Origin of the sequence: Aeromonas sp. SrichE-2G, assembly GCF_017939565.1 — a bacterium.
Lineage (GTDB): Bacteria > Pseudomonadota > Gammaproteobacteria > Enterobacterales > Aeromonadaceae > Aeromonas > Aeromonas taiwanensis.
On record NZ_JAGKRG010000004.1, the window covers coordinates 223950 to 337494 of the forward strand.

Sequence of the window (113545 nt, forward strand, 5' to 3'; positions counted from 1 at the left end):
GGTCACCGCATCGGTTGAACGGGGATGGGCCGATTCGGGACGCACGAGCTGCGTGGATGGATAGTGTATCTGGCTTGCCTGGATGGGCTGCTATCTCACTGATTCCTTATTGTTTTTTTCGCTTCGATTGCCCCGTCCTCTGCGCCAGTATCTTCCCTCTCCCACAGGGGGCGCTGCCTGCCTCAGACCAGGGCGGCAAACACACCCTGAGTCAGGTAGCCCGGATGGCCACTCCCCCATCGACTCTGAGTCATCACATCGCTGCGCAGGTTTGCGTCGGGCTGGTCACGCAGAATCGGGAAGGCTGCGCGCTCCTGTGCGTCTCTCAATACGATGTGCTTGAGCAGGTCATCGCGTTTCTCCATGAGGAGTGCTGTGTGCGTGACAAGAAGGGGTGAGGGCATGGAGGATGGGCCGCTGTCACCTTGATCATTTCAATAATACTTGTATAGTTGAATCATAGCGTGAGTGAAGGGGGAAGCTGCATGAACAAAGAGATCGCCACCAAGGTATTCGAGTCCCTCTCATCCGGCATTCGCCTCGATGTGTGGCGCTTGCTGGTCAAAGCCGGGCTGGAGGGACAGGTGGCCGGGCAGCTGGCCAGCGAACTCGACATCGCCCCCAATACCCTCTCGTTCCACCTGAAGGCCATGCTGCACGCCGGGCTGCTGTCGGTGGAGCAGGAGGGGCGCTTCCTGCGCTATCGCGCGAACATTCCCCTGATGCTGGACCTCATCGGTTATCTCACCGAGGAGTGTTGTGCCGGGCATCCGGAAGCCTGCGGGGTGATGAGGGCCGAGTCCGGCTGCTCGCCCCATGTACTGCCTGCGCAGCCATGCTGCAACAAGGAGTAATGCCATGTCCGTCATCCAGATATTCGATCCGGCACTGTGCTGCGCCAGCGGCGTGTGCGGTGCCGAGGTAGATCAGACCTTGGTGAGTGTTGCCGCCGACCTGGCCTGGGCCAGGGAGCAGGGCGCCGCCATCGAGCGCTTCAACCTGGCCCAGCAGCCCATGGAGTTTGCCGAGACGCCGGCGGTCAGCGCCTTCCTGACGCATGCGGGAGAAGAGGGGCTGCCCCTGGTGCTGGTGGATGGCCAGGTGGTGCTCACCGGCCGCTACCCCAGCCGGGCAGAGCTGGCCCGCTACGCCGGCCTGCCCGCGCCGCAGAGCGCCATCAAGGGGATCGTCAAGAGCGGATGCTGCACCGGCAGCAACGGTTGCTGTTAAGGGGGAGTGCCGCACAGGCATTCCGGATGGTGGTTGTGTCGTTTGTCGTGAGGAGTCCATGATGTCCCCGTTGATGCATTACTCGTTTCTGACGGATGCCCCCCCGTTTCTCTTCTTCACCGGCAAGGGCGGGGTGGGTAAGACCTCCCTCGCCTGTGCGACCGCGGTTGCCCTGTGTGACAACGGCAAGCGGGTGCTGCTGGTGAGCACGGATCCGGCCTCCAACATCGGCCAGGTGTTCGATGCCGAGATCGGCAACCGGATCACCCGGCTTCCTCTCGTCGACGGCTTGTCGGCCCTGGAGATCGACCCGCAAGCCGCCGCCAGGGCCTACCGGGAGCGGATCGTCGGCCCGGTGCGCGGCAAACTGCCCCAGAGCGTGGTGCGCAGCATAGAGGAGCAGCTCTCCGGTGCCTGCACCACGGAGATCGCCGCCTTTGACGAGTTCACCGCCCTGCTGACCGACGATAACCTGGTGGGGCAATACGACCACATTGTCTTCGACACGGCCCCCACGGGGCACACCATCCGTCTGCTGCAACTGCCGGGGGCCTGGAGCGAGTTTCTGGAGCAGGGCAAGGGGGATGCCTCCTGCCTTGGGCCGCTGGCGGGGCTGGAGAAGCAGCGCAGCCAGTACGCACACGCCGTCGCCGCCCTGTCGGACGGGCAGAAGACCCGGCTGATCCTGGTGGCCCGGGCGCAGGCCTCCACCCTGCGGGAGGTGGCGCGTACCCACGACGAGCTGGCGGCCATCGGCCTTGCCAACCAGCAGCTGGTCATCAATGGCATCTTCCCGCAAGAGGAGCGGGTGGATGACCCCCTGGCCACCGCCGTCTGGCAGCGAGAGCAGCAGGCCATGGCACAGATGCCGGCGCTGCTGACCGGGCTGCCCCAAGACAGGGTACCGCTGCTCGCGACCAACCTGGTCGGGGTGGATAGCCTGCGCCAGCTGCTCGGTGGCGTGCCCGAGAGCAGGCCCGAAGAGGGGGATGACGCCGTCGGGGCAGCGCCGTCCCGGCACCCCGGGTTGCAGCAACTGGTGGATGAGCTGGCCGCCGACGGCCACGGGCTCATCATGCTGATGGGCAAGGGGGGCGTCGGCAAGACCACCCTGGCGGCCGCGGTGGCGGTGGAGCTCGCGAGCCGGGGGCTGCCCGTGCATCTCACCACGTCCGATCCCGCCGCCCATCTGGGGGAAACCCTGGCAGACGCGCTGCCCAGCCTGGCGGTGAGCCGCATCGACCCCCGCGCCGAGACCGAGCGTTACCGTGCCCAGGTGCTGGCCACCAAGGGGGCGAGCCTGGATGCCCAGGGCCGGGCCCTGCTGGAGGAGGATCTGCGCTCCCCCTGCACCGAAGAGATCGCCGTGTTTCAGGCCTTCTCGCGGATCATTCGCGAGGCCGGCAGGCGTTTCGTGGTGATGGACACGGCGCCGACCGGCCATACCCTGCTGCTGCTCGATGCGACCGGGGCCTACCACAGGGAGATCGCCCGGCAGATGGGCAGCAAGGGGATGCACTTCACCACCCCCATGATGCAGCTGCAAGACCCGAAACAGACCAAGGTGATGATCGTCACCCTGCCCGAACCCACCCCGGTGCAGGAGGCGGCCAACCTGCAGGCGGACCTGCGCCGTGCCGGCATCGAGCCCTGGGCCTGGGTCGTGAACCACATGCTCTCCCCGGTCGGCGTGCGCTCCCCCATGCTGCGCCGGCGTGCCCGTCACCAGCAGCCATATATCGCGGCGGTGAAGGGGGAGCATGCCCGGCGCTATGCCGTGGTGCCCCTGCTGGCGGTCGAGCCGGTCGGGGCCCGGGAGCTGCACGCCTTATGCCATCCCGTCCACCCGGAGGAGATGGCTGTCGGGTGACATCCAGGGGCCTTTCGGGGCTCTTGCGCACCCACCGTTTTTCATCAATATGACGTTTCAACGAGCCACGGAGTCGCCGTTTATCATGCACCCTTTCGACACACTGAACCTGGATAATGGCGCCCGCCTTATCTTCACTCCCTGCCCAGGCACCAAGGAGGCTTCCTTGCAAGCCTCCCTCAAGACCCTGCAAGCCGCCGGGGCTGATGCGGTAGTCACCCTGATGCCGAGTGCCGAGCTGGCACAGTTCCAGGCCGATGCCATGCCCGCCGAGTGCGCTGCCCTGGGGCTGGCCTGGTTCCATCTGCCGGTGGAGGACGACTGCGCCCCCGAGGCGCCCTTCAGTCAGGCCTTTGCCAGTCACAAGGCAGATCTGCTGGCACGGCTTGCCGCAGGCCAGACCCTGGCGATCCATTGCCGCGGCGGCTCGGGCCGTACCGGGCTGATGGCGGCCATCCTGCTGCTGGAGGCGGGCTATGCCCCCGCTGTGGTCAAGGGGATGGTGCAGGGGCTGCGTCCCAAGGCACTGACCCTGACCCCGCATGTTAACTACCTCAACAGTCACTATTCATTCGCCGGTTAAGGAAAACAGCATGACCATCAAAGTAGGTATCAACGGCTTTGGCCGCATGGGCCGCCTCTCGTTTCGCGCCGCCTTCGACTGGGAAGACGTGGAGTTCGTGCGCATCAATGACCCAGCCGGGGATGCGGCCGCCCTGGCACACCTCATCACCTTCGATTCGGTCCATGGCCGCTGGCATCATGAAGCCAGCAGCGAGGGGGACGAGATGGTGATCGGTAACCATCGCATCCTCTGCACTCGCAACAAGGAGATAGGCCAGACCGACTGGTCCGGCTGTGACGTGGTGATCGAGGCCTCCGGCAAGATGAAGACCAAGGCCCTGCTTGACGCTTATCTGGCGCAGGGGGTGAAGCGGGTCGTGGTCACGGCACCGGTCAAGGAGGAGGGGGTCCTCAACGTCGTCATGGGGGTCAACCATCACCTCTACGACAAGGCCCTGCACCCCATAGTGACCGCAGCCTCCTGCACCACCAACTGCCTGGCACCCGTGGTCAAGGTGATCCACGAGCAGCTCGGCATCAGGCACGGATCCATGACCACCATCCACGACATCACCAACACCCAGACCATCCTGGATGCCCCCCACGCCGACCTGCGCCGTGCCAGGGCCTGCGGCCTGAGCCTGATCCCCACCACCACGGGGTCCGCCACCGCCATCACCCACATCTTCCCCGAGCTCAAGGGCAAGTTGAACGGCCATGCGGTGCGGGTGCCCCTCGCCAACGCCTCCCTCACCGACTGCGTGTTCGAGGTGAGTCGCCCGACCACGGAGGCCGAGGTCAACGGCCTGCTCAAGGGGGCGGCCATGAACGAGCTCAAGGGGATCATGGGCTATGAAGAGCGTCCCCTGGTCTCGGTGGATTACCGGACGGATCCGCGCTCCTGCACCATAGATGCCCTCTCCACCATGGTGATCAATGAGACACAGGTGAAGATCTACGCCTGGTATGACAACGAGTGGGGCTATGCCAACCGCACCGCCGAGCTGATGCGCATGGTGGGGCAGATGGACAAGGCGCAAGGATAATCCGGCCATGGCAGCGACCCGCCTCTCCCCCGAGATCCGCCAGTATCTGCTGGTGACCGGCAACTACTGGGCCTTCACCCTGACCGATGGCGCCCTGCGCATGCTGGTGGTGCTCTACTTCCACGGCCTGGGTTACAGCCCGCTGGCCATCGCGACCCTGTTTCTCTTCTACGAGATCTTCGGGGTCGTGACCAATCTGGTGGGGGGCTGGCTTGGGGCTCGCCTCGGGCTCAACCGCACCATGAACATCGGGCTGGCCTTGCAGGTGGTGGCGCTCGCCATGTTGCTGGTGCCGTCGGTTTGGCTGACGGTTCCCTGGGTGATGGCGGCCCAGGCACTCTCGGGGATCGCCAAGGATCTCAACAAGATGAGTGCCAAGAGCGCCATCAAGTTGCTGGTGCCGGGGGAGGCACAGGGGCAGCTCTACCAGTGGGTGGCGCTCCTGACGGGCTCGAAGAATGCCCTGAAAGGGATGGGCTTCTTCCTCGGGGGGGCCCTGCTGACCCTGCTCGGGTTCCAGGGGGCCGTGCTGGCCATGGCCCTGGCCCTGGCGCTGGTGTGGTGCGTCAGCATGCTCACCCTGACGCGGGAGCTCGGCAAGGCCAGGAACAAGCCCAAGTTCAGGGAGATCTTCTCCAAGAGCCGCGCCATCAACACCCTGTCGGCGGCCCGTCTGTTCCTGTTCGGCGCCCGGGACGTCTGGTTCGTGGTGGCGCTGCCCGTCTACCTCGCCTCCAGCTTTGGCTGGGATCACTGGTTTGTGGGGGGCTTCCTCGCGCTCTGGATCATCGCCTATGGCGTGGTGCAGACCCAGGCGCCGCGCTTTACCGGCAAGCGGACGGGGCGGGTGCCCGACGGCAAGGCGGCCATGGGCTGGGCGCTGTCGCTGGCCCTGATCCCGGCCCTGATTGCCCTGGCGCTCCACCACGGGGTGCATCCTGCCTTCACGCTGGTGGGGGGGCTGATGGTGTTCGGCGCCCTGTTCGCCATCAACTCCTCCCTGCACAGCTACCTCATCGTCAGCTACGCCGGCGCTGACGGTGTATCGCTCGATGTGGGCTTCTACTACATGGCCAATGCCCTGGGGCGCCTGCTCGGCACCCTGCTCTCCGGGCTGGTGTTCCAGCTGTATGGCCTCGAGGCCTGCCTCTGGATCTCCACCCTCTTCATCCTGCTGGCGGCGCTGATCTCCCTCGGACTGCCCCGCCATCAGCCCCCCGTTTCATCCCTTCACGGAGACGCCCGATGAATACCGCCCCCTGCGGCGACCTGCCCGTCAGCAAAAAAATGAGTTTTCTCGATCGCAACCTTACACTCTGGATCTTCGTCGCCATGGCCCTGGGGGTGGGGATTGGCTACCTCTTCCCCCAGGTCGCCCGGTGGAACGAGGCCATGTCGGTCGGCACCACCAACATACCGCTCGCCATCGGCCTCATCCTGATGATGTACCCGCCGCTCGCCAAGGTGAACTACGGCACCATGGGCGCCATGACCCGGGATCGCCGCGCCATCACCCTGTCGCTGGTGATGAACTGGCTGGTGGGCCCCATCCTGATGTTCGTGATTGCCCTGGTGTTCCTCCATGACGAGCCGGGCTACATGGTGGGCCTTATCCTGATCGGTCTCGCCCGCTGCATCGCCATGGTGCTGGTGTGGAACGATCTCGGCGGCGGCAGCAAGGAGTACGGGGCTGGCCTGGTGGCGCTCAACAGCGCCTTCCAGATCCTCACCTACAGCTTCATGGCCTGGCTCTTCATCACTGTCCTGCCGCCCCTGTTCGGCCTGCAGGGCTTCGCGGTGGAGATCACCATGCTGGACATCGCGAAGAGCGTGTTCATCTATCTGGGGATCCCCTTCCTTGCGGGCTTCCTGAGCCGCAAATACCTGGTCAGGGCGAAGGGGGAGCAGTGGTATCGCGAGCGCTTCATCCCGGCGATCTCCCCCATCACCCTGATCGCCCTGCTGGCCACCATAGTGCTGATGTTCAGCCTCAAGGGGGAGATGATCGTCGAGCTGCCGATGGACGTGCTGCGGGTGGCGGTGCCGCTGGTGGTCTACTTCGTGCTGATGTTCTTTGCCAGCTTCCTGATCGGCAAGCGGCTCGGCATCCCTTACGACAAGAACGCCTCCATCGCCTTTACCGCCACAGGCAACAACTTCGAGCTGGCTATCGCGGTCGCCATCGCCGTGTTCGGCCTGAGTTCGGATCAGGCCTTCGCCGGCGTCATCGGCCCGCTGGTGGAGGTGCCCGTGCTGATCGCCCTGGTCAATGTCGCCCTGCGCATGCAGCGCCAGTACGGCAGTTGAGGGACAAGGTTGATAGCAGAGCCCCCTTGCCAGTGGCAAGGGGGCTCTGTCGTTCCAAGGGGAATGCCTGATGCGGTTATGGCGATACCGAAGGGGGGAGAACCATGGGGCCTGCGACCGCGCGGGCGGCCTCGTCACCTCGTAGTACCCGTACTATCTCGAGAGCGAACTCGATGGCGGTACCCGGGCCCTGACTGGTGATCAGGCGATGAGCTTCATCGGTCACCACCCGGGCCGTGCTCAGCTGCGCCGCGGGCAGGCGGGCCTGAAAGCCCGGATGGCAGGTGGCGCTGGCATCCCCCAGCAAGCCGTGATGGTGCAGCACCACGGCGGGGGCGGCGCAGATGGCGGCGCGCCAGCGGCCGAGCTGGGCTTGCTCCCGCAGCAGGTCGATGGCGAGAGGGGTGTCGCGGATCACTTCGCTGCCGGGCAGACCGCCCGGCACGACCATGGCCTCGAAATCGCGGCGGGTCAGCTCATCGAGATGGCAATCTGCGACCAGTTGTACACCCCGGGAGGCGCGGATCTGGCGTGCTCCCGTAGGGCAGCAGGAGGCCAGCACCACGTCGATGCTACCGCGTACCAGGGTGTCGACGATGGCGACCGTCTCTATCTCTTCCGACCCGGGGGCCACCAATACCAGTACGCTCATGGCTCGCTCCTCGACCGCAGGCCGGTCGGCCAGGGTCACTGTTTCTCTTTGATGGCCTGATAGAGGCCCTGGTTGACCGGCACCGCGATGCCATGCGCCGCGGCCCTGCCGAGCAGGAAGCCGGTGATGGCCTCGATCTCGGTCTCACGACCCTGCTCCATGTCCTGATACATGGAAGAGTAATTGTCGGCGGTGAGCTCCACCACCATCATGACGCGGCGCAGCAGCTCGTCGCTGGCGGTCGGCTGGCCTTCGGCCTGCATCACATCCGCCACCTCCACGCAGATCTGCTGCAGGACGTCGGCAAAACGCGGGCCCGTCAGCTCGCCATTGCGGAGTTTGTAGAGGGCGGTGAGCGGGTTGATGGCGCAGTTCACGGCGAGCTTCTGCCATTGGCGGGTCAGGATCTGCTCATCCCAGCCAGCCTGGCCGAGGGCACTGGCGAGCTCGTCCGCCAGATAGGCGTGCGCCTTGGCCGCCTCGTTGACAGGGCCGAGCCAGGTTTCGCCCTTGCCGGTGTGGCGGAACACGAAGTGGCCGCTCTGCATGGCGCCGTGGCTGGTGACGCCGGCGATCACCGGGTTGTGGGGGAAGAGCGTGACCACCTGTTCGGCGATGCCCATGCCGTTGTGCAGCAACACTATTGGTACTCCTGCTGCCAGCTGACCCACCAGGGGGGCCAGGGCCGATACCACCTGCCCTGCCTTGGTCATCACCAGCAGGCGCTTGATGCTGCCTGGATTGTCGATGAAGCCGCGTTCGATGGCGAGGAGCTGGGTGTGACCGTCGAGGGAGGTGAAGTCGATACCGGGGTGCAGGGTGGCGCGATGCCGTTCGCGCAGCAGGACGCGGGTCGGCTGGCCGCTCTGGGTCAGCAGGGAGGCAAAGACGCCGCCCAGAGCACCGCAGCCCAGCAGGGTCCACTCGGGAGAGACAGGGTGACGGTGTGTTTTCAGGTTGTTGTCGCGTAATCCGCTTGGCATGGAGAGGCTCGATCAAGGTAAGGGCTGCAATCCGGTCAACCGCCTACCGGGATAAGGGAAGAGGTCGCTTGGTGGACACTAACGGGTCTCACCATTCCTGTGCGCAGGGGATTCTAGCAGAGCAATCCTATCGAAATCAGCAAATTTGCCCGTTTTCTGGTAGATTTGCCCACCGATAAGTACAACCTGAAGTACAGCATGAGGAGCCCGGCTATGCCGTCATTCGATATTGTCTCTGAAGTCAAAATGAACGAGGTGTTGAACGCCGTCGATAACGCCAATCGTGAACTGGCGACCCGTTTCGATTTTCGTGGCGTGGAAGCCAGCTTCGAATTGAACAAGGAAGAGGTGAAACTGGAGGCTGACGCGGATTTCCAGCTCAAGCAGATGGTCGAGATCCTGCGCGGCGCCCTGCTCAAGCGCCAGATCGAAAACAGCTCCATGGACGTGGGTGACAGCGTTCACTCCGGCAAGCGTTTCCACCTGACCGTGAAGTTCAAGCAAGGGATCGACAAGGAAGTCGCCAAGAAGCTGGTGAAGCTGATCAAGGATTCCAAGATCAAGGTGCAGGCTGCCATCCAGGGCGACGAGGTGCGGGTCACCGGCAAGAAGCGCGACGATCTGCAGGAGACCATGGCTCTGGTGCGTGGCGCCGAGCTGGGCCAGCCGATGCAGTTCCAGAACTTCCGCGACTGATTTGGGCGGGGAGGGCGAGTCTCTCCCCTTGTTCCTGTATCAGGCCATAAAAAAACCGGAGCCATGGCTCCGGTTTTTTGTGTCCGTCGACGACAGGTTCGATTAGAACTTGTAGGTCACGGAGAAGTAGTGGCCGAAACCAGTGGTCTTCAGACCGTAGGAACCGTTCTGGATGCCGTAGATGTCGTTGAAGTACTTCAGACCGTAACCGACGGCGTAGCGGTCGGAGTGCCAGTACAGGCCGTTGAACATGGCGGTACCGTCGGTGGAAGTGTCCTTGGCATCAAACAGGTGATCCAGGTAACCCTGATAGGCTACGAAGCTGCCGTTGGAGAAGGTGTAGAAAGGCTTGAACCAGTTCATGGAGAACTGATAGCCGTTCCAGCCCTGCTCGCCACCGCCTTCGTTGACGTGACGTGCATACAGGTTCATGCCAACTTTGCCGAACCAGGGCACTTGTACGTCGGCACCAAGACCGGTCATGGCTTCAAACAGACCATCCGGACCACCTACGTTGACCAGGTTGGCGATGTAGACTTCCTGGATCGGACCGAAGGAGAGATCTTTGCCGGTCATGGCATCGATGGAGATACGCGGTGCGAACTTGATGAACAGGTTGTCTTGGTTGTGCTTGTCGTCGTGACGGTTCTGGAAGATGTCGAAGACGTCGACGTAACCGTACAGATCGAAGATACCGGAACGGCCACCAAACTCCATTTCGAAGTAGGTATCGTTGTAACCACCTTCAGACTCGCTGTAGGGCAGCTGGTCGATGGTGTGCATCACGTTGAACTGGAACCACTTGTAGTCGTTCTTGTGGATGTCGCCGCTGTAATCGGCAGCAAAGGCCGGAGTGGCGGAGGCAGCCAGCAGACCGGCAGCGATCAGAGTCTTGGTAAATTTGGCCATTTTATTGGTCTCTTGTGCGTTAGTTGAGGTTTTCCGTAGCCTGCCCACAAGGAGCGGGAGGGATTCTAGCCAAATAAATTCAACGGATAAACAAGCACCAGGGAACTTTGTCAGGATTTGTGAATCTAATCACCCCCAAAAATTAGCAAACGCTTGCTATTTGCTCGTTTGTGGTGACAAACCACTGTTTCGTTTGGCGACAATGATGATCAAAATCATCACCGGTACGCCGAGCAGGCTGGTGCCGATGAAGAAGCGGCTGTAGCCGACAAGCTCGACCACCTGACCGGAAAACCCCGCCAGCAACTTGGGCAGCAACAGCATGATGGAGCTGAACAACGCGTACTGGGTGGCCGAGAAGGCCACGTTGGTCAGGCTCGACAGATAGGTCACAAACGCAGCCGTGGCGATGCCGGCGCTGAGGTTGTCCAGGGAGATGATAATGGTCAGCAGCTCCAGATCGTGACCCACCTCGTTGAGCAGGGCGAACAGCAGGTTGGTGCTGGCGGTCAGCACGGCGCCGAGAAACAGGATGCGCAAGGTGCCAAAGCGCATCACCAGCACCCCCCCGAGCGCCGCCCCCACCAGCGTCATGATGACGCCGTACACCTTGGTGATGGTGGCCACCTCCGTCTTGCTGAATTGCAGGTCCACGTAGAAGCTGTTGGACATCACCCCCATCACCACGTCCGAGATGCGATAGCAGGCGATGAGCCCGAGGATCAGCAGGGCCGAGGTCCCGTAGCGGCGGAAGAAGTCGGCAAACGGGCACCAGATGGCCTCGTAGGTCCAGGCACCGAGCCCGGCCAGGGAGGATGACCAGCCCCGCGCTATCAGCTGCGCCTTGCGCTCCGCTTGCTGTTCATTCTGGGCGGCAATGTCGATGACGGGCTCGTGACAGAACAGGGTGGTGATGACGCCGAGGGACATCAGGCCCCCCATCAAGAGATAGGTGAGCTGCCAGCCGCGGTAGTCATAGCCGCTGTTGCTGCCAAGCCAGGCGGCCAGCGCCAGCGCCCCCGCCCCGGCCATGATCATGGCGAGTCGGTACCCGGTCATGTAGGAGGCGGCCATGGCCGCCTGCAACCGCTCTGGCGCAGACTCGATACGGTAGGCGTCGATGACGATGTCCTGGGTGGCGGAGGCGAAAGCCACCAGTAGGGCGAACAGGGCCAGCTGGGCGAGCTGGGTCTTGGGATCGCAATAGGCCATGCCGACCAGGGAGAGGGCGATCAACACCTGGGAGAGCAGCATCCAGCTGCGCCGCCGTCCCAGCAGCCGGGAGAGCAGGGGCAGGGGCAGTCGATCCACCAGGGGTGACCACAGCCATTTGAAGCCATATGCCAGCGCCACCCAGCTCATGTAGCCGATGTCGGTCAGGCTGACATCCGCCTCGCGCAGCCAGAACGAGAGGGTGCCGAAGACCAGCAGCAGCGGCAGACCGGAGGAGAACCCCATGGCAAACAGGATGAGCACCCGCGCTTCGAGATAGACGGCGAGGGCATCTCGCCAGCGGGTGGCGCGACCTGGGGTGTGGCTGGGCGGGCGGAGGTTGTTCAACTGCCTGACTCCTCAGAGAAAAGGGGGTCATTTTGTCAGGTTCGGGAGGCATAGCCAAGGCAAGCCGAGCGGGACCGGCAGGATTCAGGGGCGTGAACCGATGCAGTGACCCGGGCAGGGTCCCTCGGCGGTGAGGAAGTTGGCGCAGGCCATCAGCTGCAGGCGCAGCCAGGTGTCGCAGACGAGTTGCTGCTCATCCCACAGATGCAGGCTGTGCAGCAGGTGCCAGAACACCCCTTCTCGCTCGTTGGCGGGGGTCTTGTCCATGGGGATGACGGGGAGGGCCTGCCAGTGGGAGAGCAGTTGCCAGCTCAAATCTTCCAGCTGGTGATAGGGGATTTCCCGTGCCAGGAAATGACGAACCGCCTGGGCCAGCGGGCCGGCGTGTTGGGCTATGTAATCGTGACAGGTCACCGGCTCCTCCTCGCTCTGCTTTTGTGTCCCGCAATCATCGGGCAAGGGCAGAGTATAGAAAAGGAGGGCGGTGACCCGTTCAGGGGGGCGGCGGAATGTGATCCGGCCCGCGTTATTTGTCCGCTAGCAACACCACCTTCTTCAGGATGATGGGGCTGGTGGGGACGTCGTTGGCGCGCAGGATGGAGCTGTAGCCGGTCTGTACCTGAGCCAGCTTGTCCAGCACCTCCATGCCCTTCACGACCTGGCCGAACACGGTGTAACCGGCGCCGGCATTGGCGTTGAGGTTGTCGTTGTCCACCAGGTTGAAATAGAACTGGCGGGTGGCGCTGTCGACCGCCTGGGTGCGTGCCATGGCGATGGTACCGCGCTTGTTGGGCAGGCCACCCCGGGATTCATTGACCACGGGATCGAAGGTCGGCAGCGGCTGGAACTGCTGGTTGTAGCCTCCACCCTGCACCACGAAGTTCTGGATCACCCGGTGGAACAGGCTGCCGTCATAGCTGCCGTCCGCCACGTAGCGCAGGAAGTTCTTCACCGTCTGGGGCGCCTGCTTGGATGCCAGCTCCACGACGATGGTGCCATGATTGGTCTCCATCTGGACTTTGGGGCCGGCGAAAGCCAGGGGGGCGATCAGGGTGGCCAGTAGCCAGAGTTTCTTCATCGGTATCTCCTCGCTCAGCTCGGTTGGCCTTTGAGATAGCCGCGCAGTGCGGTATCCGCCATGATCTGTTGCAGCACGCTGCCGAGCTGCTGGTTCAGGGTCGACTCGAGGTCGGCCATGCTCGGCTCACCCGGCTCTTCCTTGCTGGAAGACATGTTGAACTGCTTGGTCAGCTTGCTGCCCTGGAAGTCGGCGATCACCTGCAGGCTGACGCGGGACTTGGTGACATAGGTAAAGGTCTTCTCTTCCACGGTGACGGCGGCAGTGGTGATGGCCAGCGTCAGGTTGGTGGTGCCGCTGTTGCCTACTTCCAGGCCCTGGCTGCGCAGACCCTCGGCGAGCTTCTCCGCCAGCAGGTTGTTGAGGGGCTGGCTGCTGTTGACCAGCACAGGGGCCTTCTCTTTCTTCTTGATGGAGAAGACATAGGCGGCTTCACGATTGTCCACCCCTTCCATGGTGATGCGGTTGCCAGAGTAGTACTGCTGGTTGGAGGGGATGACCTGCGGGTTGATCAGTGCGCTCTCCGGCCAGTGAGTGGCACAACCACCCAGCACCAGGGCTGCCAGCAGCAAGAGTGACTTTTTCATCATGGGTTTCCTTTAGCTTTGTCTTTAGCGTTTGATGGCTTTCAAAATAACGAATTTGCTGTTCGACGCAACGACTTGTGCGTTGCCAAACAGGCGCTTGAGTTTGTTGTGATAGTCCAGATGACGGTTGCCTACTATCCAGAGTTCCCCCCCTTGAGGCAATACCCGGTGCGCATCGCTGAACATCTGCCAGGCGATGTGATCGGTGATCGCCTGCAGCTGGTGGAAGGGGGGGTTGCAGAGGATCCTGTCCGCTGCTCCGGCGGGCACGTCGTCGAGACAGTTGTTGACCAGGAAGCGGGCCCGGGGCAGGGCATCCGGCAGGTTGTGCTCGACGTTGAGGCGGGCCGAGGCCACCGCCATGTGGGATTCGTCGATGAAGGTCACCTCCACCTCGCTGTCCCGCGCCAGCAGGGAGAGCCCCAGCACGCCGTTGCCGCAGCCCAGATCGATCACCTTGCGGGCGCTGTGGATCGGCAGGTTGTCCAGCATGAAGCGGGCACCGATATCCAGGCTGGTGCGCGAAAACACGTTGGCGTGGTTGTGGATCTGCATGGTGGTGCCTTCCAGCGGCCAGACGGTCGGGAAGGGGTTGGCCAGCGTGGGCCGTTCGGCCGCGGGCGTGCAGTGAATGAGGCGTGCCTTTTTCCAGGCGAGCGAGGTGCGGGTCTCCCCCAGATACTTCTCGAACAGCTTGAGGGTGGAGGTGTGGATGTCCTTGGCCTTGCCGGCGGCCAGCACCCGGGTGGCCGGGGTGACCACCTGGCGCAGGGCCAGCAGCTGCTGTTCCAGCAGCGCCTGATACTTGGAGACCTTGATCACCACCAGGGCGGGCGCGTCTGGCAGGGGCGCCAGGGCATCCTGCAGGGTGACAGTCCCGCTGTCCAGGCCGTTCTCCGCCAGGTTGGCCAGGGTGGCCCGTTCGCTGATGTGGGAGTCGGTCACGCAGACGGGAGAGTGGTCGTAGAGGTAGGCCGCCAGGGCGCCGAAGCCGTCGTTCATGATGATGACGGGGCCGTCCTGCTCGAGGGGATGCTCGGCCAACTGGTTGATCAGATACTCGTCCGCCGCGTCCCAGGCCTGCAAGGGATCCTGGCTCTGCCGCGGGTAACGGTACAGGGTCAGGCGGCAGTGGGCCATGTCGAGCAGGGTTTGCATAATAAAGAAGTCCAAGGTGTTGCTGAATGGATGACGACCGCCCGCGCCATGTTGTCCGGCGGGCAGGAAAGTGGCGCTATTCTAGCGGCGGCGGAGAAATTCACCAGCCCGCAGCGAAGAGGCTGGCCATTTCCCGTCCCCCTGATGCATCCGGTACGCAACCCTGGCTACAATGGCGGGACATTCGAGAGGAGTCTTCACCGTGAGCATGCAACAACAGATAGAGGCCAAGCTGGCCGCTGCCCTCGCCCCCACCCATCTGGAGGTGATCAACGAAAGCTACATGCACAGGGTGGCCCCGGGCTCCGAGAGCCACTTCAAGGTCGTGGTGGTGAGCCAGGCGTTCGAGGGCCAGCGCCTGCTGGGCCGTCATCGTCAGGTCAACGGGGTGCTGGCGGAAGAGCTGGCGGGGGCCATCCATGCGCTGGCGCTGCATACCTATACAGAAGCCGAGTGGCAGGCCCGGGAAGAGGCCCCCAAGACGCCGGGGTGTGTCAGCAAATCCCCCTTCGCCTGAGCCCGCCACCGGGCGGTTGTGCGCGAGGCTAACGATTTTGTCACGAGCATGCCGCCCTCTTGCCTGGCTGTTTCAGCGGGGTCAAAGGCGTGGTTGGATTATTTTTTCTAATCCATGCTCGCGGCAAGTTTGATTACCCACATTTGGGTATTAAAACAAAAAATCCTTTAAAACCACGGTGTGCAAGGGCGTGGGCGAAATATTCAGTGAGGGTTAATTTTGTGATAGGACGGGGATTTTCCCCATTTGGCGTGGCGGCAAACTTGCCTAAGGTGGTAAACTCAGGCGCTTTTGAATGATCCTGTATGTTGCTGATTTGTTTATTTCTTCGACAGTGATTCGCGATGTTGACGGGCTCATTCAACAACTCGTCGTGATGTATTTCTCGGCGCTAACCAACCTGTCTTCCCTTAACGGTAGTGCAAGTGAGTATGATTACAATTAAAAGAGGACTGGACATCCCCGTGCTGGGTGCTCCGGAGCAAGTAATCTACGATGGCCCGGCCATCACCCGTGTTGCTACACTCGGCGAAGAGTTCGTGGGGATGCGTCCTACTATGTTTGTCAAAGTAGGTGATCGCGTCATTAAAGGTCAGGAGCTCTTCGAAGATAAGAAGAATCCCGGCGTTAAATTCACGGCCCCCGCCACCGGTGTGGTATCTGAGATCAACCGTGGTGCCAAGCGCATTCTGCAATCCGTTGTCATCGACATCGATGGGTCCGACGAGCAGGTGACCTTCGAGCACTTTGCCTCCGCCGAGCTGGCCAAGCTCGAGCGCAGCAAGGTGCAGGAGATCCTGGTCGCATCAGGCCAATGGACCGCACTGCGCACCCGCCCGTTCAGCAAGGTGCCGGCCGTGGGTTCCACCCCGCGCGCCATCTTCGTCACCGCCATGGACACCAACCCGCTGGCCGCCAGTGCGGAGCTGATCATCAAGGAACAGGCCCAGGCCTTCCTCGACGGTCTGGCCGTGCTGACCCGCCTGACCGATGGCACCGTCTACGTCTGCAAGGGCGAAGGCAGCCTGCCGCACGCCTCCCTGGCCCAGGTCAAGGAAGAGGTGTTTGTCGGTCCGCATCCTGCCGGTCTGCCGGGCACCCATATCCACTTCCTGGATCCGGTCGGTGCCAACAAGGTGCAGTGGCACATCAACTATCAGGACGTGATCGCCTACGGCAAGCTGTTCACCACTGGCCAGATCTTCACCGACAAGGTGATCTCCCTGGCCGGCCCGAACGTGATCAAGCCGCGCCTGCTGCGCACCCGCATGGGCGCCTGCCTCAGCCAGTTGACCAACAACGAGCTGCGCGCGGACGAGAACCGCATCATCTCCGGTTCCCTGCTGAGCGGTGCCAAGGCTGACGGTGTTCACGACTACCTGGGTCGCTTCCACAATCAGGTGAGCGTGCTGGGCGAAGGTCGCGAGAAAGAGTTCATGGGCTGGGTCAAACCCAGTGCCAACAAGTTCTCCATCACCCGTACCACCCTCTCTCATCTGATGAAGGGCAAACTCATCAACTTCACTACCACCACCAACGGTAGTGATCGCTCCATGGTGCCTATCGGTAACTATGAGCGCGTGATGCCGCTCGACATCCTGCCGACCCTGCTGCTGCGGGATCTGATCTCCGGCGACACCGACAGCGCGCAGGCGCTCGGCTGCCTGGAGCTGGATGAGGAAGATTTGGCGCTCTGTACCTTCGTCTGCCCCGGCAAGACAGAGTACGGCCCCGTCTTGCGTGAGTGCCTGACCAAGATCGAACTGGAAGGTTAAGCGATGAGTTTCAAGCAACTTCTTGAAAATATGGAACATCACTTCGAGCCGGGTGGCAAGTACGCCAAGTACTATGCCCTGTTCGAAGCGGCGTACACCCTGTTTTATACCCCGGGTTCCGTGACCCGCAATGCCGCCCACGTCCGTGATGCCATCGATCTGAAGCGCATGATGATCATGGTATGGCTGGCCGTGTTCCCAGCCATGTTCTGGGGCATGTACAACGTCGGCAACCAGTCCATCGCCGCCATCGCCCACCTGGGCAGCGCGGCCGGTGCCGATAGCTGGCAATACGCCCTGGCTACCCTGTTCGGTGCCTCCCTGGATCCGGCCGTGGCCGGTGTCGGCAGCAAGATGCTGATCGGTGCGGCGCACTTCTTCCCGATCTACATCACTGTCTTCATCGTCGGTGGTTTCTGGGAAGTGCTGTTCGCCATGGTGCGCAAGCACGAGATCAACGAAGGCTTCTTCGTGACCTCCATCCTGTTCGCCCTGATCGTGCCGCCCGAGCTGCCCCTGTGGCAAGCTGCCCTGGGTATCACCTTCGGCGTGGTGCTGGCCAAGGAAGTGTTCGGTGGTACCGGCAAGAACTTCCTGAACCCGGCGCTGGCGGGTCGTGCTTTCCTGTTCTTCGCCTACCCGGGTCAGATCTCCGGTGATGCGGTCTGGGTTGCCGTCGACGGCTTCTCCGGCGCAACTGCACTGAGCCAGTGGGCACAGGGCGGCCAGATGGCGCTGATCAACGGTGCCACCGGTGAAGCCATCAGCTGGATGGACGCCTTCCTCGGCAACCTGCCGGGCTCCATCGGCGAAGTCTCCACCCTGATGATCCTCATCGGTGCGGCCATGATCGTCTACATGCGTATCGCCTCCTGGCGCATCATCGCCGGCGTGATGGTGGGCATGGTTGCGACTTCCCTGCTGTTCAACGTCATCGGTTCCGACACCAACCCCATGTTCAACATGCCGTGGCACTGGCACCTGGTGCTGGGTGGCTTCGCCTTCGGTATGGCCTTCATGGCAACCGATCCGGTCTCCGCTGCCTTCACCAACAAGGGCAAGTGGTGGTATGGCGCCCTCATCGGCGTGATGGTCGTGCTGATCCGGGTGGTGAACCCCGCGTTCCCGGAAGGCATGATGCTGGCCATTCTGTTTGCCAACCTGTTTGCCCCCTTGTTTGACCATTTCGTGGCGCAGGCGAACATCAAGCGGAGGATCGCACGTGGCGTTTAATAAAGACTCTACTACCGGCACGCTTGCCGTAGTGACCGGTCTGTGTCTGGTCTGCTCCATCGTGGTCTCCGTGGCCGCCGTGGGTCTGCGTCCGGCCCAGCTGGAAAACAAGGCGCTGGACAAGCAAAGCAACATCCTGTCCGTCGCCGGCGTCGACGTCAGCACCGTGGCCAAGCGTGACCTGGCCAAGCTGTATGGCGACAAGATTGAAGCGCGTCTGGTGGATCTGGCCACCGGTGAGTTCGTTGACGGCGACGCCGACAACTTCGACACCAAGGTCGCTGCCAAGGATCCTGCCCAGAACATTCGTCTGGCTCCGGCCGACGACAAGGCAGGCCTGCGCCAGATCTCCAAGCTGGTCCCCGTGTTCTTCGCGAAAGATGCCGAGGGCAAGGTCGACAACATCATCCTGCCGATCTACGGCCAGGGTCTGTGGTCCACCATGTACGCCTTCGTGGCGGTCGCGGCCGACGGCCAGACCATCAAGGGCATCACCTACTACGATCACGGCGAAACCCCGGGTCTGGGTGGCGAGATCGAGAACCCGGCCTGGCGCGAGCTGTTCGTCGGCAAGAAGCTGTTCGACCAGAGCGGTCAGCCTGCGCTGCGGGTGATCAAGGGCCATGCTCCGGCTGGCTCCGAGCATGAAATCGACGGCCTGTCTGGTGCAACCCTGACCGGTAATGGTGTACAGCACACCTTCGACTTCTGGATGGGCCCCAAGGGCTTCGGTCCCTTCCTGGCCAAGGTACGTGCAGGAGAAATCAACAATGGCTGACAAGAGCGAAATGAAGAAGTTGCTGTTGACGCCTGTGCTCGGCAACAACCCCATCGCACTGCAGGTGCTGGGTGTCTGTTCCGCGCTGGCCGTTACCAGCCAGATGAAGACGGCGTTCGTGATGACGCTGGCCGTTACCGCGGTCACCGCCTTCTCGAACCTGTTCATCTCCCTGATCCGCAACCAGATCCCGAACAGCGTGCGGATCATCGCCCAGATGGCGGTGATTGCCTCGCTGGTTATCGTGGTTGACCAGGTGCTCAAGGCGTATGCCTACGACATCTCCAAGCAACTGTCGGTGTTCGTCGGCCTCATCATCACCAACTGTATCGTGATGGGCCGTGCCGAAGCCTACGCCATGAAGAGTGCCCCGCTGCCCTCCTTCCTGGACGGTATCGGCAACGGTCTGGGGTATGGCGCCGTGCTGCTGACCGTGGCCACCGTGCGTGAAATCCTGGGCTCCGGCACCTGGTTCGGCATCGAACTGCTGCCGCTGGTGAACAATGGTGGCTGGTATGTGCCGAACGGCCTGCTGCTGCTGCCGCCGAGTGCGTTCTTCATCATTGGTCTGATCATCTGGGGCGTGCGCACCAAGGATCCCAAGCAGGTGGAGGCGAAGGATTAAGGTATGGAACACTATATCAGTCTGTTGATTCGCTCGATCTTCATCGAGAACCTGGCGCTCTCCTTCTTCCTGGGGATGTGTACCTTCCTGGCGGTGTCCAAGAAGGTCAAGACTGCCATGGGCCTGGGGATTGCCGTTATCGTGGTTCAGACCGTTGCCGTCCCGGCCAACAACCTGATCTACAACTACGTGCTCAAAGACGGTGCCCTGGTCTCCGGCCTGGATCTCAGTTTCCTGAGCTTCATCACCTTCATCGGGGTGATTGCGGCCCTGGTGCAGATCCTGGAGATGGCGCTGGACAAGTACTTCCCGGCTCTCTACAACGCCCTCGGTATCTTCCTGCCGCTCATCACCGTGAACTGCGCCATCTTCGGTGGCGTCTCCTTCATGGTGCAGCGTGACTACAACTTTGTTGAGTCCGTGGTCTATGGCGTGGGTTCGGGTGCAGGCTGGATGCTGGCCATCGTTGCGATGGCAGGGATCCGCGAGAAGATGAAGTACTCCGATGTTCCGGAAGGCCTGCGTGGCCTCGGCATCACCTTCATCACCGCGGGTCTGATGGCGCTGGGCTTCATGTCCTTCTCTGGTATTTCCCTGTAATCGGAAAGGAAATATAGATGGAAATTATTCTGGGTGTGGTCATGTTCACCGTGATCCTGCTGGCCTTGGTGGCAGTCATTCTGTTCGCCAAGTCCAAGCTGGTGACCGCCGGTGACGTGACAATCAGCATCAACGGCGACCCGGCCAAGGCTGTGACCAGCCCGGCGGGTGGCAAGCTGCTCGGCGTGCTCGCCGGCAGCGGTATCTTCGTCTCCTCCGCCTGCGGCGGCGGCGGCTCCTGTGGTCAGTGCAAGGTGCGCGTGAAAGCCGGCGGCGGCGACATCCTGCCGACCGAACTGGATCACATCAGCAAGGGCGAAGCCCGTCACGGCGAGCGTCTGGCTTGCCAGGTGACCGTCCGTTCCGACATGGACATCGAGCTGCCGGAAGAGATCTTCGGCGTGAAGAAGTGGGACTGTACCGTCATTTCCAATGACAACAAGGCCACCTTCATCAAGGAGCTCAAGCTGCAGATCCCCGATGGCGAGAGCGTGCCGTTCCGCGCCGGTGGTTATATCCAGATCGAAGCCCCTGCCCACCACGTGCAGTACAAGAACTTCGATATTCCCGAGGAGTATCGCGGTGACTGGGATCGCTTCAAGATCTTCGAGCTGGAGTCCAAGGTCAACGAGCCGATCATCCGTGCCTACTCCATGGCGAACTATCCGGAAGAGTTCGGCATCATCATGCTGAACGTGCGGATCGCGACCCCGCCGCCCAGCAACTGGACTGCCCCTCCCGGCCAGATGTCTTCCTACATCTTCAGCCTGAAGGCGGGTGACAAGGTGACCATCTCCGGTCCGTTCGGCGAGTTCTTCGCCAAGGACACGGACGCCGAAATGGTGTTCATCGGCGGTGGTGCGGGCATGGCGCCGATGCGCTCCCACATCTTCGACCAGCTGCGCCGTCTGAAGACCAAGCGCAAGATGAGCTTCTGGTACGGTGCCCGTTCCAAGCGCGAGATGTTCTATGTCGAAGACTTCGACATGCTGGCCGCCGAGAACGACAACTTCCAGTGGCACGTCGCCCTGTCCGATCCGCAACCGGAAGACAACTGGGATGGCTACACCGGCTTCATCCACAACGTGCTGTTCGAGAACTACCTCAAGAGCCACGAGGCGCCTGAGGATTGCGAGTTCTACATGTGCGGACCTCCCGTGATGAACGCCGCCGTCATCAACATGCTGAAAAACCTCGGCGTTGAAGACGAGAACATCCTGCTGGATGACTTCGGTGGTTAATCCATGCACAGCGTTGTAAAGACCTGGCTAGCCTTCGGGCTAGCCTTTTTCTTGACTGGGTGCGGTCAGGAAACGGTCCAATCCAAGCCGGAGATCCACATCACCGGCAGCACCATGGGTACCTACTACTCCATCAAGGTGGCGGATGACGCCGTCAAGGATGGGGCCAAGCTGCAGGCCGAAGTCGATGTGCTGCTGGAGCGGGTCAACGATCAGATGTCGACCTACAGGCCCGACTCCGAGCTGTCGCGTTTCAACCAGCACAAGGATTCGACCCCTGTGGTGGTCTCCCGCGATACCGCGCGGGTGGTGACCGAGGCCATTCACATTGGCCGCGAGAGCCGGGGGGCGCTGGACGTCACCGTCGGTCCCCTGGTCAATCTGTGGGGCTTTGGGCCGGACGCAAAACCGACCAAGGTACCGAGCGATGAGCTGATCGCCCAGACCCGGCAGAAAACGGGCCTTGGCAATCTGCATGTGATAACCTCTGTCGACGCCGATACCCTGCAAAAGGACATCCCGGATCTTTACGTGGATCTCTCCGCCATTGCCAAGGGTTTCGGGGTGGACAAGGTGGCCGAATACCTGGAGTCCCAGGGGGCGCGCAACTATCTGGTGGAGATCGGCGGCGAGCTGCGGATCAACGGCGTCAACGGCAAGGGGCATCCCTGGCGCGTGGCCATCGAGAAGCCCACCGCCAATGCCGGCACTGTGCAGGAAGTGATAGTTCCGGGTGACAACGGCGTGGCCACCTCGGGGGACTATCGCAACTACTACGAGCTGGATGGCAAGCGCTTCTCCCACACCATGGATCCGCTGACGGGCAAGCCCATCACCCACCGCCTGGTGTCGGTGACCGTCATCCACCCCTCCTGCATGACCGCAGACGGGCTGGCGACCGTGTTCATGGTCATGGGCACGGAGAAGAGCCTGGCCTATGCCAAGGAGCGGGGATTGGCTATCTTCACCATCACCAAGACGGACGACGGTTTTGAAGAGGCGTATTCGGATGCCTTCAAACCTTATCTGGTCAAGAAGTAAGGGGTAACGACATGCAGATCTTTCTGATCACCTTCGGGGTGTTTCTGATGGTCGTGGTGGCCATGGCCATCGGCTACATCTTCCAGCGCAAATCCATCTCCGGATCCTGCGGGGGCCTCGGCACCATAGGTATCGAAAAGGAGTGCGATTGCCCTGAGCCTTGCGACAACCGCAAGAAGAAGATGGCCAAGGAAGAGGCCCGTCGCAAGATGCTGGTGGATAACCGCATCATCTGACGGCACGCATCTGCCCCGGCAGGAACATCCCGTGCAAGCGAGCCGACCCTGGGTCGGCTCGCTTTTATATGGCGTTCAGTAATCGTATTGACCGCACGCCTTCTTCTTGAACTCCGCCTTCCTCTTCGCCAGCTCCTCCCTGGTGCCCAGTTCATCTCCCTGCCTGATGGCGGTTTCCAGTATCTCGATGCGCTCGTACAACCAGCTGCACTCGGCCGTCGGGTGATCCTTGGCCATGGTCGCCAGTGGCAACAACAGCAGGCAGAGCCCCGCCCGGATGATGCTCATGCTCTCCTCCTTGAGTCTCGTGTGGATGTGGCCCTGAGAGTCTATGCCGCCGCGTCCGCTCGCAGACTGGTAGAAATGACAGGGCTGGGGTAGCATGAGTCAACAAACTGGTTATCCATACAGTGGTGTCGCCGGCAGGCCGCCCCGCCCGTGGCCATATGGCCGGCATCGACACGACAACAGACCCGACATGCGAAAGATCATTCACATCGACATGGACTGCTTCTTCGCCGCGGTGGAGATGCGGGACAACCCGGCCCTGCGGGACGTGCCGCTCGCCATCGGCGGCGCCGCCGATCGGCGCGGCGTCATCTCGACCTGCAACTATGTGGCGCGCCGTTTCGGGGTGCGCTCCGCCATGCCGAGCGCCCTGGCCAGGAAGCTCTGCCCCCCGCTGGTGTTGATCCCCGGGCGGATGGCCGTTTACAAGGAGACTTCCCGCCAGCTGCAAGCCATCTTTAGGCGCTACACCGAGCAGGTGGAGCCGCTCTCTCTCGATGAGGCCTACCTCGATGTGACGATGAGCCCCCACTGCGGCGGCAGCGCCACCCTGATGGCGACGGAGATCCGCGCCGCGATCAACGCCGAGCTGGGGTTGACCGCCTCGGCCGGGGTGGCCCCGAACAAGTTCCTGGCCAAGCTCGCCTCCGAGCAGCGCAAGCCGGACGGCCTGTTCGTGATACGGCCCCGGGAGGTGGACGAGTTCGTGCGCCAGCTCCCCCTCGGCAAGCTGCCCGGGGTCGGTCGCAAGACGGCGGATCGACTGGAGTCCCTCGGGCTTTACTCCTGCGAGGATGCGCGCCAGCTCGGCAACGAGGAGCTGATCGCCCGTTTCGGCAAGCTCGGGGAGATGCTGGCCGGCCGCATCTGGGGCCACGACGAGCAGCCGGTGCAGGCCCAGCGGGTGCGCAAGACCATAGGCGTGGAGACCACGCTCGCCAGCGACGTGCTGGACGAGGCAGCCTGCTGGGAGGTACTGAGCCGGCTCATCCCCGAGCTGGAGCTGCGTTTTGCCAAGGCCTGCCCGGCGGAGATGCTGATGGGGCAGGGGATCAAGCTCAAGTTTGCCGACTTTCATCAAACCACCGTCTACCGCAAGGGCAGCTATCAGGCCGTTCGCTTCCACGATCTGTTGCACGAGGGGCTGCAACGGGCTCAAGGAAAACCCATCCGTCTGCTGGGTCTGGTGGTCGGTCTGCCCGGGACCGGGGAAATTAATCAACTGAGCCTGGATCTGAGTTGATTTAGTTAAGTTTTTGTATCCAAAACCGATACAGTGTTCACCTCCGTAAACGATAGGAAATCGTGGCATGAGTTCTCTTTCCGTTCAGGGGCGGATCACCCTGATTGCCGGTTGCTGCCTCCTGGCCAGTGCCGCCGCACTGGTTGCCTCCTCTCTCTTCAACGCAGCCCGCATGCAGGAGCAGGTGCTCACCTCCACCACCCTTGAGGGACAACACGCGGCAGAAAACTGGATGCAGGCCATAGGCGCCACCCAGGCGGCCAGGGTGACCAGCTACCTCGACGAGGCCTACTTCAGGGCCAGCCTCTTGGCAGAGAGCATACTGTTCCAGCGCAAGAACGCGGCAGACAACTTCGTTCACTCCGAGGCGCTGCGCAATGCGGTGAACCAGCAGCTGCAGGATGCGGCAGAGTCGTCGACCAACCTGCTCGGCGTCTATGCGGTGTTCGAGCCGAACCAGCTCGACGGGGAGGATGACAACTACCAGGGATCGACGGCGCTCGGGGCCAACGACAAGGGGCGTTTCTCCAGCTATTGGGCCAGGGTCGATGGCAAGGTGACCCTGGAGGTGATGGACGAGGCGATGCTGGCCGACGACAAGCCATCCGAGCACGGCAGCCCGAACAACGAGTGGTACGGTTGCAGCGTGCGCAGCAAGGCGCTCTGCCTGCTGGAACCCTATGTGGATGACGTGGGCAACCAGCAGGTGCTGATGACGTCGGTGACCGTCCCCATGCTGGAGGAGGGGAACCTGCTCGGCATGGTCGGGGTGGACATCTCTCTCGCCACGTTGCAGAGCCTGGTGGAGGAGATGGACAAGACGCTCTATCAGGGGCAGGGCAAGGTGCTCCTGCTCAGCAGCGAGGGACGGGTGGCCGGCGTGCAGGGCTTCAAGGTCGAGCTCGGCAACCTGCTGGAGCAGCAGAACCTGGCGCAGGATCTCAAAGGCTGGCTCGCCAGGGGGGAGGTGGCGACCCGCTGGAGCCCGGACGGTGCCCTGCTGCAGACGTTCGTGCCGGTGAGCATGCGCGGCACGGATCGCAAGTGGGGCATCTACGTCGAACTGCCCCGCGCCGTGGTGCTGGCATCGGCCTTGCAGCTGCAAGGGGAGCTGGAGGATCAGTCCCAGCGCAGCGTAGCCACCCAGCTCCTCATTGGTGGGGGGATCTCGGCCTTCGCCCTGCTCTGCATCTGGCTGATGGCGCAGCGTATCGTTGCACCGATCCGCACCGTGGTGGCCCGCCTCAAGGACATCGCCAGCGGCGAGGGGGATCTGACCCAGCGCATCGTGCTGCAGCGGGATGACGAGATAGGCGAGCTGGCCAAGTGGTTCAACAACTTCCTGGACAAGCTGCAATCCACCATCAGCCAGGTGATCGACACAGTGTCCGGCACCCGGGCCAGTGCCGTCCTGGCGGCCCAGGGGGCTGAGCGAACCAGCGCCGGCATGCAGTCCCAGTATCAGGAGGTGGACCTGGTGGCGACGGCGTTCGAGGAGCTGAGCGCCACCGCCCTGCAGGTGGCCGGCAACGCCAATTCGGCGGTGAGTGCGGCCAACGAGGCGGACATGGCAGCACAGGAGGGCAAGGCCGTGGTGGCGCAGACGCAGGAGGCCATGTCGAAACTGATGACGGTGATCAGCGACGCAAAACCTGTGGTGGAGCACCTGGCCGCCAACAGCGACAACATCAACGACATCCTGGTGGTGATCCAGGGGATCGCCGAGCAGACCAATCTGCTGGCACTCAATGCCGCCATCGAGGCGGCGCGGGCGGGCGAGCAGGGACGCGGCTTCGCCGTGGTGGCGGACGAGGTGCGCAACCTGGCGGGCCGCACCCAGAACGCCATCGTCGAGATCCAGAGCCTCATCGGCCAGCTGCAGTCGGGGACGGAGGCGGTGGTGAAGGCGATCCTGACCGGCCACAGCCAGGCGGATGTGACCCTCACCAAGGTGGAGCAGTCAGTCCGCGTGCTGGAGCAGATCATCCAGGCGGTCGGCACCATTCACCAGATGAACGAGCAGATTGCGAGGGCCGCACAGGAGCAGAGCGGGGTGGCGGACGAGATCAACCGCAACGTCAGCAATATCCGTGACGTGAGCCACACCATCAGGGCGGAGGCGGCCACCTCCGCCGACAACGGACGGGAGCTGTCGCAGCTGGCGGACAAACAGCAGCAGCTGGTGGGGCAGTTCCGGGTGTAGACATAAGAAAAAAGGCGCCATCCAAGGGGAGGCGCCAAACACATTCAGATGACAGACTGGGTTAAATCGCACTGATTTAGCCCTTCTTCCCGCAGAGGAAGAAACACAACACCACAATCTTTGTCGACTCACTCACAAAAACCACATGTAAACCAACATGGAAGAAAAGGTGTGAGCCATATGACAACGAATTGCAGGGCGAATTATGTTTATTCACTGGTCGACCCGCAACCGACAATTTATAATGCGCCCCATTAGAAAAATTCATCGTCGGCCGATTCCATGTCTCGTCGTTTACCCCCGCTCAATGCCCTGAAAGCGTTTGAAGCCGCGGCTCGTCACTTGAGCTTTACCCGTGCAGCAGAAGAGCTGTTCGTGACCCAGGCCGCCATCAGCCACCAGATCAAGGCGCTGGAAGAGTACCTCGGCATCAAGCTGTTTCGCCGCAAGAACCGCTCCCTGCTGCTGACCGAGGAGGGACAGAGCTACTTCCTCGACATCAAGGACATATTCGCCTCCATCTCGGAGGCGACCGACAAGCTGCTGGCCCGCAGCGCCAAGGGGGCGCTTACCGTCTCCCTGCAGCCGAGTTTCGCCATCCAGTGGCTGGTGCCCAGGCTGGTGAAATTCAGCGAGCGCCACCCCGACATCGACGTGCGGATCAAGGCGGTGGACATGGACGAGGGGTCGCTGACCGACGACGTGGACGTGGCCATCTACTATGGCCGTGGCAACTGGCCGGGCCTGCGCTCGGACAAGCTGCACACCGAATACCTGATCCCGGTCTGCTCGCCCTTGCTGCTGACGGGCCCCAAGCCGCTGCGCACCCCGGACGATCTGACCCGCCACACCCTGTTGCACGACACCTCCCGACGCGACTGGAAGGCCTGGTTCCGCCAGCTCGATATCGATGCCCCCAACGTCAACCAGGGGCCCATCTTCAGCCACTCCACCATGGTGATCCAGGCGGCGATCCACGGCCAGGGGGTGGCGCTGGGCCACAGCGTGCTGGCCCAGCCCGAGATCGAGGCCGGGCGCCTCATCTGTCCGTTCGAGCAGGTACTGGTGAGCAAGAACGCCTTCTATCTGGTGTGCCAGGAGCAGCAGTCCGATCAGGGCAAGATAGTGGCCTTCCGCGACTGGATGCTGGAGCTGGTGGAGCAGGAGGAGGCGCGCCGCCGGGCCCGTCTCGCGGATGCCTGACGGGCAACGCCACTGTCGAGGGAGAATTGGATGAGTGACCTGACAAGAGAGGGGGCGAGCGACGCCCCCGTTCGCATTCTGCTGGCCCACGGCGCGGGAGCGGGCATGGAGCACGCCTTTCTCGCCGAGCTGTCGCGCCTGCTGGCGGGGCCGGACATCGAGGTAGTGCGTTTCAATTTCCCCTACATGAGCAAGCGGGCACAGGATGGCAAGCGCCGTCCGCCGGACCGGCAGCCCGTGCTGCTCGCGCACTGGCGCGAGATGGTGCGGGAGTTTGCCCATCCCAGGCTGTTTCTGGCGGGCAAATCCATGGGAGGGCGGATGGCGGCCGAGCTGTTTCAGGACGGGGACGGCGAGATGAATGCTGCAGGATTGATCGTTCTCGGGTATCCTTTCCACCCCCCGGCCAAGCCCGAGCGCTGGCGAGGGGAGGTGCTCAAGCAGATCACGACGCCCACCCTGCTGCTGCAGGGGGAGCGCGATACCTTCGGTTCTCGCGCCGAACTGGCCGATTTCCCCTTCTCACCCGCTGTATCGGTCCACTGGCTGACCGATGGGGATCATGGTTTCAAGCCGAGGAAGGCGAGCGGCCTGAGTGAGCAGGAAAACCTGCGTCTGGCCGCAGAGCGGATCAAGGGCTTTGTCGCGGCGACGGGCCACTCCTGATGCAGGCTGGCGAGTCGCGGCGAGAAGAGAGCAAGGAGAGAGGATGCAGATCCATCGACATTGGCTGGTGCTGGCGGGCTTCTTCGGTCTGACGGCCACCATGCTGGGGGCCTATGGCGCCCACGGACTGGCGGCGACCGGTATCGCCCCCGCGCTGCTGGCGGCGTTCAATACCGCCGTGCAGTATCAGTTTTTCCACGCCCTGGCCCTGTTGGTGCTGGGGTGGTGCGGCGTGCGCAGCAAGGTGATTACCTTCGCGGGCACTGCCTTTGTGCTGGGGATCCTGGGGTTCTCCGGCAGTATTTATGCCATGGTGCTGCTTGGCAGCAAGGGGCTGGGGCTTGTTACCCCGGCCGGTGGCCTCTGTTTTATGTTGGGATGGGCAGCCCTGATCTGGGCTGGCTGTCGTCTTGGAGGAAAAAATGAATAATCTGCTGCTTTATTGCCGCCCGGGTTTTGAGAAAGAGGCGGCGGCAGAGATCACCGAGCGCGCCAGCAACATGCAGTGCTACGGTTTTGCCCGGGTCAAGGACGACAGCGGTTATGTGCTCTTCGAACTGTATGACGAGGAGCAGGCCGACCTGCTCGCTCGCAAGCTGCCGTTCCGGGAGCTCATCTTCATCCGCCAGATGCTGGTGGTGACCTGCGAGCTGAAGGATCTCGATCTCTCGGATCGGGTCACTCCCATTCTGGAGGCGGCCCGGGACTACGCCATCTGCGGCGATCTGCGGGTGGAGACGGCCGATACCAACGAGGCGAAGGAGCTCTCCGCCTTCTGCCGCAAGTTCACCGTGCCGCTGCGTCAGGCGCTGCGCAGCAACGAGATCCTGACCAAGAAGGAGACGCCGCATCGCCCGGTGTTCCACGCCTTCTTCCTGGCCAATGATCATGTGATGCTGGGTTACTCCTACTCCTTCAACAACTCCGCCTTCCACATGGGGATCCCGCGTCTGCGCTTCCCGGCGGACGCCCCGAGCCGCTCCAGCCTCAAGCTGGAAGAGGCCTTCTATGTCTTCGTGCCGCGGGAAGAGTGGGACTTGCGCCTCTGCTCCGGCCTGAAGGCGGTGGATCTCGGGGCCTGCCCCGGCGGCTGGACCTATCAGCTGGTGCGCCGCGGCATGATGGTGACCGCCGTGGACAACGGCATGATGGCCCAGTCCCTGATGGATACCGGCCAGGTCAAGCACATCCGTGACGACGGCTTCGTCTGGCGGCCGAGCAAGAAGAACACCTACTGGCTGGTGTGCGACATGGTGGACAAGCCGGCACGGGTGACCCACATGGTCGCCGACTGGTTCCGGGAGAACGACTGCCAGGAGGCCATGTTCAACCTCAAGCTGCCGATGAAGAAGCGTTACGCCGAGGCGGTGCACAACATCGAGGTGCTGCGGGAGATGCTCAGGGAGATCGACAACAGCTTCGTGATCCAGGCCAAGCAGCTCTACCATGACCGCGAAGAGATCACGGTGCATGTCTTCAACAAGTACTGGGTCTCCAAGCTGACGCCCAAGGCCTGATGTTGCGAATGTGCTCCTGAACAAAAAACCGGACGGCAACGTCCGGTTTTTTTGTGGGCGATGCCCTCAGAAGCGGTAGTCAAAGCGCATCATGGACTCGTCATCGGTGATCTTGACCTCGATCTGGAGGGGAATGGTCTTGTCGGTGGGATTGAACTGCATCTTGACGCCATCGCCCCGCAACTTGACCGAGGTATTGATGCCACCGGCATTGAACTTGATCCTGGGTCTTTGCTTCTCGAAGGAGAGGCTGACGCTCTTCTCGGCGGTCAGGTTCAACTTCTGGTAGGCGCTGATCTGCTTGCCGCCATTGCTGTCGGTGATGATGTCCACGCCCAGGGAGAGCGGCTTGGGCGTCTTGAGCAGATCGTTGGTATCCAGGGTGGACTGCCAGGTCTGCTTGGCCGGTTGTTCATGCTGGGGTGGCGGTGTCAGCCAGGCGTTCTCGATGGGCCTGTCTAATGCCAGGGTACTGCTGCTGACGATCAGCAAGATGAAAGTAGCACGCATAGTGGATCTCCTTATCCCTCCTAAGAACATAGTATTCATCTGGCGAGGGAGGAAGGCGGATCCGGCATAAAACAAAGGGAGCCGAAGCTCCCTTTTTAAATCAATTGGTTAGACCTGTTTTACAGACGTTCTATGATGGCCTGGGTGAATTCGCTGGTGGACGCGGAGCCCCCTAGATCCCGGGTCACCCGATCACCGGATTCGATGGTCGCGCGGACCGCCTCGCGAATGCGCTCGGCCTTGTCCTGCATGCCCAGGTACTCCAGCATCTGGATGGAGGCGAGGATCACCGAGGTGGGGTTGGCGATGTTCTTGCCAGCGATGTCCGGTGCAGAGCCGTGCACCGCTTCGAAGATGGCGGCGCCATCCCCGATGTTGGCACCCGGGGCCATGCCCAGACCGCCTACCAGGCCGGCGCACAGATCCGAGAGGATGTCGCCGAACAGGTTGGTGGTGACCATCACATCGAAGCGCTCAGGGTACATCACCAGATTCATGCAGGCGGCGTCGACGATCATCTCTTCGCTCTGGATGTCCGGGTAGCGGGCCGCGATCTCGCGAGCCACTTCCAGGAACAGGCCTGAGGTGGATTTGAGGATGTTGGCCTTGTGGATGATGGTGACCTTCTTGCGTCCCTCCTGGCGGGCCAGCTCGAAGGCGAAGGTGACGATGCGTGCAGCCCCTTCCCGGGTGATGATGCTCATCGCCTCGGCGCTCTGGTTGTCGTCGCTGCGCTTTTGTCCGGCACCGGAGTACATCCCTTCGGTGTTCTCGCGCACCGTGATGATGTCGATGTTCTCGTAGCGGCTCTTGGTGCCCTTGAAGGAAAGCACGGGGCGCACGTTGGCGTAGAGGTTGAACTTCTTGCGCAGGGATACGTTGATGGAGGTGAAGCCGCCGCCGACCGGGGTGGTGAGCGGGCCCTTCAGGCTGACCTTGTTCTTCTCAATCAGGTCCAGCGTGGCCTGGGGCAGCAGCTCGCCGTGCTTCTCCAGCGCCACCAGACCGGCGTCTGCATATTCGTATTCGAAATCACAACCGGCGTGGGTCAGGATCTGGATGGCGGATTCGATGATGCTGGGGCCGATGCCGTCGCCCGGGATGACGGTAATTTTTCTTTTTGACATGAGACGTATCCACTTCTAGGGAACAGAGGGAGAGGATTCGGCGGATTTATACCATTTTTGCATCACTTCCTCCATGTTTCTTTACATATATCCCATTTATGTCAACAGGTACGGCCTCCCACTGTGCCATGGCGTGCTGGGGATCACGCCTGTGCACCGGCGTCGGGCGGATAGCGGATCTCCTTGAGGTTGAACCCAAGAGGAATGTCACGCTGCAGTTGCACCAGCCGCCGGGCCAGCAGGGCCTCTTCCTTGTGCTGGCGCAACTTGAGCAGGGGCCTGGCGGCATCCTCCTGCTCGCAGGCGGTCAGCATGGCGGCCAGGTCCCCGTATTGCAGCAACAGCTGGGTGGCAGTCTTGGGGCCTATGCCCGGCACGCCCCTGATGTTGGAGCCGCCGATGCCGGTCAGGGCCCAGAAGTCCACGAGCTGCGCCGGGGCGACGCCGTACTGCTGCTGCACGAAGGCGGCGTCCAGCCAGCGCTTGTTGAAGTAGTCGCGGATCCGGATCTGCGGGCAGATGAGCTGGCAGAAGCCCTTGTCGGTGGAGATGATGGTCGCTCTGCCCCCATGCTGGGCAAGGCCGCTGGCCAGGGTGGCGATAAGATCGTCCGCCTCGTCGGTCTGGGAGAGCAGGGCATCGACGCCACACTCCCAGAAGGCATCCTGCAGATCGGCCAGTCCCTCTCTCAGCTCGTCCGGCATGGGCGTACGCCCCTCCTTGTAGGCCGGATAGACCTCCTTGCGCCAGCTGTGCACCTCGGTGCCACTCTCTCCGTCAAAGACCGCGATGGCGTGGGTCGGCTCGCTGCTGGCCAGCAGCTTTCTGGTGGTGTTGATGAGGTTGGCGCGGGTGGCGATCAGAGCCTGGGCCGGAGTCAGCCCTTGCTGGTTCTGCACCGCGTGCAGGCGGCGGATGAGGTTGAGGGCATCGATGATGAGCAGGTGTGGCATGGGGCATTCTCGGGCGTCGGGGGGCTCATTGTAACAAGGGATGGACGCCATGCTAACCCTGCTGGGAGGAAGGGGCGGACATGAAAAAGGGGCCTTGCGGCCCCTTCTTCATCCGGTGACATCTCACTTCACGATTTCGTAGCAGGGGATGTACTGGCTGCCCGGCAGCTTCATGCGCTGCTGCTTGACGAAGCTCTCCAGCAACCTGTCCATCAGGTGCATCAGCTCCTTGTCGCCGTGCAGTTTGAAGGGGCCCTTCTTCTCGATGGCCCGGATGCCCCCTTCCTTGACGTTGCCGGCGACGATGCCAGAGAAGGCGCGGCGCAGGTTGGCCGCCAGCAACTGGGGCGGCTGGTTGCGGTGCAGATCCAGGCTGGCCATGCTGGCGTGATCCGGCTCGAACGGTAGCTGGAACTCCGGTTCGATGCGCAGGGACCAGTTGAAGGAGTAGGCATCCCCCACCGACTTGCGGTATTCGCGGATCTTCGGCATCGCTTCCTTCATCACGCGGGCCACCTCGGGGGCATCGCCGATGATGATGCGGTAGAGGCTGGTGGCCGCTTCCCCCAGGGTCGCCTTGACGAAGTCATCGATGGCACGGAAGTAGTCCGCGCTCTCCTTCGGGCCGGTCAGCACGATGGGGATGGGTTGGCGATCGTTGGCCGGGTGCATCATGATGCCGAGCAGATAGAGCAGCTCCTCGGCGGTGCCGACCCCACCCGGGAAGATGATGATGCCGTGCCCCAGGCGCACGAAGGCTTCCAGCCGCTTCTCGATGTCAGGCAGGATGACCAGTTCATTGACGATGGGGTTCGGCGGCTCGGCGGCGATGATGGAGGGTTCGGTGAGGCCGATGTAGCGGCCATTGCGCACCCGCTGCTTGGCGTGGCCGACGGCAGCCCCCTTCATGGGGCCCTCCATGGCGCCCGGACCGCAGCCGGTACAGATGTTCAGCTCGCGCAACCCCAGCTCGCTCCCCACCGCCCGGGTGTACTGGTATTCCACCTCGTTGATGGAGTGGCCGCCCCAGCAGACCACCAGGTTGGGGTCGGCGCCGGGCAGGATTGCCTTGGCGTTGCGCAGGATGGCGAACACCACGTTGGAGATGTGGGTGGAGCTGGTCAGGTTGACCAGGCGGTTTGATTCCAGCTGGGTCGACACATAGAGGATGTCCCGCAGCACGGAGAAGAGGTGCTCCTGGATGCCGCGGATGATCTCGCCGTCGACGAAGGCATGCTCGGGGGCGTTGAACAGCTCTAGTTTGACCCCGCGCTCGCGCCGGATCACGTGAATATCGAAGGACTTGAAGCGCTCCAGTATCTCTTTGGAGCTGTCGGTGTGGCTGCCGGAGTTGAGCACCGCCAGCGAGCAGTTGCGAAACAGTTGATAGATATCGCTGGAGGCGGTCTGCTTGAGGCGATCCACCTCGAGCTGGGACAGCAGGTCCATGCTGCCCACTGGATTGATGTGTGTAATCATAATTCCCCTTTCACTCGCTTGTTATCGTTGTGCTTTCCCTGGGGAGAAAACGGGATGCCTGGGCATCCCTCTTTTCGATAGTAGAGGCAAGGGGGTGGGCAGGGGAATAGGGGACAAGTGCGTTTGCCGGTTTTTTAGCCTCAGTTAAGCCCGGATTCAGGCGAGATTGACCTGATCCCGACCCGAGTGCTTGGAGCTGTAGAGCGCCTTGTCGGCACGCTCGAATGCGTCCGTGGTATGGTCGCCGGTGCGAAACAGGGTGGCACCGATGGAGATGGTGATCTCGACCCTGGCATCGCGGAAGCGGAACGGAATGCTCTTGACGGTCTGGCGCAGGTTCTCCAGGGGCTTCTGGTACTTGTCCGGATTGATGTTCGGCAGCAACACCACGAACTCCTCCCCCCCGAAGCGGGCGATGAAGTCGGTATCCCGCAGGGCGTTCTGCAGCGCCTTGGCGACCACCTTCAATGCCTTGTCGCCGGCCATGTGGCCATAGTTGTCGTTGATGTTCTTGAAGTGGTCGATGTCGATGATGGCCAGGCACAGCGGGGTGCCGTAGCGCAGCCATCGCTTGTATTCGAGCTCGAGCCGCTCGTCGAGGGCCGCCCGGTTGTGCACCTGGGTCAGGCTGTCGAGGAACAGCTTGTGCTTTTGAATGGTGAGCCGCTTCTTGTATTCGGCCGTCTCTTCCTTCATGAGGCGCAACTTGGCCTCCATGTTGGAGAGGTGGGTGAGCAGGTGGCGCTCGCGGTGGCTCATCTCGTCGCGCTCCTGCTGCAGGCGACGGATGGTGTTCAGGTGGCCGGAGATGGCTCCCTTGAGCGTCTGTGGCGAGTCGTGCTCGGCCATGGTGCGATCGATGGCGGTGAGCTCCCGCTCCAGCGCCTGACCGCTCAGGTGGGAGGCATTTTGCAGCGCACGGCCCTCGTCCAGGGACTCGGTAAAGTTGAAGTGGACCGCGGAGAGGCTCTCGTTCAGGGTGCTGAGAAACGCCTGGGAGGCTTTGCGCTCCTCCCGGGTGCCTTCGATGATGAGTTCGATGATCTGCAGGCAGACCTCGGCCAGCAGGGCAGGGCTGATCCCCCCGAGCAACTGGCGGCGAATGTCGGCCAGACTCTCGCCCACGGCCCCGGCGAAATCCAGCTCGGTGATGAGGCGCTGCAATTCATCGGAGATCTGGGCATGGGCCTTGACGTCGAAGGAGTCGGCAGGTGCCTGGCTGGAGAGCTCCGTGGTCATCTCCGGGGACGGCGGGATCAGCGGCTGGCGCGGCAGCAGCTGGATCTTGATGGCCTGCTGGTAGAACTCCAGCAGCCGGATCACCTTCTTCTGGTGATCGCCGATGCCATAACACTCGGGACTGGCGAGAAACTCCTTGAGGGAGCGCCGGGTCTCTTCCGGAAACCCCTTGATGGTCTTGAGCTGCTTGCTGCCCAGATCGATGGCGGTCCGGGTCAGGCTGATGGACTCTTCCATGGTGTGGCTGTGCTGCTGCAACAGCTTCTCGATGGCGGCGAGTTCGGCATCGATGGTGGTGAGCGGGGGATTGCCGTCCAGCTTCTGCTTGAGCTTGGCGAGGCGGTTGTCCAGCTCGCGATCGTGGCCACGGCAGGCCTGCATCAGCTTGGCGATGAACTGGATGCTTCGGGCGCGCTCGGCGTCGGAGAACGTGGCCATGCCATCGAGCTCCTGCTGTTTCTGCTGGAGGGATTCCCTGAGTCTTGCCAGTTGTCCTGTTACGGCAGCCATATCATTCATTGTTCAGGTCGCCCTGTCGTCATTATCGTTTTTGTGTCGTCCAGCAACAGTAAGCCAATGAAAGACCCCGTTGAGTACCTTGTTGTCACGGATTGTCCGGCGCTTTCGTCCGTGAAAGGGCAAGCCAGTTAACCCATTGCTTTTCATGAGAAGAATTTACTTTTACCAGTCCCTTGTCAATTGCCATCAAGCAGCATTGCCACACATCTCCATTAAAAAATGCGGCCTGCTGGCAATCGATGGCGGCCAGCTCCAGCCAGACACTTTGCTGGTATTTTTCGCTGAGCTGCATGGCCCCCGACAGCGCCAGGTAGCAAAGGTCGAACAGGCCGTGGTGATCGAGGGCGGTGGCGGCCTTGGGCAGGAAAGGATGGCTGACGATGCCGAGGCTGATGCGCCTGTCCAGCGGGTGCTCGCAGGGGAAGGCGGCCAGGGTCTCCAGCAGCTCCTGTGCCAGCTGGTGCAGCTGGGTCACGTGGCGCTGGGGCACCACATAGAGGAGGTGCCCCTCGCGCAGATCGTAGATGCGGCCATCCTGTGGGGTCAGCTTGGCGACGTAGCGGCCGAAGGCCTGCTCAATCTCGCGGCTGACCTGGTAGCCATGTTGCTCCAGGCTGTTGATCAGGAAGGGGACCCGGAACAGCAGGTAGTGCAGCTTGTCATCAAACTCGCTGGTGGGACGCTCGCTCAGATACCAGCGCTCGGATTTTTGCTGGCGCTTGGCCATCTCCCTCGGCCAGCGGCTCATCAGTCGCTGCCAGTTGGCCAGGCCGCTGCGGGGCTCCACCAGCAGGGCCTCTCCCAGCTGCTTGGCATTCAGGCGTGCGACCCTCAGCTTGAGCCAGAGGGTAAAGAACAGGTAGATGAAGAGTGCCAGCAGCAACCCGGTGCTGACGCTGGACCAGAGGTAACGCTCCTGCTGGTGCTGGCTCTGGTCCAGTTGCTGCTCCAGCTCCTTCACCTGCTGGGCCCGCTCCACCTGGGCATAGTTGTCGCGCACCGCCTCCTGCTCCAGGGCGATCTGCTGCTGGCGTACCAGCTCGCTGCGCTGGTGGAAGTTCTTGTAGCTCTGGAGGGCCTGCTGGAGGTAGCCCTTCTGCTCGTAGGCGATGGAGAGCAGGCGGAAGATCTCGAACTGGCGCCGGATGTCCCCGGTCCGGTTGGCCAGGGTCAGGGCGTTTTCCAGCTGCAGGATGGCGATCCCCGCTTCCTGCTGCTTGAGGTGAAGCTCTCCCAGGAGCAGCAGGGTGTCTATCAGCGACTCCTTGTCATCCCCCAGCTCGTGGGACTGGCGCGCCGCGTTCAGGTAGTTGCGTGCCAGGTTCAGGTTGCCGGTCTGCAGGTAGGTCTTGCCTATCTCGAACTTGAGGTGGGCGATGCGGGTGCGGTTGCTGTTCTCGTCCAGCAGATCCAGGGCGTTGAAGAAATAGACCAGCGCCATGTTCATCTCCCCCTGATCGCGGTTGAGACGGGCGAGCACGATCAGGGCATCGCTGAGCAGGGAGGGGTTGCCGAGGGCATGGAAGTAATTGGCCGCCTCGTTGGCGTATTGCAGCGCCTTCTGTGGCTCCTGCTCCGCCTGATAGAGGCTGATCATCTGGTTGGAGAGCAGACCGAGGAAGAGGGGATCCTGCAAGTCCCTGGCCTGCTGCTGGGCATCGATATATTCCCCCAGGGCGAGCTGGGGCTGGCCAAGGGCCTGATAGAGATCCCCCCCGACTGCGCTGGTCCAGGCCCTGGCCAGGGGGTTCTTGGCCTGCTCGGCCCACTGGCGGGCTTCAACCAGCTGGTGCTTGGCCAGATCGAATTGCCGCTCCTCGATGCTGGCGTTGACGTGCAGCAGCCGGCTGTAAACCTGCAGCTGGCTCTCCTTGAGGGTGGGGCTGGCGAGCAGCTGGTCGAGCTTGCCGAGTTGGGCGGCGCTGGCCCCATGGGAGTGTTGCTGCAGGTTCTGGCTGCGGATCTGGAGGTAGAGGCCGTGAGCCTGCAGTTCGAACTGCTGCTCCTTCTCCGCCATGGCGATGCCCTGCGCGAAGGCCTCCTGGGCCGGCTTGAACTGGCCGAGCTGCTGCAGGCACTCCCCCTTGAGCAGATAAGCCCCCGTGGTCTGGGTCGCCGTGCCGTAGTTCAGCATGGGCTCCCGATAGCCGTACTCCTGGCGACTGCTGATGATCTGCTTGGGGTTGTTGGCCGTGCGTTCGAGGAAGGAGGTGGCAATCTGCACGCATCTGGCGGGATCGGTCAGCACCAGGGTCTGGGCCTGCTGCAGATCGATGGACAACTGCTCCTTCGCCAGATCCAGATCCGGAGCCGACAGGGAGGACATCATCATTGCCAGAAAAAACAGTTGATTCATTGGATTAAGAACGGCACGGAGGTGCAGGCATGTTATCCAAGCCCACCCCCGCACGTCCAGAGTTTACTGAGAGGATGCGTGATGGGCCGGATGCCTTCAGGGGGGGCCGGATTTACTGGCGGATGAGGCGCAGATTCTCGGGTACCGCTTCCCAGTCGCTGCGGAAGGGATTGATATCCAGGCCACCGCGGCGCGTGTAGCGGGCATAGACGGTCAGCTGGGTCGGGGCACAGAAGTGCTTGAGATCGGTGAAGATGCGCTCGATGCACTGCTCGTGGAACTCGTTGTGCTGGCGGAACGAGATGAGGTAGCGCAAGAGCTTCTCCCGGTCGAGGCGCGGGCCGCGATAGCGGATCACCACTGAGCCCCAGTCCGGTTGGCTGGTGACTAGGCAGTTGGACTTGAGCAGGTGGCTGTGCAGGGTCTCCTCCACCACCTCGGTGCCTGCCGCGCCCCGCAGCAGGGTCTCGTCGAACTCGTAGTGGTCGACCTCGATGTCCTGGTCGTCGATGCACTCGCCCGGCAGCTGCGCGATGCGGTGGGGAGCCTGATCGAGGGGGAAGAGGGTGACGCTCACCGGGGCACCGGCACAGGCGCTCAGATCCTGGGTCAGCAGGGCCTGTACCGCGTCGATGGAGTCGCACCGGGTCTGGTTGAAGGAGTTGAGGTAGAGCTTGAACGACTTGGACTCGACAAGGTTCGGGCTGGCGGCGGGCACGGCCACCTCGCCGAGGGCGACCACGGGCTTGCCCTTGGCATTGAGCCAGGAGAGTTCATACAGGGTCCAGACGTCGCAGCCCTCGAAAGGCAGCGTCTCGCCCAGGCCCAGATCGTCGCGATTCAGACTGCGTGGCACGGGTTGCAGCAGGCTCGGGGTGTACTGGCTGATGTAGGCGGACTGCTGGCCCAGGCTCAGGCCCTTCAGCGCACTGGCGCCTGCGTATCTCTCTTGTTTGCTCATGCTGGTTTGCTCACGCTTGTCTGACAAAGGGTTTGATGGTGCAATGCCCGGATTTTTCGGTCACTGTCTTGCGGCGATCAGAGGCCGCTATTGTGGGGAATATCGATGTCGGATCAAGTCCTGTCTGCCCTGGAGCAGTTCTTTTTGCGCTGGCAGCGCGATGGCGAGGCGCGGCGAGGGCTGCCCCTGTGCGAGTGGGAAGCCGAGTGGCGCTCTCCCTGCGAACTGGATGAACCCAGGGAGGGGCGGGTCGCCTGGCGCGTGCACCGGCGTGCCGATCCCGCCGATTTCACGTCGATGAACGAGGCGCTCGAGCTGACCCTGCACCCGAGCGCCCTCGCCCTGTTCGGTCACTGGTTCAGCCGCCCCATCCCCTGTTCATACAAGGGGCTGCGCATCGAATTCATCCTGCCCTGGAACGACGCTGACCTGGACCTGCTCAAGGAGAACCTCATCGGCCACCTGCTGATGCTGCGCAAGTTGAAACGCTCTCCCTCGCTCTTCATCGCCACCACCCGCAACGAGATGACCCTGGTGTCGCTCGACAACGAGAGCGGCCAGGTGTGGCTGGAGTGGCTGGACTCCGGGCGTCGCCTGGTGCTGGCCCCCTCGCTGCCGGCGTTTCTGGCGCGGCTGGAGACGCTGCCGCAATAAGGCGGCATAGTTCTTCAAACGAGAAGAGCCTTGCCTGGCGGCAAGGCTCTTTTTCATGGTCGCCCGTTGGGTGAGGGCTCAATCCTTGAAATCCCAGGAGAGGTTGGAGACCAGGCGGCAGGGATCGCACTTGAAGTCGAAGATTTCGTGCAGGGGCTTTGCCAGTGCCCAGTCGCCGCCACAGCCCGGACAGGGGCGGGCCCGCTCCGCGGCGGCGCTCAGGCCACCGACCCGATAGAGATAGTAATAGGTGGGGATGCCGCTCAGGGCCTCCAGCCGCTTGACGAGATCGCTGCCCCGGCGATGGAGGCGGCTGCCCACCTCGCCGATCTCGTGCAGCGCCGCATGTTCGGCGATGGAGCCGTTCATCTGCAGCTGATCGCAGGCCTCCCAGTCCTCCTGCCACTTGATGATCTGTTTGTGGTCGCCATTGGCGACGGCAGGCAGTCGGTAGAGCGGGATGGGGGCGAAGTGGTCGCCGCAGCGCAGGGGGGAGCAGCTGTGCAGGAAGCTGGTGTAGAGCAGCATCCAGCTCGGCCGTTCGCCCTGCTCGCCGCACGGATCCGTGCTGTCCGAGAGCAGATCCATCCCCTGAAGCTGGAGCTTGGGAGCGAGCAGGCCGGCCTGATGCAGACCCTGTTCGGCAAGGGCCACGAGTTCGCTCTGGTTGTCCGGGTGCAGGCTGTCCTGCTCCGGGCAGACCACCCGGCTGATGAAGTGTCCCTGGTGCATGCTGGTGGGAAACTCCCGCCCCAGGATCTGCCCCTGGTAGCGCAGCATGTCGAGGTAGTGGACGATGGCCCGCTCGGCCGCGCCGAGGGAGGTGTCGCGGTAACACTCAAAGGTGAGTTCGAGAATGTACATGGGGGCGAATCAGTCCGACTTGTGGCTGAGCAGCAGGGCGGTCAGGCGATCGACCTTCTGCTCGAGCCGGTTGAGCTGCTCGCTCAGCTGTTGCAGGTCGACGGAGGGGGCGGCCTCGGGGGGCGTCGCGGGGGCGCTGGCAGGGGCGGGGACCGCCGGCTGGGGGTGCTGTTTCCACTGGCTCAGCACCTTGAGGAGCTCGGCCATGGGCACGGGGTGGGTGAGGCGGGCCTTGACCATGGCGGTGGAGGGGGTGATCCCCTTCGCGCTCAGTTCGTTGGCTATCTGGATGATCTCTTGGGCTGACATCTTGGCTCCTGCGCGGCCGTCTTGCTGGCTGGGGGAGAGAGCTTAACCAAAGCCCGGCGGCCAGGAAAGTGCGAGGCTCAGTTTGCCTGGCGCAGCATCACGTCCAGCTGGTCGATGGCTTCCGCCCAGTCTGAGTCATGCCAGAGCGCATCGCGCAGGAAGCCGGCCTGGGACGCGGTCCAGAAGGGGGCGTCCGGCAACAGGGTCTGGTTGTCCAGCGGGTGCTCGCGAATGAAGCGGTGCAGGCTGATGTCGTCATTGGCCAGCCCCAGCTGGGCAAACAGGGCGGTCATGTCATGGGTCAACAGTTCCATCTCGGCGCTCCTGGCAAGGGGATTGTCGAGAATTATAGCCAGTCCCTAGGAGGGCAGACGATGGGGGGGCAGCTCGACCCCGGCGACGTGCAGCCCCTGCATGCAGAGCTGGCCCTGGTAATGACTCTCCCCGTCACTGGAAAACTCGAACTGGTAGTAGGTGAGCAGGCGCAGGGGCTTGTGGCCCAGGGCGCGGTGGGTGCGTGCCAGCGACAGCAGTTGCAGATCGTGGTGCTGGCAGTAGCGGCGCATGTATTGCCATGCCAGCTCCGCCTGGCGGCGCTGTTGCCAGAAGGCCCAGCCGACGAGGCCGAGCAACAAGATCCCAAGCATTTCTCCCATCAACGGGTTCCTTCTGTGATGCATGAGCGGGGCCCGGCTCCCGCGGAGGCCGGGCCTTGGTATCGGATATCCCTACGCCGAGGTGAACAGGCGGCCGATGGCCTGACCCAGTGCCTCGCTGCGTTCGGGGTCACGCAGCCTTGCCAGCATATCATTGCGCAGGGCCGGCAGGGTCACGAGTTCGGCAAACACCTGGTTGAAGAACTGGGTGGGTTGCAGGGCGAGCTGCTCCAAAAACAGGCCGAGCAACTCGGGGCTCTTGAGATCGGGCCAGAGACGGCCTGCGATGGCAAGCAACAGGGACGGGCTGGAGCGGGTCTGCAGCAGAGTCAGCAGCTTGTTGCTGCGCAGGGCATTGCCGGGGCAGGAGGCCAGTGCCCGGCACAGATAGGCCAGGGTCTCGGCATCGGGGTCGGCGCACTCCTGCTCCTTGCCGATGCGCTCCAGCAGGGCGCCCTGCAGAGCCGGGGGCAGGGGGGCATTTTCCAGGCTCTGGCACAGGGCATAGAGGGGCGCTTGCGGCAACCTCGGCAGGGCCTTGCATACCAGGGCAAGATTGCGTTCATCCTGCAGCCGCTCCGCGAGATCGGCGAAGCCTTGCAGTCCCAGGCTCTGCCATCCCTCTTCCCCGGGCGCCGCCAGGTAGTGGCAGAGCGCCTCGTAGTAGGCGGACGGTGCCTGCTCCAGCTGGCGGGCCAGCTTGGCGTGCAGGCTCGCCATCTTGGCCTCCGCCGGCCGGAAGGTGTAGGGGTTGTCGGCGAGGCGCTGGGCCTTCTCTTCATCCAATTCCCCGGTGAGCTTGTAGCCCAGGGTCTCGACCACCTGATCCATAAAGTGCTTGGGGCCGCTCGAGATGAGCAGGCCGCGCTCATCGAGCGCAAACTTGAGGAACCAGAGATAGTGTTTCGACTCGGCTGGCTGGAAGAAGTGCACGCCGAGCCAGGCATGCTGTTGTAGCGGCCAGGGGTAGGGCTCCTGCTGCTGCTCGATGTGGATGAAGAGGTCGCTCGCCAGCGGGCGCACCTGGCGGCCCATGTCGAACAGTTGGAACTGGGTATCGGCCTGGGTCAGAAATTCGGTCAGCGTGTTGATGGAAGACATGGGGAGATCCGGCTTGAAGGTGATGCGGGGGATTATAAGGAGGCTGCACCAGATAGCCAGTGGTGGCCACACCGGGCACGGTGGCGACGGCAACATGGCAGCCACCCCGGGGGCAGTGTATAGTAGCGCCCCTTTTTGATGGCTGTAATGAGTGGGGCGCCGGCATTCGCCGACCGCACGAATGAGGAAGTGAGCGAGATGAATCAATATCTGCTGGTGGCCGGCCTGCTGGGAGAGCTGACCGCCGAGTTGCAACGTCTGGAACGCTGGCAAGCCGAGCATCCGGGGGAGGAGGCGCTGGCCAGCGAGCTGCCGTTCTGCGTCGATACCCTGAGTTTCGATCAGTGGCTGCAGTTCGTGCTGATCCCGCGCATGGAGCAGCTGGTGCTGTTGCAGGCGCCGCTGCCGACCAGCGTCTCCCTCTATCCCATGGCGAGCGAAGTCTATAAGGAAGAGCTGGCCGAGGTGGAGGCCCTGCTGCGCCTGATTGCCCGTTTCGATCTGTTGCTCTCCGGCAAAGTGGTTGACCAATGATGGCGGAGCAGACCGACGTCGAGAAAGCCTTGTCCCTGACCCTGCTCTATCAGGATGACTGGCTGGTGGCGGTGAACAAGCCGTCCGGCCTGCTGGTGCATCGAAGCTGGCTCGACAAGGGGGAGACCCGCTTCGCCATGCAGATGACCCGGGACCTCATCGGGGGCCGCCACGTCTATCCGGTACACCGGCTCGACCGGCCCACCTCGGGCGTGTTGCTGTTTGCGCTGGATCCTGCCGTCGCTCGCACCCTGACCGAGGCGTTTGCCGCACGCCGGGTGCACAAGGAGTATCTGGCGCTGGTGCGGGGATGGGCGCCGGAGGAGGGGCTCATCGACTATCCGCTCAAGGAGCAACTGGACAAGATTGCCGATGCCTTCAGCGACCCGAATCGCCCCGCCCAGGAGGCGGTGACCGCGTTTCGTCGCCTGCATCAGGTCGAGCTGCCCCATGCGGTCTCCAAGAAGCACCCCACCAGCCGTTACAGCCTGGTGCGCCTCTTTCCCAAGACAGGGCGCAAGCATCAGCTTCGCCGCCACCTGGACCACCTGTTCCATCCCATCGTCGGTGATACCACCCATGGTGATGGCCGGCACAACCGCTTCTTTCGCGAGCACTACGGCTGCGACAGGCTGCTGCTGATCGCCCACCGCTTGAGTTTCGAGCATCCCGTGCTCAAGGTGCCGATGCGGATCCAGGCGCCGCTGGGTCCCCAGGTACTGCAACTGTTCGCCGAACTGGGATGGCCCGCCAGCGAGAGCGACTACGGCAACTGATCGCCGTCTCCATCTGTTGCCTCTGACCGGGCTGTGGCATGCTGTAGGCCACGTCCGTCAGAGGAATGACTCATGGTTCCACACGCATTTTCCTTCGCAATACAGTGCGCACCTGCTTTGCCGGCGTGCGCCCTCCTGAGCTTAGAACCGGGCCCGCGAGCGCCTCTGGGGAGGCGCTGATGGCCGAGATCGACATCCTGGTCGGCACCGTCTATGGCGCAGCCATGCTGGTGGCCGAGACCCTGAGTGACCACCTGGAAGCCAACGGCCATGTCTGCCACCTCCATGAGGAGGCCGAGCTGACGGACATCGATGCCTCCCGATTCCTGCTGATCGTCAGCGCCACGACCGGGCAGGGGGATATACCTCCCAATCTGCAGCCTTTCGCCAGCGCCCTGGCCGATCGTGCACCTTATATGAAGGGGTGGCGCTATGCCCTCATCGCCATGGGAGACAGCAGTTATGAACACTTCTGCGGGGCGGGACGGCGGCTCGACGAGCTGTTGCAGGAGCTGGCTGCCGACGCCCTGGTGCCGCGTCTTGAGATAGATGCGACCGTGGAGGATGAGCCCGAGGTGGCTGCGCTGGCCTGGCTGAAGACCTGGGAAAATAGGCTGTAGCCGGATTGGGTCTGGTTTTTTAATTTCTCCCCCGTGATGCCGATGACGGGGGAGCTTTATTTTGGTCTATTTTTCTTCATTCCCTCAAATATTCCCTGCTTTTTTTTCGTTATTTTTCTCGCCGATGACGCCCTTTGCCAGGCTGATATTCATCAGAATGGCGACAAATCAGAAAATTAAAAGTTCCCCATTGAAAGCGATTTCAGTCATGTTTTTGTCACCGAACAGTGACTTTCATACTTAACAATCATCGCGAATTAATATTTGAAAGCGATTTCTTTGGTTTGTTGTTGTCTATTTTTTCTTTTTATTGGTGTTTGTCTTCTTTTTTTGTTCGTTTGTCATCTCTACTTCGCCCTCCTGGCGCGATGCGGGCGATTTGTCACCATTTTGTGAATCAGCTCATGTTTGTGCCGAAATCGGGTACATATAATCGACCCCGGTTATCACCAAAACGTTTTTCCGGTGATAAGAACTTGAATATCAGGATCACACTCCTCCCAGCGGGAATAAGGAAAATGAAAATGAAAGCAAAGTGGCTCCCGATCGCTGCAGCAGTTACCGCAGCCCTGGCTTCCCAAGCCGCCTTCGCCGTTGATTTCCACGGCTACTTCCGTTCAGGTGTCGGTGTTTCCGGTGACGGGGACATGGTCAAATACAACGTCAACAAGGTCGGTCGTCTGGGTAACGAAAACGACACCTATGGTGAAGTGCAACTGGGTCAGGAAGTCTTTAACAAAGATGGCAAGACCTTCTATGTAGACTCCATGTTTGCCATGACTTCCAATGGTTCCAATGACTGGGAAGGGACCGGCACCGTTTGTAACTTCGATGCCAAACAGTGCAACGGCGACTCTGAATTCGCACTGCGTCAGTTCAACGTACAAGCCAAGGGTCTGCTGGGCTTCGCGCCGGAAGCCACCCTCTGGGCCGGTAAGCGTTTCTATCAGCGTCACGACATCCACATCTCTGACTTCTACTACTGGAACATCTCCGGTCCTGGCGCAGGTATCGAAGGTATCCAGGCTGGCCCTGGCAAGATCTCCTTCGCCTGGGTGCGCAACGATCGCAGTGCGGCTGATGTCTTCGGTCAGTACAACCAGATCGGTACAGACCCGACTACCGGTGATCCCATCTATCGTAAAAATGAAGACCTGAACGTCAACACCCTGGATCTGCGCTATGCCGGTATCCCGCTGTGGCAAGACGGCTCTCTGGAAGTGGGCGCCATGTACGCCCTGGTCAATGAGACCGACGCCCAGAAAGATCTGAAGAACGACAACATGAAAGACGGCGTCATGCTGACTGCCGAGCTGACCCAGGGCATCTTCGGTGGCTTCAACAAGACCGTGCTGCAGTACGGTACCGAAGGCTACTCCAAGACCATGGCTTACTACGGTGATGGCTCCTGGTACGGTGCCGAAGCAAAAGACGGTGCCGACGGCTACCGTATCATCAACTGGGGCGTCATCCCGATGGGTAACTCCTGGGAGATGGGCCACCAGTTGGTCTACGGCGTAGGCAACGAGATGTGGAGTGGTCATGACGAGACTCAAACCTTCTCTGCCGTCGTCCGCCCGATGTACAAGTGGGATGACTTCAACAAGACCATCTTCGAAGGTGGCTACTTCAAGGACAAGACCAGCTATACCAGCGGCGGCAGCGACAAGGATGGTGGTTACAAGCTGACCCTGGCTCAGGCCTGGTCTGCCGGTGCCAGCTTCTGGGCCCGTCCGGAAATCCGTGTGTTCGCCTCCTACCTGGCTGACACCGAAGCTGATGCTAACGGTAGCAAGAACAGCTTCGAAGGCGGCACCTCCGATGACACCTGGCAAGTGGGTGTACAAGCTGAGGCTTGGTGGTAAGCAGTATCTTCAGTTAAGTTAGTGACTGCCCCCTTATGGGGGCAGTTTTGTTTCGCTGGATTTGGCTATCGGGTTATGGAGATAAGAAGAATGAAACTGGTAAAGATGTCTATCGCGGCCGTGGTTACCGCGCTGTTGGCCGGCTGTTCCGGTAGCATGGTTGTGCCCGTGCAGGAGCACGCCTCCATCCTGAGCAATGCCGACCAGGCCAAGCAGGCGCTCTCCCAGACGACGAGCTGCTGCAAGGATTTCAACGAATTCAATTATGTTTCTCTGCCGGAAGGCGAGACGCTGCTGGCCATCGATGGCAAGCAGCCCAGTTATCAGTTTGACGAGGGGATGAGCTACTTTGCCGCCTATCGTCTTCCGGCCAATACCGGCAACCTGGCCATTACCCTGGCTTCCCAGGTGAGCAAGACGGTGCTGGTTCCCAAGGTGATCATGCTGGATGCCCAGTTCAAGGTAACGCGCGTGCTGGGTGAATCGGTATTTGCGTACCAGCCTGCCCACCTGCTCGACAACGACAGGATCGAAGGTCGGGTGTTCGTGGATCGCAGCATGCCGGGCAATCCCGCCAGCGAAACCTATATGGTTGTCTACGCACCGGCCGATGAGCTGTCCGGCAGCACCACCATCCTGCACCCCGCCAAGGCCTTTGCCCGCGCCAATGGCACGGTCGAACCGGATATCAAGGACCCCGTGATCCCGCATTCCCCCTGGGGCCTGGTACAGATCAAGGTGACGGATATGGCCAAGGGGCAAGGCCTGGAGGCCGTGTTCAAGCCGGAATACGCCGACAAGGTTGCCATGAGCCAGGCCAAGCCGGCCGCGACTGCCGTGGCTGCGACAGCGACTACGGCTGCAGTGGCCGCAGCTCCGAGCACGCCAGCTCCCGCCATGCTGAGCGAGACCGAGAGCTTCTACAACGCCCAGATCGAGAAGGCCGTGAAGGCCGGGGATATCGACAAGGCGATGCAGCTTGTGAGCGAGGCCGAGCGTGCCGGTTCAACCAAGGCGAAGTCCGTCTTTATTGATGCGGTTAAGCGCTCACAAAAGAACTAAATAACAGGGGTTATTTAAATTAATATTTGTTGGAGGCCTCCCTTGTTGGAGGCCTTTTTAATCGGTAGACTGGATAATATAAAACTGCAATAAGTTACATATAGTTACAATGGGTTTCGTTGGGTATTGTTTTGTTTCTGTGTGATTTATTCTGAAGTGGTTTTTTTCTTTTTGCGGCGAACCCATAACAATACGAAATAATATTCAAGATAGTCCCCTTCCTGCATATTTATTATCTTGTGATCTCTCCTCCAAATTTATTATTAGCTTGCTCTGGGCTAAGGCATTTCTAATTCTTCTGGGTTATATTCTGATGGTCAAAATAAGCAACCCGGGAAACGTCTTCGGTACTATCGCGGATGAAGAAAATCGTCATCCATAACCTGTACTGTGTCGTTGTCGGAAAAAATCCATTCAGGAGCGCACACATGTTCAAAAATGCTTTCTCTAATCTGCAAAAGGTCGGTAAGGCGCTGATGCTGCCAGTATCGGTCTTGCCCGTTGCAGGTATCCTGCTGGGGGTGGGTGCTGCCCACTTCAGCTGGCTGCCGGAAATCGTCTCCCAACTGATGGAGCAGGCCGGTGGTTCTGTCTTCGGTCAGATGGCCCTGCTGTTTGCCGTGGGCGTGGCCCTTGGCTTCACCAATAACGACGGTGTATCCGGCCTGTCCGCCATCGTCGGTTACGGCATCATGGTTGCCACCCTGAAGGTGATGGCCCCTGTGATGGGTGTCGAGAGCATCGATACCGGCGTACTGGGGGGTATCCTCGCCGGTGGTGTCGCTGCCTGGGCGTTCAACCGCTTCTACAAGATCCAGCTGCCCGAGTACCTCGGCTTCTTCGCTGGCAAACGTGCCGTTCCCATCATCACCGGCTTCGTTGCCATCGGTCTGGGTGTTCTGCTCTCCTTCATCTGGCCGCCGATCGGTGGTGCCATCGGTGCCTTCTCCGACTGGGCTGCCAACCAGAACCCGGTACTGGCCTTCGGTATCTACGGCGTGGTTGAGCGCTCCCTGATCCCGTTCGGTCTGCACCACATCTGGAACGTGCCGTTCTTCTACCAGGCTGGTACCTGTGTCAACGCCGCCGGTGAAACCGTACACGGCATCATGACCTGCTTCCTGACCGCTGATGACGCTACCCGCGCTGCCGGTAACGGCTTCGGTCAGCTGGCCGGTGGCTACCTGTTCAAGATGTTCGGTCTGCCTGCCGCTGCGTTTGCCATCGCACACGCTGCCAAGCCGGAAAACCGTGCCAAGATCGTTGGTATCATGGCCTCCGCAGCCCTGACCTCCTTCCTGACCGGTATCACAGAGCCTATCGAGTTCTCCTTCCTGTTCGTGGCTCCGGTGCTGTATGCCATCCACGCCCTGCTGGCTGGTCTGGCTTACGTGCTGACCAACATGCTGGGTGTCGTGCACGGCCACACCTTCTCCAACGGCTTCATCGATTTCATCGTACAATCCCCGCGTGCCAGCAACATGCTGCTGCTGGTGGGTCTGGGTCTGGTCTATGCCGCTGTCTACTACGTCGTATTCAGCTTCGTTATCCGCGCCATGAACCTGAAGACCCCGGGTCGCGAAGATGAGACCGCACAAGAGTCCTCTGCCGCTCAGAGCAAGGACGAGATGTCTGCCGCTCTGGTCTCTGCCTTCGGTGGCAAAGAGAACATCTCTTCCCTGGACGCCTGCATCACCCGTCTGCGTGTCGGTGTGAAGGACGTGGCCAAGGTTGACCAGGCTGGTCTGAAGAAGCTGGGCGCTGCCGGTGTTGTGGTTGCAGGTTCTGGTGTACAGGCCATCTTCGGCACCAAGTCCGACAACCTGAAAACCGACATGGACATCTGGATGAAGAGCAACTAATCCCTGCTTTCATACCGAGTTCCGAAAAGGGAGGCGCAAGCCTCCCTTTTTGCTGGGCGCGAGTCAGGAGAATTGCCGAGACGAGGTAGTCTGATCCCGGCGAAGAGGAACAAAAAAGGCGCCTGATGGCGCCTGATGCATTGGGAAGAGGCTAGAGCTTCTCGAGATCCCGCTCAATCTCGCTGATCTTGTTCTGTACCACCTTTTCCAGATGGCGCAGGTCGCGCAGTATCTTCTGCTTGATATCCGGGTCGGCCTGGGTCTGTCCGCCCTGGGTCAGACTGTCCAGCTCGTCCACCACGTATTTGAGGTTGGCGTTGATCTCGGTGACATCCTTGTATTCATGGGTGCCCGAGTTGACCAGCATGGTCTTGCGCTGACGGGGATACTTGAACTTGACGCTCTTGGCGAAAAACTCGCCCTTCTGCTTCTTGAAATAGATCTTGAGGATGTCGTGATTGGCTTCCTGGCGCAGGGTATAGCTGTCCACCGAGGTGGGCTCCTGGATCCCCAGGCTCTTCAGATTCTCGTACATCGGGCTTCCTTGGTTTGAAACGATCCTGACCCGTATATCTTACCCGAGTCGCGCCCGCTTGCCTGTGACAGGTGCGCCAAATTCAAGATGGCTTCAAAGCGGTCTTTTGTATCGACGAGCAAAGGGGGAGTGCCTCGCCAGCATGGCCATAGGCGGCATGCCTGGCAAGAGGGGCGTAGTGATAGAGGGGCAGGGGATCTGGCAGGCCCATGAGACCGGGCATGAAAAAGGGCACCAGAAGTGCCCTCGATGACATCGGCGAGGAATTACTCGTCGATGGAGCGCAGCAGGGCGTTGATCCCCACCTTGGCGCGGGTCTTGGCATCCACCTTCTTGACGATGACGGCCGCGTACAGGCTGTATTTGCCGCACTTGGAGGGCAGGGAGCCAGAGACGACCACGGAGCCTGCCGGGACGCGGCCGTAGTGGATCTCGCCGGTTTCACGGTCATAGATGCGGGTGGACTGGCCGATGAAGACGCCCATGGAGATGACGGAGCCCTCTTCCACGATCACGCCTTCCACCACCTCTGAACGGGCACCGATGAAGCAGTTGTCCTCGATGATGGTCGGGTTGGCCTGCAGCGGTTCCAGCACGCCGCCGATGCCGACGCCGCCGGAGAGATGCACGTTCTTGCCGATCTGGGCGCAGGAGCCCACGGTGGCCCAGGTGTCGACCATGGTGCCTTCATCGACGAAGGCGCCGATGTTGACGTAGGAGGGCATCAGCACGGTATTGGGGGCGATGAAGGAGCCCTTGCGAGCGGTGGCCGGCGGCACCACGCGCACACCGGCGGCCTTGAACTGCTCGGCACTGTAGTCGGAAAACTTGAGGGGAACCTTGTCGTAGTACTGGGCGTCGTCGCCCTTGATGATGCCGTTGTCATTGATGCGGAAGTAGAGCAGTACGGCCTTCTTCAGCCACTGGTGGACGACCCACTCGCCGGCGATCTTCTCGGCGACCCGGGCCTTGCCGGAGTCCAGCAGGTCGATGGCTTCCAGAATGGCGGCCTTGGTGGTGGCATCGACGGAGCCGGGAGTGATGGAGTCACGGCGCTCGAAGGCCGCTTCGATGGTCTGTTGCAACTGGGTCATGACAGGTTTCCTTTAAAAAATTCTGTTTGTTGTATCACACTTTTCCAATCGTTTTTAAGGGCTCTCTCCGATTTCTTCCGAAGAAAGGCGTTTTATTGTGCTTGAGTGGCCCAACCACTTGTTATGATTGAGAAATCAATACCATGAAAAAGCCTCTTATGAGGCTTTTTCATGGCCTGTTCAGCCCGCCTCATCACCGGGCTCCCTGGGATTGAGCTGGTTGACCAGCCTCTCTTCCAGCGCTTGCTGTTCGGCCTGGCTGAGGGGCTCCCCGGCCAGGGTGGTGAGGCTGAAGAAGTCCTCCACCCGCTCGCCTATGGTGGTGATCTTGGCCGCGTGGAGCGACAGCCCGCACTGCTGGAACACGGCGCCGATGCGTGCCAGCAGGCCCGGGGTATCCAGTGCCGTCAACTCCAGCAGGGTGTGGCGGTTTTCCCCCTTGTGGGGCAGAAACACCACCCGGGTCGGCACGCTGAACTGGCGGTGGCGCCGTGACAGGGGTTTGCTGCGCAGCACCAGCTTGCCCGGCTCCTGCAACGCCTTCTCCAGCGCCTTCTTGATGGTGGCGGTGCGGTTGGGGCTGATGGGCTCGCCGCTCGGCTCCAGCACGATGAAGGTATCCAGTACATAGTCGTTGCGCGAGTTCATGATCTGGGCGTCGTGGATGCTGAGGTTCTTTTGATCCAGCGCCGAGGCCACGGTGGCAAAGAGGTTGGGCATGTCGCGGCAATAGATGAACACCTCGCTGCCGCCGCGGATGGGGTGCTTGCCGATGAGCACCAGAGGGGCCGGATTGTCGCCATGGGCGATGATCTTGCGGCAATGCCAGGCGATCTGCTCCGGGCTGTGGCGCAGGAAGTAGTCGGCCTTGAAGTCGTTCCAGAGAGTGTTGACCGCCTCCAGAGGCACCTCGCGCTGGGCCAGGATCTGCCTGGCCTGGCGCTGGTTCTCGCGGATCTTGAGGCGCATGTCCGGCGGGTTCTCCAGCCCTTGGCGCAGGGCTTTCTGGGTGGCGAAATAGAGCTCCCGCAGCAGGGTTCCCTTCCAGTCGTTCCACAGGGTGTCGTTGGTGGCGCAGATGTCGGCCACGGTCAGGCAATAGAGCAGATCGAGGTGCAACTCGTCGCGCACCTTCTGGGCAAAGTCGGTTACCACGTCCGGGTCGTAGATGTCGCGGCGCTGGGCGGTCACCGACATCAACAGGTGGTGGCGCACCAGCCAGGCGACCAGCCGGCTCTCGTAACGATCCAGCCCGTGCAACTGACAGAACTCCAGCGCATCGACGGCGCCGAGTTCGGAGTGATCCCCCCGCCGTCCCTTGGCGATGTCGTGGAACAGGGCGGCGATGCTGAGCAGCTCGGGTTTGCGCAGCTGGGTGAACACCTCGTGGCAGAGCGGGTGCGTCTGGCGGCTGGCCGGGTTGGGGAAACGGTGGATGTTCTGGAGCAGGCGATGGGTGTGTTCGTCCACCGTGTAGGCGTGGAACATGTCGAACTGCATCTGTCCGACGATGAGATTCCATTGGGGCAAGTAGGCCGCCAGGATCCCGTATTTGTGCATGAGCGTGAGCGGCTGGCCGATGCCGTTGGGGTGGCGCAGGAGCGCCATGAAGAGGCGGCGGCACTCGGGCAGATCCTGCAGCCAGCAGCTCAGGGTACGCCTGGCCTCACGCAACTGGCGCAGGGTGGCGGAGTGGATGCCGGCGATCTCCGGGTGCTGGGCTATCTGGTAGAAGAGGCGCAGGATGGCGGCGTGATCCCGACCGAACAGCTCGGAGTCCACCGCATCGATGAGGCGGCCACGCAGCTGGAATTCGTCGCTGATGCGGCGCACGTCCATGGCAGTGTTGCCGAGGATCGCCTCGTCAAACAGCTGCAGCAGCATCTCGTTGAGCTCGGCTACGCGCCGCACCGTCTGGTAGAAGCGCTTCATCATCTGTTCTACCGGGCCGTTGCCTTCCCCCTCGAAGCCCAGCATCTGGGCCACGGTGCGCTGGCGGTCGAACAGCAGGCGGTTGTCCCCCTTGTTGATGGCCATGTGCAGGGCGAAGCGCACCTTCCACAGGAAGTTCTGGCAGTCGAGCAGCTCGCGATACTCGGCGCGGTTCAGAAAACCGTGGCTGGTCATCTCGAACAGGGTGGTGGCGCCAAAGTGGCGGCGGGCGACCCAGGCCAGAGTCTGGATATCGCGAAGACCCCCGGGGTTGTTCTTGAGATCCGGCTCCAGCTTGTAGGCGGTGCCGAGGAACTGCTGGTGACGCAGGGTCTGCTCTTCGCGCTTGGCCCGAAAGAAGGATTCGCTCGGCCAAAAGTGCTGGGGCTGGGTGGCGGCCTGCAACTGCTCGAAGCCCGCCAGACGGCCGGTGATATAGCGTGCCTCGATGAGGTTGGTGGCGACCGTGATGTCGGCACGCCCCTGCTCGATGCACTCGGCCACGTTGCGCACCGACTGGCCGACCTCCAGCTTGAGATCCCACAAGAGGGTGATGAACTCGCCGATACGCAGTCCCAGCACCTCGTCCAGCTCATCCCCTTCGTAGAGCAGCAGCAGGTCGATGTCGGAGTGGGGGTGCAGCTCGCCCCGGCCATAACCCCCCACCGCGATCAGGGTGAGTTCCGTCTTGTCGAACCCGAACTTGTGCCACAGCCGGGTCAGCAGCGCATCCATGTATTCGGAGCGGGTGGCCACCAGTTCGATGATGTTGTCACCGGCATCGAAGCGCTCGTGCAGCCAGCCGAGAAAACGGCTCAGGTACTCCTTGCAGTTCTCGCGGGTGAGCTGATCGTCGGGCAGCAGATGGGGGGAAAGCAGGCTGGCGTCCATGGCGTCTCACACTCTTGTCGCAGGCCGCCGTGCGGGGCCTGCGGCTGATAAAAACAAAACCCCGGCGAGGGGCCGGGGTTTGATGTTAACCGTGTTTGATGAGACGGTCGATAGTGTCGTCCGGGCGCAGGGTCAGCACCTCGCAGCCATCCTCGGTCACCAGCAGGGTGTGCTCCCACTGGGCGGAGTCGCCGCCGTCCTTGGTGGTGACGGTCCAGCCATCCTTCGGATTGACCTTGCAGTGGTACTTCTTGCTATTGACCATGGGCTCGATGGTGAAGCACATGCCCGCTTTCAGCTCCAGCTTGCCGCCGTTGCGGTAGTGCAGGATCTGCGGCTCTTCGTGGAACTCGGCACCGATGCCGTGGCCGCAGTAGTCGCGTACCACGGAGAAACCGGCCTGCTCGACGATGGGCTGGATCACGGCGCCGATCTCGGTGATGCAGGCACCCGGACGCACCTTCTTGATGGCGGCGTAGAGGCTATCTTGGGCAATCTTGCACAGCTGGCGGCGCAGGGGCGTGGTCTGGCCCACGATGAACATGGCGGAGGTGTCGCCGTGGTAGCCATCCTTGATGACGGTGATGTCCAGGTTGATGATGTCCCCTTCCCGCAGCTTCTTGTGGTTGGGAATGCCGTGGCAGATCACGTCGTTGACCGAGGTGCAGATTGACTTGGGGAAGCCGTGGTAATTGAGCGGTGCGGGAATGGCCTGCTGTACGTCGACGATGTAGTCGTGGCACAGGGTGTTCAGTTCATCTGTGGTGACGCCTGCCTTGACGTGGGGGGCGATCATGACCAGCACGTCGGCAGCCAGCTGGCCGGCAACGCGCATCTTTTCAATCTCTTCCGGTGTCTTGATTTTAATGGACATGGGATCTCTCTTGGGGCCCGGTTGCGCATCCTGGCGATGACCAGCAACCGGGTAATGAAAAATAGATGCGTTTGCAATCAGGGCGAAATTTTATCCCCAACCCCCGTTTACTTCCAGTGTGATCGTCATCGCAACGTCATCCAGCGGTCGCACCCTGTGCAGGGATCCATTTTTAGCGCTGCCGCTGGTGGTGTCGTGACCAAACTTATGGTATAAAGCGCGCCGGAATGGGGAACTCGTGTCCCCCTCCATCACCCTTACTTAAACAACACACACACATCGACACCTGTACCGGGGTGCCCCCTTGGGGTCGGTTACATGGGATGTGTGGAGGCCTAACCCCAATACAGAGGTATAAAATGGCTAAAGTTTCTATGCGCGACATGCTGCAAGCCGGCGTTCACTTCGGTCACCAGACTCGTTACTGGAACCCGAAAATGAAGTCCTACATCTTCGGCGCCCGCAGCAAGGTTCACATCATCAACCTGGAAAAAACCGTTCCGATGTTTGACGATGCCATGAACTTCATCAGCTCCGTAGCTGCCAAGAAAGGCAAGGTACTGTTCGTTGGTACCAAGCGTGCCGCGTCTGAAGCCGTTAAAGAAGCCGCTGAGCGTTGCGACCAGTTCTATGTTAACCACCGCTGGCTGGGCGGCATGCTGACCAACTGGAAAACCGTTCGTCAGTCCATCAAGCGCCTGAAAGATCTGGAAACCCAGAGCCAGGACGGCACCTTCGACAAGCTGACCAAGAAAGAGGCGCTGATGCGTACTCGCGAAATGGAAAAGCTGGAGAAGAGCCTGGGTGGTATCAAGAACATGGGCGGCCTGCCTGACGTTCTGTTCGTTGTCGATGCCGACCACGAGCACATCGCTATCAAAGAAGCCAACAACCTGGGTATCCCGGTAGTTTCCATCGTTGATACCAACTCCAACCCGGACGGCGTTGACTATGTCATCCCGGGTAACGACGACGCTATCCGTGCCGTACAGCTGTACCTGAACGCTGCTGCTGACACCGTTCTGGAAGCCCGCGAGCAGGACATCGTTGTTCAAGCCGAACAAGATGGCTTCGTTGAAGCTGAGTAATTGATAAGGACTGAAAAGCCCTTATTAACCAAGCTGATGTAATTGGTTAGCAGGGGCCCTTGTGGCCCCTGTTTCTTGTCAATTCAAGACCGAGGATACTGGACATGGCAAACATTTCTGCCGCCCTGGTAAAAGAACTGCGCGAGCGCACCGCCGCTGGCATGATGGATTGCAAAAAAGCGCTGGAAGAAGCCAACGGTGATATCGAGCTGGCTATCGAAAACATGCGTAAATCCGGTCAGGCCAAGGCCGCCAAGAAAGCGGGCCGTATCGCCGCTGAAGGTGTGATCTTCGCCCGTACCGAAGGCAACGTTGCCGTCATGATCGAGCTGAACTGCGAGACTGACTTCGTTTCCAAGGATGCCGGTTTCCTGGCCATGGGTCAGAAGATCGTCGAGATCGCTGCTACCCAGAAAATCGCTGACGTTGACGCGCTGAAAGCCGCCGACTTCGGTAACGGTGAGTCCGTAGAGCTGACCATCACCAACCTGATCGCCAAGATCGGTGAGAACATGAACCTGCGTCGCGTGATGTTGGTTGAAGGTGACAACCTGGGCACCTACGTTCACGGCTCCCGTATCGGTGTTATCACCAAGCTGGTCGGCGGTACCGACGAGCTGGCCAAAGATCTGGCCATGCACGTTGCTGCCAACAGCCCGCAATTCGTCAAGCCCGAAGACGTGTCTGCTGAAGTCGTTGCCAAAGAGCGCGAAATCCAGATCGACATCGCCATCAACTCCGGCAAGCCGAAAGAGATCGCCGAGAAGATGGTTGAAGGCCGCATGAAGAAGTTCACCGGTGAGGTTTCCCTGACTGGTCAGCCGTTCGTGAAAGATCCTTCCATGACCGTTGCCGAGCTGCTGAAGAAAGAAGGCGCTGACGTTGTTTCCTTCACCCGTTTCGAAGTGGGCGAAGGCATCGAGAAGCAAGAGACCGACTTCGCTGCTGAAGTAGCAGCCCAGATCGCGGCCGCTCAGAAGGCCTAATCGAACCGGTTTTTCCGTTTCCCCAGACCGCGACTTATGTCGCGGTCTTTATATGACCAGGAATCAGTGACATGAGTACCAATCCCAAGCCTGCATACAGACGTGTTCTTCTGAAGTTGAGTGGTGAAGCCCTGCAAGGATCCGAGGGTTTCGGCATTGATCCGGCGGTGCTGGAACGGATGGCCCAAGAGATCAAAGAGCTGGTTGAGCTGGGTGTTCAGGTCGGTCTGGTCATCGGCGGCGGCAACCTGTTCCGTGGTGCCGGTCTTGCCAAGGCGGGCATGAACCGCGTGGTGGGTGACCACATGGGCATGCTGGCGACCGTCATGAACGGCCTGGCCATGCGTGATGCCCTGCATCGTGCTTATGTGAATGCCCGCCTGATGTCTGCCATCTCCCTGCAGGGGGTCTGCGACTCCTACAGCTGGGCCGAGGCCATCAGCCAGCTGCGTGCCGGCAAGGTGGTGATCTTCTCCGCCGGTACCGGCAACCCCTTCTTTACCACCGACTCCGCAGCCTGCCTGCGCGGCATCGAGATCGAAGCCGACGTGGTGCTGAAAGCCACCAAGGTCGATGGTGTGTTCACCGACGATCCGGTCAAGAACCCGGATGCAGTGCTCTATCAGGAACTGAGTTATGATGAAGTTCTTGAAAAAGAACTCAAAGTGATGGATCTTGCTGCTTTTACCCTGGCCCGCGACCACGATCTGCCGATCCGGGTGTTCAACATGAACAAACCGGGCGCGCTGCGCCGGGTGATCATGGGCGAGCCGGAAGGTACCCTGATCCACCAGGGCAGCAAGTAAGGCAAGTGTGAGCCCTGCTCGCTTGTCCATTACGCCAGTCAACAAGATAGATACGGGCCGCCCGCCGGCTCGTTCGCCAAAAGGAAAACCACTGTGATCAACGAGATTAAAAACGACGCCAAGGACCGCATGGGCAAAAGCGTAGAGTCGCTCAAGACCCAGATGTCCAAGATCCGTACCGGTCGTGCTCACCCGAGCCTGCTCGACGGCATCCAGGTGGAGTATTACGGTGCTGCCACTCCTCTGAAGCAGTTGGCCAACGTGGTGGCAGAAGATGCCCGTACCCTCTCCATTTCCATCTTCGATCGCTCCATGATCCAGGCGGTGGAAAAAGCCATCCTGACCTCCGATCTGGGCCTGAACCCGTCCAGCAACGGCCAGACCCTGCGCGTGCCGCTGCCGCCGCTGACCGAAGAGCGTCGCCGCGATCTGACCAAGATCGTCCGTGCCGAAGCCGAAGGTGCCCGCGTCGCCATTCGCAACATCCGTCGCGATGCCAACGCCGACCTGAAGGCCCTGCTCAAAGACAAAGAGATCTCCGAAGACGACGACCGTCGTGCCCAGGAAGAGATCCAGAAGCTGACCGATACCTTCATCAAGCTGGTGGATGACGCCCTGGTTGCGAAGGAAAAGGAGCTAATGGAAATCTAAGCCTCCGACAGGTATATTACGAGCGCCGTGTAGTGCCCCTGCACGGCGCTTTTGTCTTTGTGGGAGAAATGAATGTCGCTTTTGGCTGCGCTTGGCGATAGCGCCGGCTCGTCCTTGCCTCGTCACGTCGCCATCATCATGGATGGCAATGGTCGCTGGGCCCAGAACCGCGGCAAGATGCGGGTCTCCGGTCACAAGGCGGGCGTGAAATCCGTGCGTGAGGCCGTGTCCTTTGCCGCCCGTGCCAAGATGGAGGCGCTGACCCTGTTTGCGTTTTCCAGCGAAAACTGGCGCCGCCCCGAGGGGGAGGTCAATGCCCTCATGGAGCTCTTCATGACAGTGCTGGGGCGTGAGGTACAAAAACTGCACGAAAACGGGATCCGTCTCAAGGTGATCGGCGATATCTCTCGTTTTAGTGAACGATTGCAGACCAAGATCGCCAAGGCCGAGGCCCTGACCGCCGACAACCGGGGGTTGACCCTCAACATCGCCGCCAACTATGGCGGTCAGTGGGACATCGCCCAGGCGGCCCGCAAGCTGGCCCGGGCCGTGGCCGCAGGCGAGCTGGATGCCGAGGCGGTCGACGAGGCTGCACTGGGACGCGAGGTCTGCATGGCCGACCTGCCGCCGGTGGATCTGCTGATCCGCACCGGTGGGGATCATCGCATCAGCAACTTCGTGTTGTGGCAGCTTGCCTATGCGGAACTCTATTTTACCCCGGTCCTGTGGCCCGATTTCGACGAGGCCGAGTTCAGTGGGGCAGTTGCCTCCTTCGTTGCTCGCGAGCGTCGTTTTGGGTGTACGGGTGAACAGATCCGGGAATTGATCGCCGCGCAACAGACCGGCTAAACCCCGCTCCCAAGAGAGAGGTTTCTTTTGCTAAAACAACGAATTATTACAGCACTACTGTTAGTGCCCCTGGTGTTGGGGGCGCTGTTTTTCCTGCCATTGAAATTCTTTGCCCTGCTCGCCGCCCTGGTCTTTCTGCTGGCGAGCCGTGAGTGGAGTGCCTTCGTTTCTGCCCAGCCGCAGCAGTGGCTGCCGCTGGTGTTCTGCCTGTTGCTCGGGGCCAGCCTGTTCTGGGTGCCGGTGGAACAACTCTGGATCCCCCAACTGCATCCGCTGGTGATGGGCGTGCTCTGGACCGCCGTCAGCTGGTGGCTGCTGGGGCTGCTGCTGGTGCTGCGCTACCCGCGCAGTGCCAGGCTGTGGCGAGAGTCCATCTGGCTCAAGTCCCTGTTCGGCCTGGTGACCCTGGTGCCCTTCTTCTGGTCCCTGGTGGCCATCCGTGGCTACAACTTCTACCACGACCCCATGATGGGGGCCTGGATCCTGCTGTTCGTGATGGGGCTGGTCTGGGCGGCAGATTCTGGCGCGTATTTCTTCGGCAAGGCGTTCGGCAAGCACAAGCTGGCACCGTCCGTCAGCCCGGGCAAGACCATCGAAGGCATGCTGGGCGGCCTGTTCACCGCCAGCCTTCTGGCCGTGGGCGTGACCTGGTTCATGGGGTTCGTGCCTGCCAAGATGGTGACAGTGCTGCTCTGCTCCCTGCTGGCGGTGCTGGCATCCGTACTCGGTGATCTCACCGAGAGCATGTTCAAGCGGGAGGCCGGCATCAAGGATTCCGGTACCCTGTTGCCAGGCCACGGCGGCATCCTCGATCGCATCGACAGCCTGACGGCGGCCCTGCCGGTGTTCCTGCTCAGCTACCTGTTGCTCGGTCAGGAGTTTTGATGCCTCGCGCACTGATGATCCCGGGAGCGTCCCGCTCCATCAGTCTGATACCCATTCAGGAGTCTTGATGCATAACCTGGTGATCCTGGGAGCGTCCGGCTCCATCGGTCAGAGCACCCTCAAGGTACTGCGACAAAATCCCGGGCGCTGGCAGGTGCTGGCGCTGACCGCGGCCCGCAGCGTGGACGCCATGCTGCGGGACTGCCTCGAATTCTCTCCCCGCTTCGCCGTCATGGTGGACGAGGCGGCTGCCAGCGATCTGGCGGGCCGGCTCAAGGCTCACGGCTGCTCCACCCGGGTGCTCTCAGGCCAGGCCGCCCTGTGCGACGTGGCCGCTCATCCCGAGGCACACAGCGTGATGGCGGCCATCGTCGGGGCGGCGGGGCTGGCGCCCACCATGGCTGCCGTGCGCGCCGGCAAGCGGATCCTGCTGGCCAACAAGGAGGCGCTGGTGATGTCCGGGGCCTTCTTTATGGAGGCGGTGCGCGCCCACGGTGCTGAGCTGCTGCCCATCGACAGTGAACACAACGCGATCTTCCAGTGTCTGCCCGAGGTCATCCAGCGCCAGCCGGGCTTTTGCGATCTGGCAGGCGCCGGCATCAGCAAGATCCTGCTGACCGGCTCCGGCGGCCCCTTCCGCTACACCGACATCGGCGAGCTGGCCCACGTCACCCCTGCCCAGGCGGTGGCGCATCCCAACTGGTCCATGGGGGCCAAGATCTCGGTGGACTCCGCCACCATGATGAACAAGGGGCTGGAGTACATAGAGGCGCGCTGGTTGTTCAATGCGGCACCTGAACAAATCCAGGTGGTGATCCATCCCCAGTCGGTCATCCACTCCATGGTGCAGTACAAGGACGGCTCCGTCCTGGCCCAGCTTGGCAACCCGGACATGTGCACCCCCATCGCCCACGCCTTGGCTTACCCGGCCAGGATTGAGTCTGGCGTGGAACCTTTGGATTTCTTCAGTGTCGGAGAATTCAGCTTTATCCGGCCCGACTACGCGCGCTACCCCTGTCTGCAGCTTGCCATGACGGCCTGCCAGCAGGGGCAGGCGGCGACCACTTCCCTCAATGCCGCCAACGAAGAGGCCGTCGCGGCTTTTCTTGCAGAGCGGATTGGATTTATGGATATTGCCAGAATCAATGAATCCGTCATGGCCGAGCTGGGCACGAGTGCCGCGGGCTCGCTGGCGGATCTGATCGCCCTGGACGGTACGGCCCGTGCCCGTGCCCAGCAACTGATAGAGGTACTTGCCCGATGAATGAAGCGCGTTGGTGTGACGCCCCTCTTGCTGCCGTTGAGGTGACGCACTGATGGGCGGCGTGTTGTGGAATATCGGCGCCTTCATCGTCGCCCTCGGGCTGCTGGTGGCGGTGCATGAGTTTGGTCACTTCTGGGTCGCCCGTCGCTGTGGTGTCAAGGTGGAGCGTTTCTCCATCGGGTTTGGCAAGGCGATCTGGCGCCGGCTCGGCAAGGACGGTACCGAGTACGTGCTGGCGCTCATTCCCCTCGGTGGCTACGTCAAGATGCTGGATGGGCGGGTCGACGAGCTCAAGCCGGGCGAGGAGCAGTACGCCTTCAACCACAAGAGCGTCTGGGCACGAATGGCCATCGTCGCGGCCGGCCCCATGGCCAACTTTGTGTTCGCCCTGTTCGCCTTCTGGCTGATGTTCATGATCGGGGTGCCGAGCGTCAAGCCGGTGGTCGGCGAGGTGCGCCCCGCCTCCATCGTGGCTCAGGCCGGCATCGAGCCCGGCATGGAGATCGTCGGCGTCGGCGGCGAGGAGACAGGGGACTGGGAGAGCGTGACCTATGCCCTCATCAGCCACCTTGGCGACAAGTCGGTGCAGCTCAAGCTCAAGGCGACCGGCACTAGCTACGCCGTGGACAAGACGCTCCAGCTCGAGGGCTGGACGTTCGATCCGGACAAGGAGTCCCCCATCGGGAGCCTGGGGATAGTGCCTCTCGGCGGCAAGGTGCTGCCCGTGGTGGAGGCTGTGGTGCCGTCGAGCGCCAGCGAGAAGGCCGGTCTTCAGATAGGGGATCGCATCAAAGGGGTCGATGGACAAGCCATCACCGAATGGGCACAGTTTGTCGAGCGGGTGCAGCAGTCGCCGGAACAGCAGATGCAGGTGACCGTCGAGCGGGCGGGCAGCGATATCACCCTGACCCTGACCCCGGATGCCAAGAAAGTACGTGGCCAGCTGGTGGGCTTTGTGGGGTTGTCGCCGCAACTGGTTCCATTACCGGATGAGTATCGAACTCTGTTACAGTATGGGCCTTTACAGGCCTTGTGGCACGGGGTCCAGAAGACCTGGAGCCTGATCACCCTGACCTTCGACATGATAGGCAAGCTGATCGGTGGCATCGTCTCCCTGGACAATCTGAGTGGCCCCATCTCCATCGCCAAGGGGGCCGGCAGCAGCGCCGATTACGGGTTGGTCTATTTCCTCGGGTTCCTGGCACTCATCAGCGTCAACCTGGGGATCATCAACCTGTTTCCCCTGCCGGTACTGGATGGTGGCCACTTGGTCTATTTCCTCATCGAGGCGGTCACCGGCAAGCCGGTACCGGAAAAAATTCAGGAAGTTGGGTTCAGGATAGGCGCCGCCATTCTGATGTTACTGATGGGCATTGCGCTGTTTAATGATTTCGCTCGCCTCTGAGGCCAGAGCATCAACAAGGACACATAAGAACAAAATGGCTGTTAAAAAAGCATTGGTGTTGAGTTGCCTGCTGGGGGCTAGCTTCCTGGCTCAGGCTGCCCCGGCCTCTTTTGTGGTGCAAGACATTCAGGTCGAGGGCCTGCAACGGGTGACCCTGGGTGCCGCCCTGTTGAATCTGCCGGTGCGGGTCGGTGATTCCGTCGATTCCGTGGCCCTGGCGAACGCCATCAAGAAGCTCTATGCCTCAGGCAACTTCGAAGACGTCAAGGTCTATCGTGACGGTCAGGTGCTGCAGGTCGTGGTCAAGGAACGCCCGACCATCTCCAGCATCGAATTCTCCGGCAACAAGGACATCAAGGAAGAGCAGCTGACCCAGAGCCTGGAGTCCTCCGGCATCCGGGTCGGTGATCCCCTGGATCGCACCGTGCTGAGCTCCCTCGAGAAGGGGCTGGAAGATTTCTACTACGGCGTGGGCAAGTACTCCGCCAAGGTCAAGGCCATCGTCACCCCGCTGCCGCGCAACCGGGTCGACCTCAAGTTCACCTTCGTGGAAGGTCAGGCCGCCAAGATCCAGCAGATCAACATCGTCGGCAACAACGTCTTCCCGGAAGAGAAGCTGCTGGCCCAACTCTCCCTCAAGGACGACGTGCCCTGGTGGAACTTCACCGGCGACCAGCGTTATCAGAAACAGAAGCTGGCGGGTGACCTCGAAGTGCTGCGCTCCTACTACATGGACCGCGGCTACATCCGTTTCACCCAGGAGTCCACCCAGGTCTCCATGACCCCTGACAAGAAAGGGGTCTACGTCACCCTCAACATCAAGGAAGGGGAGCAGTACAAGGTCTCCGGCGTCCAGCTCAAGGGCGACCTCATCGATCGCGGTGGCGACATGAAGGGGCTCATCCCCATCGAGGCCGGCAGCGTCTATTCCGCCAGCCAGGTGACCCACACCGAAGAGGTGCTCTCCAAGTTCCTCGGTCGTTACGGTTACGCCTATCCGAAAGTGGTCACCTTCCCCCAGATCAATGACCAGACCAAGGAAGTCGAGCTCATCGTCAACGTGGAGCCGGGCCCCCGTGTCTATGTGCGCAACATCAACTTCAGCGGCAACGTCACCACCAAGGACGAAGTGCTGCGTCGCGAGATGCGCCAGATGGAAGGCACCTGGCTCTCCTCCGACAACGTGGAGCAGTCCAAGACCCGTCTCAACCGCCTCGGCTTCTTCGAAACCGCAGAAGTGGATACCAAGCGGGTACCGGGCAGCGATGACCAGGTCGACCTCGACTTCAAGGTCAAGGAGCAGCCTGCCGGCTCCATCAACGCTGGTGTCGGCTACGGTACCGAGTCGGGCCTGAGCCTGCAGGCTGGCCTGCAGCAGGACAACTTCATGGGGACCGGCAAGAAGATCGGCATCAACGCCAGCACCAACGACTACTCGAAGAACATCGATCTGAGCTACAACGATCCCTACTTCACCGTCGATGGGGTCAGCCTGGGCGGCCGCCTCTACTACAACAAGTTCAGTGCGGCCGACGCCAACATCGTGGATTACGAGAACACCACCATAGGTTTCCGTCTCTCCAGCGGTTTCCCGGTCAACGAGAACAACCGTCTCGACTTCAGCCTCGGCTACGAGAACAACAAGCTCTCCCAGCCCAACCCCTATGTGCAGGTGGATGAGTTCTGGAAGGTGTATCAAGCCAACCTGGACGGTGACAACCGCATGGTGTTCAACACCGTCGACGTCACCGCTGGCTGGACCCGTTCCACCCTCAACAAGGGCCAGTTCCCGACTGCCGGTGACCGTCAGCGCGTGAACGCCAAGGTGACGGTGCCGGGCATGGATCTGCAGTACTTCAAGCTCAACGCCGAAGACTCCCATTACTTCCCGCTCGATGCGGACCACAAGTGGGTCATGCTGGCCAAGGCCCGCGCCTCCTACGGCAACGGTTATGGCAGCAACGGTGACTATGAGCACGTCCTGCCGTTCTTCGAGAACTACTACGCCGGTGGCTTTGACACCCTGCGCGGCTTCAAGAGCAACACCGTGGGTCCGAAGGCGCTCTACTACTACAACCTGGGCGGTAACGACGTGATCCAGGGTACCGACAGCTCGGTGGGGGGCAATGCCCTGGCGGTCGCCTCCTTCGAGATGATAGTGCCGACGCCGTTCGCCTCTGAAAGCTATCAGCCCCAGCTGCGGACCAGCTTCTTCGTCGATGCGGGTACAGTGTGGGACACCACCTTCGACTACAGCGATTACGAGAACCGTTGCTTCAGCGGCTGTAGCTATCTGATGGACTACTCCGACCCCAGCAACATCCGGGTGTCGACCGGCCTGTCGCTGCAGTGGCTCTCCCCCATGGGGCCCCTGGTGTTCGTGTTGGCGAAACCGATCAAGAAATACGAAGGGGACGATACCGAAGTCTTCTCCTTCAACATCGGCCGTACCTTCTAAAGGCGGACGACCCCCCGCTGCGGCGGGGGAAATATGATGGGTCACGCGGTGTGCGTGCCTCACCAGGTAACAAGACGGTCATGTGGATCGCTTGCACAATCAGGTAAATCAGGTAGCCCTCGACCGAGGGACCAAGGAGTTAGTGTGAATAAAGCGTTGAAAGTAGCTGGTTTGAGTTTTGCACTGATGGCTGCCGGCATGGGTTCCGCCTGGGCCGAGACCAAGATCGCTGTGGTCGACATGGCCGAAGTGTTCCAGAAACTGCCCCAGCGTGAAGCCGTTGCCAAGAAGCTGAAAGGTGAATTCGAACCGCGCATGCGCGAGCTGCAGAAGCTGGAGTCCGACGGCCAGGCGCTGGTCGAGAAGTTCAAGAAGGACGAAGCCTTCATGAGCAACGAGCAGAAGAAGCAGAACCAGGAGAAGCTGGCCAAGCTGCAGATGGAGTTCAACCAGAAGCGCCAGGCATTCGAGCGTGACAATGGCCGTCGCCAGTCTGAAGAGCGCAACAAGATCCTGACCAAGGTACAGGCTGCCATCGACTCCATCGCCAAGAGCAATGGCTACGATCTGGTGCTGGAGCGCAACGCTGCCCCCTATGCCGCCAGCAAGCTGGACATCTCCGGCCAGGTTATTTCTCAGGTTAGCAAGAGCAACTAATTGATGGCATTCACTCTCGCACAGCTGGCCCAGCAACTGGGGGCCGAGGTCCATGGGGATGGGACCCGGGAAATTCGCAAGGTCGCGACACTGGAAAAAGCCGGGGAGGGGGAGATCGCCTTCCTGTCCAACAAAAAGTACCGGCATTTCCTGGAGCAGAGCAAGGCGACTGCCGTGCTCATCACCGAGGCAGACCTGCCGTTTTGCCCCACCAATGCCCTGGTGCTCAAAGACCCCTATGTGGGCTTTGCCCGGGTAGCCCAACTGCTGGACACCACGCCGCAGCCGGCCATGGATATTCATCCGAGCGCCGTCATCGCGGCGGACGTGCAACTGGGCGAGAGAGTGGCCATCGGTGCCAATGCGGTCATCGAATCCGGCGTGGTGCTGGGTGACGATGTCCGCATCGGTCCGGGCTGTTTCGTTGGCAAGCACACCCGACTGGGCGCGCGCTCCCGGTTGTGGGCCAACGTCACCCTCTATCACAACGTGACCCTGGGCACGGATTGTCTGGTGCAAGCCGGAACCGTGATCGGGGCCGACGGTTTTGGCTATGCCAACGAGCGTGGCGAGTGGATCAAGATCCCCCAGCTCGGTGGCGTGACCATCGGCAACCGGGTCGAGATCGGTGCCTGCACCACCATCGACCGTGGTGCGCTGGAAGATACCCGCATCGCCGACAACGTCATCATCGACAACCAGTGCCAGATCGCCCATAACGTCGAGATCGGCTACGGTACCGCCGTGGCGGGCTCCACCGTGATGGCCGGTAGTCTCAAGGTCGGCAAATACTGTATCATTGGCGGCGCCTCCGTCTTCAACGGGCACATGGAGATCTGCGACCAGGCTACCGTCACCGGTATGGCCATGGTCATGCGGCCCATTACCGAGCCCGGTATCTACTCTTCCGGCATCCCCCTGCAAACCAATAAAGAGTGGCGCAAGACCGCTGCCCGGGTGATGCGTATCGAAGAGATGCACAAGCGGTTGAGCAAGCTTGAGAAAAAGCTGGATCAAGAATAATCACGATTGGTATAGGGTACTGTTTTGACTACTGAAAAGAAGAGCCTGGGCATCCAGGAAATCATGGATCTGCTGCCCCACCGTTATCCGTTCCTGATGGTGGACAAGGTGGAAAATTACGAGATCAGCGATGAGCGCAAGACCCTGCGCGCCATCAAGAACGTCTCGTTCAACGAGCCGATCTTCCAGGGCCACTTCCCGGCCAAGCCGGTGTTCCCCGGCGTGCTGATCCTGGAAGCCATGGCCCAGGCCACCGGTATCCTGGCCTTTACCATGGTGGGCAAACCGTCCCCCAACGAGCTCTATTACTTTGCCTCCATCGACAACGCCCGCTTCAAGCGCCCTGTCGGACCTGGCGATCAGCTGGTGCTGGACGTAGAGTTCCTGAAGGAGCGCCGCGGCATTGCCAAGTTCACCGGTGTCGCCACCGTCGACGGTGAAGTGGTCTGTACTGCCGAACTGATGTGCGCCAAACGCGAGGTATAACCGTGATCGACCAGACTGCCATCATCCACGATACCGCCATCGTCCATGAGTCTGCCGTCATCGGTAAAGGGGTTGAAATCGGCCCCTTTTCCGTCATCGGTGCCGAGGTGGAAATCGGCGACAACACCTGGGTCAGCTCCCATGTGGTGATCAAGGGGCCGACCAGGATCGGTCGTGGCAACAAGATCTTCCAGCACACCTCCATCGGTGAGGATTGCCAGGACAAGAAGTACGCCGGCGAGCGCACCTTCCTCGAGATCGGCGACAACAACGTGTTTCGCGAGAACTGCACCGTGCACCGTGGCACCACCCAGGATCAGAGCCTGACCAAGGTGGGCAGCGGCAACCTGTTCATGGTCAACGTTCACGTGGCCCACGACTGCATCATCGGTGACAACTGCATCTTCGCGAACAACGCGACCCTGGCGGGCCACGTGCATATCGGCGACTTCGTGATCTTCGGCGGTCTGTCCGCCATTCACCAGTTCGGCCGCGTCGGCTCCCACGCCTTCGTCGGTGGCTGCGCCGCCCTGAACAAGGACGTGCCGCCTTACGTGATGGCCGCTGGCAACTACGCCAAGCCGTTCGGGGTCAACTCCGAGGGGCTGCGTCGCCGTGGCTTCACGCCTGAGGCGATCTCCGCCGTCAAGCGCGCCTACAAGGAGATCTTCCGCTCCGGCAAGACCATCGAAGAGGTGCTGCCGGTGCTGAGCGAGATGGCCCAGTCCGAGCCTGCCGTCCAGCTCTACGTCGATTTCCTCAAAGACAACGAGCGCGGGATCATCCGTGCCTAAGCCCATTCGCATCGGCATCGTTGCCGGAGAGGCCTCCGGCGACATCCTGGCCGCAGGGCTGGTGCGCGAACTGCAGCGTCGCTATCCGGACGCGCAGTTCGAGGGGATCGCCGGGCCGCGCATGCAGGCCCTGGGCGTCAAGGCGCTGTTCGAGATGGAGGAGCTCTCCGTCATGGGCATCGCCGAGGTGCTGGGCCGTCTGCCCCGCATCCTGCAGGTGCGCCGCGAACTGCTGCGCCACTTCATTGCCAATCCTCCCGACGTGTTCGTCGGCGTGGATGCACCGGATTTCAATATCGGGGTGGAGCTGAAACTGCGCCGCGCCGGTATCAAGACGGTCCACTATGTCAGCCCCTCCGTGTGGGCCTGGCGTCAGGGCCGCATTCACAAGATCAAGGCGGCCACCGACATGGTGCTCGCCTTCCTGCCATTCGAGAAGGCCTTCTACGACCGCTTCGACGCCCCCTGCCGCTTCGTCGGCCACACCATGGCGGATGACATTCCCCTGGTGCCGGATCAGGCGGCCGTGCGCAAGGAACTCGGCATCGATCCCGCCCGCCGCTGGCTGGCGGTGCTGCCGGGCAGCCGCCACGCCGAGGTGGACTTCATGTCGCCGGTCTTCCTCGAGGCCTGCAAGCACCTGACGGTGCACTGCCCGGATCTCGGCTTCATCGTGCCTCTGGTCAACCAGAAGCGGCGCGAGCAGTTCCTGGCCATCAAGGAAGAGATTGCGCCGGATCTCGACATGGTGTTGCTGGATGGTCAGGGTCGCGAGGCCATGATCGCCGCCGACGTGGTGATGCTCGCTTCCGGCACCGCGGCCCTCGAAGCCATGCTGGTGAAAAAACCCATGGTGGTGGGCTACAAGCTCAAACCCTTCAGCTACTGGCTGGCCCAGTGGCTGGTGAAGACGGACTATGTCTCCCTGCCCAATCTGCTGGCGGACAGGATGCTGGTGCCCGAGCTCATCCAGCACGAGTGCACCCCGGCCAATCTGGTGGAAGAGGTAAGCAAGTTGCTGGAGCACGACAACAGCGAACTCATCGCCACCTTCACCAAGTTGCACGAGAAGATCCGCTGCAATGCCGACGTGCAGGCCGCCGAGGCGGTGGCCGCGCTGCTGGAACGCTAGCCGGCCCTGTGCGCCACGCGATATTGTGCTGATACTGGCCCTGCGGGGCCGGTTTTGATTCAAGGCTATGAGATGACGATCGATATTCCCGAAGACAAGCTGATTGCCGGCGTGGACGAGGTGGGCCGCGGTCCCCTGGTGGGGGACGTGGTCACCGCCGCGGTGATCCTGGATCCCGCCAATCCCATCGCCGGCCTTGCCGACTCCAAGAAGCTCTCCGAGAAGAAGCGGCTGGCCCTGTTCGACGAGATCCGGGAGAAGGCGCTGGCCTATGCCATCGGGCGCGCCAGCCCGGAAGAGATCGACGAGCTCAATATCCTGCACGCCACCATGCTGGCGATGCAGCGCGCCGTGGCGGGGCTCAGGGTCACGCCCGAGCTGGTCTTCATCGACGGCAACCGCTGCCCGGCTCTGCCAATGGAAGCCCGCGCCGTGGTCAAGGGGGACAGCCTGGTGGCCGCCATCAGCGCCGCCTCCATCCTCGCCAAGGTGACCCGGGACGCCGAGATGAGCGAGCTCGACGCCCGCCATCCGGAGTACGGCTTCGCCCGTCACAAGGGCTACCCTACGCCTGAGCACCTCGCCATCCTGGCCGAGCGTGGGCCCCTGCCCGAGTACCGGCAGAGTTTCAAACCGGTGCGCCGCGCCCTGGGGATCGAATAACCCATGCCACGCTGTCTGCATGACGACATTCGCGCCAGCTGGCGCCACGAGAGGGGATAACCATGGCTGACCCCCGTTTCATCCATCTGCGTGTCCACTCCGACTTCTCCATGGTCGACGGTCTGCAGAAGATAGGGCCCATCGTCTCGGCCGCCGCCGCCAACAACATGCCGGCCCTGGCCCTGACCGACCAGATGAACATGTGCGGCCTGGTGCGCTTCTACGGCAGCGCCCACGGCAAGGGGATCAAGCCCCTGGTTGGCGCCGACTTCTGGGTGCAGAGCGACGAGCTAGGCGACGAGCAGTTCCGTCTCACCCTGCTGGCCATGGACAACGACGGCTACCAGAACATCACCCTGCTCATCTCCCGGGGCTATCAGCGCGGTCATGTGCAGGGACGGCCGGTCATCGACAAGGCCTGGCTCGCCGAGCATGCCAAGGGGGTGATTGTGCTCTCCGGCGGTCGCGAGGGAGACGTGGGCAAGTTCCTGCTCAAGGGCAACCGCCAGATGGTGGAGCAGTGCCTCGCCTTCTACCAGACCCACTTCCCCGATGCCTACTATCTGGAGCTGCTGCGTACCGGTCGCCCGGACGAGGAGGTCTACCTGCACATGGCGGTGAACCTCGCGAGCGAGTTCGCGCTGCCGGTGGTGGCCACCAACGAGGTGGTGTTCCTCGGGGCCGATGACTTCGACGCCCACGAGATCCGGGTCGCCATCCACGATGGCTACACCCTGATGGACAAGCGCCGCCCGCGCCGTTACAGCCCCCAGCAGTACCTGCGCAGCCAGGAAGAGATGTGCGAGCTGTTCGCCGACATCCCGGAGGCGCTGGAGAACACGGTGGAGATCGCCAAGCGCTGCAACGTGACGGTGCGCCTCGGTGAATACTTCCTGCCGAACTTCCCCACCGGCGACATGACCACCGAAGACTTCCTGGTCATGAAATCGAAAGAGGGCCTCGAGGAGCGCCTCGAGTTCCTGTTCCCGGATCCCGCGGTGCGTGCCGAGCGCCGGCCCGAGTACGACGATCGTCTCGACATCGAGCTCAAGGTGATCAACCAGATGGGCTTCCCCGGTTACTTCCTCATCGTGATGGAGTTTATCCAGTGGTCCAAGGACAACGGCATTCCCGTCGGTCCGGGCCGGGGCTCGGGGGCGGGCTCGCTGGTGGCCTACGCCCTCAAGATCACCGATCTGGATCCGCTGGAATTTGACCTCCTGTTCGAACGTTTCCTGAACCCCGAACGGGTCTCCATGCCCGACTTCGACGTCGACTTCTGCATGGACAGGCGCGACGAGGTGATCGAACACGTCTCCGAGATGTACGGCCGGGAGGCGGTCTCCCAGATCATCACCTTCGGCAGCATGGCGGCCAAGGCGGTGGTGCGGGACGTAGGAAGGGTGCTGGGCCACGCCTACGGTTTCGTCGACCGGATCTCGAAACTCATTCCGCCGGACCCCGGCATGACGCTGGCCAAGGCGTTCGAGGCCGAGCCCAAGCTGCCGGAGCTCTACGAGCAGGACGAGGAGGTCAAGGACCTCATCGACATGGCGCGCCGCCTGGAAGGGGTGGTGCGCAACGCCGGCAAGCACGCCGGCGGCGTGGTGATCGCGCCCACCAAGATCACCGACTTCGCGCCCCTCTATTGCGACGACGAGGGACACCACCCGGTCACCCAGTTCGACAAGAACGACGTGGAGTACGCGGGTCTGGTGAAGTTCGACTTCCTGGGGCTGCGCACGCTCACCATCATCGACTGGGCGCTCGGCATGATAAACCCCCGTCTTGCCAAAGAGGGCAAGCCGCCGGTGGACATCGCCGCCATCCCCATCGATGACAAGAAGTCGTTCGCCCTGCTGCAGCGTTTCGAGACCACGGCGGTGTTCCAGCTCGAATCCCGCGGCATGAAGGACCTCATCAAACGCCTGCAGCCCGACTGCTTCGAAGACATGATCGCTCTGGTGGCCCTGTTCCGTCCGGGCCCGCTCCAGTCCGGCATGGTGGACAACTTCATCGACCGCAAGCACGGCAATGAGGCCATCTCCTATCCGGACGAGAAGTGGCAGCACGAGAGCCTTCAGCCCATCCTGGAGCCCACCTACGGCATCATTCTCTACCAGGAACAGGTGATGCAGATTGCCCAGACCCTGGCGGGCTACACCCTGGGGGGCGCGGACATGCTGCGCCGGGCCATGGGCAAGAAAAAACCCGAGGAGATGGCCAAGCAGCGGGCCGGCTTCGAGGAGGGCGCCATCAAGAACGGCGTCGACGGTGAGCTGGCGATGAAGATCTTCGACCTGGTGGAGAAATTCGCGGGTTACGGCTTCAACAAGTCCCACTCCGCCGCCTATGCCCTGGTCTCCTACCAGACCCTCTGGCTCAAGACCCACTTCCCGGCGGAGTTCATGGCGGCGGTCATGACCGCGGACATGGACAACACCGACAAGATAGTGACGCTAGTGGACGAGTGCCAGCGCATGGGGCTGACCGTCATTCCCCCTGACGTCAATACCGGCCGCTACCGCTTCAGCGTCAACGAGGACGGCCACATCGTCTACGGCATCGGCGCGGTGAAGGGGGTGGGGGAAGGCCCCATCGAGGCGATCCTGGAGGCGCGGGATCGGGACGGCCCGTTCCGCGACCTGTTCGATTTCTGCAACCGGGTCGACATCAAGAAGCTCAACAAGCGGGTGATGGAGAAGCTCATCCTCTCCGGCGCCATGGACAGGCTCGGCCCCCACCGCGCCGCCCTGATGGCGACCCTGGAGGAGGCGATGCGCGCCGCCGAGCAGCACGCCAAGGCCCAGGCGGTGGGGCAGGTCGACATGTTCGGCGTGCTCACCGAGGAGATCGACGACGTCAAGAAGGCGTTTGCCAACGTGCCGCACTGGCCCGACAAGGTGTGGCTGGAAGGAGAGCGGGAGACCCTGGGGCTCTACCTCACCGGTCACCCCATCAACCAGTACAGCGGCGAGCTGCGTCGCTACACCTCGGGCCGGCTGTGCGATCTGCATCCCACCTCCCGGGATACGGTGACCACGGCGGCGGGCCTGGTGATCGCGGCGCGCAGCATGGTGACCAAGCGTGGCAACAAGATGGGGATCTTCACCCTGGACGACAGATCCGGCCGTCTGGACGTGACCCTCTTCAGTGAAGCGCTGGAAAAATACGAAGAATTGATGCAAAAAGACCGTATTTTAGTGGTTTCTGGACAGGTCAGCTTTGATGACTTCTCCGGTGGCCTTAAAATGTCGGCCCGCGAATTGCTGGATATCAACGATGCGAGGGAGCGTTTTGCCAGGGCAATCCGTATTTCCCTCGATGAACAACGCATTGACGAGCGCTTTTTCCCGCGTTTGTGCGAGATTTTGGAGCCCGCCCGTGCCGGAGTCTGTCCGGTTCAGGTAAACTATCGTCGCCCCGGCTCCCGGGTGCGATTGACGCTCGGTACCGAGTGGCGGGTGACGCCCACCGATCAACTGATAGATGACTTGCGAGTCCTGCTTGGACGAGAGCGGGTTGAATTGGTTTTTGATTAGAGGATCTATTGTCCCTATGAGTCTTTTTCTGGATTTTGAACAGCCGATCGCCGAGTTGCAGGCACAGATCGATGAACTTCGCCATGTGAGCGAGCACAACAGTGCCGTGGATCTGAGCGAAGATATTCGCCGGCTGGAGAAGAAAAACGAAGAGCTGACCAAGAAGATCTTCGGCGATCTGGGTGCCTGGCAGGTGTCCCAGATGGCGCGTCATCCCCAGCGCCCCTACACCCTCGACTACATCGAGCAGATCTTCACCGACTTCGACGAGCTGGCGGGCGATCGCGCCTACGCCGATGACAAGGCCATCGTCGGCGGCATCGCCCGTCTGGACGGCGAGCCCGTGATGATCATCGGTCACCAGAAGGGTCGCGAGACCAAGGAGAAGATCAAGCGCAACTTCGGCATGCCGCGCCCGGAAGGGTACCGCAAGGCCCTGCGCCTGATGGAGATGGCCGAGCGCTTCAAGATGCCGATCATCACCTTCATCGACACCCCGGGTGCCTACCCGGGCGTGGGGGCCGAGGAGCGTGGTCAGTCCGAGGCCATCGCCCGCAACCTGAAAGTCATGGCCGGTCTGACCGTGCCGGTGGTCTGCACCGTGATCGGTGAGGGCGGCTCCGGCGGTGCCCTGGCCATCGGCGTGGGCGATCGCGTCAACATGCTGCAGTACTCCACCTACTCCGTCATCTCCCCGGAAGGGTGCGCCTCCATCCTGTGGAAGAGCGCCGAGAAGGCCTCGGTGGCGGCGGATGCCATGGGCATCACCGCCCAGCGCCTGAAAGAGCTCAAGCTCATCGACAACATCGTCGAGGAGCCCCTTGGCGGCGCCCACCGCGACGTGGAGAAGATGGCCCAGCACCTCAAGGCCCGCATCAAGCAGGACCTCGAGGCCCTGCGTCCCCTTGACAGCGAGCAGCTGCTGGAGCAGCGCTACCAGCGCCTGCTGGGTTACGGCTACTGCTAAGCCCGCTTCGCCCTCGTCAAAAGTCCCCGCTTGCGGGGACTTTTTTATGGGCGATCGTCTGGGGCCTAGGTCAGGAGGTCGCGGCCTGCGTCCTCATCCGGGCAGGGGCACGGCGCCTGGGGGCGACGGGGAGCAGAGCCCGCCACTCCCGCCACAGCAGCCAGCACAGGGGCGGGGTCAGTAGCAGCACGGTTGCGGGCTGGGCCACCAGGACGCCCTCGCGCCCCCACCAGAGGGGCAGCAGGAAGATGAGCGGCAGCAGCAGCACCGTCTTGGCCACCGAGAGGACGAGGGCCTGCCGGGTGCGGGCCATGGACTGCAGCAGCACGATGCCGAACATGATGATCCCCTCCAGCGGAATGGCGCCAAGGTTGAGGGTCAGGCTGCTGATGGCAGCCGCCAGCAGCTCGCCATCCTGATCGCCGGTGTAGAGCATGGCCACCTGGCGCGGCAGCAGCTGGATCAGCAGCCAGACCGCCAGACCGTAAACGAGCGTGATCTTGAGCCCCATCTCCATCAGGAACTTCAGGTCGCGATGGCGTCTGGCGCCGGCCGCCTGGCTGACCAGGGGCTGGATGCCAAATGCCAGCCCCTGCAGGATGACGATGAAGACCGCCTCTGTGTAACCGGCCACGGTGAAACCCGCCAGATCCTTGACCGAGCCGTGCACCATCAGCTGGCTGTTGTGCAGCAGCAGCAGCAGACCCAGGTTGAACTGGGCGATGAGGCTCGGCAGCCCGGTGTACAGCAGGTTGGGCATGGCCGGCAAGCTGGGCACCAGCTGGCGCCACTCCAGACGCAGCCTGGCATGGCGGGTGAAGAAGTAGCCCAGACCGATGAGGCTGACCACCCCCTCGGAGAGGAGAGTCGCCTGGGCCGTGCCGGTCAGGCCCAGCCCCAGTCGGCCGACCATGATGTAGTTCAGGAGGATGTTGAGCACGGCCCCGCCGCTCACCAGCACCATGGCGAGACGGGGGCGGCCGTCGTTGCGCAGCAGGTAGGGGACCGCCAGATTGCTGGCCAGCAGCAGGGTGCCTCCCCCTATCCAGGTGAGGTAGTCGCTGGCCTGATGCCAGGTCTCGGTGCCGGGGTCCATCCCCAGGGCCAGCAGGATGTCAGGGTGCCAGTGGTGCAGCAGCAGGGGGGCCACTGTCCCCAGCAACAGCAGCAGCCAGAGCCCGTTGACCAGCGCCTGGCGCGCCAGAGCGAGGTTCCTGGCGCCCTGCTGGAAGGAGATGGCGGTCGCCGCCCCCATGGCGATCATGGCCGCGAGACCGATCAGCACCATGATGACCGGATAGACCAGGTTGATGCCGGCGAGGCCGGCAGCTCCCACGTAATGGCCGACGAAGATGCCGTCCACCAGGTAGTAGGCGCCGGAGACCAGCATGGCCATGATGGAGGGGAGGGCATAGCCCCAGAAACGGCGGGTCATGGCCCGCTGGCGTCGAATGAAATAGGCAGACATCGCTGTGCTTCTTTGGATCGAGGATAGAAGTCACAGTGTAAATTCACGCCATTTTATTGATAATCGGCCATTTGCTTGATGAATTGATGAGCATGATTCATCAGTAATGCCTCTGATAGTGGGCCTTCAGCATGTCGATGAGGGCACGCAACCCTTGTCCCAGCTGGTGCCGACCGGGATAGAAGAGGTTGAAGCCGGCGAAGGTGGGGCTCCACTCATCCAGAACAGCGACCAGCCGACCCGTCGCCAGGGCATCCTTTACCTCCCCCTCCTCGCAATAAGCCAGCCCGAGCCCCGCCTCTGCCGCCCCCAGATAGAGGGCCGGCGTGCTGGTGGTGAGGGGGCCCGCCACCTCTATCTCCAGCAATTCTCCATTGGCGGCGAAGTCCCAGCGATAGTGATGATGGGGGGTGAGCCGATAGCCGATGCAGTCGTGCTGGCTCAGCTCCGAGGGGTGTCGGGGCGTGCCGCGCCTCGCCAGGTACGCGGGTGAGCCCACGACCAGATAACGCTGCGGGGGCCCGAGGGGCACGGCGATCATCTCCTGGGGCAGCAGATCCCCGTAGAAGAGGGCTGCGTCGAAACCGTCCTCGATGAGGCGGGGCATCAGCTCCTGCTCCACCACCTCCACCTGCATGCGCGGGTAGCGCACCAGATAGTCGATGAGCACCGGGGTCAGTATCTCCTGAATGGCGGCCCGGGGGGCACAGATCTTCAGCTTGCCCACGGGCTCGCCTGCGTGGTGCTTCAGCTCGTCCAGGGCCTCCTCCAGCTGTCCCAGGGTTGGCAGCAACTGTGCCAGCAGGCGCTCGCCAGCTTCAGTCGGCACGACAGCCCGAGTGCTGCGATTGAGCAGTCGTACCGCCAGGCGGCTCTCCAGCCCCTTTAGGGAGTGGCTCAGGGCCGAGGCAGAGACCCCGAGTTCGAGGGCGGCCTTGCTGAAACTGCGATGGCGGGCGACGGCGGCAAATACCGCCAGTTCGGCAAGATCGGTGCGAGAGATGGTCATGGTCGGCACGCAGGAAGAGGGCGAAAGGCAAGGGTACGTCAAGGGAGGACGGGAGACAATCGGCACGCAGGTAGCGGGGTTTGTAATGGGTTTGTTGCTGTTTTCCGAGGGCAAGGAGATGCCAAGAACAGTTTATTTGTTAAAAAAAATCGCAATATGGCGATTGCAATGTGATCTAACGCGATTGAAAGGCGACTGCAATCAAACTTTGGTTGATTAATTCAAAAAAACGCTGTGATTAATAGGGCCTTTTAACTAGAGTCTGCTCATCGGATGAGGCGACCGTTGTCAGCTTGTTAACGACGGAAGGCGCCGCCATCAGGTTCAGGATTTCATGCCGCAGTTTGTTGCAATTCGGTTGTCGCGGGACGCGATGGCCCCATTGCCCTGGCGTGAGAGCACAACCACAGGGATGAACAGCAGCAGTTCCAGGGACGAGGAACCGGCCAGATGGCCAATAAGCAACGAGATTCCACTTTCCTTGATGACAGGAACACCCCTATGTCTGACATGAACATTGCAGTTGAAGGCAGCTTAAGCAAAGCCTCCTCCCGTGGCATCAACAAGGCCGATGTGGTCTGGATGCTGGGTCTGTACGGTACCGCCATCGGTGCCGGTGTCCTCTTCCTGCCGATCAATGCCGGTGTAGGTGGCCTGTGGCCGCTGGTCGCCATGTTGATCCTGGCCCTGCCGCTGACCTTCTTCGCCCACCGCGGCCTGACCCGCTTCGTGCTGTCCGGCTCCACCCGTGATGGCGACATCACCGAGGTGGTGGAAGAGCACTTCGGCAAGACCGCAGGCAAGTTCATCACCCTGCTCTACTTCTTCGCCATCTACCCCATCCTGCTGATGTACTCGGTCGCCATCACCAACACCGTCGAGAGCCTGATGGTGCACCAGCTGGGCATGACTGCTCCTCCCCGTGCCATCCTCTCCCTGGCGCTGATCCTGGGTCTGATGGCCATCGTCCGCCTCGGCGGTCAGGTCATCGTCAAGGCGATGAGTGTGCTGGTCTTCCCGTTCGTGCTGACCCTGATGGGCCTGGCGCTCTACCTGATCCCGCACTGGAACGGTGCCATCATCACCGAAGCACCGGCGCTGGGCGATGCCTTCAACGGCGACTTCCTCAAGACCCTGTGGCTGGCCATCCCTGTCATGGTGTTCTCCTTCAACCACTCCCCGATCATCTCCTCCTTCGCGGTGGACAACAAGGGTCGTTACGGTGAGAACGCCGAGAAGAAGTGCAGCAACATTCTGCTGGGCGCCCACGTCATGATGGTGATGACAGTGATGTTCTTCGTGTTCAGCTGCGTGCTGAGCCTCTCCCCGGCCGATCTGGCGGCCGCCAAGGAGCAGAACATCTCCATCCTCTCCTACCTGGCCAACCACTTTGACAACCCGGTGATCGCCACCGTGGCGCCGCTGATTGCCATGGTTGCCATCAGCAAGTCCTTCCTGGGTCACTACCTGGGTGCGCAAGAAGGCATGAACGGCCTGATGGCCAAGTCCCTGCGCGAGAAGGGCAAGAACGTTGACGTCAAGCAACTGAACAAGGTGACCGCGATCTTCATGATCCTGACCACCTGGGCCGTGGCCACCATCAACCCGAGCATCCTCGGCATGATTGAAGACCTGGGCGGCCCCATCATCGCGATGCTGCTGTTCCTGATGCCCATGTACGCCATCGCCAAGGTGCCGGCCATGCGCAAATACGCTGGCAACCTCAGCAACGGCTTCGTGACCCTCATCGGCCTCATCGCCATGTCCGGTATCCTCTACAAGCTGATTGCCTGATAACGCCGGTCAATCCGTTGAATGAAAAAGCCGCCTCGCCAGAGGCGGCTTTTTTGTTTGCGGCGCAGAGTGCTTAACAAAGGGGCGGGGGAGGCCTAACATGGCGGGATGTTTTTCTAGACAGGACAAAAGGATATGTCTGGGTTGAAAAAGGATCTCGGGCTCTGGCAGGGGATGGGGCTGCTCGCCACCTCATTGCTCGGCACCGGGATCTTCGTGGTGCCGGCGACGGCCGCCTCCCTGGCGGGCGGGGCGTCCCTCTGGGCCTGGTTGCTGCTGATTGCGCTGGTACTGCCCATCGCCTTTACCTTCGCCCGCCTCGGCCGTCGTTATCCCCACGCGGGAGGCGCCCCCCATCTGATTGGCCTTGCCTTTGGCAACGGCGCCGAGCGCTTCTCCGCCTTCCTGTTTCTGGCGGTGCTGCCGGTGGGCCTGCCCGCCGCCCTCACCATCGCCGCCGGTTTCTGGCACGCCCTGTTCGACATGGGGGAGTGGACCCTGTGGGGCATCCAGCTGCTCACCCTGCTCGGGGTCTTCCTGCTGGGGCTGCACGGAGCGCGTTCCTCCGGCAACTTGCAACTGCTGATCGCCCTGGCGATCCTGGGGCTCACCCTGCTCATCTGGTTCAAGGGGGATCTGAGCTGGCACGATGCGGCCCGGCCGCTGCCGACGACGGACGAGTGGCCCGCCATGGGCTCGGCGCTGGCGGTGATGTTCTGGTGTTTCGTGGGGCTCGAGGCCTTCGCCCACATGGGGGAGGAGTTCAAGCGGCCAGAGCGGGACTATCCGCTGGCCCTGCTGGGCGGCGTGCTGCTGGCGGGGCTCATCTACTGGGTGCACTCCCTGGTGGTGCTCAAATATGGCCTCTACGGGGACGAGGCGACCAATGCCACCGCCATTCCGGCCCTGCTCTCCTTGCTGTTCGGCCCCACCGCCAAGTGGCTGGTGGCGGTGCTCGGCTACCTCTCCTGCTTCGCCAGCATCAACATCTACCTGCAAGGCTTCGCCCGGCTTATCTGGAGCATGGCGCGGGAGGGCAAGTTGCCCGCCTCCCTGGCCCGGCTCTCGGCCCGGGGCGCCCCTCTCCATGCCCTTGCCTGGGTGCTCGCCATCTGTTTCGTCTCCATCACCCTGATCCTCTGGCTGCGGTTGCCCCTCGACGAACTCATCCGCTATGCCAACGGCAACTTCGTGCTGGTCTACCTGCTCTGCATGGCGGCGGGCTGGCGCCTGCTCGGCGGGGTCGGCAAGGGGCTGGCGGGGGTGAGCGCTGTGCTCTGCCTTGCCGTGCTGGTGGCCCTTGCCTCCCAGGTGCTCTATGCGGTGGCGCTGAGTGCGGGGTATGGTCTCTTCTCCCTGTGGCGACGCAGACGCCGCCGCACGTTGGCTGGCGACGTCTGCGCCATCAAGTAACCCGACAAAAGCCCCGCACTGCGGGGCTTTTTGCTGCCTGTCAGCGGTTGGCGGGCAGGTCGCTTCGCAAGATGGCGTAGTGGCGCAGGGAGATGAAACCATCCCCCTTGCGTTCGCACTCCCGCGCCGTGCCCTCGTAGTGAAAGCCGGCCCGCTCCAGCAGGCGGGCGGAGGGGAGGTTGGGCTCCTCCACCACCGCCAGCAGCCGGTGCAGCGCTGTGGTGCGATAAGTGAGCGGCAGCCACAGTTGCAGCGCCGCGCTCATTACCCCCTTGCCCCAGTGTTCGGGATAGAGCCAGTAGCCCAGCTCGGCCCGCCGGTGAGTGGGGTCGGCATCGTTGTAGCCAATGGCGCCGAGCGGCTCGCTGGTGCGCCGGTCACGAATGAGGTGCCAGGCACCGCGACCGGTGCGGGTCAGCTCGGCATACCAGGCCATCTGGGCCAGGCAGGCCGTCAGGCTGTCGTAGCTGACGCCGTAGTAGGCGACGACCCGCGGATCCGACAGGCCGTGGTAGATGTGGGGCAGGTCGGCGTCGGTGACGGGATCCAGCCTGATGTCGGGTTGTGGCGTTGATGTCATATGGGCTCCTTGCGGCCAGCCGTGGCTGGCCGCGTGAGTTGAGTAATAACGGGTGAGTGATGCTGGCTGGCGTCAGGCAAGGTCGAGCAGGTCGGCAAGGCGTGCCAGCTCGTCACGCCACTGCTGCTGCAGGCGCGGGGTCTGGTGCCTGGGCTTGCGGGCCAGATCGGCGGCGAGCAGGGCATCGAGTTCATACCAGCGCGCCAGCAGTGCCTCTTCGTCATCCGTCGGGCCGGCCGGGGTCTGCTCCATGGCGGAGTCGGTCAGGCTTGCCTTGTCTGTTGCCGGCAAGGGCGGGTTGCCAAGCAGCTCGGCATAGGCCCGCTCGGCGCTGTGAGCCTCCTGGATGCACCCATCTCTTATCAGCCAGAAGCGGTTGCAACTGCGCTCGATCAGCTCCCGATCGTGGGAGACCAGCAGCACGCCCCCCGGGAAGGCGGCAATGGCGTCAGCCAGCTCCTCCTTGCCCGCCAGATCCAGGTGGTTGGTGGGCTCGTCGAGCCAGAGCATGTGGTGGCTGCCGAGGGACAGGGCGAGAAACAGCAGCCGTGCCCGCTCGCCCCCGCTCAGGGTGCGCACCTGCTGGCCGTGGCGGACATAGGGGAAGCCCGCCCGGATCAGCGCCTGACGCCGAGCCCCTTCAGGAAGGGGGGCCAGGGGGTACAGGGCGTCGCTCAGGGTGGCGTCGTCAGCCAGCTGCTGCAGGGATTGATCGTAATAGGCGATGCTGGCGCCGGGGTGGCAGTACCAGCCCGCCTGCGGGCTCTGCGCAGCCCGCTCGCGCCAGCACTGGCGCAGCAGGGAGGACTTGCCGGTGCCGTTGGCACCGAGCAGGGCGACCCTGTCACCCGCCCGCAGCCAGAGCCCTTCGGCCCGCAGCAGCGGCGGCAATGCCGGTGCCGGCGCCACGTCGAGGGCCTCCAGCCGCAGCAGGGTGTCGGCAGGCAGGCTCAGCCCGCGCAGCTCGAGCCGCCAGGGGGCTAGCGCCGCGACCTGGCTCTGCTCCTCCTGCAGGCGGGCGATGCGTTTTTCCATGGATTTGGCCTGGCGCACCAGCTTCTCGTTGTCATGCTCCCGCCCCCAGATGGCGAGGCGCTTGCTGCTGGCGCTCAGGCGATCTATCTCCTTTTGTTCGTCGGCCCGGCGCAGGCGGGCCTGCTCATCCTCGGCGGCCAGGGTCGCTCTGGCCTGGCTGCAGGGCAGGGCGAAGCGGTGCAGCTGGCCATCTCGCAGGATCAGGGTCTGCTCGGTGACCCTGTCCAGCAGGCGAGCGTCGTGGGAGACCAGCACGAAGGCGCCGCGCCAGCCCAGCAGAAACTGCTCGAGCCAGAGCAGGGCGGGCAAGTCCAGGTGGTTGCTGGGCTCATCGAGCAGCAGCAGGTTGGGTTGGCGCAGCAGGGCGCGCCCTATCTGCAGCCGGCTGTGCTGGCCGCCGCTCAGGGCACTGACCGGCAGCGCGGCCTGGGCCTCCAGCTGCAGCTCGGCCAGCAGCTTGTCCACCTGCCATTCGGCGCCCGGGTCGTTGCCCAGGGCATCCAGCAGCACGGCGCGGGTGCTGAGGGTTGAAAGCCTGGCGGGCAGTTGCTGGGCCACGAACTCGCAGCGGCAGGCAGCGGCCTGCACGACCTGGCCGGTCTGGGGCGTGCGCTCGCCCGCCAGCAGCGCCAGCAATGTGCTCTTGCCGCAGCCGTTGGCGCCAATCAGGCCGAGCCGGTCGCCTGCGCGGATGCCGAGTTCGAGGTGGTCAAATAACGGAAGGTGCCCCGCACTCATCTGCAGGGAATGGGTACTCATCAGGGTTGTCATGCTCTTGCTCTCTTAAATCGCGGGATCGAAGATCCCTGTCATCAGGAGCGCTGGCGACAACGGCAGAGTCGAGAAAGGTCTCGGTATGGAAGGGAGTCGGCTTTGCTCGAACCCGCTATCGCAGCGCGATGGTATGCAGGCAAGAGCAGGCAAATGTGCCGAACAGGCGAGCCGAGAACATCGGACACGCTTGGATAACCATTTTTACCTCCTTGTGTTTCGTTATGGCACGGTGCGGCGATTATAAGCGCATAAAAAATGAGCGTCTATCCGTGGTATGGGGGGCCGTGGGCGCCGCATCGGAAGGCGCAGAAAAAAAACGCCCCGCTGGGCGGGGCGTGGTGATGGGGGGATCAGTCGTGAGGGGTCTTGAGGGCCTCTATCACATCGTCCTTGGGGGCCAGCCCCTCCACGTGGTTGAAGCTCTCCAGCCCCTCCCGGGGCTTGATGGTGAGGGCGTCGGCGCTCAGGTAGCTGCCGCTGCCGGCACTCTCGATCACGACGATGAGCTCGGGCTGCTTGTCGCCGTCGAGATCCAGCAGCTTGAGTTCCTTGATGCTGCCATCGCGGGGCAGCACCTTGCCGTCGATGAACTGATCCAGCGGGAACTGGGGGTTGGCGCCGGAGTAGAGGCGCACGTCGTAACTGCCGGTGGAGGCCGGCTCGCCGCGCCCCTCGCTGACGGTCACTACCTGGCCTGAGGGGAGCGTCATCTGTTTGAAGAACCCGTCCGCCGCCTGGCTGGCGAGGGGCAGGGTGAGCAGGCCGAGTGTCATGAGCAAGGCTTTCATCGGTTTGACCCTTGTTACTGCGGTGGCGGCTGCCCGCCACCTGTGTCACTGTGCGGGCCGGCCGGGCAATCCCCGTCGGCCCGCGTCATCCGCCCCTCATCGGGGCCGTCATTACCAGATCTTGACCCGTTTGGCCGGGTCCAGATAGAGCTTGTCACCCGGCTGGATGTTGAACGCTTCGTAGAAGGCGGGGATGTTCGGCACCACGCCATTGACCCGGTACTCGGGCGGCGAGTGGGGATCCGAGGCGAGCAGCATCTGCATCAGCTCGGGGCGATACATGCCCTTCCACACCTGGGCCCAGCCGAGGAAGAAGCGCTGCTCACCGGTGAAGCCGTCCAGCACCGGGGCCTCCTTGCCATCCAGGGACAGCAGGTAGGCCTTGTGGGCGATGGTGAGTCCGCCGAGATCGCCGATGTTCTCCCCCAGGGTGAACTGGCCGTTGACGTACTGGCCCTTGATGGGTTCGAAGCGGTTGTACTGGGCCACCAGCCGGCTGGTGCGGAACCTGAACTCCTTGAGATCGGCCGGCGTCCACCAGTCGCGCATCACGCCGTCGCCGTCGGATTTGGCCCCCTGATCATCAAAACCGTGGCCCATCTCGTGGCCGATCACCCCGCCGATGGCACCGTAGTTGACCGCGTCATCCGCCGTCATGTCGAAGAAGGGAGGCTGCAAGATGGCGGCCGGGAAGACGATCTCGTTGTTGCTCGAGTTGTAGTAGGCGTTCACCGTCTGGGGTGACATGTGCCACTCGTCCCTGTCCACCGGCTTGCCAAGGCGCGCCAGGTTGTCGGCGTATTCGAAGGCGCGGGCGCGCAGCAGGTTGCCCACCAGATCGTCGGCGCGGATCGCGATGGCGCTGTAGTCCTTCCACTTGTCCGGATAGCCTATCTTGGGCCTGAACTTGGCGAGCTTCTCGAGGGCCTGGGCCTTGGTCGCCGGCGACATCCAGTCCAGCTCCTGGATGCTCTGGCCGTAGGCGGTGCGCAGATTCTCCACCAGCTGCTCCATGCGGGCCTTGGCCGCTGGCGGGAAGTAGCGCTCCACGTAGAGCTTGCCCACCGCCTCCCCCAGGTTGTTGTCCAGCACGCCGAGGGCCCTCTCCCAGGGGGCGCGCTGCTTGGGCGTGCCGCTCAGGGTGGTGCCGAAGAAGGCGAAGCTCTGATCATCGGTCTGGCTGTCGAGGTAGGGGGCGTAATCGGTGATGAGCTGCCACTTGAGGTAAGCCTGCCAGTCGCCCATGGGGGTCTGCGCCATCAGGCCGTTCAGGGCCGCGAGGTAGCTCGGCTGGCCGATGACCAGGCTCTGCTGCCCTGCGAGGCCGGCCTGGCCGAGATAGGCGTCCCAGTCGATGGTGGGGGCGAGGCGCTTGAGTTCGCTCACTGGCCCCTTGTTGTAGTTCTTCTCCCGATCCCGCAGGGCTACGTTGTCCCACTGGATGCGGGCGATCGCCGTTTCGAGGGCCAGGATGCGTTTGGCCTTGGCCCCCGCATCCGCCTCACCGAAGCGGGCCAGCATGGCGGCGATGTGCTGCTCGTATTTTTGCAAGAGCGCCTGACTGTTGGCGTCGGTCTTGAGGTAGTAGTCCCTGTCCGGCAGGCCGAGCCCGGACTGGTAGAGGTAGACTGCATAGCTGTCCGGCGCCTTGGCGTCCGCGTCTATCCAGAAGCCGAAGGGGGCGTTGCCACCGGTGCGGGCGCTCTGGGCGAAGGCGCGGGCGAGCTCCTGGCTGCTGCCGATGCGGTCGATGGCGCTCAGCATGGGCAGCAGGGGGGTAGTCCCCTTGGCATCCCGGGTCTTCTTATCCAGGTAGCTCTGGTAGAGATCACGGATCTGCTGGGCCGGCGTGCCGGTGGCAGCCTTGCCGTCCAGCCCTTCCACCAGCACCCGCACGTCCGCCAGGGATTTGTCCCGCAACAGGTAGAAGGCACCGTCTGCGGGCCTGTCGTCCGGGATCTTGGCGGTGGCCAGCCAGTGGCCGTTCACATAGCGGAAGAAGTCGTCACCGGGTTTGACGCTGGTGTCCATGTTGGCCAGCGCGAGGCCGGAGTGCTTGTCTGCGCCATCCGGTGCCTGACTGCAGCCGGCCAGCAGGGCCAGCCCGACGAGGGCGGCCAGTATGCTTTTCTTGTTGTTCATTATGTTGGATTCCAATTCGGGTTATACGGCTTCCTTGCCCACACAGGGAGCGCCTCACTCTAGCAGCCGGGTTAGCGCTTGATAAGCCCGACTCTGCTAAGATCGGCCAGGTCATATTGGGGAAGCCTATGATTTCTCGTATTTATTCTCGTTTTTGTCAGACTCTGCCCGCGCCGGAAGGTTCCCGTGGCCTGCTGGTGGCCTTCAGCGGCGGGCTCGATTCCACCGTGCTGCTGGTGCTGGCGGCCCGCTTCGCCCGGGAGCACGGCCTTGCCCTGCGCGCCCTGCACGTGCACCACGGCCTGAGCCCAAATGCCGATGAGTGGGTGGCCCACTGCGAAGGGGTGTGCCAGCAACTGGCGGTGCCGCTCATCACTGCGCGGGTGCAGCTGCAACGGGGCAGTGGGGACAGCCTGGAGGCACAGGCCCGCGAGGCCCGCTATCAGAGCCTTGCCGCTCATCTTGGCGAGGGGGAGTGGCTGCTCACCGCCCATCATCAGGACGATCAGCTGGAGACCCTGCTGCTGGCGCTCAAGCGCGGCGCCGGCCTGCGCGGGCTGGCGGGCATGGTGCCGAGCCAGCCCTTTGCCTGTGGCCTGCTGCTGCGCCCCTTGCTCGAGGTGAGCCGGGCCGAGCTGGCCGACGCAGCCGCCACCCTGCCCCATGGCTGGGTGGAGGACGAGAGCAACCAGGACACCCGCTATGACCGCAACTTCCTGCGCCAGCAGCTCATCCCGCTCCTCAAGGCGCGCTGGCCCGCCATGGCCCAAACGGCGGCACGTACCATGGCGATCTGTGCCGAGCAGGAGGTGCTGATAAACGAACTGGCCGAGTCGGATTGGCAACGGGCCGGTGAGGGGGAGGCGCTGCGCATCGCCCCTCTGCATGCATTATCCGCAGCCCGTCGCAACAACCTGCTGCGTTACTGGATCCGTCGCCAGGGGGGGGAGATGCCGTCCCGGGAGCTGCTCGGCCTGCTGTGGCAGGAGGTGGCGCTGGCGCGGGACGATGCCAACCCCAGGCTGGGCCTGCAGGGGCTGGAGTGCCGCCGCCATCAGGGGCGACTGCATCTGGTGGCGCCGGATCTCGCGCCCCGTGAAGAGGTGCTGCCCATCCGGGTCGGGGAGGCAGTCCCCCTGCCGGACGGTCTGGGGACGTTCAGGTTGTGGTCATCGGGCGGGGAGGGGCTGCGGGCGCCCCGGGCGGACGAGCCGCTCTCGATACGCTTCCAGGTGGCGCCCGGCAGCATGCTCAAGCCGACAGGACGAGGGGGGAGCCGGCGGCTCAAGAAGCTGCTGCAGGAGTACGGGGTTCCCTCCTGGCTGCGGGGGCGCATTCCCATCCTTTATTACGGGGAGCAGGCGGCTCTGGTGGCCGGGCTCTTCGTCTGTGACGGATTTATGACGCCGATAGGCGGGGTGGGATGGGAGTGGCAGCGAGCCGCACCCGCGGACGGTGAGATATACGGCGAGACATGAAGGGCGCCCCTGACAGGGGACGCCCTGGCCCCTAGTCGGGGGTGCCGGTTCCCCCGGCTTTCTTGCGGGCGTAGAGGTGGGCATCCGCCGCCCCGTAAAGCCGCTCCACATCCATGCCGGCGTGCCAGCTCGCGGCCCCCAGGCTGCATCCCACCGAGAAGGCGCTGAGCTCCTTGTGGCTCTGCAGCACATGTTGCAGCCGCAGCCAGACCGGGCGCCAGGCCTCGGGATCGGCGGGTTGCAGCAGCAGGGCGAACTCATCCCCGCCGAGGCGAAACGCCTGGTCCGTGCCGCGAATACACCCCTGCAGCAGCTGGGCGAAGCGGCTCAGCACCAGATCGCCCACCGGGTGCCCCCAGGTGTCGTTGACCTGCTTGAAGCGATCGAGATCCAGCAGCACCAGCACCAGGCCGTGGGGCTCCCGGCAGTGCTGTTCCACCGCCCGGCCGATGGCCTCGTCGAAGTAGGCGCGATTGCCGAGCCCGGTCAGGTGATCGAGTCGTACCTGGCGCTCCAGCTGAGCCAGTCGCAGATAGAGCGGCAAGGGGAGGCATAGCAGCCGGTGATACTGCTCCAGCTGCCGGCGCTGGCCATCCCCCAGGGGCTGTTCCAGCTCGTATTGCAGCTGGCCGAGCAACTGTTCGTGCTGGCCCCGCAGCTCGAAGCGATAGCTGTGCAGCACCAGTCTGGCCTGGGGGGGGCGAGAGATGAGAGCGTGAGGCTGGCCGCAGTCGAAATGGAGCGTATGGATCCGGACAATGCTTGCCACCCGCGCGGCAAAGATTGCCAGCAGGGCGTCAAGATCCCGTTGTACCAGCAACTGCTCGAGCTGCTGATAGCCATCCTGGCCGCTCAGGGGCGCAAGCCGCTCCATCTGCTGTACCCACTGCTCTATGCCATGTCCGAAGCCGTTCAATGACGATGTGTTTTCCACCTTGCAGCCCTTACACCTCTCTACTCGTTGGGCGGGTTCCTGCAATCCTTGTGCCCAAAATATGTCCGATGCCAAACAAAAGGGCTGGCTAGGCTTAACGGGATGAAACGGGAAGGAAAATGAAGGGGGCGCGCTCCCTTCAGGCACCAGCCCGATGGCGTCAGAAGGGGCGGGAGCGTGTCGCCTCGACGTCCCCGGAGGTCCTGGCAGCCGGGCCATCCACAACAAAAAGGGAGGGATGGGTGTACACAGACGTGTTGATCCTGCTGCTGTTCGCAGTCCTGCTGGTGGCCATCTTCCGGCGCCTCGGCCAGCCGGTGATCCTCGCCTATCTGTTCGTCGGCATGCTGCTCGGTCCCCATGGGGCGGCCATCGTCACCGGGCAGGCCATGATGCAGACCATAGGGGAGCTTGGCATCGTCTTTCTGATGTTCTCCCTCGGCCTCGAATTCTCGCTGCCACGCCTGCTCGCCATGCGCAAGCTGGTGCTGGGGGTCGGCAGTCTGCAGGTGCTGTTCACCTCGTTGCTGTTTTTTCTGCTCGCCTGGTGGTGGGGGCTGAGCCTCCCCCAGTCGCTGGTGGTGTCGGGCACCCTGGCACTCTCTTCCACCGCCGTGGTGATCAAACAGCTCGGCGAGCTCAAACAGATGCATACCCGGCGGGCCCAGCTCGGAGTGAGCGTCCTGCTGTTCCAGGATCTCGCCGTGGTGCCCTTGCTGGTGATGATCCCCATACTGGCCCGGCCCGAGGTGCAGGGCAGCGCCCTCCTGGCGGAGGTGGCCTGGGCCTCGCTCAAGGGGCTGCTTGCCCTGTCGGTCCTGCTGGCGGTGGGCAAGTGGCTGCTGCCCATGGTGTTTCACGAGGTGGCGCGGGCCCGCTCCGACGAACTCTTCGTGCTCTGCACCCTGCTGGTGGCCTTGCTGGCGGCGTCGCTCACCCAGTGGATGGGGCTCTCCATGGCGCTGGGGGCCTTTCTCGTGGGCATGATGCTGGGGGAGTCCCACTATCGTCACCAGCTGGAGGTGGACATCAAGCCGTTTCGGGACGTGCTGATGGGGCTCTTCTTCATCACTATCGGCATGACCATGGACTGGACGCTGGTGGCGGGGGCCTGGTGGCAGCTGCTGCTGTGCGTGGTCGGCCTCATCCTGTGCAAGTCGCTGCTGGTGCTGCTGGCGGGGCGCCTGATGGGGGAGCGCAAGCGCGACGCCATGGCCGCCGGCATCATGCTGAGCCAGGTGGGGGAGTTCGGCTTCGTGCTGCTGGCGCTGGCGAGCCACCACGGCCTGCTGGATCACCGCCTGGTCTCCCTGCTCATCGGCATCGGCGTCATCTCCATCGCCCTCACTCCCTGGCTGGTGCTGCGGGCCCAGGGGCTGGCCCGCTCCCTCACCGATGCGTCCCTGCTCTCACGCTCCGAGGTCGCCCAGTCGGGGCTGAGCAAGCACCAGCACGTCATCATCGCCGGGTTCGGCCGCACCGGGCAGACCTGCGCTCGCTTTCTCAAGCTCGAGGAGATCCCCTTTCTCGCGCTGGATCTGGACCCCGAGCGGGTGAGCGAGGCCAAGCAGGCGGGCGAGCAGGTGGCGTTCGGCGATGCCAGCCGCCGCGACATCCTGCTGGCCGCCGGCCTGCTGCGGGCGAGGCTGGTGATCATCACCTTCGACGATCGCAAGCGGGTCGACGCCATGCTGACGCTTATTCGGGAGCTGGCGGGGGATCTCAAGGTGCTGGTGCGCACCCGGGACGACAGCTTCCTCGAACACTACAAGCAGGCCGGCGCCTTCGAGGTGATCCCCGAATCCCAGGAGGGGGCCCTGATGCTGGTCTCCCACCTGCTGGTCAATTGCGACATCCCCATCGGCCGGGTGATCCGGCGGATGGAGCACGAGCGCAGCAGCCAGTACCGCTTCCTGCACGGCTTCTACTGGGGAGGGCAGAGTGCCGGCAACCTGGAGACGGATCAGCTGCTGGAACGGCTGCACCCGGTGCTGCTGCACGATCAGGCCTGGGCGGTGGGGCGCAGGGTGCGGGAGCTCGTCCTGGACGAGGTGCGGATAAAGGCGGTGCATCGCGGGGAGCGCAGCCTGGAGCCCAGGGCGGATTTGCGGCTGTTGGCGGGGGATACCCTGGTGCTCTTCGGAACCGCCGTCGCCATGGAGCAGGCAGAGCAGCGCCTGCTGGAGGGGCGCTAGGGCCTGGTTTGCGCCAAGGCCCCGGGGCTCAGGCGCCCTCGCGCAGGCGGGCCTCCTCTTTTTGCCCGGGCAGGTCCAGAAAGTCTTCAATGCGCTGGCGCTGCGCCAGCGCATCCTGGTAGCCCAGTTTGATCAGCCGCTGGCAATAGCCGGGATCAAACATCAGGAAGCTGGCCAGGCTGCTGCTCTCCTCACCGTTGACCCCGAGCACCCGCAGCAGACGCCGCAGCTGGGTCGGGAGCCTCGGCAGATAATCGAGGGCGATGAGATCCAGATCCTGGCTCGGGCGGATGACGCAGGTCTCCACCTGGCGCAGTTTCAGGCGGCTGCGCTCCCGGGCCGGAATGAGGGAGAGAGTCTGGTTGATGCGCCCGAGGCGCTCCAGATCCGAGTTCAGGGTGTCGGAGAAGATGGTGTTGAGCAGGTGGCCGGCGATGTTGGAGCTGGTCAGGTGCCCCTGACGGGGAGTCGGATTCTCCCCGTGGGGAGAGTCCAGGGTCACCAGCAGGATCCGCTCCGCCCCCAGGTGGATGGCGGGGCTGAGCGGGCTCAGCTGGTGGATGGAACCGTCGCCATAGACCCTGTCCCCGATGGCGGTGGCCGGAAAGACGAAGGGCAGGGCGGCGGAGGCCATCAGGTGATCCGAGGTGAGCAGGGTGCGCAAGCCGCGTCGCCTGGCCCGCTCCCAGGGCTGATGCTCGGCCCGCCCCTGAAAGAAGGTGGTGGAGAGCCCGTCGTCGTAGTCGGAGGCGGTGATGGCGATCGCCTCCAGGCTGCCGTAGAGGATGTTGTCGTCGATGCGATGGTAGTCGATGAGTTGATCCAGCAGGCGGCGCAGGGGCGCGTTATCGAACAGGTGGAAGGCCCGGTTGCTCTGGGGCGTGATGAGGCCGGCCGAGCCCTGATAGAGGGTGCGCCACAGCAGCTGGCAGGGGTGAAAGTCGAAGATGTGGTGGGTCTCGAAACGGCGCCAGACCCACTCCAGCTTGCGCACCCCCAGGTGGAAGCAGGAGGCGTAGCACGCCAGTGCCGTGATGTTTAGGGCCCCTGCCGAGGTGCCGCACAGGATGGGGAAGGGGATGCCGATGTTGCGGGGGTAGAGCTCGGCCACCGCCTTGAGGACGCCGACCTGATAGGCGGCGCGAGCACCGCCACCGGTCAACAGAAGAGCTGTATTGGGTCTGGCCATGATGGTGCGCCTTATTGTGATCGCCAGGGCGGGTTGCCACCGCGCAATTTAACTATAAGACGCTGTATCGCGGATAAAAATGGGCCGCGCGCGCATTTTTTGCAGCCCGTTTTTAACTCAGTCCCGGGCGAGGGGCTGGCTCAGCTGGTCGAAGGCGGCAAAGACGGGGGGGCTCGTCAGGATGCGCCCATGGCCGAGGCCCCGGGTGCTCACCAGCCGGGTGCGGCCATCTTCCACCGCGCGCTGGGAATCCCGGTGCGGAGCGAACCTGTCCTCCTCGTCGTGGACTATGATGGCAGACCCCGCTCGGCTGGCGAGCCGGCCAAGGGGATCCACTGTGCTGAGCGGGTGCTGATATTCATGCTCTATCTCCTTGACCACCGCATCGAACAGCCGGATGGAGTAGCCGGAGCGGGCCACCATGCCGTAGAGCTGGGGCACGTAGTCGAGCACGGGGGAGATGAGCAGCAGCGGCAGCCCGTCGAGGGCGGGGTGACGGCTGCTGAGGGTAACGGCGCCCCCCATGCTGTGGGTGATGACCCCCTGCACCGGGCCGACGCGCTCGAGGATCTCGTCGAAGGCGCGCACGAAGCGGGGCAGGTGTCCCGTTTTCCCCTCGCTCTGGCCGTGGGCGGGGTGATCGTAGGCGAGCGCCGTGTAGCCCTGGGCGGCGATATGGCTCATCAGGGGATAGAACTGGCTGGCGCTGCCAGACCAGCCGTGCATCAGCAGCCAGACCGGTCCCTGGCCGAGCCGGTAGCTCATCAGGGTGCCCTCGCCGGTGTGGATGGCCTGCTGCACCAGGCCGGCCGGTGGTGGCGTATCCCTCGCGGGGCGCTGCGGAGTGAGCAGCAGCTTGCTGGCGGTGCGCCTGGCGTGGGCGGGCGCCAGGGCGTGATGCAACCGGGTGCCGAGGCCCAGCAGCAACTTGCTCGGGCTGAAGCGGCGGGTGTTGAAGTAGATCTTGCTGCTCATGATAGTCCTGTTGTTTTTATGTGCGAACGGTCGTGCTTTTTTGTCGGTTTTTAAAAATCAGTGTCGATACTCAGCGCCAGCTGGCCAGCAACTGTTCCACCTCGGGCCAGAAGTGGCGGCCCGGATCCTGGCTGAGATCCAGTGCATGGAACACCTGATCCCCCAGATAGAGGCCATAGAGGCGGTAAACCGCGCGCCAGGGATCGAGATCGGCGCGCCACTCCCCCCTGGCCTGCCCCTGCACCACCTGGCGAGCCAGGTAATCGAGCCAGAAGCGCACCAGCCGGCGGGCGGCCTGCTGGACCTCTCCCTCCTGGGCCGACGTCCAGGCGTCGAGGAACATGCAGCGTCCGGCGAAGCTCTGGTTCCAGGCCAGCCAGGCCTGCAGCAGGGCGAGCAGCTTTGCCTGCTGGGTCTGGTGCTGCTGCTGGCGCACCGGCTGGATCACCCGCTCCCGAAACACCTCGGCGGAATGGGTGAGCACGGCGATCTGCAGGTTGTCGCGGGACTGGAAGTGGGCGAACAGACCGCTCTTGGACATCTCGCAGGCGGCGGCGAGCGAGCCTATGGTCAGGCTCTCCAGCCCCTGCTGGCTCGCCTGCTCAAACGCGGTCTGCAAAATCGTGTCACGGGTCAGGCGCCCCTTGCTCATCCTGCTCTCCTTCGATGAAGAGTGGCAGCATAAAGTACGACCGTGCTATTTGTCGAGGAGCAAAAGCCGCACTCAGGGCGCCAGGGTGCGGTTTCTGGCGTCTGGCTTGCGGAGGACGGTGGTGAGATGGAGCAGCCGAGAGAAAACTCAGTCGTCCTTGATGCTCATCTGCTGCAGGGCGATGACCGCCTGGGTGCGGTTCTTGACGCCGAGTTTGCGGAAGGACATCGGGGATGTGCGCCTTTGGTACACGGAGGCTCAGTCGTCCTTGATGCCCATCTGCTGCAGGGCGATGACCGCCTGGGTGCGGTTCTTGACGCCGGGTTTGCGGAAGGACATCGGGGATGTGCGCCTTTGGTACACGGAGGCTCAGTCGTCCTTGATGCCCATCTGTTGCAGGGCGATGACCGCCTGGGTGCGGTTCTTGACGCCGAGTTTGCGGAAAATCGCGGTGATGTGCGCCTTGATGGTGGCCTCGGAGACGTTGAGCTCCCAGGCGATCTGCTTGTTGAGGCTGCCGTCCCGCAGCATGATCAGCACCTTGTACTGCTGGGGAGTGAGGCTGGCCAACTTGCTGGCGAAATCCGGGCCGTCGACGGGCTCGGGGTGGAGGGAGATACCCTCGGGCACCCAGTTGTCCCCCCCGATCACCGTATTGAGGGCGTTGACCAGCTCCTTCATGGGGACGGACTTGGGGATGAACCCCAGGGCCCCGAGGCGCAGCACCTGCTGGATGATGGCGGGATCTTCCGATGCCGAGACCACGACGATGGGCAGATCCGGATGGTGGCCGCGCAGATAGGCCAGCCCCTCGAACCCGTTGGCCCCGGGCATCTTGAGATCCAGCAGCAGCAGGTCGACGTCCGGGTGCTCGGCGAGCAGGTGACTCAGGCTGTCGATGGAGTCCGCTTCCAGCAGCCTGGCGTCGTCGATGGCCATGTGCACCGCTTGATAGAGGGCTCCCCGAAACAGGGGGTGGTCATCTGCGATGACGATGGTAAATTGGCTGTCCATTGCTCACATTGTTGCTAACTGATTGTTTTGAAAAATCAAACTAGCACTGCTCCCCAGGTGGGTCAAACCCGCGGGTGCGCAAATGTGAGGCGGCCATCGGATGTCGTGCCTGCCTGGCCGATACCGGGTCATGAACAACCCATGCAGGAGGCAATAGATGGGATCTCTGGTATTGACGGTGGGCACGGGCTCCACCTGGGCGATGAGGGCCGCACTGGTGCTGGCCATGAGCGGTCTGGAGTGGCAGGAGCAGGTATTCGATCTGGAGGATGCCAGGGCGCTGCAACGGCTCAAGCGGGTGGCGCCGGCCGGCCTGGTGCCCTGGCTCGATGACGGGGCGCTGCGCATCCACGACTCCCTGGCCATCGCCGAGTACCTGCACGAGCTGTGTCCGGAGCGTCGCCTCTACCCGACCGATCGGGCCGAGCGGGCGCTGGCCCGCAGCCTGTGCGCCGAGCTGCACGCAGGCTTTGGCCAGATCCGCAGCCTGCTCCCCTTCTTCCTCGGCGCGCCGACCCAGAGCGAGCCGCCGGTGGAGACCCTCGGCGAGCTGGCCCGGTTGCAGACGATCTGGTCCCAGGCCAGGGGCGCCTTCTACTTCGACGAGGCGGGCATCCTGGATGCCTTCTATGCGGTGATGGCCTATCGGCTGGCGAGTTACGGCATTCTGTTGCCCGGTCAGGCCGGCGCCTATCAGCAGGCCCTGCTGGCCTGGCCCCTGTGGCAGGAGACCCTGCTCAAGGCCCGCCTGCAGTGGCCGGTGGTGGCCCGTCACCCGGAGTAACCGGCGGGAATGGAACGAAAAAAGGGGGGAGCTCATGGCTCCCCCCTTTTGCGTGTACTCAGCCTTATTTCTGCCGGCCGGCAAAGACCACCACTACCTTGTCCTCCCCTTTCTCCCGCACGAAGCTGTAGGGGGTATCGGAGATCTTCTGGTGGCTGCCCGCCGCAATGGCCGGATGGGCGGCGCGGAACTGGCCGAGGCGCTGCCAGTGTTTGACCAGCCCGGCCTTCTCGCCGCTCTCCAGCTCCTGCCAGTTCATGTCCGAGCGCACGCTCTGATCGAACACGCCGCCATCCTTGGCGAGCCCGCGTCCCGACTCGTCCCCGTAGTAGATCTGGATCCCCCCCGGCAGCATCATGAAGCTGCTCGCGACCCGGCGCTGCAGTGGCACGTCCTGGTAGTCGCCGAAGAAGAGCTTGGTGTCGTGGGAACTGATGTAGCTCAGCACGTTGAACTCGGGATCCTGGTTGATGCGGCTGGCGTAGCCGGCATAGGTGGGTTCGGCGCCGGCCATGCACTGGGCCTGGGGCAGGGCGAATTCACGCTGGTAGTCGAAGTTGATCAGGGAATCGAAGCCGTTCTGATACCAGAAGTCCTTGGCGACCCCGTGATCCCACACCTCGCCCACCATGTAGAAGGGGAGGTCATCGAGAGCCTTGTCCGGGTTGGCGGCCTTCCACTCCTTGAGCGCGGCGGTGCCCGCCTGCTTGAGCTTGGCCCAGACCGCGGGCTCCAGGTGCTTGACGGTGTCGGCCCGGAAGCCGTCGATGCCAAAGCGGCGCACCCAGTCGGTGTGCCAGGCGATGAGGTAATCGCTCACGGTGGCGTCGGGCAGGGCCTTGGCCCGCGTGTCTTTTTTCGCGGCCAGCAGCGGCGGCAAGCCCACCGGTCTGGTGGATTCGGTCAGAAAGTCCGGCAGCCCGGCCACCGAGCCTGTGACGTCGTCGGTGCCGGGTTGCGGGTAGCCGGGCAGACCGGCCCGCACCCAGTCGGGCCCCCACCACTTGCTCCACTCGCTTGACTGGTAGTCGATAAACTGGTTGTAGCCATGCCAGTTGAGGCCGCCGCTCGGGCGCCATTCGTTCCAGCGGGTCGGCAGCTTGCCGGTGTTCTGGGTGAGATCGGTGAGCCCCAGATCCTGCAGATCCGCCAGGGTGGCGTAGCCCGCGTGGTTCATCACCACGTCCAGGATGATCCGCATGCCGCGCTTGTGGGCCTCGTCCACCAGGGTCCTGAGGCTCTCCTCGTCGCCGTAGTTGGGGTCAATCCTGGTGAAGTCCAGGGCCCAGTAGCCGTGGTAGGCATAGAAGGGGAAGTTGCCCTGCTCGCCGCCGCCGATGAAGCCGTGAACCTGCTCCACCATGGGGGTGATCCAGATGGCGTTGATGCCGAGCTGCTTGATGTAGTCGAGCTTCTCGGTCAGCCCCTTGAAGTCGCCGCCGTGCCAGGTGGCCACCTCGTCCTGTCCATCCTTCTGGCGGCCGAAGCTGTGATCATTGGCCGGATCGCCGTTGTGGAAGCGGTCGGTCAGCAGGAAGTAGACACTCGCCTGATCCCAGCTGAAGGGGGCGGCCTTGGCGGTCTTGACCGGTTCGAGCAGCAGCAGGCCGTCGCTCTCCTTGCTCGGCGTCAGGGTCACCTTGCCGCCCTTAACCACGACTTCCTGTCCCGAGTAGGCGTCCCGCAGCCGGGTGCCGTCTGGCCAGACCCCCTTGAGTAAGGTCGTCACCGGGCCGCCATCCCAGCTGATGCAAGGCTCTTCCGGGGGCTGGCGTTTGAACTCGCTCTTCTTGGTCGCCCGCAGCACCTTGAGGCTGGGGGTATCCGGGTTGAAGGTGAACTCGTAGTCCCCCGCCAGCATCACCCTCAGGTTGAAGCTCGCCCCCTTGCTGCACTTGTCCATGGGCTGGGCGGTGCCGAAGGGAAGCGGCCTGGCCTCGGTCGGCCCAAAGCTGGTGCCGCAGCTGTTGCCGGCATCGCTGATGCGGATCTGGTGGCTGCCCTTGTCCAGCCTGTGGGTCAGGGTGACTGTGCCCTTGTCCAGCGTCAGCGCCCCGGCCACCGGCTTGCCATCCACGTGGAGATAGACCTCGGGGGCGGCCATCGCCTGACCGATGAACAGTGGTGTGGCGAGCACGGCAAGCCACAGGGATGATGGACGAAGGGTGGGACGCATAGGCCATTCCTTGAGCAGAGTGTGGAGTTCGAGTTCCGTTGAGGCACTCATTCTAGGGGGCATGACGGCGGGCTTGGACGGGCAAGATGCCGATTTGTGACGTCAGTTCAAATGGTTACGTTTTCAAGAATGGAAAAATGTGAGCGGGATTCGCGCCCATGAAAAAAGCCGGTCAGTGGACCGGCTTTGTGGGGGGCGGGGGAGCGTCACACGGTGAAGAACTTGAAGTTGACGAAGGCCACCGCGATGAAGGAGGCAACCATGCCGCTGATGCAGAGCACCGCCGGGCGGATGGCGGGCCAGCGATGGGCCATCAGTATGATAGCCAGCAGGGTCGGGTAGAGGCCGAACATGTAGCGGGGCATGGCGTTGAGGCCCGTCATCAGCGGTATGGTGCAGCAGATGAACATCAGGGTCGCCTCGGCCCAGCGCTTCTGGCTGAACAGGTAGCCGTTCAGGCACCAGCCGAAGATCACCATGATGGAGAGGTAGGCCTTGCGACCGCCCAGCTCGAAGCCGCTCAGCCACCAGTCCAGCGGGCTGTCCATGTAGCGGCCCCAGGCGACCTGGATGTGCTTGAAGGCGAACGCATCCCCGGTCAGATGGTAGAGATAGACCATGTAGGAGAAGAGGCCGAGGGGAATGAGCCAGAGGGTGAACACCACCTTGAAGGCCCGCTCGGTGAAGCGGAAGAACTCGCGCCAGCCGTAGGCCTGCAGGGCCAGGATCAGCACGGGGAACACCATCATGACCCCCAGATTGCGGGTCGCCGAGATGAAGACGCCGAGGAAGGCCACCATCAGCCACTGCTCGCGATAGGCGAACAGGAACATGCCCAGCATCAGCGCCATGAACATGGACTCGCCATAACCGGAGACGAAGTAGGCGGAGAAGGGGGAGAAGGCCAGCAGCCAGACCCCGAAGCGGGCGGTCTCGTCCCCCAGCTTGAGCTGGCGCAGCACCAGCAGCATCAGGGGCAGGCTGATGAAGAAGGCGACGTTGGTCACCAGCATCAGGCCGAACAGGCTCTCCATGTTGAGCAGGCTGGAGATCCCGCCGGCGAGCATGGGATAGAGGGGCATGAAGGCCCAGTTTGCCGCATTGCCCTTGCTCAGCCAGCGCGGGTAGAGGTCATAGCCGTTCTCGATGATGCGCTGGAACCAGACGCAGTCGAACTGGCAATAGGCCTGCAGCGGCCCGATGTCGGGTGCGCCATAGAGCTGGACACCGAAGTAGCCCATGCCGTACAGGGCCACCCGGCTCAGTACGAAGGCGGCGACGATCATCAGCCAGTCGCGGCCGCTGATGCGCAGTGACGGGCGATAGGGGAGAGCAGCCCCGGTTGGCGGGGCAGTATTGGTCATATCATTCATCAGGCAAATACCCAGACGCGGGAGAGTATGTAGGTGAGGATGGTCACGGTCAGGGTGGCGATCACCACCGGCAGCAGGCCCTGAAGCCCCGCAAACAGCAGGCCGCTCAGGATCAGGTTACGCACCGCCAGGGAGAAGAGTGCGACCAGCAGGAACTTGCTGGCGGCACCCTGCTTCTGAAAGGTGATGTAGCGGTGACCGAAAAACGAGAACCAGAACGCGACGGCGAAGGCCAGGGTCGTGACCAGGTGCTCGGAGATGCCGGGCCAGGTATGGAACAGGGCGACCGAGGTGCCCAGATCGACGAGGGTGGCCCCCCCGCCGACAAAACCGAAGCGCACCAGCCGCCAGAATTCCTCGCGGGAGATCATCGGGACGCAGGCTCCTGCTTGTCTGCATCCGGCTGCGCGGCAGGCGCCTGCGGCTGCTCGGCATCCTGGCGGGCATACTGGCCGTAGACCCCCTCGATGAGGTAGACGGGACGCTGCTTCACTTCCACGAACATGCGGCCGATGTACTCGCCGATGATGCCCAGCGACAGCAGCTGGATACCGCCGAGGAACAGCACCACCGACATCAGGGAGGCGTAACCCGGCACGTCGATGCCGAAGAAGACCACCTGGGTGACGATCTTGAGGATATAGAGGAAGGCGATGAAGGAGACGCCGACCCCCACATAGCTCCAGACGCGCAGCGGCCAGCTGGAGAAGCTCATCAGGCCGTCGAGGGCGAAGTTCCACAGCTTCCAGTAGTTGAACTTGGTCTCGCCGGCGTGGCGGGCGGGGCGCTCGTAGGGCACGCCGACGGCGCGGAAACCGGCCCAGGCAAACAGCCCTTTCATGAAGCGGTTGCGCTCGGGCAGCTGCTTGATGGCCTCGACCACCTTGCGGTCGATGAGGCGGAAGTCACCGGCGTTTTCCGGCAGCTTGGTGCTGGTGGAGAGGGCGTTGAAGAAACGGTAGAAGCCGCCGGCGGTCAGGCGCTTCATGGGGGTGTCGGCGCTGCGATCCACCCGGATGCCGTAGACGGTGTCATAGTCACCGGTCTGCCACAGCTTGACGAATTCCAGGATGAGGGCCGGGGGATCCTGCAGATCCACGTCCATGGGCACGATGGCATCACCTTTGGCATGGTGCAGACCGGCGGTCATGGCCGCCTCCTTGCCGAAGTTGCGGGCCAGGTTGACCAGGGTGACGCGGGGATCGCGGGCGATGGCCTGTTCGACCACGTCGCGGGTGCGGTCGCGGCTGCCGTCGTTGACGAATACGATCTCAAGCCGGTCTTTGAGGGGGGCCAGTTCGTTGTCTATCGCGCTGATGAAGGCGTCTATGCTCTCTTCCTCGTTATAAACGGGCACGACCAGAGAGAGTCGAAAATCGGCATGCGACATGGAAACTTCCTTATTGAAAGAATTATTTTATAAAACAGCGTGTTGAGAATTCAGCTTCACTGCGCGACGGTCAGACGCACCGACTGGACGTTGAGCGGTGTCGGGGCGGAGAGCGCCAGGAAGTTGGGGTGCTTGGGATCGGCGGTCAGGGAGTCGCCCGGCAGGCTGAGGCGGATCTCGTTGATGCCCGCCTTGGCCAGTTTGACCGTGGTGGTGAAGTCGTGACCCAGGGCTACCTTCAGCAGGGCGCCGGCTTCGGGGCTGTTGATCCTGGCCTGGATGGTGAGCTGCTCCGGCTGGGCCTGCTGCTTGGGCAGCACGAAATAGAGACCGCCCTGACCACTCAGTTCGGTGCCTTGCTCGCTCGGCTTCTTGGCCCAGCCTTCGCTGGAGAGGAAGCGGCTCGGCTTGGTCAGGTTGAGTTCGTTACCCGGCTGGTAGGTCATGCTGGAGTTGTGCTCCCAGAAGCGGGTCTTGCCTTCCAGGTAATAGAGCTTGTAAGCCAGGCTCACGTTGGGGTGAGCGGCCAGGTAGAGGGTGTACAGATAAAAACCGCTCAGTGCCAGGATGGCAGCCAGAAAACCGAACTTTTTGTAGGTCATATTACTCACTCGACGCCTGACAGATGGGTAGGCAGATTTCGCGCATATGCTAATCCAATTGCAAAAAAAGCATAGTGGATCACAAAAATATATTTGCTCACATATTAACCCTTGATATCCCTGTACTCCAAGAGGCTTTGGGGCCGTTTGTCACCTGGGTTTGTCGCCCTTTCTGCGGGGCCTCCCGCCGGCCCGGGGCTTGGCCGCCTCAGGCAAATGGCTGAAATTATCGATTGCTGTGGCAGGATCTGTCGCCATTTTGGGCGGCCACCATTAAGATGGCTCGTCCCGCTGTCAAGGATGACCCATGAGACTGCTATCTCTGTGCGTGCTCTGCTGGCTGCCCCTGCAATCCCTGTGGGCGCAGTCCCTCTGTCCTGTACCGCTTCGCGTCGGTTTCGATGACTGGCCGCCCTATCACTATTACCAGCAGGAAGGGGAACACCGTCAGTTGCGCGGGTTCGCTATCGATTACCTCAACGCCGTCTCGGCCCGGCTGGGATGCCGCCTCCACTATGTGGAGCTCCCCTGGAAGCGGGGACTGCACGATCTGGAACTGGGCCGGCTGGACATCCTGATGGAGGCCTACTTCTCCGACGACAGGGCGCGCTATGCCTGGTTCTCCATTCCCTACAATCCCGGCCGGACGGCGCTCTGGGTGCGCAAGCCCGATATGGGTGATGAAATGGATCTGGGTCGCTGGCTGGACCGCGGGCATCGGCTGGGGGTCACCCGGGATTACTACTATGGCCCCGACATCGCCGAGCAGCTGCGTCGTTATCCTGATCGGGTGAGCGCGGTCAACGATGTGCAGAATTACCGCAAGCTGGTGCTGGGACGGATAGACGGGTTTCTCGGGGATAGTTTGGCCACTTCCTGGGGTCTGAAAAAAGAGGGGCTGTCGGACAAGGTGGTTCCCCATGCCATGGGGATTTACGAGACGCCGACCTCTTTCATGCTGAGCAAGAAGACGATATCGAGTGAATTTGTGCAGCGATTCAACCAGGCGATCGTGGCCGTGGGCGAGAGCGGGGAGCATGAGCATATCTGGCGTCGCTACACCTCCGTGCGCTAGCAAAGTCGCCGGCATTCACGCATCATGGGCACCTGACCGTCGCGCCTGACAGGCCGAATTGAACCGATTTGAGGCAAGCGTGGTAAGAAGCATGGGTAAGAAGTATTGGTTGGCATTGGCGAATCTCATCTGGCTTGGCTGCTGGCCGGCCAGCATGGTTCAGGCAAGCCCCGAGCAGGCGGTGGTGGCCAGTCCCAGCATTCAGCATGACTGGTATCAGAACAGCACAGCGGAGCAGGCGCGTCACGAGCTCGAACAACAGCTGCAGGAGGCGGTGCTGGCCCAGCTCCATCCCGACTTCTACCGGCTCTGGCAGCGACTGCAGAAGGCCCCGGCGGATCGGCGCGGCGCCCTCTATGACGAAGCCTTTGGCAAGCTGGCCCGTTTCCAGCAAGCCTGGCGGGCCATGGATCTGGTCGCTCGCGAGCAGATGCAGACCCTCAAGCTCGATCTGAACCAGCCGTTGGCCCACGAGCCCGTGGGCGACAACCTGCTGGATCAGGTCAAGCAGCTCAGACCCCAGGTGGCGGAGTATGACGCCGTGCGCGAGGAAGTGCGCAAGTTGCTGGCCATGCCCATGGCCAAACGCTGGCCCAACCTGGAGATGCCGACCCTGAGGGCTGGCGAGAGTTCGGCTGAGCTCGGCCAGATCCGCACCATCCTCAACGAGCTGGGGGATGGCGCTCCCGCCCATCAGGATGCCCTCTACGATGCGGACACCGAACAGGCCATCAAGCAGTTCCAGCGCCGCCATGGCCTGACCGCCGATGGCATCATTGGTCGCCAGACCCGCACCTGGCTCAATACCGGGCCCGAGGTGCGCGCCAGTCTGCTGCTGCGCAACCTGTGGCGCCGGGATCTGGTGGATCACCTCGCCGGCCGCTATGTGCTGGTCAATATCCCGGATTACCGCCTGAGCGTGGTGGAGTCCGGCAGCGAGGTCTTCACCAGCCGGGTCATCGTCGGCAAGGAGCAGCGGGCCACCCCTATACTGGCGAGCGAGATCCGCTCCATCGTGCTCAACCCGGCCTGGCACGTGCCGCGTTCCATCCTGAGCAAGGACATCCTGCCCAAGCTCGGGCGCGATCCTGCCTATCTGGATCGGGAACAGTTCGAGGTGATCGACGGCGAAGGCAACCCGGTACAGTTCAGCGAAGATGGCTGGCACCAGGCGCTGGCTTCCGGCTTCCCCTACCGGTTGCGGCAAAAGCCGGGGGATCACAACGCCCTGGGCCGCTACAAGTTCTACCTGCCGAACAACGACGCCATCTACCTGCACTCGACGCCGCGCAAGGCGCTGTTCGAGCAGGGGGCCCGCGCTTTCAGCTCGGGCTGCATCCGGGTCGAGCACGCGGACGATCTGGCGGAGCTGCTGCTGGCGGACTCCCGCTATCAGCCTGACAAGGTGGCCAACATCCTGAAAGAGACCCAGACCAAGTGGCTGCCCCTGACCAGCCCGATCCCGGTGTTCACCGTCTACTGGAGCAGCTGGATCGATGAAGAGGGTCGCCAGCAACTGCGCAACGACATCTACGGATTCGACAGAGTCAGCTATCAGAGTCGCTTGTTGTGATCCTCGCCACAGAGTGAACAGCCCGGCCTGCGCCGGGCTTTTTCATGGGCGCTTGCGGTTTGACAGGGCTTTTCCCGGCAGGTAGTTTCGGCCTCTGTATGACTTTCATTCACCATGAGATGGACGGACAACGGATGCTGGAACAAGAGATGAGCCGACGCCGTCTGCTGCTGGGAGCCGGCTGCCTGATGGGCGCCAGCCTGCTGTCGTTTCCGGCGCAGGCGAGCCGCAGCACCTCGGGGCGGGAGCTCAGCTTCTTCAACCTCAATACCGGCGAGCGGGTGCGGGCCAGTTATTGGGAAGATGGCCGCTACCTGAACGACGGGCTGGCGGAGCTCAACCACATTTTCCGCGACTATCGTCGCAATGAAGTGTTCAACATCGACAGGAAGCTGTTCGATCAGCTGTTCCTGCTGCAGCACAAGCTGGGCCACAAGGGGGAGATCCAGCTCATCTCGGGCTACCGTTCCCCACGGACGAACGACCAGAAGCGGCGCAAGAGCCGCGGGGTTGCCAAGCACAGCTACCATACCCTGGGCCAGGCGGTGGATGTGCGCATGCCCGACGTGCAGCTGGCCCATCTGCGCAAGGCGGCCCTGAACCTCAGGGTCGGCGGGGTGGGTTACTACCCGTCTGACAACTTCGTGCACCTGGATACGGGCCCCGTTCGTAGCTGGTGACGGCGGTTGAGTGGTGTCGTATGCCGCTGGTGGGCGCTGGCAATGAGGGGGTTTCAGCTGCTAGGCTCTGGACTCCAGCAAGAGGAGAGAGAGATGAAGCAGATTTTGATCGGGGGAATGATCGCCCTGCTGCTGACCGGTTGCAGCAAGCTCAATCGCGAGAACTACGAGAAGCTGAAGGTCGGGATCAGCTATGCCGAAGCGAGCGCCATCCTCGGCAAGGCCGAGCGTTGTGACGATGCCCTCGGCACCACCAGCTGCATCTGGGGGGGAGAGGGCAAGAACATCAAGATCCGCTTCATCGCCGACAAGGCGACTTTCTTCAGCTCCGAAGGGATCAACTGAGCCAGATTTTCATGAGCTCAGCCAACAAAAAAGCGCCCTTTGGCGCTTTTTTGTTGGTCGTTATCCGGGCGATGTGGCCAGAAACTGGCGCGCTCAGTGGGCCGCGTACTGGTAGTTGAAGGTGGGCAGCCCCCACTTGAAACGCACCGCCAGCAGACGCAGCACGAAGCCGATGCCGATGGCGCCGAAGGCGGCCCAGTCCGCCGGGATCCCCTGATCCAGCGCGAAGCAGTAGAGGGCGGCCGTCACCAGGGAGACGGCGGCATAAAGCTCCCGTTTGAACACCAGCGGGATGCGCTGGCACAAAAGATCCCGCAGCACGCCGCCGAAGACGCCGGTCACCACGGCCATGATGCAGGCGATGCCGGCCCCGTGCCCCATCTCCAGCGCCCGGGCGGCCCCGAAGATGGAGAAGACCACCAGTCCCAGGGCATCCAGCGCCAGGAACAGCTTGCCGAGGTAGCGCATCAGCGGGGCAGAGATGACCCCGGCCATGGCGGCGCCCGCCACCAGCAACACGTATTCGGGGTGTTCCACCCAGAGCAGGGGATAGTGTCCGAGCAGCACATCCCGGATGGTGCCGCCCCCGATGGCCGTCGCCGAGGCGATGATCACGACGCCAAACAGATCCATCCGTCGCCGACCCGCCGCCAGCGCGCCCGTCATTCCTTCGGCCACCAGGCCCAGCAAGAAGAGTGCATGTAACATGAGATATCCCAGGGTGCGAGAAAGGCCCGCATCCTAACAACCCAGTGTTGGTGCGGCAAGCAAACTCATACATGCATTAGATTAAGTAATGAAAAGGGGGCTTTCGCCCCCACTTTTTATCATGGTTGCCCAGGTCAGCGGCGCAGTTGCTCTGCCCGGTACTGATCCACCCACATGGCGGTGGCGCCGCAAATGGCGACCGGCATCACGAAGAGGTTCACCACCGGGATGGCGGAGAAGAGGGTGACCAGGGCACCGAAGCTCAGGCACTTGCCACGGCGCTGCTTGAGGGCGTCGCGCATGGTGATGAAGTCGATCTTGTGGTTGTCGAACGGATAATCCACGTACTGGATCGCCATCATCCAGGCGCTGAACAGGAACCAGAGCACCGGCGCCAGGGTCTGGCCCACCACGGGGATGAGGAAGAGGATCAGGCAGCCGATGGCCTTGGGCAGGTAGTACTTCAACTTGGTCCACTCGCGGCCGAAGGTGCGCGGCACGTCCTTGACCACGTCCAGCATGCCGGTGTCGTTCATGGTTTCGCCGGTGAGCACCTGCTCCACCTTCTCCGCCAGCAGGCCGTTGAAGGGGGCCGCGATCCAGTTCGTCACCGAGCTGAAGATGAAGGAGAACACCACCAGTATGGTGACGAGGGCGATGGGCCACAGCAGGTAGTCGAGCCAGGAGAGCCAGGACGGGATCTGCTGGTGCAGCCAGGCGAACAGGCCGTCCAGCTGCAGCAGCAGGGCGTAGAAGGCGCCGGCGAACAGCACCACGTTGACCAGCAGGGGGATCAGCACGAAGGTGCGGATGCCGGGCTGGCGAATGAGGGAGAAGCCGCGCAGGAAGTAGTCCGCGCCGCTGACAGAATCTTTGACCATGTGGGGTGATTGGCTCATATGAGCTCCATCAATGAATGGGGAAAGTGCCAGCATATTACAAACAAGCCCTTGATTTGGTAAAGTCGCCGACTATTCCTTATCGCTTGCCCGTTGCGACTGCGCGCCGGGTATTGAGGGGACGCCGCCTGCAATGACAGGCAAGGCCGGGTCTGGATTTGGTAAGATCTCCTGCTCGCCTCCTCTTTATTTCGTGACCCACATAGGCCGCCATGCGTCTGAAATTGATCAAACTCGCCGGTTTCAAGTCGTTTGTCGAGCCGACCCGCATCGAGCTCAACGCCGACATGACCGCCGTGGTGGGCCCCAATGGCTGCGGCAAATCCAACGTCATCGACGCCGTGCGCTGGGTGCTGGGGGAGAGCTCCGCCCGCCACCTGCGCGGGGAAAACATGACGGACGTCATCTTCAACGGCTCCATCAACCGCAGCGCACACGGCCGCGCCTCGGTGGAACTGGTGTTCGACAATCCCCACAACCGGGTGCCCGGCGAATTCGGCCGTTTCACCGAGATCTCGGTGCGCCGCGAAGTGCTGCGCGACGGCTCCAACCACTACCAGATCAATGGCCAGAAGTGCCGTCGCAAGGACGTGACCGACCTCTTCCTCGGCACCGGCCTCGGGCCGCGCAGCTACGCCATCATCGAGCAGGGCACCGTCAGCCGGCTGGTGGAGTCGCGCCCCGCCGATCTCAAGCTGTTCATGGAAGAGGCCGCCGGGGTCTCCCGCTACAAGGAAAGGCGCCGGGAGACCGAACAGCGCATCCGCCATACCCAGGAGAACCTGGAGCGCCTCGGCGACATCCGCGGCGAACTGGGGTCGCGCCTCGAACACCTCAAAGCCCAGGCCGAGACCGCCGAGCGCTACAAGCAGCTCAAGAGCCGTTCGCGCGCCGCCCGGGCCGAGCTGATTGGTTCCGAACTGTGGGCGCTGGAGACGCGCCTCGGGGAGGCCAAGAGCGAGCTGGCCCAGGCCGAGCAGGCGCTGGCGGCCCTTGATGCCAAGCGCACCTCGGACGAAGGGCGCCACGTCACTCTCTCGGTGGCCCGCCAGGAGGCGCAGGCCGAACAGGCGAGCCGCCAGCAGCAGATATTTCTCGGCGGCCAGGCCATCGCCCGTCTCGAGCAGCAGCAGTTGCACCAGACCGAACTCGGTCGCGACTGGCAGGCGAGGCGCCAGGCCCTTTACGAGCGCATCGAGGGACTTAAGACCCAGCTGGCGAGCCAGCAGGATCAGCTGAGCGAGGGGGCACTCAAGGCCGAGGTGGAGTCGGCGCGGCTCGAACAGTGTGAGCAGTTACTCGCCGACCAGCAGGGCGTGCGCGCGGCGGCCGGTGAGCGGCTCGAGCAGGCGCGCCAGCGTCAGCAACAGTGGCAGCAGCAGCTTGGCCAGCTGCAGGGGCGGCTCAACCAGACCCGCACCGAGGTGAACGGTCTGCAAGAGCTGCAGGCCAAGACCCGGCTGGCCCGTCTCAAGCTGGAGGATGAACAGGCCGGCCCCCTCGGCGGGGAGGAGAGCCTGCAACCCGCCCTCGATGCGCTGGCGGCGGAGCTTGCGCTCTCCCGCGCCCGTCATGAGGAAGCCGAAGCGGCGTGGCAGGCCGGCGTGGCCCGTCACGAAGGGCTCAAGGCCGAGCTGGGTCGCCAGCAGGGCTCGCAGCGGGAGCTGGAGGCCCGCCTCGCCACCCTGGATCAGATCCTGGGGGAGCAGATGGCGGGCGCTACCCTGGCGGATCGGCTGCAGGTGGCCCCCGAGTGGGCCCAGGCCCTCGACAAGGTGCTCGGCCGCTGGCTCACTGCAACGCCTGCGGACGAGTGCAATCTGGCGCAGCCCGGGCTCTGGATTGGCCCGGCCCACCCCGCCGTTCCCGGCACCCTGGCGGCCCGGCTAGGTGGCGAGCATATTCCGGCCTTCCTCAATGCCATCTGGTTGGCACAGAGCCGGGAGGAGGCGCTGGCTCGCCTGCCCGAACTCGCCGCCGGTGAGTCGTTGCTCACTCCCGCCGGGGACTGGTTCGGCCCGAACTGGGCGGATCTGGGTGAGGGGGGCGCCCTCGGCACCCTGGCGTTGCTCGGCGAGCGTGAGCGGTTGCACACCGAGCAGGCCGCGAGCCGGCAGACACAGGTTCAGCTGGACAGGCAACTGGCGGAGGCGGATGCCACCCGGGCCCAGCTGCACGGCGCCCATGAGCTGGCCCAGCGTACCCTGCGGGAGCAGGAGCAGCAGTGGCAGCAGCTGCGCGAGGCCTGGAGTCTGCAAGAGGGGCAGCGCCAGGCGCGCATGCAGCGCCTCGGCCAGCTGGGAGAGGAGCTGACCCGGCTGGATAAGGAGCAGGCCGAGGAAGCCGGACGCCTGGACGCCGCCAGGGCCAGGCTCGAGCTGGACGAGGCGACCCTGAGCGAGCAGCAGGAGCAGGGGGAGGCGCTGGCCGAGGCGCTGTTGCTCGCCCAGGAGCAGGTGAGCGGAGCGGAGCGGGGGCTGGAAGAGGCCCGCCTGCGCCGGGAGCAGCAACAGGCCAGCTGTCAGCGGTTGCAACTGGAGCAGCAGAATCTGTCCCAGCTCATCGCCGTGCGGGAGCAGGAGCTCTCGCGCCTCGGGCTGGAACTGACCGAGCTCAAGGAGCCGGGGGCCGATCCCGGCCAGGATCTGACCCCCCTGCTGGCGGAGCAGCGCAATCTGGAAGCGCAGCAATTGGCCTGCCATCAGCGGCTGGCGGAGCTGGAGCGCCAGTTAGGGGAGCTGGAGCAGGCCAGAGGTGCCGATCACAAGCAACTGGTGCAGATACAGGAGAAGCTGGCAACCCTGCGTCTCGAGCGCGAGCGCAACCTCACCCGCCGGCAGGGGCTGCACGAGCAGTTCGAGGAGCTGGGGGTGAGGCTGGTGGATCTCGATCAGGCCGTGCTGATTGCCGCCGATCGCGGCAAGCTGCGCCAGGAGATCCAGACCCTGGAGGCGCAGGTGGAGGCGCTTGGTGCCATCAACCTGGCGGCGCTGGAGGAGTACGAAGAGGCGAAAACCCGCTCGAGTTACCTGGAAAACCAGTGCCAGGATCTGGAGCAGGCCCTCGACACCCTGAGCCAAGCCATTAAAAGAATTGATAAAGAAACACAAATACGCTTCCGCGACACTTTCGATAAGGTCAATGAAGATTTAAAATCCCTGTTTCCAAAAGTGTTTGGGGGAGGCAGTGCCTGGCTTGAGCTGACCTCGGATGATCTTTTGGAGGCCGGAGTGAGCATCATGGCAAGACCTCCGGGCAAGAAGAATGCTACCATTGCCCTGCTTTCCGGGGGGGAGAAGGCGCTAACCGCCCTTGCGCTGGTTTTTGCCATCTTCAGACTCAATCCAGCACCATTTTGTCTGCTGGATGAGGTGGATGCACCGCTCGATGAAGTGAACGTCGGTCGCTTCTGTTCTCTTGTCAAAGAGATGTCGAGCACAGTACAGTTCGTTTACATCAGTCATAATAAGGTCTCCATGGAGATGGCCGAGCAGTTGGTTGGCGTCACGATGCAAGAGCCCGGGGTTTCGCGCATAGTGTCGGTCGATATCGGTGAAGCCGTCGCTTTGGCTGAGCAAAACTAGAAAGAGAAGCAGCTAATGCAGGAATTGCGTTACATCTTGGTTGCCCTGGGCGGTATTGCCATCGCGGCATTGCTCATTCACGGGTTGTGGAGCAACAGAAAAAATCGTCAGGCACCGATCAAGGAAAAACCCCTGGGTCGGATGGAATCCAAGTCGCGGGAACGTGACAACGATGCGTTTGACAGCGATGGTATCGGTCAGGTGCGCGTGGTCAGTGGTGGTCGTCGTGCCGAGCCCAAGCTGCGTGGGGAAGAAGCCCGTCAGCCAGAGCCCCGCCGTGTCGCCCCCGCGCCCGCCTTCGATGACGAAGATGACGACGCCGATCTGCCGCCTCCCGTGGTGCGCAAACCCGCCGCACGTCCGGCGCCGCAGCCCGTCTATCAAGAAGAGGACGAGTACGAGGAGCCGAGTGCAGAGCCTGTCGAAGAGGCGCCTGCCGCCCCGGTGCGCAAGCCTGCCCAGGTGATCCGCCGCACGCCGGTGCACCGTTCCCGTCCTCAGCGCGAACCCATGATGCAGCCGCTGGATGAAGAGCCGCTGGTGGAGCCTGCCTATGCCCAGGCACCGACCTTCGGTGCTCGCGAGGCCGCTCCTGCGCCGCAGCAGGCGCCCCGCTATGCCCAGCCTGCCCCTGCGTATGAAGAGCCCGCCTACGATGACGAGCCGGCCTACGAAGAGCCGATCCGCGCGGTCGAGCCTGAGCCTGCTCCCGCCCCGGTCGAGAAGATCTGGCAGGACGTTTACGTCATCAACCTGATGGCGCGTCCCGGCCACGATCTGCAAGGGGCGACCCTGCTCTCCTCCCTGCTGGCGCTTGGCTTCAAGTTTGGCGAGATGGACATCTTCCACCGCCACGAGGATCTCGGCGGCAAGGGTGAGGTGCTCTTCTCCATGATCAACATGGTCAAGCCGGGCACCTTCAACCCGTACCGGATGGAGCAGTTCAGCACCCCGGGTGTGTCGCTCTTCATGCAGCTGCCCCTGCGCAGCAACGCGGCCTTCGCGTTCGAGCACATGTTGCAGGCGGCCGATCAGCTGGCCAGCGATCTCGATGCCATGCTGACCGACGCCTCGCGCAGCCCGCTGAGCGACGACGACATCGCCCGCTATCGCCACGAGCTGGCGGCCTACGAGGCCAGCCGCGACTGATGCGCTCCTGGCGTTGACCATGAAAAGTGCGGTACCCCGGTGCCGCATTTTTATTTGTGCCCCAGACTGAATGTTCCATCACACTTCGAGACTCTTCCATGAGCGATACCCTCTCCCGCCACCGTCAACTGTGTGAACTGCTCACCGACTATGGCTACCAGTACTATGTGCTGGACAAGCCCACTGTACCGGACGCCGAATACGATCGTCTGATGCGTGAACTGCTTGATATCGAGAAACAGCAACCTTCGTTACGAACTCCTTCTTCTCCAAGTCAACGTGTTGGAAGTGCACCTTTGCCTGAGTTCCGGCAAGTGACACATGAAGTTCCTATGCTCAGTTTGGATAATGTCTTTAATAATGAAGACCTTGATGATTTTGTTCATCGTATTGAAGGGCGCTTAAAGTCGACTAGTACTTTGAAGTTTTGTTGTGAGCCAAAGCTGGATGGACTTGCAGTTAGCTTGCTGTATGAAAACGGAATATTAGTTCAAGCCGCAACTCGTGGTGATGGCCGAGTTGGGGAGAATATTACTGACAATGTTCGAACTATTAGATCTGTCCCCCTGGCTCTTCAGGGTAAGGATTGGCCTGTACGTTTGGAGGTTCGTGGCGAAGCCTTCATGAGAAAGAAGGATTTTGTTGATCTGAACGAACGAGCATCAGCGTCAGGTGAGAAAGTTTTTGTCAATCCACGTAATGCTGCTGCAGGGAGTCTGAGGCAATTGGACTCTCGAATTACAGCCAACCGCCGTTTGAGTTTTTATGCCTACGGCGTCGGAGTTGGGGGCGACGCCCTAGGGGATTCCCACTACGGTCGCCTGATGCAGCTCAAGGCCTGGGGCCTGCCGCTCAGCTCCGAGGTGAAGCTGAAAGAGGGCGCCGCCGGTTGCCAAGCCTTCCACGACGACATCCTGGCCCGCCGTGGCGAGCTCCCCTACGAGATCGACGGGGTGGTCTACAAGGTGGACGACATTGCCCTGCAAGGGGAGCTCGGCTTCGTGGCCCGCGCCCCGCGCTGGGCCACCGCCCACAAGTTCCCGGCGGAGGAGGAGATGACCCTGCTCGAGAACGTCGAGTTCCAGGTCGGCCGCACCGGCGCCGTGACCCCGGTCGCCAAGCTCAAACCCGTGTTCGTCGGCGGCGTCACCGTCTCCAACGCCACCCTGCACAATGCGGACGAGATCGCGCGCCTCGGCGTCATGGTCGGCGACACCGTGATCGTGCGCCGGGCGGGGGACGTGATCCCGCAGATCGTGGCCGTGGTGGAGGCCCAGCGCCCGGCGGATGCCCGGGAAATCCTGTTCCCGACCCAGTGCCCGGTGTGTGGCTCCGCGGTGGAGCGGCTGGAAGGGGAGGCGGTGGCCCGCTGCTCCGGCGGCCTGTTCTGCGAGGCGCAGCGCAAGGAGGCGATCAAGCACTTCGCCGCCCGCCGCGCCATGGACGTGGACGGTCTCGGTGACAAGATCGTCGAGCAGCTGGTGGACAAGGGGCTGGTGAAGACCCCGGCGGATCTGTTCAGCCTCAACGCCATCCAGCTGGCCGGCCTCGAGCGGATGGGGCAAAAATCTGCCCTCAACCTGGTTGCGGCCATCGATGCGGCCCGCAGCACCACCCTGCCACGCTTCCTGTTTGCCCTCGGCATCCGCGAGGTGGGGGAGGCGACGGCGCTGAACCTGGCCAACCACTTCCTGACCCTGGATGCCCTGCGTGCGGCGTCCGTGGAGCAGCTGCTGGCAGTGGCGGACGTAGGCGAGGTGGTGGCCAAGCACGTCTACTACTTCCTGCGTCAGCCCCACAACGTGGAGGTGCTGGAGGCCCTGCTGGCCGCCGGCATCCACTGGCCGGCCATCGAGAAGAAAGAAGCCGCAGAGCAGCCGTTTGCCGGCAAGACCTTCGTGCTGACCGGCACCCTCACCCAGCTCTCGCGCAATGACGCCAAGGCGGCGCTGCAGGCGCTCGGTGCCAAGGTGGCGGGATCGGTGTCGGCCAAGACGGATGTGCTGGTGGCCGGCGAGGCGGCGGGCTCCAAACTCGCCAAGGCCCAGGAGCTCGGCATCACCATCTGGACCGAAGAGGAGCTGCAGCAGGCGCTGCAGGGCTGAGGCGCTCCCCCTCGCACTTGAAAAGAACCCGGCCTTGTGGCCGGGTTCTTTGTTTGGGGCGGCGCGTCACTCACGCCAGAGGATCTTGTAGCGCCACTTGTCGGGCAGGGTGAGTTGCCAGCGGGCGAGCTCCCCCTTGCTGAAGACATATTCGCCGCGCAGGGCGGCGCGCGGTGCCAGGGTCCTTGGCTGGGCCCCCGCCAGGATGGCATTGACCAGCTCGGCTGCCTTGGCCCCCTGATCGCGGCCATCCAGCACCAGGCCGCCGATGGCCTTGCCCTTGCCCACCGTAAACTCCCAGAAACAGAACAGCGGCACCGGGCTGTGGGCGCTGGTCCACGCCAGCACCTGCTGCTCGTCCACGTGCCTGCCCTGATCGTCGGTGAGGGTGTGATAGAGGCCGACGAAGATGGCGTCATGGCCACTCTGCCTGGCGCCGAGCACGGCCTCCTGCCACAGGCCGTAGTTGCCGATCAGCTGGCTGTTGACCAGGGTCTGGCCGATGCGCAGCTCGGTCTGGCTCCTGAACTCGTCCTCGATGGCGGTGAGGGAGACATTGCTCGAGTCGAACAGCACCAGTGCCTTCTTGATCCCCCCCATCATCTGGCTCATCTCGCTGATGTTGCGCTTGAGCAGGGGGCGCTCCAGCACGCCGGTGATCATGGGATGGCCGACCAGCCCCTTGTGGCGCGGATTCTCGTTCATGCCGAGAAACACCACCGGGGTGCCGAGCGCGGCGATGTCTCTGGCCAGGTAGTTGATGGCGTTGTCATCGCCGAGGATCACCAGATCCGGCTTGCTCTGCCGGTAGTAGGCGAGCGCCTGCTCGGCGATCCGGTCGAAGTCGTCAGGAGAGCGGCGCTTGGTGTCCATGTAGAAGTAGTCGAAGCGGTGGTGGCCACCCAGGTGGGCCTCCAGGCTGGCGCTGTAGCTTCTGTCCCACAGGTATTCGGGGTGGTAGCTGCTGATCACCAGGATCTCGGCGGCCCACAGCCGCAGCGGGAGGGTGCACAGCAGCAGTAACAACAGCCGCAAGGGAGGGTTGGTCATGTCGCTTCCAGATGGACAGGGAGAGTCGTCACCCATTATGTCCATTTTGGTGCAGCGCTGTCCCGGTCAACTACTGTCGGAGGGGGAATTCTTTTTCTGGCCGGGCGGAGGAGGCGCCAGCCCGCCCCCCGTCTGGGGTTGGCTCAAAAAGCCCCTTTTGACGCTGGTTGTGAACTGCCCCACTCCTCCCAAAACCTGTTCTGGATCAAGAAACAGGGTATCGCTTTGGTGCCTAATAGCCCCCACATATAGGGGTTTGTGCAATAAAAAACACCCATATGTTGTGTTGTTAAGCTGTGTATAAGTCGTCACCCTCTCAGTGTCAGCCCAGGTGTTGCAAGCCCCGGCTGATTTTATTTGCGCCGGGGACAGGTGCG

At 62.5% G+C, this 113545-nt stretch carries 104 protein-coding genes and 1 pseudogene; 59 read left to right on the plus strand and 46 right to left on the minus strand.

Annotation, left to right across the window (positions count from 1 at the left end):
- Positions 1-182: 182 nt before the first annotated feature.
- Positions 183-365: a hypothetical protein gene (locus J9885_RS03085; protein WP_210548064.1), complete on the minus strand. Its 183-nt coding sequence runs from the start codon at positions 363-365 to the stop codon at positions 183-185.
- Positions 366-485: 120 nt separating this feature from the next.
- Here J9885_RS03085 and J9885_RS03090 point away from each other — a divergent pair, with 120 nt between their 5' ends.
- The 7 genes from J9885_RS03090 (at position 486) to arsB (ending at position 7017) form a co-directional block, all read left to right on the plus strand.
- Entirely contained in the window at positions 486-854 is a 369-nt protein-coding gene (locus tag J9885_RS03090) for a helix-turn-helix domain-containing protein (RefSeq protein WP_043758581.1), read from the plus strand.
- 4 nt (positions 855-858) lie between these two features.
- Positions 859-1230: an arsenite efflux transporter metallochaperone ArsD gene (arsD, locus tag J9885_RS03095; RefSeq protein WP_210548065.1), complete on the plus strand. Its 372-nt coding sequence runs from the start codon at positions 859-861 to the stop codon at positions 1228-1230.
- Between the two features lie 61 nt (positions 1231-1291).
- On the plus strand, positions 1292-3100 hold the full coding sequence (gene arsA, locus J9885_RS03100) for an arsenical pump-driving ATPase (RefSeq protein WP_210548066.1): 1809 nt from the start codon (positions 1292-1294) through the stop codon (positions 3098-3100).
- Between the two features lie 85 nt (positions 3101-3185).
- Complete coding sequence (locus J9885_RS03105) at positions 3186-3683, plus strand: tyrosine-protein phosphatase (protein ID WP_231557816.1); 498 nt, start codon at positions 3186-3188, stop codon at positions 3681-3683.
- Between the two features lie 10 nt (positions 3684-3693).
- A complete protein-coding gene (locus tag J9885_RS03110) occupies positions 3694-4710 on the plus strand; it encodes an ArsJ-associated glyceraldehyde-3-phosphate dehydrogenase (protein ID WP_210548067.1) in 1017 nt (338 codons plus the stop codon).
- Between the two features lie 7 nt (positions 4711-4717).
- Entirely contained in the window at positions 4718-5959 is a 1242-nt protein-coding gene (arsJ, locus tag J9885_RS03115) for an organoarsenical effux MFS transporter ArsJ (RefSeq protein WP_210548068.1), read from the plus strand.
- Entirely contained in the window at positions 5956-7017 is a 1062-nt protein-coding gene (arsB, locus tag J9885_RS03120) for an ACR3 family arsenite efflux transporter (protein ID WP_210548069.1), read from the plus strand. Before arsJ ends, arsB begins: the two co-directional genes overlap by 4 nt.
- Before the next feature lie 76 nt (positions 7018-7093).
- Here arsB and J9885_RS03125 read toward each other — a convergent pair whose 3' ends face one another.
- Both J9885_RS03125 and J9885_RS03130 read right to left on the minus strand, forming a co-directional pair.
- Positions 7094-7669 (minus strand): DJ-1 family glyoxalase III, encoded by a 576-nt coding sequence (locus J9885_RS03125; RefSeq protein WP_210548070.1) that lies wholly within the window; start codon positions 7667-7669, stop codon positions 7094-7096.
- Positions 7670-7704: 35 nt separating this feature from the next.
- A complete protein-coding gene (locus J9885_RS03130; RefSeq protein WP_210548071.1) occupies positions 7705-8652 on the minus strand; it encodes a 2-dehydropantoate 2-reductase in 948 nt (315 codons plus the stop codon).
- Positions 8653-8865: 213 nt separating this feature from the next.
- Between J9885_RS03130 and J9885_RS03135 the strand changes: the two genes are divergently transcribed.
- On the plus strand, positions 8866-9348 hold the full coding sequence (locus J9885_RS03135; protein ID WP_010673357.1) for a YajQ family cyclic di-GMP-binding protein: 483 nt from the start codon (positions 8866-8868) through the stop codon (positions 9346-9348).
- Positions 9349-9450: 102 nt separating this feature from the next.
- Here the strand turns inward: J9885_RS03135 and J9885_RS03140 are convergent, their stop codons facing one another.
- From J9885_RS03140 to J9885_RS03165, 6 genes are all read right to left on the minus strand, one after another.
- Positions 9451-10257 carry an outer membrane protein OmpK gene (locus J9885_RS03140; RefSeq protein WP_043758617.1) on the minus strand — a complete coding sequence of 269 codons (807 nt, stop codon included), beginning with the start codon at positions 10255-10257 and terminating at the stop codon, positions 9451-9453.
- Between the two features lie 156 nt (positions 10258-10413).
- Positions 10414-11715, minus strand: coding sequence for an MFS transporter (locus J9885_RS03145; RefSeq protein WP_246876832.1), 1302 nt, complete (start codon positions 11713-11715; stop codon positions 10414-10416).
- 186 nt (positions 11716-11901) lie between these two features.
- Positions 11902-12231 (minus strand): hypothetical protein, encoded by a 330-nt coding sequence (locus J9885_RS03150; RefSeq protein ID WP_210548073.1) that lies wholly within the window; start codon positions 12229-12231, stop codon positions 11902-11904.
- A 112-nt stretch (positions 12232-12343) separates the two neighbouring features.
- Complete coding sequence (locus tag J9885_RS03155) at positions 12344-12895, minus strand: peptidylprolyl isomerase (protein WP_104451740.1); 552 nt, start codon at positions 12893-12895, stop codon at positions 12344-12346.
- 14 nt (positions 12896-12909) lie between these two features.
- Entirely contained in the window at positions 12910-13482 is a 573-nt protein-coding gene (locus J9885_RS03160) for a YajG family lipoprotein (RefSeq protein WP_043758626.1), read from the minus strand.
- A 24-nt stretch (positions 13483-13506) separates the two neighbouring features.
- Complete coding sequence (locus J9885_RS03165) at positions 13507-14640, minus strand: methyltransferase (protein ID WP_210548074.1); 1134 nt, start codon at positions 14638-14640, stop codon at positions 13507-13509.
- 208 nt (positions 14641-14848) lie between these two features.
- Between J9885_RS03165 and J9885_RS03170 the strand changes: the two genes are divergently transcribed.
- The 9 genes from J9885_RS03170 to nqrM all read left to right on the plus strand — a co-directional run bounded on the left by J9885_RS03170 (position 14849) and on the right by nqrM (position 22686).
- The gene (locus J9885_RS03170; RefSeq protein WP_043758663.1) at positions 14849-15157 is read left to right on the plus strand and encodes a BolA/IbaG family iron-sulfur metabolism protein; all 309 of its coding nucleotides are present in this window, start codon (positions 14849-14851) and stop codon (positions 15155-15157) included.
- A gap of 431 nt (positions 15158-15588) precedes the next feature.
- Positions 15589-16932, plus strand: a complete 1344-nt coding sequence (locus tag J9885_RS03175) for a Na(+)-translocating NADH-quinone reductase subunit A (RefSeq protein WP_210548075.1) — start codon at positions 15589-15591, stop codon at positions 16930-16932.
- 3 nt (positions 16933-16935) lie between these two features.
- The gene (locus tag J9885_RS03180) at positions 16936-18165 is read left to right on the plus strand and encodes an NADH:ubiquinone reductase (Na(+)-transporting) subunit B (protein WP_210548076.1); all 1230 of its coding nucleotides are present in this window, start codon (positions 16936-16938) and stop codon (positions 18163-18165) included.
- Positions 18155-18943, plus strand: coding sequence for a Na(+)-translocating NADH-quinone reductase subunit C (locus tag J9885_RS03185; RefSeq protein ID WP_210548077.1), 789 nt, complete (start codon positions 18155-18157; stop codon positions 18941-18943). The genes J9885_RS03180 and J9885_RS03185 overlap by 11 nt, the downstream gene beginning before the upstream one ends.
- The gene (locus J9885_RS03190; RefSeq protein ID WP_005303545.1) at positions 18936-19568 is read left to right on the plus strand and encodes an NADH:ubiquinone reductase (Na(+)-transporting) subunit D; all 633 of its coding nucleotides are present in this window, start codon (positions 18936-18938) and stop codon (positions 19566-19568) included. Before J9885_RS03185 ends, J9885_RS03190 begins: the two co-directional genes overlap by 8 nt.
- A 3-nt stretch (positions 19569-19571) precedes the next feature.
- Positions 19572-20168: an NADH:ubiquinone reductase (Na(+)-transporting) subunit E gene (nqrE, locus tag J9885_RS03195; RefSeq protein WP_005303538.1), complete on the plus strand. Its 597-nt coding sequence runs from the start codon at positions 19572-19574 to the stop codon at positions 20166-20168.
- A gap of 17 nt (positions 20169-20185) precedes the next feature.
- Entirely contained in the window at positions 20186-21409 is a 1224-nt protein-coding gene (gene nqrF / locus J9885_RS03200; RefSeq protein ID WP_210548078.1) for an NADH:ubiquinone reductase (Na(+)-transporting) subunit F, read from the plus strand.
- Positions 21410-21412: 3 nt separating this feature from the next.
- On the plus strand, positions 21413-22450 hold the full coding sequence (locus J9885_RS03205) for an FAD:protein FMN transferase (protein WP_134696500.1): 1038 nt from the start codon (positions 21413-21415) through the stop codon (positions 22448-22450).
- An 11-nt stretch (positions 22451-22461) separates the two neighbouring features.
- On the plus strand, positions 22462-22686 hold the full coding sequence (nqrM, locus tag J9885_RS03210) for a (Na+)-NQR maturation NqrM (RefSeq protein WP_043758642.1): 225 nt from the start codon (positions 22462-22464) through the stop codon (positions 22684-22686).
- 75 nt (positions 22687-22761) lie between these two features.
- On the opposite strand, the gene J9885_RS03215 is transcribed toward nqrM, so the two are convergent.
- Complete coding sequence (locus tag J9885_RS03215) at positions 22762-22974, minus strand: hypothetical protein (RefSeq protein ID WP_043758644.1); 213 nt, start codon at positions 22972-22974, stop codon at positions 22762-22764.
- 190 nt (positions 22975-23164) lie between these two features.
- On the opposite strand from J9885_RS03215, the gene dinB reads away from it, so the two are divergent.
- From dinB to rlmM, 6 genes are all read left to right on the plus strand, one after another.
- A complete protein-coding gene (dinB, locus tag J9885_RS03220; RefSeq protein WP_134696498.1) occupies positions 23165-24217 on the plus strand; it encodes a DNA polymerase IV in 1053 nt (350 codons plus the stop codon).
- Positions 24218-24284: 67 nt separating this feature from the next.
- Positions 24285-26420, plus strand: coding sequence for a methyl-accepting chemotaxis protein (locus tag J9885_RS03225; protein ID WP_210548079.1), 2136 nt, complete (start codon positions 24285-24287; stop codon positions 26418-26420).
- A 282-nt stretch (positions 26421-26702) separates the two neighbouring features.
- Positions 26703-27623: a transcriptional regulator GcvA gene (locus tag J9885_RS03230; RefSeq protein ID WP_029313926.1), complete on the plus strand. Its 921-nt coding sequence runs from the start codon at positions 26703-26705 to the stop codon at positions 27621-27623.
- A 30-nt stretch (positions 27624-27653) separates the two neighbouring features.
- Positions 27654-28289, plus strand: coding sequence for an alpha/beta fold hydrolase (locus tag J9885_RS03235; RefSeq protein ID WP_043758653.1), 636 nt, complete (start codon positions 27654-27656; stop codon positions 28287-28289).
- A gap of 43 nt (positions 28290-28332) precedes the next feature.
- Positions 28333-28719 carry a DUF423 domain-containing protein gene (locus J9885_RS03240; RefSeq protein ID WP_210548080.1) on the plus strand — a complete coding sequence of 129 codons (387 nt, stop codon included), beginning with the start codon at positions 28333-28335 and terminating at the stop codon, positions 28717-28719.
- Positions 28712-29806 (plus strand): 23S rRNA (cytidine(2498)-2'-O)-methyltransferase RlmM, encoded by a 1095-nt coding sequence (rlmM, locus tag J9885_RS03245; RefSeq protein ID WP_134696494.1) that lies wholly within the window; start codon positions 28712-28714, stop codon positions 29804-29806. Before J9885_RS03240 ends, rlmM begins: the two co-directional genes overlap by 8 nt.
- A gap of 66 nt (positions 29807-29872) precedes the next feature.
- On the opposite strand, the gene J9885_RS03250 is transcribed toward rlmM, so the two are convergent.
- The 7 genes from J9885_RS03250 to queF all read right to left on the minus strand — a co-directional run bounded on the left by J9885_RS03250 (position 29873) and on the right by queF (position 38950).
- Entirely contained in the window at positions 29873-30316 is a 444-nt protein-coding gene (locus J9885_RS03250) for a hypothetical protein (protein ID WP_043807907.1), read from the minus strand.
- A 119-nt stretch (positions 30317-30435) separates the two neighbouring features.
- A complete protein-coding gene (locus J9885_RS03255; RefSeq protein ID WP_210548081.1) occupies positions 30436-31443 on the minus strand; it encodes an isocitrate dehydrogenase in 1008 nt (335 codons plus the stop codon).
- Positions 31444-31586: 143 nt separating this feature from the next.
- Positions 31587-32396: a flap endonuclease Xni gene (xni, locus tag J9885_RS03260; RefSeq protein ID WP_210548082.1), complete on the minus strand. Its 810-nt coding sequence runs from the start codon at positions 32394-32396 to the stop codon at positions 31587-31589.
- 123 nt (positions 32397-32519) lie between these two features.
- Positions 32520-33875 (minus strand): nucleotide 5'-monophosphate nucleosidase PpnN, encoded by a 1356-nt coding sequence (gene ppnN, locus J9885_RS03265; protein ID WP_043758673.1) that lies wholly within the window; start codon positions 33873-33875, stop codon positions 32520-32522.
- A gap of 156 nt (positions 33876-34031) precedes the next feature.
- Positions 34032-35633 (minus strand): GGDEF domain-containing protein, encoded by a 1602-nt coding sequence (locus J9885_RS03270; protein WP_210548083.1) that lies wholly within the window; start codon positions 35631-35633, stop codon positions 34032-34034.
- 85 nt (positions 35634-35718) lie between these two features.
- Positions 35719-37989, minus strand: a complete 2271-nt coding sequence (locus J9885_RS03275) for a hypothetical protein (RefSeq protein ID WP_210548084.1) — start codon at positions 37987-37989, stop codon at positions 35719-35721.
- A gap of 112 nt (positions 37990-38101) precedes the next feature.
- Entirely contained in the window at positions 38102-38950 is an 849-nt protein-coding gene (gene queF / locus J9885_RS03280; protein ID WP_210548085.1) for an NADPH-dependent 7-cyano-7-deazaguanine reductase QueF, read from the minus strand.
- A gap of 105 nt (positions 38951-39055) precedes the next feature.
- Here queF and syd point away from each other — a divergent pair, with 105 nt between their 5' ends.
- Positions 39056-39604: a SecY-interacting protein gene (gene syd / locus J9885_RS03285; protein ID WP_134696486.1), complete on the plus strand. Its 549-nt coding sequence runs from the start codon at positions 39056-39058 to the stop codon at positions 39602-39604.
- Between the two features lie 78 nt (positions 39605-39682).
- On the opposite strand, the gene J9885_RS03290 is transcribed toward syd, so the two are convergent.
- The 5 genes from J9885_RS03290 to J9885_RS03310 form a co-directional block, all read right to left on the minus strand.
- Entirely contained in the window at positions 39683-40468 is a 786-nt protein-coding gene (locus tag J9885_RS03290) for a Zn-ribbon-containing protein (protein ID WP_210548086.1), read from the minus strand.
- A 9-nt stretch (positions 40469-40477) separates the two neighbouring features.
- Positions 40478-40777, minus strand: coding sequence for a DNA-binding protein (locus J9885_RS03295; RefSeq protein ID WP_210548087.1), 300 nt, complete (start codon positions 40775-40777; stop codon positions 40478-40480).
- 77 nt (positions 40778-40854) lie between these two features.
- On the minus strand, positions 40855-41091 hold the full coding sequence (locus J9885_RS03300; protein WP_210548088.1) for a DUF2789 domain-containing protein: 237 nt from the start codon (positions 41089-41091) through the stop codon (positions 40855-40857).
- Positions 41092-41136: 45 nt separating this feature from the next.
- Positions 41137-41433: a DUF3301 domain-containing protein gene (locus J9885_RS03305; RefSeq protein WP_039039421.1), complete on the minus strand. Its 297-nt coding sequence runs from the start codon at positions 41431-41433 to the stop codon at positions 41137-41139.
- A gap of 72 nt (positions 41434-41505) precedes the next feature.
- Positions 41506-42534: a DUF3549 family protein gene (locus tag J9885_RS03310; RefSeq protein ID WP_210548089.1), complete on the minus strand. Its 1029-nt coding sequence runs from the start codon at positions 42532-42534 to the stop codon at positions 41506-41508.
- Positions 42535-42732: 198 nt separating this feature from the next.
- Between J9885_RS03310 and J9885_RS03315 the strand changes: the two genes are divergently transcribed.
- The 6 genes from J9885_RS03315 (at position 42733) to ptsG (ending at position 49253) form a co-directional block, all read left to right on the plus strand.
- Positions 42733-43068, plus strand: a complete 336-nt coding sequence (locus tag J9885_RS03315; RefSeq protein ID WP_043758692.1) for a YqcC family protein — start codon at positions 42733-42735, stop codon at positions 43066-43068.
- The gene (truC, locus tag J9885_RS03320) at positions 43065-43844 is read left to right on the plus strand and encodes a tRNA pseudouridine(65) synthase TruC (protein ID WP_210548090.1); all 780 of its coding nucleotides are present in this window, start codon (positions 43065-43067) and stop codon (positions 43842-43844) included. Before J9885_RS03315 ends, truC begins: the two co-directional genes overlap by 4 nt.
- A 179-nt stretch (positions 43845-44023) precedes the next feature.
- The gene (locus J9885_RS03325; RefSeq protein WP_043758696.1) at positions 44024-44464 is read left to right on the plus strand and encodes a flavodoxin; all 441 of its coding nucleotides are present in this window, start codon (positions 44024-44026) and stop codon (positions 44462-44464) included.
- Between the two features lie 524 nt (positions 44465-44988).
- The gene (locus J9885_RS03330) at positions 44989-46329 is read left to right on the plus strand and encodes a maltoporin (RefSeq protein WP_043758698.1); all 1341 of its coding nucleotides are present in this window, start codon (positions 44989-44991) and stop codon (positions 46327-46329) included.
- A 90-nt stretch (positions 46330-46419) separates the two neighbouring features.
- Complete coding sequence (locus tag J9885_RS03335) at positions 46420-47391, plus strand: MalM family protein (RefSeq protein WP_210548091.1); 972 nt, start codon at positions 46420-46422, stop codon at positions 47389-47391.
- A gap of 428 nt (positions 47392-47819) precedes the next feature.
- Positions 47820-49253, plus strand: coding sequence for a PTS glucose transporter subunit IIBC (gene ptsG / locus J9885_RS03340; RefSeq protein ID WP_043758701.1), 1434 nt, complete (start codon positions 47820-47822; stop codon positions 49251-49253).
- 151 nt (positions 49254-49404) lie between these two features.
- Here the strand turns inward: ptsG and J9885_RS03345 are convergent, their stop codons facing one another.
- The 4 genes from J9885_RS03345 to map all read right to left on the minus strand — a co-directional run bounded on the left by J9885_RS03345 (position 49405) and on the right by map (position 54579).
- The gene (locus J9885_RS03345; RefSeq protein WP_042074730.1) at positions 49405-49788 is read right to left on the minus strand and encodes a DUF3461 family protein; all 384 of its coding nucleotides are present in this window, start codon (positions 49786-49788) and stop codon (positions 49405-49407) included.
- 266 nt (positions 49789-50054) lie between these two features.
- A complete protein-coding gene (gene dapD, locus J9885_RS03350) occupies positions 50055-50882 on the minus strand; it encodes a 2,3,4,5-tetrahydropyridine-2,6-dicarboxylate N-succinyltransferase (protein ID WP_210548092.1) in 828 nt (275 codons plus the stop codon).
- Positions 50883-51062: 180 nt separating this feature from the next.
- Positions 51063-53705, minus strand: coding sequence for a bifunctional uridylyltransferase/uridylyl-removing protein GlnD (glnD, locus tag J9885_RS03355; protein ID WP_210548093.1), 2643 nt, complete (start codon positions 53703-53705; stop codon positions 51063-51065).
- A gap of 85 nt (positions 53706-53790) precedes the next feature.
- Positions 53791-54579 (minus strand): type I methionyl aminopeptidase, encoded by a 789-nt coding sequence (gene map / locus J9885_RS03360; RefSeq protein ID WP_043758708.1) that lies wholly within the window; start codon positions 54577-54579, stop codon positions 53791-53793.
- A 359-nt stretch (positions 54580-54938) separates the two neighbouring features.
- On the opposite strand from map, the gene rpsB reads away from it, so the two are divergent.
- From rpsB to accA, 17 genes are all read left to right on the plus strand, one after another.
- Positions 54939-55667, plus strand: coding sequence for a 30S ribosomal protein S2 (gene rpsB / locus J9885_RS03365; RefSeq protein WP_005343780.1), 729 nt, complete (start codon positions 54939-54941; stop codon positions 55665-55667).
- A 104-nt stretch (positions 55668-55771) separates the two neighbouring features.
- On the plus strand, positions 55772-56653 hold the full coding sequence (gene tsf / locus J9885_RS03370; RefSeq protein WP_010673404.1) for a translation elongation factor Ts: 882 nt from the start codon (positions 55772-55774) through the stop codon (positions 56651-56653).
- A gap of 71 nt (positions 56654-56724) precedes the next feature.
- Positions 56725-57459, plus strand: a complete 735-nt coding sequence (gene pyrH, locus J9885_RS03375) for a UMP kinase (protein WP_043758712.1) — start codon at positions 56725-56727, stop codon at positions 57457-57459.
- A 93-nt stretch (positions 57460-57552) separates the two neighbouring features.
- Positions 57553-58110 carry a ribosome recycling factor gene (gene frr / locus J9885_RS03380; protein WP_043758714.1) on the plus strand — a complete coding sequence of 186 codons (558 nt, stop codon included), beginning with the start codon at positions 57553-57555 and terminating at the stop codon, positions 58108-58110.
- A gap of 72 nt (positions 58111-58182) precedes the next feature.
- The gene (gene uppS, locus J9885_RS03385) at positions 58183-58959 is read left to right on the plus strand and encodes a polyprenyl diphosphate synthase (protein WP_210548094.1); all 777 of its coding nucleotides are present in this window, start codon (positions 58183-58185) and stop codon (positions 58957-58959) included.
- Between the two features lie 27 nt (positions 58960-58986).
- Positions 58987-59844 carry a phosphatidate cytidylyltransferase gene (locus J9885_RS03390; RefSeq protein ID WP_210548095.1) on the plus strand — a complete coding sequence of 286 codons (858 nt, stop codon included), beginning with the start codon at positions 58987-58989 and terminating at the stop codon, positions 59842-59844.
- Positions 59845-59911: 67 nt separating this feature from the next.
- On the plus strand, positions 59912-61108 hold the full coding sequence (gene ispC / locus J9885_RS03395) for a 1-deoxy-D-xylulose-5-phosphate reductoisomerase (protein ID WP_210548096.1): 1197 nt from the start codon (positions 59912-59914) through the stop codon (positions 61106-61108).
- Between the two features lie 52 nt (positions 61109-61160).
- The gene (gene rseP, locus J9885_RS03400) at positions 61161-62513 is read left to right on the plus strand and encodes a sigma E protease regulator RseP (protein WP_134695732.1); all 1353 of its coding nucleotides are present in this window, start codon (positions 61161-61163) and stop codon (positions 62511-62513) included.
- Between the two features lie 34 nt (positions 62514-62547).
- Complete coding sequence (bamA, locus tag J9885_RS03405) at positions 62548-64971, plus strand: outer membrane protein assembly factor BamA (protein ID WP_210548097.1); 2424 nt, start codon at positions 62548-62550, stop codon at positions 64969-64971.
- Between the two features lie 144 nt (positions 64972-65115).
- Positions 65116-65628 carry an OmpH family outer membrane protein gene (locus tag J9885_RS03410; protein WP_043758725.1) on the plus strand — a complete coding sequence of 171 codons (513 nt, stop codon included), beginning with the start codon at positions 65116-65118 and terminating at the stop codon, positions 65626-65628.
- 3 nt (positions 65629-65631) lie between these two features.
- Entirely contained in the window at positions 65632-66651 is a 1020-nt protein-coding gene (lpxD, locus tag J9885_RS03415; RefSeq protein WP_210548098.1) for a UDP-3-O-(3-hydroxymyristoyl)glucosamine N-acyltransferase, read from the plus strand.
- A gap of 24 nt (positions 66652-66675) precedes the next feature.
- Positions 66676-67137, plus strand: a complete 462-nt coding sequence (gene fabZ, locus J9885_RS03420) for a 3-hydroxyacyl-ACP dehydratase FabZ (protein ID WP_010673414.1) — start codon at positions 66676-66678, stop codon at positions 67135-67137.
- A 2-nt stretch (positions 67138-67139) separates the two neighbouring features.
- Positions 67140-67931, plus strand: a complete 792-nt coding sequence (gene lpxA, locus J9885_RS03425) for an acyl-ACP--UDP-N-acetylglucosamine O-acyltransferase (RefSeq protein ID WP_081843632.1) — start codon at positions 67140-67142, stop codon at positions 67929-67931.
- A complete protein-coding gene (gene lpxB, locus J9885_RS03430; RefSeq protein ID WP_043758728.1) occupies positions 67924-69063 on the plus strand; it encodes a lipid-A-disaccharide synthase in 1140 nt (379 codons plus the stop codon). The genes lpxA and lpxB overlap by 8 nt, the downstream gene beginning before the upstream one ends.
- Positions 69064-69135: 72 nt before the next feature.
- Positions 69136-69726: a ribonuclease HII gene (rnhB, locus tag J9885_RS03435; RefSeq protein WP_043758730.1), complete on the plus strand. Its 591-nt coding sequence runs from the start codon at positions 69136-69138 to the stop codon at positions 69724-69726.
- A 62-nt stretch (positions 69727-69788) separates the two neighbouring features.
- The gene (dnaE, locus tag J9885_RS03440) at positions 69789-73268 is read left to right on the plus strand and encodes a DNA polymerase III subunit alpha (RefSeq protein WP_210548099.1); all 3480 of its coding nucleotides are present in this window, start codon (positions 69789-69791) and stop codon (positions 73266-73268) included.
- 16 nt (positions 73269-73284) lie between these two features.
- Positions 73285-74235 (plus strand): acetyl-CoA carboxylase carboxyl transferase subunit alpha, encoded by a 951-nt coding sequence (gene accA, locus J9885_RS03445; protein ID WP_043758744.1) that lies wholly within the window; start codon positions 73285-73287, stop codon positions 74233-74235.
- A 70-nt stretch (positions 74236-74305) separates the two neighbouring features.
- Here the strand turns inward: accA and J9885_RS03450 are convergent, their stop codons facing one another.
- Together J9885_RS03450 and J9885_RS03455 are read right to left on the minus strand one after the other, a co-directional pair.
- Positions 74306-75703 (minus strand): MATE family efflux transporter, encoded by a 1398-nt coding sequence (locus J9885_RS03450; protein WP_210548100.1) that lies wholly within the window; start codon positions 75701-75703, stop codon positions 74306-74308.
- A gap of 100 nt (positions 75704-75803) precedes the next feature.
- On the minus strand, positions 75804-76712 hold the full coding sequence (locus J9885_RS03455) for a LysR family transcriptional regulator (protein ID WP_210548101.1): 909 nt from the start codon (positions 76710-76712) through the stop codon (positions 75804-75806).
- A gap of 501 nt (positions 76713-77213) precedes the next feature.
- Between J9885_RS03455 and J9885_RS03460 the strand changes: the two genes are divergently transcribed.
- Both J9885_RS03460 and yjeH read left to right on the plus strand, forming a co-directional pair.
- On the plus strand, positions 77214-78506 hold the full coding sequence (locus tag J9885_RS03460; RefSeq protein ID WP_043758752.1) for an HAAAP family serine/threonine permease: 1293 nt from the start codon (positions 77214-77216) through the stop codon (positions 78504-78506).
- Positions 78507-78641: 135 nt separating this feature from the next.
- Entirely contained in the window at positions 78642-79919 is a 1278-nt protein-coding gene (gene yjeH / locus J9885_RS03465; RefSeq protein WP_210548102.1) for an L-methionine/branched-chain amino acid transporter, read from the plus strand.
- A gap of 40 nt (positions 79920-79959) precedes the next feature.
- Here yjeH and J9885_RS03470 read toward each other — a convergent pair whose 3' ends face one another.
- The 4 genes from J9885_RS03470 to J9885_RS03485 all read right to left on the minus strand — a co-directional run bounded on the left by J9885_RS03470 (position 79960) and on the right by J9885_RS03485 (position 85238).
- Positions 79960-80499 carry a GNAT family protein gene (locus J9885_RS03470; RefSeq protein ID WP_210548103.1) on the minus strand — a complete coding sequence of 180 codons (540 nt, stop codon included), beginning with the start codon at positions 80497-80499 and terminating at the stop codon, positions 79960-79962.
- Between the two features lie 72 nt (positions 80500-80571).
- Positions 80572-82305, minus strand: a complete 1734-nt coding sequence (locus tag J9885_RS03475; RefSeq protein WP_210548104.1) for an ATP-binding cassette domain-containing protein — start codon at positions 82303-82305, stop codon at positions 80572-80574.
- Positions 82306-82658: 353 nt separating this feature from the next.
- Entirely contained in the window at positions 82659-83096 is a 438-nt protein-coding gene (locus J9885_RS03480; protein ID WP_210548105.1) for a PliI family lysozyme inhibitor of I-type lysozyme, read from the minus strand.
- Positions 83097-83207: 111 nt separating this feature from the next.
- Positions 83208-85238 carry a M13 family metallopeptidase gene (locus J9885_RS03485; RefSeq protein ID WP_210548106.1) on the minus strand — a complete coding sequence of 677 codons (2031 nt, stop codon included), beginning with the start codon at positions 85236-85238 and terminating at the stop codon, positions 83208-83210.
- 128 nt (positions 85239-85366) lie between these two features.
- On the opposite strand from J9885_RS03485, the gene tilS reads away from it, so the two are divergent.
- Positions 85367-86716 (plus strand): tRNA lysidine(34) synthetase TilS, encoded by a 1350-nt coding sequence (gene tilS, locus J9885_RS03490; RefSeq protein ID WP_210548107.1) that lies wholly within the window; start codon positions 85367-85369, stop codon positions 86714-86716.
- A 31-nt stretch (positions 86717-86747) separates the two neighbouring features.
- On the opposite strand, the gene J9885_RS03495 is transcribed toward tilS, so the two are convergent.
- Positions 86748-87650, minus strand: coding sequence for a GGDEF domain-containing protein (locus J9885_RS03495; protein ID WP_043758762.1), 903 nt, complete (start codon positions 87648-87650; stop codon positions 86748-86750).
- Positions 87651-87892: 242 nt separating this feature from the next.
- Between J9885_RS03495 and J9885_RS03500 the strand changes: the two genes are divergently transcribed.
- Entirely contained in the window at positions 87893-89845 is a 1953-nt protein-coding gene (locus J9885_RS03500) for a monovalent cation:proton antiporter family protein (protein WP_210548108.1), read from the plus strand.
- Between the two features lie 28 nt (positions 89846-89873).
- Here the strand turns inward: J9885_RS03500 and J9885_RS03505 are convergent, their stop codons facing one another.
- The 5 genes and pseudogenes from J9885_RS03505 to J9885_RS03530 all read right to left on the minus strand — a co-directional run bounded on the left by J9885_RS03505 (position 89874) and on the right by J9885_RS03530 (position 93675).
- Complete coding sequence (locus tag J9885_RS03505) at positions 89874-91034, minus strand: patatin-like phospholipase family protein (RefSeq protein WP_210548109.1); 1161 nt, start codon at positions 91032-91034, stop codon at positions 89874-89876.
- Between the two features lie 117 nt (positions 91035-91151).
- The gene (locus J9885_RS03510) at positions 91152-92009 is read right to left on the minus strand and encodes an alpha/beta fold hydrolase (protein ID WP_210548110.1); all 858 of its coding nucleotides are present in this window, start codon (positions 92007-92009) and stop codon (positions 91152-91154) included.
- A 70-nt stretch (positions 92010-92079) separates the two neighbouring features.
- Positions 92080-92661, minus strand: a complete 582-nt coding sequence (locus tag J9885_RS03515; RefSeq protein WP_134695717.1) for a helix-turn-helix domain-containing protein — start codon at positions 92659-92661, stop codon at positions 92080-92082.
- Positions 92662-92808: 147 nt separating this feature from the next.
- Positions 92809-92883, minus strand: a pseudogene (locus tag J9885_RS03520) (DNA-binding response regulator); the annotation flags it as partial.
- 147 nt (positions 92884-93030) lie between these two features.
- Positions 93031-93675: a response regulator transcription factor gene (locus J9885_RS03530; protein WP_043758774.1), complete on the minus strand. Its 645-nt coding sequence runs from the start codon at positions 93673-93675 to the stop codon at positions 93031-93033.
- Positions 93676-93832: 157 nt separating this feature from the next.
- Here J9885_RS03530 and J9885_RS03535 point away from each other — a divergent pair, with 157 nt between their 5' ends.
- Positions 93833-94459 (plus strand): glutathione S-transferase N-terminal domain-containing protein, encoded by a 627-nt coding sequence (locus tag J9885_RS03535; RefSeq protein ID WP_210548111.1) that lies wholly within the window; start codon positions 93833-93835, stop codon positions 94457-94459.
- Between the two features lie 64 nt (positions 94460-94523).
- On the opposite strand, the gene J9885_RS03540 is transcribed toward J9885_RS03535, so the two are convergent.
- From J9885_RS03540 to J9885_RS03560, 5 genes are all read right to left on the minus strand, one after another.
- Positions 94524-96635, minus strand: coding sequence for an alpha-amylase (locus J9885_RS03540; protein WP_210548112.1), 2112 nt, complete (start codon positions 96633-96635; stop codon positions 94524-94526).
- A gap of 206 nt (positions 96636-96841) precedes the next feature.
- Positions 96842-98008, minus strand: coding sequence for a hypothetical protein (locus J9885_RS03545; RefSeq protein ID WP_210548113.1), 1167 nt, complete (start codon positions 98006-98008; stop codon positions 96842-96844).
- Positions 98008-98379 carry a GtrA family protein gene (locus J9885_RS03550; RefSeq protein WP_043758782.1) on the minus strand — a complete coding sequence of 124 codons (372 nt, stop codon included), beginning with the start codon at positions 98377-98379 and terminating at the stop codon, positions 98008-98010. Before J9885_RS03550 ends, J9885_RS03545 begins: the two co-directional genes overlap by 1 nt.
- Positions 98376-99398 carry a glycosyltransferase family 2 protein gene (locus tag J9885_RS03555; RefSeq protein WP_210548114.1) on the minus strand — a complete coding sequence of 341 codons (1023 nt, stop codon included), beginning with the start codon at positions 99396-99398 and terminating at the stop codon, positions 98376-98378. Before J9885_RS03555 ends, J9885_RS03550 begins: the two co-directional genes overlap by 4 nt.
- Positions 99399-99454: 56 nt before the next feature.
- The gene (locus J9885_RS03560; protein ID WP_042074263.1) at positions 99455-100000 is read right to left on the minus strand and encodes a hypothetical protein; all 546 of its coding nucleotides are present in this window, start codon (positions 99998-100000) and stop codon (positions 99455-99457) included.
- Between the two features lie 307 nt (positions 100001-100307).
- Between J9885_RS03560 and J9885_RS03565 the strand changes: the two genes are divergently transcribed.
- The 4 genes from J9885_RS03565 (at position 100308) to J9885_RS03580 (ending at position 103673) form a co-directional block, all read left to right on the plus strand.
- A complete protein-coding gene (locus J9885_RS03565) occupies positions 100308-101075 on the plus strand; it encodes a transporter substrate-binding domain-containing protein (RefSeq protein ID WP_210548115.1) in 768 nt (255 codons plus the stop codon).
- 91 nt (positions 101076-101166) lie between these two features.
- Positions 101167-102648, plus strand: coding sequence for a L,D-transpeptidase family protein (locus J9885_RS03570; protein WP_210548116.1), 1482 nt, complete (start codon positions 101167-101169; stop codon positions 102646-102648).
- 134 nt (positions 102649-102782) lie between these two features.
- Positions 102783-103328, plus strand: coding sequence for a YcbK family protein (locus J9885_RS03575; protein WP_210548117.1), 546 nt, complete (start codon positions 102783-102785; stop codon positions 103326-103328).
- Positions 103329-103421: 93 nt separating this feature from the next.
- A complete protein-coding gene (locus tag J9885_RS03580) occupies positions 103422-103673 on the plus strand; it encodes a DUF3862 domain-containing protein (RefSeq protein ID WP_210548118.1) in 252 nt (83 codons plus the stop codon).
- Positions 103674-103766: 93 nt separating this feature from the next.
- Here J9885_RS03580 and J9885_RS03585 read toward each other — a convergent pair whose 3' ends face one another.
- Together J9885_RS03585 and cysZ are read right to left on the minus strand one after the other, a co-directional pair.
- On the minus strand, positions 103767-104381 hold the full coding sequence (locus J9885_RS03585; protein ID WP_043808986.1) for a trimeric intracellular cation channel family protein: 615 nt from the start codon (positions 104379-104381) through the stop codon (positions 103767-103769).
- A 134-nt stretch (positions 104382-104515) separates the two neighbouring features.
- Positions 104516-105280, minus strand: a complete 765-nt coding sequence (cysZ, locus tag J9885_RS03590; protein ID WP_210548119.1) for a sulfate transporter CysZ — start codon at positions 105278-105280, stop codon at positions 104516-104518.
- 212 nt (positions 105281-105492) lie between these two features.
- Between cysZ and J9885_RS03595 the strand changes: the two genes are divergently transcribed.
- The 3 genes from J9885_RS03595 (at position 105493) to ligA (ending at position 112118) form a co-directional block, all read left to right on the plus strand.
- Positions 105493-108864: an AAA family ATPase gene (locus J9885_RS03595; RefSeq protein ID WP_210548120.1), complete on the plus strand. Its 3372-nt coding sequence runs from the start codon at positions 105493-105495 to the stop codon at positions 108862-108864.
- A 15-nt stretch (positions 108865-108879) separates the two neighbouring features.
- Positions 108880-110013 carry a cell division protein ZipA gene (zipA, locus tag J9885_RS03600; RefSeq protein ID WP_043758801.1) on the plus strand — a complete coding sequence of 378 codons (1134 nt, stop codon included), beginning with the start codon at positions 108880-108882 and terminating at the stop codon, positions 110011-110013.
- Between the two features lie 98 nt (positions 110014-110111).
- Positions 110112-112118 carry an NAD-dependent DNA ligase LigA gene (gene ligA / locus J9885_RS03605; RefSeq protein WP_111896664.1) on the plus strand — a complete coding sequence of 669 codons (2007 nt, stop codon included), beginning with the start codon at positions 110112-110114 and terminating at the stop codon, positions 112116-112118.
- A 66-nt stretch (positions 112119-112184) separates the two neighbouring features.
- On the opposite strand, the gene J9885_RS03610 is transcribed toward ligA, so the two are convergent.
- Positions 112185-113168, minus strand: coding sequence for an ABC transporter substrate binding protein (locus J9885_RS03610; RefSeq protein WP_246876788.1), 984 nt, complete (start codon positions 113166-113168; stop codon positions 112185-112187).
- Between the last annotated feature and the right edge of the window lie 377 nt (positions 113169-113545).

Bases quoted from the DNA above. Each gene is read 5' to 3' on its own strand.
- J9885_RS03085 (WP_210548064.1), bottom strand. From the start codon at position 365: ATGGAGAAACGCGATGACCTGCTCAAGCACATCGTATTGAGAGACGCA.
- J9885_RS03090 (WP_043758581.1), top strand. From the start codon at position 486: ATGAACAAAGAGATCGCCACCAAGGTATTCGAGTCCCTCTCATCCGGC.
- arsD (WP_210548065.1), top strand. From the start codon at position 859: ATGTCCGTCATCCAGATATTCGATCCGGCACTGTGCTGCGCCAGCGGC.
- arsA (WP_210548066.1), top strand. From the start codon at position 1,292: ATGTCCCCGTTGATGCATTACTCGTTTCTGACGGATGCCCCCCCGTTT.
- J9885_RS03105 (WP_231557816.1), top strand. From the start codon at position 3,186: ATGCACCCTTTCGACACACTGAACCTGGATAATGGCGCCCGCCTTATC.
- J9885_RS03110 (WP_210548067.1), top strand. From the start codon at position 3,694: ATGACCATCAAAGTAGGTATCAACGGCTTTGGCCGCATGGGCCGCCTC.
- arsJ (WP_210548068.1), top strand. From the start codon at position 4,718: ATGGCAGCGACCCGCCTCTCCCCCGAGATCCGCCAGTATCTGCTGGTG.
- arsB (WP_210548069.1), top strand. From the start codon at position 5,956: ATGAATACCGCCCCCTGCGGCGACCTGCCCGTCAGCAAAAAAATGAGT.
- J9885_RS03125 (WP_210548070.1), bottom strand. From the start codon at position 7,669: ATGAGCGTACTGGTATTGGTGGCCCCCGGGTCGGAAGAGATAGAGACG.
- J9885_RS03130 (WP_210548071.1), bottom strand. From the start codon at position 8,652: ATGCCAAGCGGATTACGCGACAACAACCTGAAAACACACCGTCACCCT.
- J9885_RS03135 (WP_010673357.1), top strand. From the start codon at position 8,866: ATGCCGTCATTCGATATTGTCTCTGAAGTCAAAATGAACGAGGTGTTG.
- J9885_RS03140 (WP_043758617.1), bottom strand. From the start codon at position 10,257: ATGGCCAAATTTACCAAGACTCTGATCGCTGCCGGTCTGCTGGCTGCC.
- J9885_RS03145 (WP_246876832.1), bottom strand. From the start codon at position 11,715: ATGGGGTTCTCCTCCGGTCTGCCGCTGCTGCTGGTCTTCGGCACCCTC.
- J9885_RS03155 (WP_104451740.1), bottom strand. From the start codon at position 12,895: ATGAAGAAACTCTGGCTACTGGCCACCCTGATCGCCCCCCTGGCTTTC.
- J9885_RS03160 (WP_043758626.1), bottom strand. From the start codon at position 13,482: ATGAAAAAGTCACTCTTGCTGCTGGCAGCCCTGGTGCTGGGTGGTTGT.
- J9885_RS03165 (WP_210548074.1), bottom strand. From the start codon at position 14,640: ATGCAAACCCTGCTCGACATGGCCCACTGCCGCCTGACCCTGTACCGT.
- J9885_RS03170 (WP_043758663.1), top strand. From the start codon at position 14,849: ATGCAACAACAGATAGAGGCCAAGCTGGCCGCTGCCCTCGCCCCCACC.
- J9885_RS03175 (WP_210548075.1), top strand. From the start codon at position 15,589: ATGATTACAATTAAAAGAGGACTGGACATCCCCGTGCTGGGTGCTCCG.
- J9885_RS03180 (WP_210548076.1), top strand. From the start codon at position 16,936: ATGAGTTTCAAGCAACTTCTTGAAAATATGGAACATCACTTCGAGCCG.
- J9885_RS03190 (WP_005303545.1), top strand. From the start codon at position 18,936: ATGGCTGACAAGAGCGAAATGAAGAAGTTGCTGTTGACGCCTGTGCTC.
- nqrE (WP_005303538.1), top strand. From the start codon at position 19,572: ATGGAACACTATATCAGTCTGTTGATTCGCTCGATCTTCATCGAGAAC.
- nqrF (WP_210548078.1), top strand. From the start codon at position 20,186: ATGGAAATTATTCTGGGTGTGGTCATGTTCACCGTGATCCTGCTGGCC.
- J9885_RS03205 (WP_134696500.1), top strand. From the start codon at position 21,413: ATGCACAGCGTTGTAAAGACCTGGCTAGCCTTCGGGCTAGCCTTTTTC.
- nqrM (WP_043758642.1), top strand. From the start codon at position 22,462: ATGCAGATCTTTCTGATCACCTTCGGGGTGTTTCTGATGGTCGTGGTG.
- J9885_RS03215 (WP_043758644.1), bottom strand. From the start codon at position 22,974: ATGAGCATCATCCGGGCGGGGCTCTGCCTGCTGTTGTTGCCACTGGCG.
- dinB (WP_134696498.1), top strand. From the start codon at position 23,165: ATGCGAAAGATCATTCACATCGACATGGACTGCTTCTTCGCCGCGGTG.
- J9885_RS03225 (WP_210548079.1), top strand. From the start codon at position 24,285: ATGAGTTCTCTTTCCGTTCAGGGGCGGATCACCCTGATTGCCGGTTGC.
- J9885_RS03230 (WP_029313926.1), top strand. From the start codon at position 26,703: ATGTCTCGTCGTTTACCCCCGCTCAATGCCCTGAAAGCGTTTGAAGCC.
- J9885_RS03235 (WP_043758653.1), top strand. From the start codon at position 27,654: ATGAGTGACCTGACAAGAGAGGGGGCGAGCGACGCCCCCGTTCGCATT.
- J9885_RS03240 (WP_210548080.1), top strand. From the start codon at position 28,333: ATGCAGATCCATCGACATTGGCTGGTGCTGGCGGGCTTCTTCGGTCTG.
- rlmM (WP_134696494.1), top strand. From the start codon at position 28,712: ATGAATAATCTGCTGCTTTATTGCCGCCCGGGTTTTGAGAAAGAGGCG.
- J9885_RS03250 (WP_043807907.1), bottom strand. From the start codon at position 30,316: ATGCGTGCTACTTTCATCTTGCTGATCGTCAGCAGCAGTACCCTGGCA.
- J9885_RS03255 (WP_210548081.1), bottom strand. From the start codon at position 31,443: ATGTCAAAAAGAAAAATTACCGTCATCCCGGGCGACGGCATCGGCCCC.
- xni (WP_210548082.1), bottom strand. From the start codon at position 32,396: ATGCCACACCTGCTCATCATCGATGCCCTCAACCTCATCCGCCGCCTG.
- ppnN (WP_043758673.1), bottom strand. From the start codon at position 33,875: ATGATTACACACATCAATCCAGTGGGCAGCATGGACCTGCTGTCCCAG.
- J9885_RS03270 (WP_210548083.1), bottom strand. From the start codon at position 35,633: ATGAATGATATGGCTGCCGTAACAGGACAACTGGCAAGACTCAGGGAA.
- J9885_RS03275 (WP_210548084.1), bottom strand. From the start codon at position 37,989: ATGAATCAACTGTTTTTTCTGGCAATGATGATGTCCTCCCTGTCGGCT.
- queF (WP_210548085.1), bottom strand. From the start codon at position 38,950: ATGAGCAAACAAGAGAGATACGCAGGCGCCAGTGCGCTGAAGGGCCTG.
- syd (WP_134696486.1), top strand. From the start codon at position 39,056: ATGTCGGATCAAGTCCTGTCTGCCCTGGAGCAGTTCTTTTTGCGCTGG.
- J9885_RS03290 (WP_210548086.1), bottom strand. From the start codon at position 40,468: ATGTACATTCTCGAACTCACCTTTGAGTGTTACCGCGACACCTCCCTC.
- J9885_RS03295 (WP_210548087.1), bottom strand. From the start codon at position 40,777: ATGTCAGCCCAAGAGATCATCCAGATAGCCAACGAACTGAGCGCGAAG.
- J9885_RS03300 (WP_210548088.1), bottom strand. From the start codon at position 41,091: ATGGAACTGTTGACCCATGACATGACCGCCCTGTTTGCCCAGCTGGGG.
- J9885_RS03305 (WP_039039421.1), bottom strand. From the start codon at position 41,433: ATGGGAGAAATGCTTGGGATCTTGTTGCTCGGCCTCGTCGGCTGGGCC.
- J9885_RS03310 (WP_210548089.1), bottom strand. From the start codon at position 42,534: ATGTCTTCCATCAACACGCTGACCGAATTTCTGACCCAGGCCGATACC.
- J9885_RS03315 (WP_043758692.1), top strand. From the start codon at position 42,733: ATGAATCAATATCTGCTGGTGGCCGGCCTGCTGGGAGAGCTGACCGCC.
- truC (WP_210548090.1), top strand. From the start codon at position 43,065: ATGATGGCGGAGCAGACCGACGTCGAGAAAGCCTTGTCCCTGACCCTG.
- J9885_RS03325 (WP_043758696.1), top strand. From the start codon at position 44,024: ATGGCCGAGATCGACATCCTGGTCGGCACCGTCTATGGCGCAGCCATG.
- J9885_RS03330 (WP_043758698.1), top strand. From the start codon at position 44,989: ATGAAAGCAAAGTGGCTCCCGATCGCTGCAGCAGTTACCGCAGCCCTG.
- J9885_RS03335 (WP_210548091.1), top strand. From the start codon at position 46,420: ATGAAACTGGTAAAGATGTCTATCGCGGCCGTGGTTACCGCGCTGTTG.
- ptsG (WP_043758701.1), top strand. From the start codon at position 47,820: ATGTTCAAAAATGCTTTCTCTAATCTGCAAAAGGTCGGTAAGGCGCTG.
- J9885_RS03345 (WP_042074730.1), bottom strand. From the start codon at position 49,788: ATGTACGAGAATCTGAAGAGCCTGGGGATCCAGGAGCCCACCTCGGTG.
- dapD (WP_210548092.1), bottom strand. From the start codon at position 50,882: ATGACCCAGTTGCAACAGACCATCGAAGCGGCCTTCGAGCGCCGTGAC.
- glnD (WP_210548093.1), bottom strand. From the start codon at position 53,705: ATGGACGCCAGCCTGCTTTCCCCCCATCTGCTGCCCGACGATCAGCTC.
- map (WP_043758708.1), bottom strand. From the start codon at position 54,579: ATGTCCATTAAAATCAAGACACCGGAAGAGATTGAAAAGATGCGCGTT.
- rpsB (WP_005343780.1), top strand. From the start codon at position 54,939: ATGGCTAAAGTTTCTATGCGCGACATGCTGCAAGCCGGCGTTCACTTC.
- tsf (WP_010673404.1), top strand. From the start codon at position 55,772: ATGGCAAACATTTCTGCCGCCCTGGTAAAAGAACTGCGCGAGCGCACC.
- pyrH (WP_043758712.1), top strand. From the start codon at position 56,725: ATGAGTACCAATCCCAAGCCTGCATACAGACGTGTTCTTCTGAAGTTG.
- uppS (WP_210548094.1), top strand. From the start codon at position 58,183: ATGTCGCTTTTGGCTGCGCTTGGCGATAGCGCCGGCTCGTCCTTGCCT.
- ispC (WP_210548096.1), top strand. From the start codon at position 59,912: ATGCATAACCTGGTGATCCTGGGAGCGTCCGGCTCCATCGGTCAGAGC.
- rseP (WP_134695732.1), top strand. From the start codon at position 61,161: ATGGGCGGCGTGTTGTGGAATATCGGCGCCTTCATCGTCGCCCTCGGG.
- bamA (WP_210548097.1), top strand. From the start codon at position 62,548: ATGGCTGTTAAAAAAGCATTGGTGTTGAGTTGCCTGCTGGGGGCTAGC.
- lpxD (WP_210548098.1), top strand. From the start codon at position 65,632: ATGGCATTCACTCTCGCACAGCTGGCCCAGCAACTGGGGGCCGAGGTC.
- rnhB (WP_043758730.1), top strand. From the start codon at position 69,136: ATGACGATCGATATTCCCGAAGACAAGCTGATTGCCGGCGTGGACGAG.
- dnaE (WP_210548099.1), top strand. From the start codon at position 69,789: ATGGCTGACCCCCGTTTCATCCATCTGCGTGTCCACTCCGACTTCTCC.
- accA (WP_043758744.1), top strand. From the start codon at position 73,285: ATGAGTCTTTTTCTGGATTTTGAACAGCCGATCGCCGAGTTGCAGGCA.
- J9885_RS03450 (WP_210548100.1), bottom strand. From the start codon at position 75,703: ATGTCTGCCTATTTCATTCGACGCCAGCGGGCCATGACCCGCCGTTTC.
- J9885_RS03455 (WP_210548101.1), bottom strand. From the start codon at position 76,712: ATGACCATCTCTCGCACCGATCTTGCCGAACTGGCGGTATTTGCCGCC.
- J9885_RS03460 (WP_043758752.1), top strand. From the start codon at position 77,214: ATGTCTGACATGAACATTGCAGTTGAAGGCAGCTTAAGCAAAGCCTCC.
- yjeH (WP_210548102.1), top strand. From the start codon at position 78,642: ATGTCTGGGTTGAAAAAGGATCTCGGGCTCTGGCAGGGGATGGGGCTG.
- J9885_RS03470 (WP_210548103.1), bottom strand. From the start codon at position 80,499: ATGACATCAACGCCACAACCCGACATCAGGCTGGATCCCGTCACCGAC.
- J9885_RS03475 (WP_210548104.1), bottom strand. From the start codon at position 82,305: ATGACAACCCTGATGAGTACCCATTCCCTGCAGATGAGTGCGGGGCAC.
- J9885_RS03480 (WP_210548105.1), bottom strand. From the start codon at position 83,096: ATGAAAGCCTTGCTCATGACACTCGGCCTGCTCACCCTGCCCCTCGCC.
- J9885_RS03485 (WP_210548106.1), bottom strand. From the start codon at position 85,238: ATGAACAACAAGAAAAGCATACTGGCCGCCCTCGTCGGGCTGGCCCTG.
- tilS (WP_210548107.1), top strand. From the start codon at position 85,367: ATGATTTCTCGTATTTATTCTCGTTTTTGTCAGACTCTGCCCGCGCCG.
- J9885_RS03505 (WP_210548109.1), bottom strand. From the start codon at position 91,034: ATGGCCAGACCCAATACAGCTCTTCTGTTGACCGGTGGCGGTGCTCGC.
- J9885_RS03510 (WP_210548110.1), bottom strand. From the start codon at position 92,009: ATGAGCAGCAAGATCTACTTCAACACCCGCCGCTTCAGCCCGAGCAAG.
- J9885_RS03515 (WP_134695717.1), bottom strand. From the start codon at position 92,661: ATGAGCAAGGGGCGCCTGACCCGTGACACGATTTTGCAGACCGCGTTT.
- J9885_RS03530 (WP_043758774.1), bottom strand. From the start codon at position 93,675: ATGGACAGCCAATTTACCATCGTCATCGCAGATGACCACCCCCTGTTT.
- J9885_RS03535 (WP_210548111.1), top strand. From the start codon at position 93,833: ATGGGATCTCTGGTATTGACGGTGGGCACGGGCTCCACCTGGGCGATG.
- J9885_RS03540 (WP_210548112.1), bottom strand. From the start codon at position 96,635: ATGCGTCCCACCCTTCGTCCATCATCCCTGTGGCTTGCCGTGCTCGCC.
- J9885_RS03545 (WP_210548113.1), bottom strand. From the start codon at position 98,008: ATGAATGATATGACCAATACTGCCCCGCCAACCGGGGCTGCTCTCCCC.
- J9885_RS03550 (WP_043758782.1), bottom strand. From the start codon at position 98,379: ATGATCTCCCGCGAGGAATTCTGGCGGCTGGTGCGCTTCGGTTTTGTC.
- J9885_RS03555 (WP_210548114.1), bottom strand. From the start codon at position 99,398: ATGTCGCATGCCGATTTTCGACTCTCTCTGGTCGTGCCCGTTTATAAC.
- J9885_RS03560 (WP_042074263.1), bottom strand. From the start codon at position 100,000: ATGACCTACAAAAAGTTCGGTTTTCTGGCTGCCATCCTGGCACTGAGC.
- J9885_RS03565 (WP_210548115.1), top strand. From the start codon at position 100,308: ATGAGACTGCTATCTCTGTGCGTGCTCTGCTGGCTGCCCCTGCAATCC.
- J9885_RS03570 (WP_210548116.1), top strand. From the start codon at position 101,167: ATGGGTAAGAAGTATTGGTTGGCATTGGCGAATCTCATCTGGCTTGGC.
- J9885_RS03575 (WP_210548117.1), top strand. From the start codon at position 102,783: ATGCTGGAACAAGAGATGAGCCGACGCCGTCTGCTGCTGGGAGCCGGC.
- J9885_RS03580 (WP_210548118.1), top strand. From the start codon at position 103,422: ATGAAGCAGATTTTGATCGGGGGAATGATCGCCCTGCTGCTGACCGGT.
- J9885_RS03585 (WP_043808986.1), bottom strand. From the start codon at position 104,381: ATGTTACATGCACTCTTCTTGCTGGGCCTGGTGGCCGAAGGAATGACG.
- cysZ (WP_210548119.1), bottom strand. From the start codon at position 105,280: ATGAGCCAATCACCCCACATGGTCAAAGATTCTGTCAGCGGCGCGGAC.
- J9885_RS03595 (WP_210548120.1), top strand. From the start codon at position 105,493: ATGCGTCTGAAATTGATCAAACTCGCCGGTTTCAAGTCGTTTGTCGAG.
- zipA (WP_043758801.1), top strand. From the start codon at position 108,880: ATGCAGGAATTGCGTTACATCTTGGTTGCCCTGGGCGGTATTGCCATC.
- ligA (WP_111896664.1), top strand. From the start codon at position 110,112: ATGAGCGATACCCTCTCCCGCCACCGTCAACTGTGTGAACTGCTCACC.
- J9885_RS03610 (WP_246876788.1), bottom strand. From the start codon at position 113,168: ATGACCAACCCTCCCTTGCGGCTGTTGTTACTGCTGCTGTGCACCCTC.